This window comes from Pseudomonas sp. UBA4194 (assembly GCF_002379585.1).
In the GTDB taxonomy this organism is placed as follows: Bacteria; Pseudomonadota; Gammaproteobacteria; order Pseudomonadales; family Pseudomonadaceae; genus Aquipseudomonas.
Genome location: NZ_DFUE01000010.1, coordinates 143,851 through 236,454 on the forward strand (window position 1 = coordinate 143,851; position 92,604 = coordinate 236,454).

At 58.4% G+C, this 92,604-nt stretch carries 60 protein-coding genes, 1 tRNA gene and 1 rRNA gene; 23 read left to right on the forward strand and 39 right to left on the reverse strand.

The window, feature by feature from the left end; genetic code table 11:
• Nucleotides 1-32 precede the first annotated feature (32 nt).
• Entirely contained in the window at nucleotides 33-1,925 is a 1,893-nt protein-coding gene (gene dibA, locus B3397_RS02195; RefSeq protein ID WP_296246846.1) for a phosphodiesterase DibA, read from the reverse strand.
• Nucleotides 1,926-2,073: 148 nt separating this feature from the next.
• On the opposite strand from dibA, the gene desA reads away from it, so the two are divergent.
• The 3 genes from desA (at nucleotide 2,074) to B3397_RS02210 (ending at nucleotide 5,321) form a co-directional block, all read left to right on the forward strand.
• Complete coding sequence (desA, locus tag B3397_RS02200; protein ID WP_296246848.1) at nucleotides 2,074-3,258, forward strand: delta-9 fatty acid desaturase DesA; 1,185 nt, start codon at nucleotides 2,074-2,076, stop codon at nucleotides 3,256-3,258.
• Nucleotides 3,259-3,419: 161 nt separating this feature from the next.
• Entirely contained in the window at nucleotides 3,420-4,409 is a 990-nt protein-coding gene (locus B3397_RS02205; RefSeq protein ID WP_296246959.1) for a GGDEF domain-containing protein, read from the forward strand.
• 363 nt (nucleotides 4,410-4,772) lie between these two features.
• Complete coding sequence (locus B3397_RS02210; RefSeq protein WP_296246849.1) at nucleotides 4,773-5,321, forward strand: RNA 2'-phosphotransferase; 549 nt, start codon at nucleotides 4,773-4,775, stop codon at nucleotides 5,319-5,321.
• Here the strand turns inward: B3397_RS02210 and B3397_RS02215 are convergent.
• The 15 genes from B3397_RS02215 to gabD form a co-directional block, all read right to left on the reverse strand.
• The gene (locus tag B3397_RS02215) at nucleotides 5,312-5,740 is read right to left on the reverse strand and encodes a hypothetical protein (RefSeq protein WP_296246851.1); all 429 of its coding nucleotides are present in this window, start codon (nucleotides 5,738-5,740) and stop codon (nucleotides 5,312-5,314) included. The genes B3397_RS02210 and B3397_RS02215 overlap by 10 nt on opposite strands.
• A 1,076-nt stretch (nucleotides 5,741-6,816) precedes the next feature.
• On the reverse strand, nucleotides 6,817-7,113 hold the full coding sequence (locus B3397_RS02220; protein WP_296246852.1) for a hypothetical protein: 297 nt from the start codon (nucleotides 7,111-7,113) through the stop codon (nucleotides 6,817-6,819).
• A 46-nt stretch (nucleotides 7,114-7,159) separates the two neighbouring features.
• Nucleotides 7,160-7,558, reverse strand: a complete 399-nt coding sequence (locus B3397_RS02225) for a hypothetical protein (protein WP_296246855.1) — start codon at nucleotides 7,556-7,558, stop codon at nucleotides 7,160-7,162.
• A complete protein-coding gene (locus tag B3397_RS02230) occupies nucleotides 7,555-7,797 on the reverse strand; it encodes a hypothetical protein (protein ID WP_296246856.1) in 243 nt (80 codons plus the stop codon). The genes B3397_RS02225 and B3397_RS02230 overlap by 4 nt, the downstream gene beginning before the upstream one ends.
• Before the next feature lie 267 nt (nucleotides 7,798-8,064).
• A complete protein-coding gene (locus B3397_RS02235; RefSeq protein WP_296246858.1) occupies nucleotides 8,065-8,946 on the reverse strand; it encodes a hypothetical protein in 882 nt (293 codons plus the stop codon).
• Between the two features lie 377 nt (nucleotides 8,947-9,323).
• Nucleotides 9,324-9,863: a DUF2247 family protein gene (locus B3397_RS02240; RefSeq protein ID WP_296246860.1), complete on the reverse strand. Its 540-nt coding sequence runs from the start codon at nucleotides 9,861-9,863 to the stop codon at nucleotides 9,324-9,326.
• A gap of 600 nt (nucleotides 9,864-10,463) precedes the next feature.
• Nucleotides 10,464-10,976 carry a hypothetical protein gene (locus tag B3397_RS02245; protein WP_296246862.1) on the reverse strand — a complete coding sequence of 171 codons (513 nt, stop codon included), beginning with the start codon at nucleotides 10,974-10,976 and terminating at the stop codon, nucleotides 10,464-10,466.
• Nucleotides 10,977-11,166: 190 nt separating this feature from the next.
• Nucleotides 11,167-11,379, reverse strand: coding sequence for a hypothetical protein (locus B3397_RS02250; protein ID WP_296246864.1), 213 nt, complete (start codon nucleotides 11,377-11,379; stop codon nucleotides 11,167-11,169).
• A 705-nt stretch (nucleotides 11,380-12,084) separates the two neighbouring features.
• Nucleotides 12,085-12,765 (reverse strand): colicin immunity domain-containing protein, encoded by a 681-nt coding sequence (locus B3397_RS02255; RefSeq protein ID WP_296246866.1) that lies wholly within the window; start codon nucleotides 12,763-12,765, stop codon nucleotides 12,085-12,087.
• Nucleotides 12,766-13,058: 293 nt separating this feature from the next.
• On the reverse strand, nucleotides 13,059-13,571 hold the full coding sequence (locus B3397_RS02260) for a hypothetical protein (protein WP_296246868.1): 513 nt from the start codon (nucleotides 13,569-13,571) through the stop codon (nucleotides 13,059-13,061).
• Entirely contained in the window at nucleotides 13,571-24,757 is an 11,187-nt protein-coding gene (locus tag B3397_RS02265) for a filamentous hemagglutinin N-terminal domain-containing protein (RefSeq protein ID WP_296246870.1), read from the reverse strand. Before B3397_RS02265 ends, B3397_RS02260 begins: the two co-directional genes overlap by 1 nt.
• A 25-nt stretch (nucleotides 24,758-24,782) precedes the next feature.
• Nucleotides 24,783-26,492, reverse strand: coding sequence for a ShlB/FhaC/HecB family hemolysin secretion/activation protein (locus tag B3397_RS02270; RefSeq protein WP_414704334.1), 1,710 nt, complete (start codon nucleotides 26,490-26,492; stop codon nucleotides 24,783-24,785).
• Nucleotides 26,493-26,904: 412 nt separating this feature from the next.
• On the reverse strand, nucleotides 26,905-28,122 hold the full coding sequence (locus tag B3397_RS02275) for an HDOD domain-containing protein (RefSeq protein WP_296246873.1): 1,218 nt from the start codon (nucleotides 28,120-28,122) through the stop codon (nucleotides 26,905-26,907).
• 170 nt (nucleotides 28,123-28,292) lie between these two features.
• Nucleotides 28,293-29,573: a 4-aminobutyrate--2-oxoglutarate transaminase gene (gene gabT / locus B3397_RS02280; RefSeq protein ID WP_296246875.1), complete on the reverse strand. Its 1,281-nt coding sequence runs from the start codon at nucleotides 29,571-29,573 to the stop codon at nucleotides 28,293-28,295.
• A gap of 125 nt (nucleotides 29,574-29,698) precedes the next feature.
• Nucleotides 29,699-31,141 carry an NADP-dependent succinate-semialdehyde dehydrogenase gene (gabD, locus tag B3397_RS02285; RefSeq protein WP_296246878.1) on the reverse strand — a complete coding sequence of 481 codons (1,443 nt, stop codon included), beginning with the start codon at nucleotides 31,139-31,141 and terminating at the stop codon, nucleotides 29,699-29,701.
• Nucleotides 31,142-31,639: 498 nt separating this feature from the next.
• Here gabD and B3397_RS02290 point away from each other — a divergent pair, with 498 nt between their 5' ends.
• From B3397_RS02290 to B3397_RS02320, 7 genes are all read left to right on the forward strand, one after another.
• Entirely contained in the window at nucleotides 31,640-33,466 is a 1,827-nt protein-coding gene (locus tag B3397_RS02290; protein WP_296246879.1) for a site-specific integrase, read from the forward strand.
• Nucleotides 33,467-35,187: 1,721 nt separating this feature from the next.
• Complete coding sequence (locus B3397_RS02295; RefSeq protein ID WP_296246881.1) at nucleotides 35,188-35,757, forward strand: recombinase family protein; 570 nt, start codon at nucleotides 35,188-35,190, stop codon at nucleotides 35,755-35,757.
• A gap of 355 nt (nucleotides 35,758-36,112) precedes the next feature.
• Nucleotides 36,113-36,538, forward strand: a complete 426-nt coding sequence (locus B3397_RS02300; protein ID WP_296246883.1) for a hypothetical protein — start codon at nucleotides 36,113-36,115, stop codon at nucleotides 36,536-36,538.
• 12 nt (nucleotides 36,539-36,550) lie between these two features.
• Nucleotides 36,551-37,186 carry a helix-turn-helix domain-containing protein gene (locus B3397_RS02305; protein WP_296246886.1) on the forward strand — a complete coding sequence of 212 codons (636 nt, stop codon included), beginning with the start codon at nucleotides 36,551-36,553 and terminating at the stop codon, nucleotides 37,184-37,186.
• 134 nt (nucleotides 37,187-37,320) lie between these two features.
• Nucleotides 37,321-38,295, forward strand: a complete 975-nt coding sequence (locus tag B3397_RS02310; RefSeq protein WP_296246887.1) for a hypothetical protein — start codon at nucleotides 37,321-37,323, stop codon at nucleotides 38,293-38,295.
• A 197-nt stretch (nucleotides 38,296-38,492) separates the two neighbouring features.
• Nucleotides 38,493-39,218, forward strand: a complete 726-nt coding sequence (locus B3397_RS02315; RefSeq protein WP_296246889.1) for a hypothetical protein — start codon at nucleotides 38,493-38,495, stop codon at nucleotides 39,216-39,218.
• A 264-nt stretch (nucleotides 39,219-39,482) separates the two neighbouring features.
• Nucleotides 39,483-39,959, forward strand: a complete 477-nt coding sequence (locus tag B3397_RS02320; RefSeq protein WP_296246891.1) for a hypothetical protein — start codon at nucleotides 39,483-39,485, stop codon at nucleotides 39,957-39,959.
• 10 nt (nucleotides 39,960-39,969) lie between these two features.
• On the opposite strand, the gene B3397_RS02325 is transcribed toward B3397_RS02320, so the two are convergent.
• On the reverse strand, nucleotides 39,970-40,440 hold the full coding sequence (locus B3397_RS02325) for a hypothetical protein (protein WP_296246893.1): 471 nt from the start codon (nucleotides 40,438-40,440) through the stop codon (nucleotides 39,970-39,972).
• A 510-nt stretch (nucleotides 40,441-40,950) separates the two neighbouring features.
• On the opposite strand from B3397_RS02325, the gene B3397_RS02330 reads away from it, so the two are divergent.
• Entirely contained in the window at nucleotides 40,951-41,823 is an 873-nt protein-coding gene (locus tag B3397_RS02330) for a hypothetical protein (RefSeq protein WP_296246895.1), read from the forward strand.
• A gap of 35 nt (nucleotides 41,824-41,858) precedes the next feature.
• On the opposite strand, the gene B3397_RS02335 is transcribed toward B3397_RS02330, so the two are convergent.
• The gene (locus B3397_RS02335) at nucleotides 41,859-42,263 is read right to left on the reverse strand and encodes a hypothetical protein (protein ID WP_296246897.1); all 405 of its coding nucleotides are present in this window, start codon (nucleotides 42,261-42,263) and stop codon (nucleotides 41,859-41,861) included.
• A gap of 232 nt (nucleotides 42,264-42,495) precedes the next feature.
• Here B3397_RS02335 and B3397_RS02340 point away from each other — a divergent pair, with 232 nt between their 5' ends.
• The 4 genes from B3397_RS02340 (at nucleotide 42,496) to B3397_RS02355 (ending at nucleotide 45,219) form a co-directional block, all read left to right on the forward strand.
• Entirely contained in the window at nucleotides 42,496-42,672 is a 177-nt protein-coding gene (locus B3397_RS02340) for a helix-turn-helix transcriptional regulator (RefSeq protein ID WP_349679013.1), read from the forward strand.
• Between the two features lie 204 nt (nucleotides 42,673-42,876).
• Nucleotides 42,877-42,953, forward strand: a tRNA-Arg gene (locus tag B3397_RS02345).
• Nucleotides 42,954-43,209: 256 nt separating this feature from the next.
• Nucleotides 43,210-44,124, forward strand: coding sequence for a bestrophin family protein (locus B3397_RS02350; RefSeq protein WP_296246899.1), 915 nt, complete (start codon nucleotides 43,210-43,212; stop codon nucleotides 44,122-44,124).
• A 99-nt stretch (nucleotides 44,125-44,223) separates the two neighbouring features.
• Entirely contained in the window at nucleotides 44,224-45,219 is a 996-nt protein-coding gene (locus B3397_RS02355) for a zinc-binding alcohol dehydrogenase family protein (RefSeq protein WP_296246901.1), read from the forward strand.
• A gap of 207 nt (nucleotides 45,220-45,426) precedes the next feature.
• On the opposite strand, the gene B3397_RS02360 is transcribed toward B3397_RS02355, so the two are convergent.
• The 8 genes from B3397_RS02360 to B3397_RS02395 all read right to left on the reverse strand — a co-directional run bounded on the left by B3397_RS02360 (nucleotide 45,427) and on the right by B3397_RS02395 (nucleotide 55,928).
• On the reverse strand, nucleotides 45,427-46,866 hold the full coding sequence (locus B3397_RS02360) for an efflux transporter outer membrane subunit (protein WP_296246903.1): 1,440 nt from the start codon (nucleotides 46,864-46,866) through the stop codon (nucleotides 45,427-45,429).
• Nucleotides 46,863-47,753, reverse strand: a complete 891-nt coding sequence (locus B3397_RS02365) for an HlyD family secretion protein (RefSeq protein ID WP_296246904.1) — start codon at nucleotides 47,751-47,753, stop codon at nucleotides 46,863-46,865. Before B3397_RS02365 ends, B3397_RS02360 begins: the two co-directional genes overlap by 4 nt.
• The gene (locus B3397_RS02370; protein WP_296246906.1) at nucleotides 47,750-47,959 is read right to left on the reverse strand and encodes a DUF1656 domain-containing protein; all 210 of its coding nucleotides are present in this window, start codon (nucleotides 47,957-47,959) and stop codon (nucleotides 47,750-47,752) included. The genes B3397_RS02365 and B3397_RS02370 overlap by 4 nt, the downstream gene beginning before the upstream one ends.
• Nucleotides 47,956-50,046: an FUSC family protein gene (locus B3397_RS02375; RefSeq protein ID WP_296246908.1), complete on the reverse strand. Its 2,091-nt coding sequence runs from the start codon at nucleotides 50,044-50,046 to the stop codon at nucleotides 47,956-47,958. Before B3397_RS02375 ends, B3397_RS02370 begins: the two co-directional genes overlap by 4 nt.
• Complete coding sequence (locus tag B3397_RS02380; protein ID WP_296246960.1) at nucleotides 50,043-50,495, reverse strand: MarR family winged helix-turn-helix transcriptional regulator; 453 nt, start codon at nucleotides 50,493-50,495, stop codon at nucleotides 50,043-50,045. The genes B3397_RS02375 and B3397_RS02380 overlap by 4 nt, the downstream gene beginning before the upstream one ends.
• A 119-nt stretch (nucleotides 50,496-50,614) precedes the next feature.
• Nucleotides 50,615-51,763, reverse strand: coding sequence for an acyltransferase family protein (locus B3397_RS02385; RefSeq protein ID WP_296246910.1), 1,149 nt, complete (start codon nucleotides 51,761-51,763; stop codon nucleotides 50,615-50,617).
• Between the two features lie 645 nt (nucleotides 51,764-52,408).
• Nucleotides 52,409-53,785: an HlyD family type I secretion periplasmic adaptor subunit gene (locus B3397_RS02390; protein WP_296246912.1), complete on the reverse strand. Its 1,377-nt coding sequence runs from the start codon at nucleotides 53,783-53,785 to the stop codon at nucleotides 52,409-52,411.
• The gene (locus B3397_RS02395; RefSeq protein ID WP_296246913.1) at nucleotides 53,775-55,928 is read right to left on the reverse strand and encodes a type I secretion system permease/ATPase; all 2,154 of its coding nucleotides are present in this window, start codon (nucleotides 55,926-55,928) and stop codon (nucleotides 53,775-53,777) included. Before B3397_RS02395 ends, B3397_RS02390 begins: the two co-directional genes overlap by 11 nt.
• Before the next feature lie 902 nt (nucleotides 55,929-56,830).
• Between B3397_RS02395 and B3397_RS02400 the strand changes: the two genes are divergently transcribed.
• Nucleotides 56,831-68,530, forward strand: a complete 11,700-nt coding sequence (locus B3397_RS02400) for a retention module-containing protein (protein ID WP_296246915.1) — start codon at nucleotides 56,831-56,833, stop codon at nucleotides 68,528-68,530.
• A 129-nt stretch (nucleotides 68,531-68,659) separates the two neighbouring features.
• Nucleotides 68,660-68,998, forward strand: a complete 339-nt coding sequence (locus B3397_RS02405) for a tryptophan synthase subunit beta (protein ID WP_296246917.1) — start codon at nucleotides 68,660-68,662, stop codon at nucleotides 68,996-68,998.
• Between the two features lie 41 nt (nucleotides 68,999-69,039).
• On the opposite strand, the gene B3397_RS02410 is transcribed toward B3397_RS02405, so the two are convergent.
• Together B3397_RS02410 and B3397_RS02415 are read right to left on the reverse strand one after the other, a co-directional pair.
• Nucleotides 69,040-70,149, reverse strand: coding sequence for a hypothetical protein (locus B3397_RS02410; RefSeq protein ID WP_296246919.1), 1,110 nt, complete (start codon nucleotides 70,147-70,149; stop codon nucleotides 69,040-69,042).
• 64 nt (nucleotides 70,150-70,213) lie between these two features.
• Nucleotides 70,214-70,954 carry a WecB/TagA/CpsF family glycosyltransferase gene (locus B3397_RS02415; RefSeq protein ID WP_296246921.1) on the reverse strand — a complete coding sequence of 247 codons (741 nt, stop codon included), beginning with the start codon at nucleotides 70,952-70,954 and terminating at the stop codon, nucleotides 70,214-70,216.
• A gap of 57 nt (nucleotides 70,955-71,011) precedes the next feature.
• On the opposite strand from B3397_RS02415, the gene B3397_RS02420 reads away from it, so the two are divergent.
• Nucleotides 71,012-72,046, forward strand: coding sequence for a glycoside hydrolase family 5 protein (locus B3397_RS02420; protein ID WP_296246923.1), 1,035 nt, complete (start codon nucleotides 71,012-71,014; stop codon nucleotides 72,044-72,046).
• A gap of 17 nt (nucleotides 72,047-72,063) precedes the next feature.
• Here the strand turns inward: B3397_RS02420 and B3397_RS02425 are convergent, their stop codons facing one another.
• From B3397_RS02425 to B3397_RS02460, 8 genes are all read right to left on the reverse strand, one after another.
• Nucleotides 72,064-73,452: an undecaprenyl-phosphate glucose phosphotransferase gene (locus B3397_RS02425; protein WP_296246925.1), complete on the reverse strand. Its 1,389-nt coding sequence runs from the start codon at nucleotides 73,450-73,452 to the stop codon at nucleotides 72,064-72,066.
• A 178-nt stretch (nucleotides 73,453-73,630) separates the two neighbouring features.
• Nucleotides 73,631-74,158: a polysaccharide biosynthesis/export family protein gene (locus B3397_RS02430; protein ID WP_296246927.1), complete on the reverse strand. Its 528-nt coding sequence runs from the start codon at nucleotides 74,156-74,158 to the stop codon at nucleotides 73,631-73,633.
• A gap of 22 nt (nucleotides 74,159-74,180) precedes the next feature.
• Complete coding sequence (locus B3397_RS02435) at nucleotides 74,181-75,335, reverse strand: outer membrane beta-barrel protein (RefSeq protein ID WP_296246930.1); 1,155 nt, start codon at nucleotides 75,333-75,335, stop codon at nucleotides 74,181-74,183.
• Nucleotides 75,332-76,564, reverse strand: a complete 1,233-nt coding sequence (locus B3397_RS02440) for a lipopolysaccharide biosynthesis protein (protein WP_296246932.1) — start codon at nucleotides 76,562-76,564, stop codon at nucleotides 75,332-75,334. The genes B3397_RS02435 and B3397_RS02440 overlap by 4 nt, the downstream gene beginning before the upstream one ends.
• Entirely contained in the window at nucleotides 76,561-77,646 is a 1,086-nt protein-coding gene (locus B3397_RS02445) for an acyltransferase family protein (RefSeq protein ID WP_296246962.1), read from the reverse strand. The genes B3397_RS02440 and B3397_RS02445 overlap by 4 nt, the downstream gene beginning before the upstream one ends.
• 5 nt (nucleotides 77,647-77,651) lie before the next feature.
• A complete protein-coding gene (locus B3397_RS02450; RefSeq protein ID WP_296246934.1) occupies nucleotides 77,652-78,779 on the reverse strand; it encodes a glycosyltransferase family 4 protein in 1,128 nt (375 codons plus the stop codon).
• On the reverse strand, nucleotides 78,776-80,062 hold the full coding sequence (locus tag B3397_RS02455; protein WP_296246936.1) for a hypothetical protein: 1,287 nt from the start codon (nucleotides 80,060-80,062) through the stop codon (nucleotides 78,776-78,778). The genes B3397_RS02450 and B3397_RS02455 overlap by 4 nt, the downstream gene beginning before the upstream one ends.
• A gap of 31 nt (nucleotides 80,063-80,093) precedes the next feature.
• Complete coding sequence (locus tag B3397_RS02460) at nucleotides 80,094-82,331, reverse strand: GumC family protein (RefSeq protein ID WP_296246938.1); 2,238 nt, start codon at nucleotides 82,329-82,331, stop codon at nucleotides 80,094-80,096.
• Nucleotides 82,332-83,186: 855 nt separating this feature from the next.
• On the opposite strand from B3397_RS02460, the gene B3397_RS02465 reads away from it, so the two are divergent.
• Nucleotides 83,187-84,629, forward strand: a complete 1,443-nt coding sequence (locus B3397_RS02465; protein WP_296246940.1) for a mannose-1-phosphate guanylyltransferase/mannose-6-phosphate isomerase — start codon at nucleotides 83,187-83,189, stop codon at nucleotides 84,627-84,629.
• A gap of 39 nt (nucleotides 84,630-84,668) precedes the next feature.
• Here B3397_RS02465 and lapD read toward each other — a convergent pair whose 3' ends face one another.
• Together lapD and lapG are read right to left on the reverse strand one after the other, a co-directional pair.
• Nucleotides 84,669-86,636, reverse strand: coding sequence for a cyclic di-GMP receptor LapD (gene lapD, locus B3397_RS02470; RefSeq protein ID WP_296246942.1), 1,968 nt, complete (start codon nucleotides 86,634-86,636; stop codon nucleotides 84,669-84,671).
• A gap of 11 nt (nucleotides 86,637-86,647) precedes the next feature.
• Nucleotides 86,648-87,340, reverse strand: a complete 693-nt coding sequence (gene lapG / locus B3397_RS02475; RefSeq protein WP_414704335.1) for a cysteine protease LapG — start codon at nucleotides 87,338-87,340, stop codon at nucleotides 86,648-86,650.
• A 229-nt stretch (nucleotides 87,341-87,569) separates the two neighbouring features.
• Here lapG and B3397_RS02480 point away from each other — a divergent pair, with 229 nt between their 5' ends.
• From B3397_RS02480 to B3397_RS02495, 4 genes are all read left to right on the forward strand, one after another.
• Nucleotides 87,570-88,262: a GntR family transcriptional regulator gene (locus B3397_RS02480; RefSeq protein WP_296246967.1), complete on the forward strand. Its 693-nt coding sequence runs from the start codon at nucleotides 87,570-87,572 to the stop codon at nucleotides 88,260-88,262.
• A gap of 77 nt (nucleotides 88,263-88,339) precedes the next feature.
• The gene (locus tag B3397_RS02485) at nucleotides 88,340-88,837 is read left to right on the forward strand and encodes a sigma-70 family RNA polymerase sigma factor (RefSeq protein ID WP_296246944.1); all 498 of its coding nucleotides are present in this window, start codon (nucleotides 88,340-88,342) and stop codon (nucleotides 88,835-88,837) included.
• Nucleotides 88,830-89,786: a FecR family protein gene (locus B3397_RS02490; RefSeq protein ID WP_296246946.1), complete on the forward strand. Its 957-nt coding sequence runs from the start codon at nucleotides 88,830-88,832 to the stop codon at nucleotides 89,784-89,786. Before B3397_RS02485 ends, B3397_RS02490 begins: the two co-directional genes overlap by 8 nt.
• 77 nt (nucleotides 89,787-89,863) lie before the next feature.
• Nucleotides 89,864-92,338 (forward strand): TonB-dependent siderophore receptor, encoded by a 2,475-nt coding sequence (locus B3397_RS02495; protein WP_296246948.1) that lies wholly within the window; start codon nucleotides 89,864-89,866, stop codon nucleotides 92,336-92,338.
• Between the two features lie 62 nt (nucleotides 92,339-92,400).
• On the opposite strand, the gene rrf is transcribed toward B3397_RS02495, so the two are convergent.
• A 5S ribosomal RNA gene (rrf, locus tag B3397_RS02500) occupies nucleotides 92,401-92,516 on the reverse strand.
• Nucleotides 92,517-92,604 lie beyond the last annotated feature (88 nt).

Below are 92,604 nucleotides of genomic sequence, written 5' to 3' on the forward strand. Positions count from 1 at the left end.
GCGGCGTACAGCCGCGAATGCCCCCCACCAACCTACCGCCCTACCAAAACGTCAGCCGCCACAGGTCGCCCAAACCAATACCCCTGCCCCAATCCACAACCATGTTCCAGCAGAAACGCCGCCTGCTCCGGCTGCTCGATCCCTTCGGCATGCACCTGCATGCCCATGCTGCACGCCAGCGCAATGATTGCAGTGGTAATCGCCTCATCATCCTCATCCCCTGGCAGCCCCGCCACGAACCCCTGGTCGATCTTGAGCTTGTGCACCGGCAAACGCTTGAGGCGCAGCAACGAGGAATAACCCGTGCCGAAGTCATCGATCGCCAGTTGCAAGCCCAGCTCACGCAAACGATGCAGTTGCTCGAGGGCGCGATCAGGGTCATCCATCACCGCGCTTTCGGTCACTTCCAGTTCAAGGAAAGCAGGTGCCAGGCCAGTGTCGGCCAACACCTGAGCCACCTGCTGGTAGAGATCGTGATGGCTGAACCAGCGACTGGAAATGTTCACCGCCATGAACTCCAACGGGTGCCCTTGCCTCTGCCACTGGCGCATCTGCCGACAAGCCGTGGCCAGCACCCAGGCATCGATCTCGGCAATCAAGCCGCTGTGTTCGGCCACCGGAATGAACTCGCCTGGCGGCACCAGACCGCGCTCGGGATGCTGCCAACGCACCAACGCCTCGACACCCACCCTGGCACCGCTGCCCAGGGCATGCACCGGCTGGTAGTGCACGCGTAACTGCTGGTCAGCCAGGGCGCGACGCAACTCGGCAGTGATCTCCACCCGGTGCTGGGCGTGGGCGGTAAGCTCTTCGGAATAGAACGCATAGTTGGCCCGACCGCTGGACTTGGCCTTGAACAACGCCGAATCGGCATTGCGCAACAACTGCTCGGCCGTCAGGGCATCGCCAGGAAACAGGCTGATGCCGATACTGGCGCCGATGAACAGCGTATGCCCGTCCACCACGAAAGCCGTCCGCAGCGCATCGATCAGCTTCTGTCCCAGGCTTGCGGCCTGTGCGGCGTTGAGCTCACCTTCCATCAATACGGCGAACTCATCACCACCCAGCCGGGCCAGGGTCAGGCTGGCATCTAGGGAGTTTTGCAGGCGCTCGACCACGGCCTTGAGCAGCAGGTCCCCGACGCCATGGCCAAAACTGTCGTTCACGCCCTGGAAATGGTCCAGATCCACCAGCAGCAGCGCACACCCGCGCTCGCTGGCCTGGGCGGTACTCAACGCGTGAGCCGCGCGGTCGTTGAACAACAACCTGTTGGGCAAGCCGGTCAGCGCGTCATGCTGCGCTAGGTGCGCCAGTTCGTGCTGGGAGCGTTGGATGGCGCTGACATCGGAAAACACAGCCACATAGTGGCTCAGGTGGCCATGGTCATCTTCGATGGCGCGAATGGTTTGCCACTGTGGATAACTGTCTCCGCTCTTGCGCCTGTTCCAGATCTCACCACTCCACTGACCACAGCTGGCGAGGGTTTCGAACATCTGTGCGTAGAACGCATGTGAATGACGACCGGATTTGAACTTGCTCGGGTTCTGCCCCAGCACTTCGGCTTCGTCGTAGCCGGTAATATCCATGAACGCCCGATTGACGTGGACGATATGGCCGAACTTATTGGTCACCAGCACGCCGTCGGCAGTGCAGTCGAACACGGCGGCCGCCATGCGCAGGCGCTCGCGCTCGGACTTGCGTAACCCCCGGCGCGGCGCCTGGCCCTCATCACGGGGCCGGTAGCAGGCAATGAAAATGGCCGTGGCCAAGGCCCACAAGTAACCCCCTGCCATCGGCAAGGTTACCGACGCTTGCGAAACATCGAAAAGCCTGTTCAGTATTTGATCGGAAAGCGGGAACCACAGCGCGGACACCAGCAGGTAAACCACAGCGACACGCGCTGTACCCCGGGATAAAACGGACATACGGTCAGCCAGTCCCTATAAAATGTTTGCCAATTATAGAGTAGAAACATTCAGCGACTCTTATCTAAAAGCCCGACTGGTATTCTCTGATAGCTTGTCGATAATGCGCTGCACGCAGTAACCCACCCAACCGAGGGCCCTCCCGCCTATGTGGTACAACGGTTTTCTTGATCTGTCCGTCTGGCAACTGCTGGCAGTCACCCTGTTGATGACCCACGTGACCATCGTCAGTGTCACGGTATATCTGCATCGTTATTCCGCTCACCGCTCGCTCGAACTCAATGCCGGGCTCAAGCACTTCTTCCGTTTCTGGCTGTGGCTGACCACCGCCCAGAACACCCGCGAGTGGACAGCCATCCACCGCAAGCACCACGCCAAATGCGAAACCGAGGATGATCCGCACAGCCCGGTGATCAAAGGCCTGAGCACGGTCATGCGCACCGGCGCCGAGCTGTATCGCAAGGAAGCCGAGAACCCCGACACCCTGCGCATCTACGGCAAGAATTGCCCTGAAGACTGGATCGAGCGCAACCTCTACTCGCGCTATCGCCTCACCGGCGTGGCATTGATGCTGGCCATCGACCTGTTGCTGTTCGGCGCGCTGGGCCTGACGGTCTGGGCCGTTCAGATGATGTGGATTCCGTTCTGGGCGGCCGGCGTCATCAATGGCCTGGGCCATGCCGTGGGCTACCGCAATTTCGAGTGCCGCGACGCCGCCACCAACCTGGTGCCATGGGGCATCATCGTGGGCGGTGAAGAGCTGCACAACAACCACCATACCTACCCCAACTCGGCCAAGCTGTCGGTCAAGAAGTGGGAATTCGACATGGGCTGGGCCTGGATCAAGCTGTTCACCTGGCTGCGACTGGCCAAGGTCCAGCGTGTGGCGCCCATCGCCCACCGCGTGGAAGGCAAGGGCCATCTGGACATGGACACGGCCATGGCGATCCTCAACAACCGCTTCCAGATCATGGCCCAGTACCGCAAATTGGTGATTGCGCCGCTGGTGCAGCAGGAGCTGAGCAAGGTCGACGAGTCGGTACGGCACTCGTTCCGCCGCGCCAAGCGCCTGTTGTCACGGGAAACCAGCCTGCTGGACGAACGCCATCAACTGCACATCCAGGCGATGCTGGAACATAGCCATGCGCTGAAAGTGATCTACGAAAAGCGCCTGGCACTGCAACAGATCTGGGCCCGAACCAGCTCCAACGGGCACGACATGCTCGCTGCAATCAAGGACTGGGTTCATGAAGCGGAAACCAGCGGTATCCAGTCGCTGCGCGACTTCGCCGCCCAGTTGAAAACCTACTCGTTGCGTCCCGTGGCAGCCTGAGCCGTTCATCGGCGCGTCCCCTGGCGGGCGCGCCCTGTCGGAACTTTGATACAAATTTCAACTCTCTAATCTCATAGCGCCACCGCTGCGGATACCGCCGTGGCTGCGCCTCGTCGCGCATTTCTTCGCAGTAATCCCAACGCCTTTGAGATGCCGTGATGATGGTCAATAAAAAACCACAGTCCACACCCGTGAAGCCACTTCCCGAAGCCGCCGAAACATTGCTCGCCTTGATGCACGCGCAGGGTGAAGTGGCGCGCCTCAAGGAGCGCGAGCACCTGTTCAGCTCGCTGCTGGTCAGTGTCAATGCCGTACTCTGGGCGTTCGACTGGGAAACCCAGCAGATGATCTATGTCAGCCCGGCGTACGAGCGCATCTTCGGGCGCTCCGCGGGTTTGTTGCTGGCCGATTACAATGAATGGCGCGACAGCATCTATCCCGACGACCTCGACTACGCCGACCGCAGCTTTGCCGAGGTACTGGACAAGGGCTCGATCGAGGACCGCGAGTACCGCATCATCAGTGCGGACGGGCAGATTCGCTGGCTCAGCGACAAGTGCTTCGTCAGCCACCAGGTGGAGGCCGGTCAGCGGGTCATCGTGGTAGGTATCGCCGAGGACATCACCGAAAAGAAGCACCTGGAGGGCGAGCTGCAGCGACTCGCCACCACCGACGTGCTCACCCAGAGCAGCAACCGTCGGCACTTTTTCGAGTGCGCCCACCGCGAATTCGAGCAATCGCGGCTCAACGGTACGCCCATGGCGTTCCTGCTGCTGGACATCGATGACTTCAAGATCATCAACGACACCTACGGCCACCAGGAAGGCGACCAGGTACTGCAACGCATCGCCGAGACCGGCAAGGCCGTACTGCGCCGTGGCGACCTGTTCGGGCGAATCGGCGGCGAAGAATTTGCCGCCGTATTTCCCGGTTGCGCACCGGACATGGCCCTGCAGATCGCCGAGCGCCTGCAGCGCGAAATTCAGCGGCTCAGTTTCAGCAACAACGGCAAGACCTACGGCGTGACCGTAAGCCAGGGCCTGACCAGCATCCAACCCCAGGACGACATCCTCGACTCGCTGTTCTCCCGCGCCGACGCCGCGATGTACCAGGCCAAACGCCAGGGCAAGAACCAGATCGTCCCGGCCTGATCGCTACAGATCATCCAGATTCAACCTTGCATCCGTGCTTATCGCTTGGCACTAGTAGTATCTACAACAAGCAATGGTAAAACCTGGAGTAGGTTAATGGCGGTCCTATTACGGATCGCGTCGACGACAGCCATGAGCATCACCATCCACCGCGCGTAAGCGTGCACCTGCTTCGAAATGGCAGCAGTCATTGGAAGCCATTGATAAACTGCCCAAGAGCAAACAGAAATTTGTTGCGCTGATGCTCGATGCCTTGATCGCCCGGGCCAAAACCAAATCGAGCAGCGAAGGAGGGGAGGTTTTGCAGTAAGTGAAAGGACGCGTCTAAATCCTGGAAAATCGAAAAACGCATGCAGGACAGTGATGAATAACAAGCAACTGAACGAAAAAAGCAAGTTTCTAAGTTATATTTTGCGACATGAGCCGCAGTCCATTGGACTTCAGTTGGATACGGAAGGCTGGGCAGAAATTGATTCGTTAATTGCAGGCGCAGCTAAGGAAGGGCGAATTTTAGATCGAGAGCTAATTATGTCTATTGTTAGCACCAGCGATAAAAAGCGCTTTTCTATTTCTAATGATGCGAAATACATTCGAGCTGTGCAGGGGCACTCAACCGAAAGTGTGGACCTCCAACATATTAGGAAAGAGCCCCCTAAGTTTCTGTACCACGGAACCGCTACTCGCTTTCTAGAGTCAATTGAGCAACAAGGATTAATTGCAGGTTCTCGCCATCATGTGCATTTATCTCAAGACATGGCCACAGCTGTAGCTGTCGGACAGCGATATGGAAAGCCTAAGGTGCTAAAAATTGAAGCTCTGCGAATGCACCAACAGGGCTTCAAGTTTTTTCAGGCTGAGAACAACGTATGGCTAACGGACAATGTCCCCAATGTTTTCATACATCAGGAGTAGCCTTTATCTTCGATTCGTTCAGCCTTATAGCGGGAAGACTCTTCTTTAGCAGCAATAAACCATTCAGCGAAACCAGAGTAGGCCAAATTATCCCAAGGACTTAACTTCGGCTTTGAATAATCATAAATCCGCACAGATGGACTGCCTTCCTTGCGCTCCCCATCAAAACACGCAAGAACAACCCAACCATCATTATACAGCCCTGACTCATCTTGAATAATTGCAAAGGGAACTAGAGCCGCCCCCGGAAACTTCAAAAGCATAGAGCTATAATATAAAAGACATGCCGCCTTGTCTTTCGATAGGAATCGCCAGGGTTCTACATCTAAGCACTCATCGGCTAAAACCAAATCCAAATAATCAACAGGGAATTTAAAACCACTAGGTAAAATTGGAAGGTCGTACAAAAAATCCGGCATTATTTGCCATCTCCAGAAATACGTGGTGATTCAGTTGAACCGTGAAGATTGAAAGTAGGAAAACCCTCCTGACTGCTTGTGTATGCCATAAGCAATGGCCTCTCCCCAAGTATTAAAGCTCTGCGATCCCCGATCCTTTTTAAGTGCTGGAGTCAATCGATCATCAAGTCGACGAACGCTAGCTTCGACGTCAATCCCCGCGTCTCTGGCTGCGGCAAGTCGAGTGTCAGCCATGCTAGTCAGCTTGCCATTAGGCATTTCAACGACGTCAGCTGGATCACGTTTCCAACCATTAGTCCGCATGCTGTGAACCAAATGCTCACATTTTCAATTCGTACCCGTTACTCGGTCAGTTTTTTTGAATGAGGCGCTATTCTGCGAGTACCAAATATCATCAGCCGCGTGCAGCATGACACTGTCCCCCTTCTGCACCAAAAAATAGAGAATTTAATTGTTTATTAGTTGCCTGACCGGATCCCAACCATTAGGTTTGAGTTTATGCTTGCTCCACCATTGCATCCCCTCAGAAACCCACTTTTCGCGTAAATCGGAATGAGCTGTTGTCGAGTCATCATACCCAAACTCTGTCCCGCAGCATGGGCAAATATTGTACGAGGCACAGCCAAAACTGTCATACGCAGGCTCATCAAGATCAGGATACCTACATACCGAACATACATATATTTGATTGCTATTGGGCATTAAAATAGTCCAAGTCTGAACCCTTACCATGCACTGCTGGATCAGGCTTGTAGTACGTGCGAATACTTCCCCCACATGATACGACACCAAATTCATCAGTGCCAGGGTTGTAACGCACGATATCTCCATTGGGTCTTGCCTTTTCAAGCACGCCCGCAGGCTTCGACGCTGTTACGAATTTATCAGCATGTGCTTGGTACTCAAGCGTATTTTCGCGAAAGTATCACGATCCGCAGAGGGATTTTCTATCACTCTGTTCCACAAAGTCTGCTTGTTCAGATCTCTTAGCGCCGTTGACTGATAGCCCTTTCCTGTTGAATCCATCGCATAGTCTGGAGACCAGCGGAAAACACATCGGCACCATACCGGATTAGCTAGAACCACCAAGCCGTTTCCTGCTGGGACTTACCTGGATCAGGGCCAATCATTTTAAACCAGCCATCTTTCCCGCCTTGCAGCAAGATGTTAGCTGGAACATCAAACTGTACATAGACAGAGCCTTTGGGTGCAGCCCCTTTAAAGTCAGAGATGCCATTAGTCGAAATAAAGGTTTGTCCTCCACCGCCTTGTACCACTTTATCTGGATTTTGCATCTGCGCCAGCTCATCAGAAGAAATCCATCTTCCTACACGAGTCATGCTGACATCATTGATTGCCTTGGTTTCGCCCATTTCTAAACTTTCGATTTTGCGCCACTAGGCAGGAAAGAAACTAACTTCAAACATCATCGACCATACTCTTCAAAAACTTGATACCATACTCATCTCGAATTGCATACACGCTCTCATATTGAAAAGAGAGTACAAACCTTAGGTTTGTACCAATAGAAAACTCTGTAAGAAAAATTTTAATATCATTCCAACTCTCAGAGAGGGACTTAATAGGCGAATGAAATGCACCTCGCACACCGACCTTCCAACCAACTTCTACACCCTCTGCGGCTACAGCATCATGAGGGGCAATATAGCGAAACACAAAATAACAGCTCGAACAATTAAAATTCCCAGTCAAATATTCTTCATCAACTGAGTAGTCAGCTCCCATTTTTGATAGAGCTAAGGAAACCTTATCAAATGAGGTGCCTTCTTCAACCTCAAGGCTCATGGTAATAGTCATTTTGAAGCCTTAATCACCCTGAACTCATTATTTTTCATCAAAAAAAGCTTTTTCAACCCATCAACAGGGCGAGATAGTAATGCTTTCTCTATCTCGCCAAATGTTAGTGGAGATTCCGCCAAATTCATAACATCACTGCTAGCCTGTTTTTCAACCTTCTCAGTGAGAGTCATTAGTAGTGAAATAGGTCTATTCGTTCTAGGGGAGAATACATCAGCCAAGTCACCATTAATTCGCATGTCAGGGTTCCCACTTTTCGGTCTCATGTTCGCTGACTGCTCCACATCAAACCCTGCTTGAGCAAGTTTTTTAGACGCCTCATTTTGACGCTCTATTGATCAACTATGTCTGGAGACGCATTTTTTGGTGGGAGCTCAGGCTCTCCTTTCAAAGAGCCGAGTTTTGGTAACCCGCTAGTGCCAGCCTCTGCATCTGTTATGACAACTTGTCACATTCGGGATCTTTGAAACTCCTGCAACTTCTTTTTCACCAAACCAGCTACCTCTTTATTTTTTATCCCCTCGCCACATATCATTTAAAACAATTAACACCCTAGAATAAATCTGCAACTGAACCTCAAGGACCACAACACTCTCCGAAAGATGGATTTCCAAAGGCATCGAAATATGCACATTCTGGTTCGCCGAAGCTTTCGAAAACACCGCCGCAGATAGATGACTTGTAAACTTTAATATATCAGAGTAAAGAATACTAACATTTTTTTCATCAGACTTTATAGCTGCGCCTTTTTCAAAAATTTTTAAGGCACAGCCATCTAAATAAATTTCATATACCCCCTGACCCAGTTCGGGGTCACTACTGAGAGGTATATAGCCTCCATAACCGGACACATTGAGGCTTTTCAGCTGCTTGCTCACTGAGCTTGGATGACTCACTACTAGCCCCTTCAAAAAAGTCTCTAAGTCCTTCTCTGGTAGCTGGAAAATAAAAGAGAATTTATCGCTCACTTTCCCGCCCCCTAATGCTGCGCCTTCCTCTGATGCGTAATAACCTTTAAGGGTAACTGTCTTGGCTCCTTTTGAGACTGAATGTATTCTAGGAGCTTTATTAACCGGCCTTACTAATTCGGAAGCCCCGTCCGGACCATAGCCTATAAAACCTTTCGATGTACCTACAGCGAAGTCGTCAAATATAACCTCACCGGCATTCACCGTCACTTTCGGGGAGTATATGGTTTCGACCCCGTTAACAGCATTAAATGAAACCTTTTCAAGATCCGTCACCACAGGCAGGGTTGCTTTTCCACCACCCGTACCACCCCTACCCGCCTTCCCCACAACCCCCATCGAAGCCGAAACCACGATAGCGTCGCGAATCATCTCCTTGCGGGCGTCCCAGAACCCTAACCGGTTCTGCAGATCTTGCACAACGAATCAATCTGGGCGCCCGCAGTCACCTGTGCCAAGGCGTTTTGAACTTCATTGTTCTCGGCCAGCACAAGCGCAAAGACCTGCTGAGCATTGGGGGGCGACAGCTGTCGCTGCCAGGTCTTTGAACTGCTCTGCTCTGGCCTGAGTATTGGCCACCATCGACGATGTGCTGGCACAAGAGTCAGGGTTAGCAGCGCAAGACTGGAACGCTGAAAGGGCGTATTGAGCAGGTAGACCATAGGTCGTCGGGTTGGTAGACAAAAAGGAGACAAAAGGACTACTAAAAGGATACAGCTTGAGTACAAGAAGGCTACATAATGGGTGCAGATAGGTTGCAAAAACACCGGCGCAATGCCGTTATCGAAAGTGTCAGATCAAGTTGGAGCTTTTCTACAGCTCAAAGCAACCAGCTCATCTTTTAACCATTGTTCATGCTCATGAACAACATGTTCATAGTTCGATTCAGAGTGGTATGGATGCTGCGGCAAAGTCATCGCACCAGGAATCATTGACAGTGGAGCATCAACAGCCCAATCCCAGCTTGACCAAAACTCAGACAACTTTATCAACCCATAGAGCGGGTCCGAGTCCAGGGTTGCTAGTAATTCTTCCAATGCAACCGCTCGCCATATTCTCTTAGCTCGTTGCATTTCTGCATTTTGAAAATCGCTCATTTTTTGCAACTGTGGGCATAGCTCAGATAAAGGCAGATCACTATCGTTAGCTAAACCAACAATCACATCGAGCAAGGGATTATCCACAGCAACCCTTTCAAGTTCAGCATTTGCAAAGTCTTCCACACAAGACGTTGGTAATCTCCCCAAAAGGCTAGGAACACCACAGACGCCTTGAAGCAAAACGGCCCAATCGGTCAAGCCATATCTGGTAATTCGTTCAAAGACTGCTTGAATCATGGTTTCACTGGTATACCGTTAACAGTTCCATTTGGTACAAACATTCTATGTGTTACACCACCCAACTTCGGATCTACAATCCATTCAAACCTACTCGACACACCGTTGTAGCTACCTGATGCTTGGTAAAGCGGCCACTTATCTTTCAAGTAACACACGATCTGCTTCGCATCCAACCCCAGTGAGACTCTTCATCACTAATCGAAAAAATCTGGGGTGCGGATTATACGAAAAAATATAGCAATCCGCATTAGGCGCAATGAATTTTATTTTTCCAGTAGCAAGCAGATATTCGATCACAGAAAAAAAACATCTTTTCGCTGGGAGAACGATAGCTCAGGATTCCATGAACAAATAGCGCTGAACAGTGCCGATAGTCATAGACCAAAAGAATCACGCACTGTCTTCAACATACTTAATATCCATTATGGATTTCCATCGGGAATTTTATTTCTGGATTATAAATAGTGTCTATGGCGCCATATCCCTCTGTGATCTTCCGGCGCTGGGCCGGTGTTAGGTGAGTACTGCTTACTTAGACTTAAGCAATCGCTCCTGATATCACACATAAAGCAGTAACTACTTGATCAGGATGATCTTCTAGAGGAACTCCCCAGCCGGTAACTTCAAGTCCACCATAGCTTTGATCGGTATAGAACCACTCTCAGCACTATCAAACTCTAAAGATGTAAATGGCAATAGATCCGAAACCAGACTACCCAAGCCAATACCAGCCGGCAAACACCCCTTATAAACAAACTCCCGTGCAAACTCCCCAGAAAAGCTAAAATCGTAAACCTTAACAGCATAAACCTTTCCCGCTCTAACCATTATTGATAGAGCTGGAGTTCCTTTTAGCAGACCATTAATAATTGCATCATTAAATAGCGAAAAAGAGTAGCCTCCATTACCAAGCTCGTCCAGACCATGCGTCCTCAATAGAAGGTCCGGCGAATTTTCAAACTTGTACAATAGACTGGACGCATCAACAAAATACTTAAGCAGCACACGTTCCAGCACTTCCGAGCTGACATCGAGCGGTATACCTGAAAGAGAGACGGATGGCACGATTGGTGCCACCCAAGATATTGAAAAATCATTAGATGACGTCATTCTGGCACCCGCGTGTTGGTGGAGGAGTTAAATACCACTCTTTGCCCCTGAGGGTTTAAATACTTTGTGATAGTATCATAAATAGGGCTCCCGTTACTAAAAGTCGTCTGTAAGCCACAGAATCAACAACCTTAACTTTGCTCCCATCAGCATAAGTAAGCTTGTAGTACTCACCGTTGTGAGTTGAAAACTACACCTTTCGAATATCACATAAAAAGTCATAGAATTCTTTTTCTGTCATCTCAAACTCTGGCCCTTCGACCATTGCCATTAGTGACAACAACGCAATGTCTAAATCTTTTGTGAGAGAAAGTTTTGGATCTTGGTAAATATCAAGTGCCTCTTTTGATATTTTAAAAATATCAAATCCATCAGCAACTACTCTTCCAAGTCTGTCAGCCACTATGTTTTCCATGCTCATTGCTGCCCCCAACTCTTTAGCTCTGCCCCGGTCGGAGGGTAGTGCTGAGCATCAACCGGCTGCCCATTAATACTTTTCGGGTGGACACGGATTACTTCTCCTGCATGGTCATAGCTTTCCATCCATTGCCTCGTACTGCCCGTTTAAGGATCAAACTCCGTGGCGAAAGAAGCACCCCGAGTAGGTCCTTCTTTCCTTGCAGGAACCTCTTGTGTGTAGTAACGAATACGGCCATCAGGCAGTGTTCTAGTGACCGCTGCTGTCTCTTGTGCTTTTCGTAGTCCTGCTAGTTTCGCTCTCAATGCAGCTTGGTCATTTGCACTTGGCTTCAGTAGCTACAACTTCTCCCGTTGTAGCAGTAGCTTTTGCACCACCCCTACCCGCCTCCCCACAACCCCCATCGAAGCCGAAACCACGATAGTGTCACGAATCATCTCCTTGCGGGCGTCGCTGAACCCTAACCGGTTTTGCAGATCTTGCACAACCGAATCAATCTAGGCGCCCGCAGTCACCTGTGCCAAGGCGTTTTGAACTTCATTGTTCTCGGCCAGCAGAAGCGCAAAGACCTGCTAAGCATTGGGGGCGACATCTGTCGCTGCAAGGTCTTTGAGCTGCTCTGCTCTGGCCTGGGCATTGGCCACCATCGACGATGTGTTGCGCGCTGGGGACTTAGACTATCTGCACCAACTAATCAGCGACTATTTTTCGCATCAAGCTCGCGACTTTAGATCTAAGCATGTCATCGTCAAATTCATATTCTTCCCTGGATTCATCTGGCTCGTACATATCTGCAGCACAATAAATACTGGACAAGCACTCGCTCAACGAAGGCTCATCGAGCTGAAGGACATTCCTATCTCGCTCAATTTTCCAAATCTCAATATAAGCCTCAGTAAAAATTTTGGCTGTAAGCCTTCCGGCTACATACGATCTTGCAAACTCCAAAATAGTAAGACTCATCACAGAACTCCATTTTTTAATAAAGTTATCAAGCTGCTGAGTTCCTGGCTTGAGCTTAAAGCCCGTCAAAAAATCTCCATACGGATCAAGCACAACAGCGTTATTGGTGGTCGAATTAAAGAACACCTTGGAGTCTTTTACACATCCGTATGTGTCTTGCTGAGTCGTAGAAGCGGAACCCATGTAAGTTTTGATTGCAAACTCATAGTGAGCAAGTGTTTCAGTATTTTTCTCTGTAGTCACCACGCCAAAATTAGAAGCATGAATGAATTTTTTATCGAGCTGCTTCTGGCTAACGCTATTTAAGCGTCTCTGCAACACTATTAACTTTTGCACCACCCGCACCACCCCTACCCGCCTTCCCCACACCCCCATCGAAGCCGAAACCGCAATAGCGTCGCGAATCATCTCCTTGCGGGCGTCGCTGAACCCTAACCGGTTTGGCATATTCTGACCAACCGATCAATTTAGGCGCCCCAGCCAACTGAGCCGAGGCGTTTTTAACGTTATTATCCTCAGCCGGTTATCGAGTTATCTTCTGGCAAATTCTGCCAACTCTCTGAACTTTTGTACTTTTCCTGAAGCTAATCCATCCAGCCGGAAACCTGATCATTAGTGCTCTGAGTAATTTCGACCTTGACCTATACCGCACTGTTCCGGGTAGCACTCGGCAGAAACTCAGTTGCGGTCGCTTTTGACCATTAAATCAGACCAAACTCTCGCAACTGTCTCTCACCTGCAAACTCTAATCCACCGCTCTCAACTCTAGACCCATCTGAATAATGGGCGTATCCACAGACATTGCATTGATAAGCCAACAATCCATTATACTTACCTATAAATACGCGCATTCCCTCAGACTCACATCTAGGGCATTTCTCATCAACTTCGACAGTGCCCAACGACTCAATCGTATCGCGTAAAAACCTCGCGATCGCCTCAACCTCTCTAGCCTGACGCTTCAAAATAACTCTCTTAAAATTAATTAAATCCCCCACACTAAATGAAGAGTATTCAACTGGAATATCTCGCTCATCTATGTTCGTAATAGTGTTGAACCCATAGACCGAAAACGGCTCACCAGCGAGATGCTCATGATTACTTTTCACCCAATACAATATCATTTCAAAAACATATCTTAAAGGTGTTTCGTCACTTAGATCTTCCACTACCAACTGGAAATCATGCCATATCTTTCTTGGTAGACTACGCATCAGCTGCCCAACTTAACGGGGAAGGTTGTAATTAAATTTCCTGCTTTATCGGTGAATACTTTTATCACAGACGTAGGAACGCCACCATCCTTCAATGTAGTAGTGCCAATAGTCCTACCCACATCAACCGTTCTTACGAATTGGCCATCTGGCAGCGTCACAACTGGAGACTTTGCAACAGCACTGCTCTGTAGGATAGCTTTCAGCTCATCCGGAGCAATGGTAAACACGGAGCGCGAGTTGGAGATTTCTCTATTGAAATGCCCATCTATCACGTGATCGAAACCCGCAGACACGGGATTGCCGTTTTCACGGACAGGAGTCGTTTCCGTGCGACCATTGGCAATGTTTACACGCGAATGTACTCGGCCTGAGGCCTGAGTAGCAGCTTCACCTGTCGCTTTCGCCTCGCCCAGGCTCCCCCTACCCGCCTTCCCCACAATCCCCATCGAAGCCGAAGCCACGATAGCGTCGCGAATCATCTCCTTGCGGGCGTCGCTGAACCCTAACCGGTTTTGCAGATCTTGCACAACCGAATCAATTTGGGCGCCCGCAGTCACCTGTGCCAAGGCGTTTTGAACTTCATTGTTCTCGGCCAGCAGAAGCGCAAAGACCTGCTGAGCATTGGGGGCGACAGCTGTCGCTGCAAGGTCTTTGAGCTGCTCTGCTCTGGCCTGGGCATTGGCCACCATCGACGATGTGCTGGCACAAGAATCAGGGTTAGCAGCGCAAGACTGGAACGCTGCGATTTCCTGCTCGCGGCTCAGCGTAACGAACCTTTGAAGAACGTCCTGGGCGCAACCACCGTCGTTGGTCGCGCAGGCGTTGAGTTCTTGGGCTGCACGCGTAAGGTCGCTGTGGTTCAGGTGGTTGTACTGCGTGGCTGTCGCGGCGATGTTGGCTGCAACCTCAGGGTCGCCGCCTGTGACCACGCTGGACAGCACGCCAACCACTTTCGACAGGGCCAGCAGATTGGCCTTGGCCTGTTCGGCGCCACTTTTGCCAGGCTCGTAGCCTTCTGGCATGACCAGGTCCGCCAGGTAGTTGACCATGGCTTCATTCGCGCCACCGGCCAGGGCGCCGGTCTTGAAGTCCTGGCCCATGGCCAGGGACTTCATGCCCCCCAATAATGCGTGCGCCGCGATCTTGCTGGGGCTGCCTTCGACCATCGCCGAGTTGCCGAGCGCGTTTGCACCTTGAGCCCCCGCTGCCGTGATCAGTGCGCTGATCATGCTGCTGGCAAAGTTATCGCTCAGACTGCCGCCGGTGAGGGCGGTCTGGGCCAGTGAATCGGCGCCGGCTTTGACAGCGACCGTACCGGCACTGTCCATGTTGAAGCCCAGTTGCGTCGGGTCGTAGCCCAACTGGCCGGCAACACCGGCACTTGCAGCGGCAAGCGCATACCCCTTGATGCTGTTACTGCTGAAGGTATCGCTCAGCGTATCGCGGACTTTGCCTTTGTTGTTGATGGCGCTGACAGTGGCGGTACTTGCCATGGATGTAAGCGCGGCCGTTGCCGCCATATTGCCCAGCCCTGCAGAGGCTGTTGCAGTGGCCGCCGCCATGGTGCCGGTGGAGGAGGCGCCCAAAGCGCCACCTGCTGACGCGGCGGCGCCGCTGGCAACACCTGCAGTGAGAACGGACACTATGATGATGATGACCAGCATCGCCCCTTGGCCCAGTCCCGAGTGATCGTACTTGAACGACTCGTGCACTTCCCTGATCTGCTGCCAATTCACATCGCCGCGTGCTTCTGCCTGTTTTAGCCAGGCCAGTTGAGGGTCGGCCTGGACCATGGCGTCGATGGTCTGGCTGACAGTGTTCTGATCGATATGCTTGATATCGATGTTCAGGCCTGCGCTGGCCTTGATTGCCAACGTTCCCTGCGCAACCAACTCACTCTGGCGCAGGGTCTCATCAGTCGTCCCTTTACTCCCCATGGAAGTCCAAGCAAGATCACTACTGCTCTTCTGGTGGCTCTCCTGATCCAGATCCTTCACACCTGCGAAATCAATAGCGCCGCCGCTTTCCAGGGTCAGGTCTTTGCCACTCTCCAGTTTGGCGGCCTGGTACTTTTGATCGCCGCCGCTTTCCAGGGTGAGATTGCCACCGGTCTTTATTTCGGTGCCCACGTTGGTGACGCTGGTCGTCTCGTCGCGCTGGGTCTGTTTGCTGCCCAGGCTGCCTTTTTTCTTTTTGTCGTACAGGGAGTAGTCGCTGTCTTGAGCGGCCAGCAGCTCCAGGTTTTCACCCGCATACAGGTAAGCTTCGTCGCCTGCGGTGATGCGGCTGGAGACCAGAGCCATGTCCTTGCCCGCAGTCAGGGCGACGTCGCCGCCTGCAGTGAGCGAAGTGCCGACCTGACTGACGTGGTCCTCCTGCGCGGTGACCTTTTTGGACTTGAAGTAGGCGTGTCGTTCGTCTGCAGCAGAACCCAGAGTGAGATCACCGACCGCTGCCAAGGCGATATCGCGCTTGGCATCGATGTCGCTGGCAATAGCCGTCAGATCACGGCCGGCGGTGGCGATAACGTCCCGGCCTGCAGCGACGCTTGAGCCGAGCTGGGTTACGGAACTGCTGTTGGCTTTGCGGCCGCGGTCGTTGCTCGCCACCTGCTCGGCTGAGGTGACATTGATATCTCGACCCGCGGCCAGGGTCAGGTCATTGCCACTTTGCAACACGCCACCTACGTTGCTGACATCCCGACCCGCCCACACACTCAGATCATTTGCCGCCTCGATCCGAGCCGCCGTGTCTGCGAAATCCTTGCGTTCGCTGCGATAGCTGCCGCTGCTTTGATGGCTGGTCACCGTGCGCTCGTTGATGACGTCGCCCTTGGCGGCAGTCAGGCTCACGTCGCGACCGGCGATCACACCGCCGGCCTGGTTGACGAGGGTGTTGCCTGCCAGCAGGTCGAGTCGGTTACCGGCCTGCACCAGGCCGCTGTTGACGAGGTTGTTACCGGCGCTGGCGCTGAGGTTGTTGCTGGCTTTCAGGGTGCCGGCGCTGGTAAGTGCGTTACCGGAAATCAGGTTGACGTCGCGGCCGGCGACCAGCGCGCCGTTAGGGCCGACGCGGCCGTTGGCGTGGGCCAGGTACAGCACGGGCACCAGGACCTTCTCGCCATTGACCTCGTACTCCTCTAGCCAGACGATGTCGTGGGTCAACGCTGCGACTTGCGCCGGGGTCAGGGTGGTGCCCACCGACAGATTGAGCTGTTGCTTGCTGGCGACGGCGTTGTTCATCAGGTACTTGAACAGCGCTTCGTCGGAGTGCTGACCGTCGATGAAGCGTTGGCCAGTGCGGGCAACCAGGGCCTGCTGGATCAGCTTCTGTTCGTAGAATCCATCACCCAGGCGCTTGGCGCTTTCGTCCGGGTTGTAGCCCAGCTCTGCCAGCAGGTAGTCGGAACTCAGGAATTGCTTGAGGTCGGTAAGTACCGGGTTGGTTTCGATCAGGTATTTATGCGGCGGTGTAGTGCTTTGTACTTCGGGCAGGCCTTGCACGCGGTTGATGGTGTAGGCGGCAGCAGCTGTGGTACCGGCGGCGACACCGGTTTGCCCCTGCGCATCGCCCGTAAGGCTGCCTATCGGCTGGCTGTTGCTGATCGTAGCTTCCGTGTCGGTGCGACCAGGCAGCAACAGATCAGCCGCCGAAGAGTCCAGGTCGGCGACGATGATGGCGCCGGGTAGGTGGTCGCTGCCTGTTTCCTGGTGCGACGCAACTTGAACATCGCGGTCGGCAAGCTCGACAGCAGGCTGGCCTGCTACTTCAAAGGTACGGCCTTGGCTGACGTCGACAGTCTGGGTGCGCTGAGCTACATCGATGCTCGCGCTGCCGAGGGTCCAGTTTTGCGGGGCGGTATCGGCCTGTCTGGCCGCACTGTCCGTAGCGGACTGGTCACTGAGACGGAACAGGCCATGTTGCCCGGTGGGCAGGCTGAAGCCTGGCAGGGCCAGCGGGTTGATCTGTTGCTGGGCCAGATCGGGAGGCAGTTGCGGGTTGAGGCTGACACGAGTGCTGAAATCGCTGCCTGGAGCACGCGTGTCGGTGCGGGTGTCGCTGCCGATGTAGTGGTAGTCGTTGCGTACCACGCTGTTGTCGAAGTTGTTCTGGGTGGTGATGTTGACGTCACCGACCGCTTGGATGACCGCCGCGTAGCGTTGATCGCCGGTCGCCAGTGGTGTCACGCGGGCTAACTCCGGCAGCTCGGCAGCCATGTAGCCCAGGAAGCGGCTGATACCCGCTTCCAGACCGCCAACGTTGCTGGCATCGTACCGGGCGCCTTCAAGCCAGTACTGCTCGTTGAAGGCACTGGCTTGCGTAATCAGCCCGCCTGCACCCCGCTGGCGATCGGTGCGGAAGGTGCGGACAACCTCGGTATCGCCCGTTTCGATGCCGAGGTTGAACAGGTTGGTGACTGAGGCGTTCAGATTGCCGCCAGTGGCGATGGTGCTGCTGTAGTTGAGCAGATCGCCACCGCTGAAACTCAGGTCGCCACCGGCGGTGATGCTCGATGCCTGGCTAGCCTGGGTGACTTCCAGCTTTTGGCGTTCCAGTACCTCGAACACGAAATTACGCTTACCCGAGCAATCCCCCGCGTTGACCCCCTCGATACAGGCCACTTGGTAGATCTTGCCGGTATAGACGCCGGCGTCATGGGTGGAGAGCACTTCGCGCACGTTTTCGATGGTGCTGGCGGCCAAGCTCATGCTGCCGTCACTTTGCAGCGTCGAGGAGCTGTTGCGAATCAGGGTGGCGTGGCCGCCATTGCCGTCCCGATCGATGCGCAGGTTGGCCAGGCTGTAGACGTCTGCGTAGCGGTTGGTGAAGGTGTCGACCTGCAAGCCCATGTCGCCACCGCTGAACAGCAGTGCGCGCTCGTTGAGCAAGGCGCCGGTCTTGAGCTTGAGGGATTGGCCGCTGCCGAGGGTGCCATGGTTGTCGATGTTGCCCGCCGTGATCGCGGCGCTATCCAAAGAAGTGATGCGACCCTGATTGAACAAGGCGCCGCCGACGTCCAGTCTCAGGCCGGCGCCAGACGTGATGCTGCCAGGGGCAGCGACTTGCAACTGTGCGGCGCCGATCTGCAGGTTTCCCAGGCTGGTGACGCGACCATTGCCCGAATAGGTACCGGTCAGCCCGAGCCACAGGTCACCGTCACTGGCCAGCGTGCCATCGTTGTGCCAATTGGCGCCTTCGCCGCGCAAGCTCTGTGAAGCCAGTAGCTGGCCGCTGGCGGTCTGGTGGAAGTCGTCGACGTTGATGGTCAGACGTCCGGCTTGAAGCACGCCGCTGTTGGTCCAGTGGTCGGCATTGAGGGTCAGGCCACCACGGGTGACCAGGCTGCCACCCGCCGCGATGACGTTGGCGCTGGCGATATTGAATTCACCCAGGCCTACGTGCAGCACAGAGCCGTTGGTATTGCGGAAGCTGCCCGCGTCGATCGTCAAATCCGAGTTCGCACTCTCGATCACGCCACCCCGGTTGTCCAGCACACCGCCCACGCGATACACCGATGCCCCATCCGTGCCGAGTGCGCGCAGGGTGCCGCTCTGGTTATCGAGGCTGGCAGCGGAGATGTCGATGAAGGAGTCGCTTTCAACGATGCCGGAGCGGTTGATCAGCGACCCGCCCAAGGTAAAACGCACGCGGCCGCCGGCAATTTGGCCCGCGTTGGTGACGGTGTTGCCGGAGACGTCGATCAGACCTTTGGCATAGAGCGCGCCGGCGCTATTGTTGAGGTCGGCGGTGGTGATGCTGGCGTCGCCGCTCTGCGCGGCAATACGACCATTCTGGTTGTCGAGCCCGGCCAGGGCCACCAAGGTCAGGCGTTGGCCTTGCAGGGTGCCTTGATTGTTGAGCAGGCCGCCAGTCACGCGCGCTTCGAGGGCACCGCGCAGGCTGGAAAGGATGCCGCCGCGGTTATCCAGGCTTCCAGCGCCCAGTATCAGGTCGCCGTTCTGGGCGATGAGGCGACCGTTGGCGTTGTTGATCGCGCTGCCGGTGAGCAGGGTCAGGCCTGCCTGGCTTTGTACGGCGCCTCCGCTGTTTTCCAGCGCCGCGGCGGTGACGCTGACGGCGCCGTTCTGGCTGTAGATCAAACCATCGGCATCGTTGTGCACGGTACCACTGGCGTCCACGGTCAGTTGATCGAGCGAAGCCACCGTGCCACGGTTGCGGTTGTCCAGGCCGCCAGCGAACAGGCTCAGCACACTTTGGCTGGCCAGTTGTCCACCTTGGTTGTCGATGTGGGTGGCGCGCTGAATGCGCAGGGGGCCGCCGCTGGCGAGTGTGCCCTGCGCATTGATCAAGGTGCCCAGCAGGTCAAGGGTAATGCTGCCGTTGCTCGCTAACTGGCCGCCGGTGTTGTCCAGCGTCGTACCGGTCAACGTCAGGGCCTGCTGGCTGGTGACAGTGCCTGCACGGTTGCTCAGGCTTGTGGCGCGGACGGTCAGCTGGGCACCACTGTCGATCAGGCCAGCCTGACTGTTGTCGAGCGTGCCCTGAACGGTAAGGGTTTGGCCGGCGCCGCTGCTCAGAATGCCGCCTTGGCTGTTGTCCAGGCGGGCACTGTCGATGTCCAGACGTCCGGCACTGGTCAGGGCGCCGGCGTTGCTGTTGAGCAGCACACCGCTCAGGTTCGCCGTCAGGTTGCCGCTGAGGCTGGAAACGGTGCCGTTGTCGCGGTTGTCCAGGCTGCTGCCTTGCAGGTTCAAACCCTGCCAGCCGGACAGCAGGCCATTGCGGTTGATGATGGCGCCGCCGATGACGGACAACTGGCCGCTGCTGATGATTCTGCCCGCGCTGTTATCGAGCTGCGCACTGGCCAGGGTGAAGCCTTGGTTGCTGGAGATTTCGCCGTCGCGATTGTCGACGGCACCGATGCGGGTGAAGGTCAGAGGGCCATCGCTATTGATCAGGCCGGCGCTGTTGCCCAGCGTGCCTCCGTTGAGGTCCAGACGGACAGCGTGGTTGCCGAGCAACTGGCCGCCGTGGTTGTCGAGTTCGGAGCTGTGGATGTCCAGCACGGTCGCGGCACTGATCACGCCATTGTTGCGATTGAGCAGACTGCCCTGACTGGTCAGGTTCAGCTCACTGCGGCTGGTGAGCACACCTTCGCTGTTGTCCAGACTCGCGGCCTGCATGCTGAGGGCAGCGGCGGCAATCTGGCCTTTGAGGTTGGCCAGGGTCTGTTCGATCTGCAGGGTCAAGGTTTGGTTGCTGAGCAGCTTGCCCGCGCTGTTGTCCAGACTGCGGGCTTTGAGCATGAAGGCCTGGCCGCTGGAGATTTCACCGCCCTGGTTGTACACGGCGCCAACGTTGCGCAGAGCCAGGCTCGGCGCGTAGAGCAGGCCTTGACGGTTGTCGAGGTCGGCGCCGTTGAGGTCCAGCGTCAGGGCGCTGTCGCTGAAAAACTTCCCCTCGCGCGTAGCCAGGCCTTGCAAGCTCGCAGTCAGGGCCAACTGGCTGCCGATGCGGCCGCTGAGGTTGCTGACGGCATCGGCGGTCAGGTCAAGGGTGTTGGCACTGCTGACAACCCCGCCATCGTTGTTGAAAGCGCCGGTTGTCAGGTTCAGGGCGCCCTTGGCGTTGATGCGGCCGCCCTGGCTGTTGTCCAGGCTGGCGCTGGAAAGGGTCAGGCCTTGATCGGTGATCAGTTCGCCATTGCGGTTCATGATCAGGCCGCGGCTGTCGAGGGTCAGCAGCTCTGCACTGGACAGCTTACCGCCCGTGTTGTCGAGGCTGCCAGCGCTGAGGTGCAAGGTCCCTTCACCGCTGATCAGACCTTTCTGGTTGATGGCCGCGCCCGTGAGCAAGAGATCGATGTTGCGCTGGCTGAGCAGGCGTCCATCGCTGTTGTCCAGGCTGTCTGCTTGCAGGTTGATACCGGTTTTGCCGGACAGCAAACCCTTGGCGCGATTGAGAACAGTGGCGTAGGCGACGGTCAGGCTGCCTTGGGCCGACACCTGGCCGGCATCGTCGTTGTCGAGTTGGTGACCGGACAGCTCGATCTCAGCCTGCGAAGACAGTTCGCCGCCGCGGTTATCCAAGTTATCGACGTGCAGTTCCAGCGCTTTTGTAGCGGTTACCAAACCGCTCTGGCGGTTGTCCAGTTGCGTGGCTGTGAGCAGCAGCGCACCTTGGGCGATCAGTTTGCCGTTCCGGTTATCCAGCCCTGCGGTACGGACGTCGACGTCTTGCTTGCCTGCGATCTCACCCTCACGGTTGTCGATAGCGCCTGCCTGCACGCGCAGCAGGTGGTCGCCGATCAAAGTCCCGGCGCGGTTGTCGAACAGGCCCGTAGAGGTGATATCAATGGTGCCAAGGCTGCTGAGCAGGCCTTGTCGATTGTTCAGGCTCTTGCTGTTCACGACCACGCTGCGGGCCGATACCAGGCCCTTGAGGTTGTGCAGGGTCTTGCCGATGCGCAGGGCGAGGTTTTCGATGGAAAGGACTTTGCCTGAGCTGTTGTCCAGGCTGTCCGCGACCAGTTCGAAGCCATGGGTGCTGGAGATTTCGCCGCCCTGGTTATTGACCTCTGCCAGGTTGCCGAAGCGCAGTTGCGGGGCATTGACCAAGCCTTGACGGTTGTCGAGCACACCGCCATTGAGGTCCAGAGACAGCGCGGTGTTGCTGTACAGCTTGCCGCCCTGCTGAGCCAGCCCTGCGAGGTTGGCCTTGAGGGCCTTGGCACTGGTGATGCTGCCCTTTTCGCCGTTGCTGACTTGACCAGCGCTCAGGTTCAGGGTGTCGCTGCCGGTCAGACGACCGCCTTGGCGGTTGTCGAAATCATCTGTTTGCAGGCTGACCGCGCCTTTGCCGCTGAGCAGTCCTTGCTGGCTATTGTCCAGACTGGCGCTTTTCAGGGTCAACGCGTTATTGGAAACGACCGTACCGCCACGGTTGCTCAGCAGGCCCTGGCTGGTGATGGCCAGGTTACCCGTGCTGGTCAGGCGGCCGCCGTCATTGCGCAACGCCATCGCCGCCAGGGTCAATGCAGCTTCGCTGGTCAGCAGACCTTGCTGGTTGTCGAGCTCGCCAGACAGATCAAGGGTCATGGCTTGCTGGCTGGCCAGTTTGCCGTTCTGGTTGGACAAGCGAGTGCCGCTCAAGCGCAATTGACCTTCGGCGGAAATCAGGCCCTGTTGCTGGTTGATCAGTTGAGCGACACGGGCCATGAGGTCGGTACCAGCCAACAGCTGACCGCCGCTGTTGTCCAGGTGCTGGCCAGTCACGTCCAATGCGGTCAGGCCGGCGATTTTCCCGGCGCGATTGTCGATGTGGTTGACCTTGACGATCAGCGTCTGATTGGCCGCCAGCAAGCCACCGCTGCGGTTGTCCAGATGATCGCCGGTCAAGCTCAATTGGCCTTGGGCGACCAGTTCTCCCCCCTGCTGACGAAGGATGCCAATGGCTGCGGTCAGGTCGGACCGGCTGGCGATACGACCGCCGCCATTATCGGCTTCATCCAGCGTTACGGTCAGGGAGCCGGCGCTGAGCAGGCCGCTCTGGTTGTTCAAGGTCTTGCTGGTCAGGCGCGCGGCCGCCCGGCTTTGCACCGCGCCCTTGTCGCGGTTGTCCAGATGACCGCCCACCAGTTGCAGATCACCTTGGCTGATCAGGCGGCCGGTCTGGTTGTTCAGTACGCCGCTGGCGTTGATGTCCAGCATTTGCCCGGCCCAGACCACTCCCGCAACGTTATCCAGCGTCGCCAGGCGCAGGCCGATCGTGCTGCCGGCCAGCTTGCCTGCGTTGTTGACCAGGCGACTGGTGTCGATTTCAAGGCCGCCAGTGCTGCTGATCAGAGCCTGCTCGTTGTGCACCTCACCTATGTCCAGTTTGACCAGACTGGCGCTGAGTACCCGTCCGTGGTTGCTGTTGTTCAAGTGGGTAGCGGTGGTGGCGACGCGGCCCTCTGCTGACAGAGTGGCGCCTTGGTTATCAACGGCACCCGCACTGACCACGTCGAGGTTGCGGCTGGCGATCACGCTGTTGCGGTTGTTGAGTCCTTGCGCCTTGAGATGGACGTCGCCCCAGGCGTTACGGCTATCGTCGGCATTCACCCCGGCTTCGATGATGCCGCTGTTGGTCAATTGCCCGCCGCTGGTCAGGGCGATGCTGTCGCGGGCGGCCAGGGTGTTGCTGATCGTCAAATCGTCACGGGTCTGCGCCCGCACCTGGCTACCGGCATAGACGGGACCTTGGGCGTCGAGGCTTTGCGCCGCGATATTCACGGCGCCGCTTGCCCCTGCCTGGGCCAGGCGCAGATGGCCGTTGGCGTCGAGCTGAATGTCACCGGCGCTGGCCGCCAGGTTACCGGCCAGTTTGACCCCGACGCCGGCTTCGGTGCCCACCAGCTTGATCGCACCGGCATACATGCCACCCAGCGCGGAACTGTCGATGGCCAGCTGCGGCTTGGTGGAACCGTCATCGGCGCGGGCGGTGGCGTGCAGGGTCGTGGCGTCGACGTCGTTGCGGCCTGTCACGATGGTGAGATTGCGCGCATTGATCTGTGCATTGATCCGGGCCGAGCGAGTGATGATTTCAAAACCATCTACATTGCTCGCGTTCAAGCCCTGCCCGTCGATGGAAATCGCACCACCGTCGACCTGATAGCGCTGCAACTGGCCCTTCTCGACGATCGGCTTGCCGGTGGTCAGCGTCACCTGCGGGGTGTTGATGAAGCCGCAGCCGTTGCAAGTCATGCCGTAGGGGTTGGCGACGATGACCTTGGCCGATTGTCCGGCGACTTCGGTGTACCCACGCAGCTGGCTGGGATTGCCGCCGGTAACTTCGTTGAGAATGACGTGGGCCGCAGAGCCGGCCAGGTTCGGATTGCCGACGATGATGCCGCCCAGCTGAGTGTTCTGTGTGCGACTGGTGGCGTTGTTGAGGATCACGCCCTGGCTGCCGACGTTGTAATCCTTGTACTGGTTATGCGACAGGCCGGTGGCATCAGGGGTGGCAATGTTGACGATCGGCACACCGTTGCCCGCCTGTTGCAGGCGGGTGCCTGTACCACTGACCACAATGCCTTCGGCTTGCGCCCACAGCGGCTGCCAGAACATGACGTTGGCCAGCAGCAACGCCAGCCCACGCTTGGGCAAGCCGCAGAATTGCTCGCGAGGCTGAATCCGAGCCGAGGCTTGCCGGGCCAGAAAAGCGAACTGGCGAACGTCCATGTCGATTACCTACCGAAACGTGAAGTCAGAGAAAGAGATCTAGGCGAAAGTAGATCGGTGTTTCCCGCTCGCTCAGCGCAGCGGGGCGCTCCAGCGAGTGGGCCAGGGTCACCGACGTCGCAACATGCTGACCGCGGGCGAACAGCTCGACCGAATTGCTGGACACGCGACCGTGCTGGTCGCCGTTGTAGCGATCACCCCGGATCACACCTTGGTCGTAGCCCAGGCCAATGCCGTATTGGTCAAGCACGGGGCGTAACCAGGCGAGGTTGACGGGACGCGTCCAGCGCAGGTCATTGCGCCAGTAGCCGCCGCTGTCGCCAGACAGGTTCTGGTCCCTGATCCCACGCATCGACGACTGCCCGCTCAAGCTCATGCGTTGCGGGCTGAACAGCACATCTTCACTGCGTTGCCCCGTGGCCAAGCTGGTGAAGCTGAACGCTTCGCCCCACAGGTTGAAGCCCTGCAGGTAACTTGCGGTGGCGGTGTACTTGCGATAGCGATCGTTGGGGTCGCCGTGCTGTTCGATCTTGCGACTCTGCGCGTCGAGGGCACCGATGCCTCGTTGCATGCCCAGGTCGAGGTTGACGAACGCATTGCCGATACGCCGGCCGTGGTTGATGCCTAACTGGGCTTCGCTGATGCGATTGCTGCTGACTTCCAAGCGGCTGCCATTCAAGTAGTTATTGCTGCGCAGGTACGCCAGGCCGCCGTTGATAGACGTTTTGCTGACCGAGTCGCGATGTATCACGCGCTCGGCACGAAACTGATGGTTCTGGCTGTCACCGTTTTGCTTGAAGGCAAACCCATTACCGAAAGCCTGTGAGCCGTATTCGCTCTGGCTGTAGGAATAGTTGAAATTCCACCATCCCCACGGCACGTTGTAGTACGCCGTAGTGCTTTTGGAGCGGCGATGATGGTCGCTGACCGCATCGTGGCTGCCGCGCAGTACCAACTGGTCAGCCAGGCCCAACGGGCTGTCCCAATCAAGACCGGCGCCCCACTGCTGCCGACCGGTGCTGCGCTGGCCATCGTTGTTGCGCGACAGCGAGGCGCGCCAGGGCTTTTGCGCGGTGTTGCTGACGAGCACCGTGCTGCCCCCCACCGCTTCCCCAGGCGCCAGCTCCATTTGCGCGCGGTTGGACGGCAAGCGGTTGAGCTGGTCGACCAGTTGCTCGACTTCGCGCAAGTTGAGCAACTCACCCACGTGACCTGGAAAAGCCATGTTCAATTCGCGGGACGTCAGGCCACTGTCACCGGCAGGTCGGATGCCCTCCAGGCGGCCTTCTACCACTTTAATCTTCAGGACCCCGGTCGAGAGGTCCTGTTGCGGCAAATAGGCACGACTGGTGACTAGCCCCCGTTGCAGATAGCGATCGGTGACGATCCTCAGCAACTCGTCGAGCTGCGCGACACCCAGGCACTGGTTCAGATACGGCTGTACGAGTTCGGTTTTTTGCGCGGGACCCAGAGCGTCGGCGCCCTCGATGTCGATACGCTGGATGGGGAAACAGCGGGTGTCCTTCACTGCAGGAGACGCAAGAGGGCTGCCTTGCTCGCCGGGCAGGTTCTTGAGCTTCTCGAGGCGCTGCCGCTGTTCTTCCAGCAGGCGATCCTGACGGTCGCGGATGAAGTCTTGCTCGCCCGGGGTAGTGGGCGCTGCGAAGACCTGCGTTACATAAAAAAGAAAAACCACAATACACGAACTTGCCCGGCGCCCCGCCCCTAACCACATATTCAATCCTTGATGCCAGATAGGCAGTGTGATTACTTGAAAGGGGCGCGATGATAGGAAGGCACTCTATTAACGTCAAGATGAGGACCCATGAATTCAACAACTTTCAGAATTGTCTGAATTTTATAGGCGCTTCAAGCTTGTTTTGAAAAATGACAACTCTCGCGAACGACTTTTCCTACAGGTCAAATCCATATCACCCATAGGCAAAAAGTATTATTAAGTGTGTAAAGTTACATTGATGCGGGATATACAAATAATCCTGTCGAATGACAATAAGAACTTCGGCAACGCCCATGGGGTACCGGAATGGCCGCAATGGCGTCAGCCCTGCCTTCCCCTCATCCACTGCTCACTCCCACAGAGCCGAAGGGTCCCGCCGATTCATGTGGAAGGCCCCCGTCATCTCGCCCTATCGGATCATCGGTGCCCCACGCAACCGATTCAACTGCGCAGCCCCCATCTTCAACAAGCGCGCCGGCTTGCCCTTGGCCACCTCGTCAACACTGTCGTCAGGCCCCAGCCGCGCCAATTGTGCCGCCAGATTCATCGCCAGCGTATCTCGGGAATACACGCCACCGCCCAGCTGGTAAACCGCGGCAATCAGCTCGCGCAATTCCAGCGGCAACCGCCAGCGTCGGCGCAGCTCCGAGCCGAACGGCGCACCGAACGTACGCAACGCCTTTGCCGTTTCGCCGTCCTCCAACACGCCTCCCGCCAGCCGCCACTCCTGCAACACGCGCAACACCGCCAGATCCCCCAGACAATGCAGCAAACCGGCGCAATAGCAGCGTTCTTCATCAGTATCCAACTGACGCGCCAAGGTCCGGGCGAATTCGGCGGTGTGCAGCGACAGGTTCCAGTACACCTCCGCCTGCTCGGCCAACTGCGGATCGCTGAGCCTGGCACTTCGCTTCAGAGTCAGGCCCAGAATAAGGTTCATGCTCTGGGTCGAACCCAGCTTGGTCAGCGCCTGCATCAGGGTCTGCACCTGTGCCGCGCCATGGAGCGATGCGCTGTTGGCTGCCGAGATCAGCACTGCCGTCACTTGCGGGTCGCTGCGCACATCCGCTTCGAGGATTTTCAGGTTCAAGCCATGGGGATTGAGCGCGCGCTTGACCGCCGCCTGTACATCCGAGAGCAGCGGTGCACCATCGCTGTTCTGTCGCCGGCTTTCCAGATAGGCATCCAGCGTCATGCCGGGGGTCAGCGTCGGGACCTCACACGCCACCTCCTGGCCCACTTCCAGCAACAGCTTGTGCAGGCGAGCCTTGAGGCCCTCCATGTTCAACGGTTTGGTCAGATAGGCCGTCGGCGCCAAGGGCAACACTTCGCGCACGCTGGCGCTGTCACTGCGGTCGCTGAGCAGGATGAACGGCAACGCCGGCTGACGATTCTGCTTGCGCACGCTGCGCAGCAACGCCAGCCCATCCACCCCCGGCAGCTCTCGGGCGGCAATCACCAGGTCGGGCAGGCGACGCAGATGGTCAAGGGCTGACGAGCCATCCTCGCAAACGTCGAGTTCAGCGTCACAGCGCACGCTGAGCAACATTTGCGTGAGCAGGTCGCGCATCCACGGGTCGGCTTCGGCAATCAAGACCCGTGGTGTCGAATGGGCTACAGCGGTCATCTACGTTCTCCTGGGGAGTGCCAGCGCCCCTTGCCAGGCCGCATTCCTTCAACCATTAACGGCTGCTTTAGCCAATAGTGCAAAAAAAAACCCGCCGAGGCGGGTTTTTTCTGCAGCCGGTCACAGCCTCGGATGAATCATGGCGTCAGCTCCACGATATCGCCCAACCGTCACGCCAGCTCGGCAAAGCACTCTTCGATGATTGCCAGACCTTGGTCCAGCTGCTCGTCGGGCGAGGTCAGCGGTACCAGGATGCGCAACACGTTGCCGTAGGTGCCGCACGACAGCAGGATCAAACCCTTGTCGCGCGCCTTGGCCACGATCTGCGCCACGGCAGCGGCGTTTGGCTTGTGGGTGTCGCCGCCTTCGAACAGCTCCACCGCGATCATCGCGCCCAGAGCGCGCACGTCACCGATCACCGGGTACTTGGCCTGGATCGAACGCAGGCCAGCCACCAGGCGTTCGCCCACGGCCTTGCTGCGGTCCAGCAGGTTCTCTTCCTCGAACACCTCCATCACCGCCAGGGCGGCAGCGCAGGCGATCGGGCTACCGGCGTAGGTGCCGCCCAGGCCACCCGGAGCGATGGCATCCATGTACTCGGCTTTGCCGCACACACCGGCCAGAGGGAAGCCACCGGCGATGGATTTGGCGAACGTTGTCAGATCCGGCGCGACGCCCATCTGCTCCATGGCGAAGAAGGTCCCGGTACGGCCCGCGCCGGTCTGGACTTCATCGGCGATCAGCAGAATGCCGTGCTGGTCGCACAGCGCACGCAGGCGCTGCATGAACGCTTTCGGTGCGACGTAGAAACCGCCTTCACCTTGTACCGGCTCGAGAATGATGGCGGCGATGTCGCGGGCCTCGGCATCGTTCTTGAAAATGCGCTCGATGCTGGCAATCGAATCATCGATGCTCACACCGTGCAGCTCGCAAGGGTACAAGGCGCGGAACACACCGCCTGGCATCAGGCCCATGCCGGCCGAGTACGGTACGACCTTGCCGGTCAGCCCCAAGGTCATCATGGTGCGACCGTGGTAGGCGCCGGTGAAGGCGATCACGCCTGCACGGCCGGTGGCGGCACGGGCGATCTTGATGGCGTTCTCGACCGCTTCCGAGCCGGTGGTCACCAGCAGGGTCTTCTTGTCGAAGTTGCCCGGTACCTTGGCGTTGATCTTCTCGCACACTTCCACGTACGGCTCGTAGGCCAGCACCTGGAAGCAAGTGTGGGTCAGCTTGTGCAGTTGAGCTTCCACCGCAGCGATCACCTTGGGGTGAACGTGTCCGGTATTGAGCACCGCGATGCCGCCGGCGAAGTCGATGAACTCGCGGCCTTCGACGTCGGTCACCGTGGCGTTCTTCGCCGAGTCGGCAAAGATCGGGTGAATCTGGCCCACGCCACGGGGGACGGCGGCCATGCGACGCTGCATCAGGGATTCGTTGGTCTTGCTCATGACATTCCTCATTCGCCGCTCATCGGTCGGCGTGGTTCAAGGATAAAGCGGCCGGTTGAAACCGCAGCAGCATACGATGATCGACTGCTGCGGCTGCCGGCCGCCAAGGGTGTCTGCGCGGCGGGTTACACCGAAATGCAGAGGTATTTGATTTCCAGGTAATCTTCGATGCCGTACTTGGAGCCCTCACGGCCCAGGCCCGACGCCTTGATGCCACCAAACGGTGCCACCTCGTTGCTGATCAAGCCGGTATTGATGCCCACCATGCCATATTCCAGCGCCTCGGCGACACGGAATACGCGGCTCATGTCGCGGGCATAGAAATACGACGCCAGGCCGAACTCGGTGTCATTGGACATGGCGATCACTTCGGCTTCATCCTGGAAGCGGAACAGCGGCGCCAGTGGGCCGAAGGTCTCTTCCTTGGCCACGGCAGCATCCTTGGACACGTTCACCAGCACCGTCGGCTCGAAGAAATTGCCCTGCAACGCGTTGCCGCCAGTCAGCACCGTCGCGCCTTTGCTCAGGGCATCGGCGATGTGTTCCTTGACCTTGGCCACGGCCTTGTCGTCGATCAGCGGCCCCGTGGTGGTGCCGTCTTCCAGGCCGTTGCCGATCTTGAGCTTGCTGACCGCCACCTTCAGCTTCTCGGCGAACGCGTCATAGACACCGTCCTGCACGTAGATGCGGTTGGCGCAGACGCAGGTCTGCCCGTTGTTGCGGTACTTGGAGATGATCGCGCCCTCGACCGCCTTGTCCAGATCGGCGTCGTCGAACACGATGAAGGGCGCGTTGCCGCCCAGCTCCAGGGAGACTTTCTTGATGTCCTTGGCGCATTCGGCCATCAGCTGACGACCGATTTCAGTGGAGCCGGTGAAGCTCAGCTTGCGCACGATCGGATTGCTGGTCAGCTCGCTGCCGATGTCGCCGGCGCTGCCGGTCACCACACTGAACACGCCTTTGGGAATGCCCGCACGCTCGGCAAGTTCAGCCAGAGCCAAGGCGGAAAACGGCGTCTGCGAAGCCGGCTTGAGCACCATGGTGCAGCCCGCAGCCAACGCCGGGCCTGCCTTACGGGTGATCATCGCTGCCGGGAAGTTCCACGGGGTAATGGCTGCGGTCACACCAATCGGCTGCTTGATCACGATCAGGCGTTTGTCGGGCTGATGGCCCGGGATGGTGTCGCCGTAGACGCGCTTGGCTTCCTCGGCAAACCACTCGATGAACGACGCCGCGTAGGCGATCTCGCCTTTGGCTTCGGCCAGCGGCTTGCCCTGTTCCAGGGTCATCAGCCGGCCCAGGTCGTCCTGGTTCTCGATCATCAGTTCGAACCAGCGGCGCAGCTTGTTCGAGCGCTCTTTGGCGGTCAGGGCACGCCAGGCCGGCAACGCCTTGTCGGCAGCCTCGATGGCGCGGCGGGTTTCGGCCGCGCCCATTTTCGGCACGGTGCCAAGGATTTCATTGGTGGCCGGGTTGTTGACCTTGATGGCCTGGCCACTGTCGGCGTTCTGCCACGTGCCGTCTATATAGGCTTGTTGGCGGAACAACGAGGTGTCTTTGAGCTGCATGTCGGCTTCCTTAACGGCACCATGCGCGACGGTGCGGATTGTGATTATGGAAAGGCGCCCGGGCTGAAGTACAAATGCCCCATGGGAATACCCACGCGCTTCAGCACCCAGACAAGAGCGTTTGAAATCTCAAACGAATCCTAGGTTCTGTGGGGTGAAAGGACAATAGTCTGTTCGAAAAAAAGAACGAACTGGGCAGCTTCGACCGCTTTTTCCGATCACCCCAAAGCTGTGACCGCAACATCCCTTAAACGATGTACCCCTCGTCGCAATAGACGCCCACCCCCGACATGGGTATTATGGCGCCCGCGTTGCACCAGTAGCTCAGCTGGATAGAGTACTGCCCTCCGAAGGCAGGGGTCGTGGGTTCGAATCCCGCCAAATTTCCCACTTCCTTCAAACCCAGGTGGGTTGCGGCTGAACCTAGGCCGAGAAGGAATCTGAGCAAATGGGGCATCGAGTGACGCACTGACGTGGGGCATCGCAAAGGTGCAACGCATGCAGTCAAACCCATCAAACCTTTCGCTAAATCGACACGGCACCTACTACTTCAGGATCGTCGTGCCAAAACCGCTGCGCCAAGCATTGGGTATCCAGCGAGAAATCCGCCGTTCCCTCAAAACCGATAGCCGAAGGCTGGCGCTTCGACGTGCACGGCAGTACGTTGCACGCTACGAGATCGTTTTTGATAAGGTGCTGGCCGTGGTTGACCGAGACGATTACCAACCTTCTGAAGAAGACTATGAGCTGTATCTCGCCGAGTTGGAGCTTGCGGAGCGCTCGCCGGACTGGAGCAACAGCGCAACGCCCCATACAGGGGAGCCAGCTTTCGAATCGGCACTCACCGACGATGAGTGGGAAGAACACGATCACGACTTACGGCGGAGGCTAATTGCTCAGACTCTGACGGGACGGCCACATCGGATGATTCCGAAAGCTCAAGAACAGCTCGCTAGCATGTTGTTCGATAAGGGTTTGAACCTGCCGCTCCCGTATTTTCGGACCGTGCTACCAAGGCTTGTGGAAAACCTAGCCTTAGGTCCTGAACTGATCCCTATGGGAGCCGCACCTTCGAAGCTGGCGGAACCCAAACCTCAAGCGGCGGCGCTAAGTGTTTACGAGCTCTGGCAACTTCAGTGGGATACAGATGCGCGGCTAAATAGAGGCGCGCCAAAAAGCCAGAGAACCAGAGAAGACGAGCAGGGGCATGCGTGCCGTCTGAGCATCCTCAGTCGCGGAAAACCCTTCAACCAGCTCACCCTCGAAGATTTCGAGTGGATCTATCAGGCTATATTTGAGCTACGGATGAGCCGCGGCAGCAAGCTGCCACCACCAGACGCCCCCGTAGACTCAATCATTGCGAAAGACGGGGAGCGGAAAATCTCGGACAAGACCGGTGCTAAAGTCATGCTCCGGCTGTCAGTGCTTCATGAGTTCGCGCATCGGAAAGGGTTTACCTCGATTCATCCTGACACTCCGGAGCGGCCAAAGCTTAACGACGACAGGCCAGGCGCCAAGCCAGTGGAGAAGGCATTTTCGAATGCAGACCTCAATGCGATTTTCACTGGCTATCTCTATCGGGGGACAGAGCTAGATCGTAGCAAGTCAGTGGCTCCCTATCAGTTCTGGCTGCCGTTACTAGGATTGTTCACCGGAGGTAGGCTTAATGAGCTGTGCCAACTCAACGCGCTGGATATCGCTCAGACGACGGACGGGATCTGGACCATCGATATCATGGATGACGAACAGGACCGGCCACTCCCCAAGTCTTTGAAGAACCGCGCCAGCCGAAGGATTCTGCCAATCCACAGCGAGCTCGTTCGCATGGGTTTTCTAGACTTTGTGCGAGAGGCCGTTGAGGAAGGTCGAGAAAAATTATTTTCTGACGGGCTCACTTATCGAGACAAAAAAGGGTGGGGCAGCAACGCCACCCATTTTTTTTGCCGCTTCCCTAGCCACAGCACCACTGCAGCCGGTTATTTCTTCAAACAAGGCATCCGAGTCCGAGACTCAAAGGGCGACACGGACCGGAAGAACTTCCACAGTTTCCGCCACACATTTGCAGACCTCGCTCGGCGAGCCGGCGTCGAGGCGTTCCTGATCCTACCTGACATCATCGGTCACTCACGCGCACACGAAGGCACGACTGCACAGTACGGAAACGGATTCACCCAGGCGCAGAAACGCGAGGTACTTGAGAGCTTAGAGATCCCTGTAGACCTGTCAGGAATCACCTACGCAGGATTCCGCGACCGCTTTAGCGGTCAATTGGCATCGAGCAGAGATCGCCATCGTGCGAAGTTCGGGCTCAATCAGTCGGAATAATTCAAGCCTGCTCACGTTGGACAGGGATGATCTGCCCGCCGAGCATCAGATGAATGCTACTCATCGGCGCGCTGGCTATCGTTCTGCCATCACCTGTAATCTTCCCCCATATGCTACCTCGCGTGAGGCGGAGAAAGGTTTATGGTGCATTACAGCGATGATCACGAGCGAATCTTGACGCTGGTATTTGAGGAGCGGTGGCTGGGCTTCAATAGCGAGGACAATGATCTATTGAAGTCATTCGTCTACACGGGCCATATTCACGCCCGCCCTGTGCAAGGCCATCCTGGTAGGTACAGGCTAAGCCTCACTGAGCGAGGCTCTCTATACCTGTCATACCTTCGGAGAGAGCCTCGCTTGGTACCTGTGGAGCCAGCGCCCGCTTCTTTGATTCCTATCCGGCGATCATCTGACCCTCACGTCGAGAGGCGCCACCCATAGCCCCGCTGAACCAAAGTAAGCATCAACTGAAATCGATACTTTAGTTATACAGTAACTATTTTTCGTACAACCGGCGAAATCTGCTCCGTGGGTCCAGACTCTGAACTCCTTCGGAGGGATACGCTAATGCCCACCTCAATCCCGATAACGTTCGAACTCCTGCAGCTCGCCAGCAATAGGAGCATCATCATCCTCAAAGGCGATCGCCGTTTCTGGCTCGAAACGTTGATCAAGTCCGGACACATAACGACTGATGCTCCGCTAACACCGGAGACCCACATCGTCTGTGCATCGCTAACGGCTGAAGGGCAAGAGTTTTTGATGTGGCTGCACAAGTAGAAATTTTCAGAATCTCCGCCACACTTGCCATTACCTTGGAAACTGTGTCCCCGCCGCTAGGACAGACCGTTCTCATGATGGCTTGGAAAAATGAATTTGAATCGATTGGAGCATAGGCGGCTCCTAAACCTGATCCACGCAGAGGAATGGCTCTCGTTCAGCACAAGCGACGTTGCGACGCTTCGCTACCTAACCTTCGCGGGATTCATCGCCAAATTACCTGTGGAACGCGGATCGTCACAGCTTCGCCTTCGTGTTACGGCACCGGGCTACCGGTACCTGGCGACGCTGAACTCTTAAGTAAGCAAGCGTCGAATGAGCTGCTGACTCCCTTTCCAGTTCCAGTACGGGTGACAAAGTAACCTAGAGACCGGGGGATCCTCCTAGCCGTACGACACGTTGCGGACATTTCCAACCCAACAGGTCGCCCAGTGAACATCCATCAACTGCATCATGCACATGGTCTCCATCTCTCCCAATCCCCAAGTCGGATAGTTTCGTTGATCTGGAAGAGCCAATCGTACAATCCCTGCTGCTTACCAGACACTTCACATATACAGCCGATTACGGTGACAAGCTTCGTCACGCCGTGATCACCTCGGCGGGCTGTGCTTACTTTCAATGGCTCCATACGCATGGGCCTGCTACAGCGCCCTAACATCGGCCTACTACCGACGATCCTGAGTTTTAGACCTCTTTTGCGACCCTGCCCCATCTCTCCCCCTCATCATCACGCCGCCCACCTTCCGTGGCTGGAGTACCTGACATCACATCGGGCACACGAAAGAGTTTGTGCAGCGACAGAACACAGTGGGGATCATCTAACGACCGTTAAACGATACCTCGCTGACCAATGGTATCTAGGATCATGAAATTAGGCTTTAGGCATTGTTGATACCTTGGTACACTGATACCACGTTAAACGATACGGAGTCTCAACGATGTCACGCACCTTTCTGTACTGCCGGGTCAGCACTTCCACTCAGTTCACTACAAACCAAGTGCAGGAAGTGAAAGCCGCAGGCTTCGAGATCCAACAGAGTCGAGTGATCGAGGAAACAGTCTCAGGTAGCGTTGCCGCAAGTGAGCGCGCCGGCTTTCAAAAGCTAATGGACCGCATGGAGTCCGGCGATGTGCTGATCGTCACCAAATTGGACCGGTTGGGCCGGAATGCTATGGACGTCCGTCTAACAGTCGAGCGCCTCGCGAAAATTGGTATTCGTGTGCACTGCCTCGCCCTTGGGGGTGTAGACCTCACGAGTGCAGCGGGCAAGATGACAATGCAGGTACTGGGAGCCGTTGCTGAATTCGAACGCGACCTGCTTATCGAGCGTACTCAGCAAGGTCTTACTCGCGCAAAGGCTGAAGGCAAAACGCTGGGGCGCCCTCAGGCGACAGACACCACCGCATCTGTGCAGCGCCTGAAAGCAAGAGACATGACACAGGCTCAAGTTGCTAACGAGCTTGGTATCGGTATAGCGACTGTGAAACGCCACTGGAACAAGGCCTAAATCTTTCCCTTGGACCTTCGCGAGATATTTTGAGATTCCAGGCTTAGCGCGAGCAGGCAACCCGCAAAAACCCGTTAGAGCTACTGAACCACTAACACTTTGATTTTCCTATGGATTGTCAGCCATTGTACTTCAAAGCCTGCGCGACAAACCGTGCCGTTATCAAATAAACGCTTGCAACTTACTGAAATCGTTGAAATTTCTTGATAGACGCTAGACGTAATTAGGCATACGATTTGGAGTGCCTGCTATGGTCAGCGGCTTACTCATTACTCACTCGACAATCACCCTTAAACATCAAACGAGACCACTGATATGACCCCAAACCTATTGATCCGAAGAAGGAATACCCGCAATGAACACATTGGAAAAAAACGCAGCTGACTTTCTCAATAACCCAATCGCCTCCTACAGTCGATTGGCCGAACAGTTGAACATCACCAATCCTCGCAGTGACGGTGTTCGCTGGACCAAGGACTCGGCGTACCACTTCTGCCGCACCCACGGCATTCGTTCTCCCCGTAGATGCCGTAACCAGCCACACGCCAGCATCACCCAGCGCACGCACAAGCGCAGGTCGATCATCCAACAGCTATCCGATGCCCTCCTCGCATCTGGAACCCCTCTCGCATCACTCGCACCGTTCAACATTGGCGAGATAGCGCGCCTGAGTGGTCATTCGCCCGCAACCATCAAGAGCAACTGGTACCGGCTAGAACCCGAGCTGCTGGCGCTTGCTGGCCTACCGCCCAAGCCTATCGTGCTCGGCATGTTCTCCTGAGAGGTGATAGTCATGGCAGGCAAAAAGACGCCCCCGGATCAAAGCGTACAAGTGGTCGTGCTGAGAGAGGCCGGGTATACCCTATCGGCCATCGCCGACCGTCTGGGCATGAGTGTGAGTACCACGCAGCGCATCATCCGCAGGAACAACGCAGTGGCTGGCGCAACCTCTGAGGCACTTGTCTCCAAGGCCCGAGAGCAAATGCTCAACTCATCGTTCGCCCTTGAAGAGATTCAGATGTCGGCGGCAGCGATGGTGCTCGATGACTTGTCCATAACACGACAGATCCGCGCGAAACTCGCTCTGTCAGTTGATCAGCTTGATGTAACAGCACCGACAGCGTTCAGATCGCTCGCAGCAGCAAGCACCTCTCTCAAGCTAACCCAGGACGTTTACCGGCGATCATTGCCGATGGACAAGCTCGAAGAGGCGCTCGAAGTGGAGCAACTGCCAGAGTTGCACATTCGCATCATGTCGGAGAACGATGTAGCGGTGATGAGGGCGCAGCAACGCAGAGAGGATGCCGAGCTGAATGGGGATCTAGCGGGTATGAGCGACGAGGACGAAAACCTTAAATGGTTAGCAGACCGTCGCGCAGCACAGACCGAGCAGACAGATGAAGACGACGATCTAGTGATCGAAGGATGACTTGAGGTTGACCGGGCTACGGGCATGGTCAATCTGTCAAAGTCTTAGATTTACTGTAAGGATGTGACTGCACTGGGCCTGCTGCCTAGACCGTCATTTTGAAAATCAGAGAACAACTCCTGTGAGAGTTAGAGATGACCCATTCATCAACGGTTGCAGACAGCATCAAGGCCACATTGCCAACGGATCAAACTGAATCCGGTGAAGAACCGGGAACAGCGGGGGGCGTCGACCCGAACGCTCAAGCTGATTTGCAAATCGGATCTGAAAGGCAAAAAGCCGTAAAATCGAGATCGTCAAAAAGCACTGCTACGGTAGGCGGGCTGGTGTATGCGAAGGAACACAGCATGCACAAGAGACGTATGTTGGCTAACTCACTTCACCTCCCAGACAAAGGCATCAGAGCAAAGACCCTTCTAAACGAGCCTCTACCTACCGAAGCCATACTCACGCCCTGGAAGAAGGCTGATGAGTTCACGAAGCTCGCAGCAGCAGCCGGACCGCTTTACTGGATGGCTCAGCGCAGAGGTTGGGAGCTGAAGACCTTCACCTTGATCCTGAATCACGATCTGGATGACAGACTAAATCGAGGTGACGCCACTGCTTTGACCTACATACGAGATCAGATCACTCGCCTTGTTCGAGCATCAGTATCACCAAGGTCTGAGTTCCTATACGGGATAGAAAAAGCGCCTGCTGCCCTCTCCGCATCATCCAGCCGCCGCCGGTGGCACCTCCATGGTTTGATGATTGGACCACCCGGATTCTCAGCTGCAGGTAAAACACCTCTCAGGCTAGCGCTGCGAGCCCTGAAAGGCGAGGCAGATACCGACCTAATGTTCCAAACTCCAGGTGAAAAAATTGGGCGTTCGAAGCAGTCTTCCGCGATGAGCTGGTGCTTCTATGCAGTAAAAAATGGACTCACGCTCGACGTAAATCCGGACCTCCAATCCAAGTACGACGTTCCGCCGGGCAAGCAGGCCTTCCTATCGTCGCTCCTGAGACGAGAAGCGCATAGGTGGCACGAAGGTATGCGGCACGGCAAAAATGCCTCAGAGCTCATCGTAGAAGCTCCTGGACTGTATGTTTCGTTAACCTTCGGCGTCTGAGTACAGCATCATGGGCATACAAAGAATGCTTCTATCGGTGATAGCAAAGAACTATCACAGGCGATCTTTGTAAAGAAAAAAATACATAAAAAACGCAAGCGCCGGTCGGAATTGCTCCTTATAATCTGCCGCCCTTCGCTGATACCGAACGCGCAGTGATGGGTAGAAGATAAATCCAAAGGGAATTGTTCTGATCCATGACCACGAACGTCTACGACCGCACCACCGGCTTCATCACCAGTGATTCACGATGGTCAGTCGAGAGAGATTTCGCGATCATGTACGTTGATGACACAGGCTTCGATAAAATCGAAGAGGCGCGCGGAAAGGTCTTCCTATTCGCAGGCGATTCTGAAATTATCCAGCTGTGGAAAACGTTTTTGAGGTCTGGACCTCTGTCGTCGCACGGTCGTCCTAAGATCGAAGGCATCGCGATTTTGATCGCCGAAGCAGATAGCGGTCGACTGGTCTACCATTACGGTCAGGACATACTGCTTCCTGATTCTGAAGCGCCAACGACGAGTTTTGCAGGCTCTGGGGCACGGTCAGCAGCACAATGCTGGCAGGCGAATAATTGCGCGCTGAGAGCCGTCGAGACAGCTAAAGGTTTCGATGTTTTTAGCGGTGGTGAGGTCAAAATGTTTGAACTTTCCACTGGCAAGCACAACCTAAACGATCAGATTGACGTGAAAGATTTGAAAGCCGCGTTCATCAAAAAGGGGATGGTCATGTTCACCGCTAATAGCCAAAAGCCCGTGACAGTGCAGGAAGCCGCCGCCAACGACGCCCGCGTTGCACAGATTGTCACATCCATTGCTAACGGCAGTGTGTCGCTGAAAGCACCGTGTGATGCTATGTATAACCAGCCAACGCATGCTGACAAGAAACGACTTGACGCTGCGCTGGATGAAATCTTCGGCTGATCGCCGATGAAAAAAAACCCGCTTAGGCGGGTTTTTTGCTATCTGTGGTCTGCGATGGGACGCGACCTACCGCCTGTAGCTCATATGGCAGCACAGAGCCCAGCTCGATGTCCTACGTAGAGTGGCAAGCACGAATGCGGCATTAGCTGGCTACGATTGTTGATTGAGCTTTCTCTCGACAGCCATCAACACGAGTCAATTCCATCCCGGTGCCCCCGCTCCTCATTGAGCCCCCCCCTACGAAACTACCTTGTGAGGTCACTGATGGGTAAAGACATGGACCCTTTTCGCGCCAAGCACTCCGAACTCAACCAGAAGCATCTGGACGCCCTCACCGATGAAGGGATGGTGATTCTCAAAGTACATCTTGTCATCGAAGAATTGCTTCGTGATTTCTGCGGCGCCGTCGTCCCAAATCCCAAGCACCTACGAGAAGCCCGACTGACATTCAAGCAGACCATGCTTTTAGCTCGGTCACTCACAGATCATGACATCGACTGGATATGGGCTGTCCTGAGAAATTTGAACCGGATGCGCAACCTGATGGCGCATGCGGTAGAGCCCTCTGAAGAAGAATACTCTAGGTGCCGCAACACCATCATCCAGCTCGTCTCGGAGGCCCGCCCAGGCGGTCGCCCAGACTCCCTGAAAGGCGCGCTACAGTACGCTTATGGATGGCTCGGCGGCATGCTCTCTAACCTTGTCACGACGAAGCATCTCCGACCGCAAGTTAAATCGTAATTTCCCTGAGTCAGTGGCCGAGCTTCATCAGCAGTATTTCTTTGATCTCGACTTGATCGTGGAAATCGGCGTACTCCACGAAGCTCATCGCACCACTAGACTTTGTGATGTCGAAGCCAGAAGCCACGATCCGGCGCACCTCGCTCACATTTCCCATCGATATCGCCTTCATAAGATCTTCAGGGCTGATGTGATCCGGGAGCTTAGCCAGGGGCACGTCAGATCCGGCGATTGGAGCAGGACGTGTGGCCGCGACAGACCCGAATCCATACAGCATGACTCCGACAACGATGAATGCTATCGCCAGCATCAAAGAGTTCTGCTTCTCAGAAACGAGGCCGACGTTGTGGACCCGCATGCCTGCCGTTGAAGATGACATGTAGACATCGCTCACCGGAACGCTGGTATCCATGTACATCGCCATCATCAGCATCACGAATCCCACAACACCGATTACCAGCCCTGCATTTTTCATGTTCATGTCGGCTATCCCTATGCGCCCGCATTTGATAAGCGCTCGCTCGAAAATAACGGACGACACCCATGCCAACCCGGCCTGACGTCGCACGTTCCCTATCTACCGGCACTGTGACTCTAAAATGAGGGCGAAAATTCCTGCCTTACAGCAGCAAAATCGATGCTTGAACGGCGTGTGACATCGCCCTCCGGAGGTCGAAAGCACTTGTCAGGCGAGCGCTTACAGCCCATCAAGAGTGTAAAACGGGACCCTAGACCCGACGCCCCAAGCCAACGGACCGCCCTACCACCCCTGCTAAGGAGTTAGTTGACGAGATAAGAACAGGTATGCGGTATATGGCAACGACGCCTCAGAACTCATCGCAGGAGCTATAAAGCGGTATGGAGCGTAAGGTGGGGTCGTGCCGTCGTAACCAATAGACATGCTGCAATCGTTGTGAATCCATCCACACGCTCGATGCTCGCTAGCATGACAATGATATTGTAAAGCCACTCAGCCTACGGAAAGCCGCGTATGTTCAATCTCCTCGTCAGCGCCAGCCCATGGGATCAGCCCCGTAAGACCTACGCCTCGTCCAGGGTTCTGCAAAGCGGCTACAGCTCGGATCAAGTACTGGCAAGGTTTGCCCCGTCCGGTATCGTGAACTTCGATGCACTTAAAGAGCTGCCTACGCTTTTCGTGCAGGAAACCTCTCAGCACTACCCAGACCAACTGGCAAGGGTAGGAACTATCCTCAGCGTTCGTACCAGTGGTACGGAAGTTGCGATCGAATATCGCTTCGACCAGGAGGTCAGGCCGATTCCCCAGAATGAGTTGATTCGGATGGAACATCATTTGGGGATCGTTTCAAATCCCAGGCGAGGTTTTGGAGAGTTGTCCACGACACACTGGGCCGTCAAAGACTTCAACCTATACCGGGCACTGTTCATCGCGCAACCAGGGAGGGATCGGACGCCGAAGGTCTTCACGCTCCCTGAATCGGGTATCGTACAGTTTGACCAACTCTCCGCCATGATGCCTTTTGACAGTAGCTTTTCAGGCGTTTTTCAAGCTATTCGCAGGGCAGCTCAACGCGTGAACATGAGGTGTGATCGGGTTGATGGCATCTGGGAAAATCATGCCGTAATCCAAGATGTCATCAGCTTGATAGACCGTTCTGCCTTCGTAATCTGCGACTGCACGGGCCGTAATCCCAATGTGTTTTACGAAATCGGTATCGCGCATTCGTTGGGCAAGGAAGTGATTTTGATCACGCAGAACGGTGACGACATCCCATTTGACCTCAGACATCTCCGCTATCAGCGGTATTTGAATAACAACGAAGGCTTGACGGACCTGGAGGAAAGACTATTCCAGCGACTTCAAGCTCCATTACAACAGCTGTGATCGCCCCTCGCATCGACGTCGGTGCCCCCGTGCTGCTATCCGGCCAGAGGTTTTCTGAACCCCCGAGCAATCCAAGCTCCGACTAGCCCGGCGATGTACAGCAACCCGCAGAGAGCAATCCAACCGCCTGTCAATTTGGCTACAGTGACAGGCCGCTGCTTACTGACCTTGTCCATGAACTCAGCATGATTCGCTTTTGATTGCTCGATTTCAATCAGACGCTCTGACACCGGGGTCTGTGCCAGCACCTCTCTAAGCAACCTATTGGACCCCTGTATAGGGCTCTGGATGACCTTTATCTCGGCTAACTTTTCGTCGATCGTTTCCTGATGCTTCTGATTGAGATGTTCGTCGGTTGGGATAAACGTCCGATAGAGGTACACCGGCACCAACAAGAGTACGACACAGCACACGATCCACGCCCTTTGCCAACCATTCATACCAGCACCTCCAGCGCCACTGAAATCCATATCTGTGATGCAAGCAAGTCAGCGGTGCAGGCTAATGAGGGTGATTCCTTGAACATTTGTAGCTCCTTTTTCGGTGAAAGATAGCCTTCGGGATGACGTCAGTAGCAAAGTAGATGCTAATCACAGTATGTAAACGGCGACATTTGGTGAATGCCTATTTCACCAAGCCAATGCCCCCTTATTTCCATTTTTTGCCGCGAACGTGAAGCGACGCAGGTTACAGCTTGGGCTGACGCAAGAAACCCTAGCAGAGCATGCGGGGGTTCACCGGACCTACGTGGGAATGCTTGAACGGGGCAAGAAAAATCTGACGATCTATAACATATGGCGACTGGCGAACGCTCTCAATGTTAAAGCCGCCGACCTTCTAATCGAATAGACGGTTACACACCACAACGGGCGAACTCTCGTATGCTTCCACGGCGCGACCGTACCCCTGGATGATCTTGCTTTGTGTCAACGGCATAGCTAAGGTCGTGTGACATCCACAAGCCTCTCTAGGTGTGACACCGATACCAAATTCCATACCCACTGCTGCTAGCTGGACGCCCACCCCCGACATGGGTATCATGGCGCCCGCGTTGCACCAGTAGCTCAGCTGGATAGAGTACTGCCCTCCGAAGGCAGGGGTCGTGGGTTCGAATCCCGCCTGGTGCACCATTGATTCAAACAGAGAAAACCTCAGGTGAAAACCTGGGGTTTTTTTTTGCCTTCCTTTATGAGCAGCTCTTATTCCCGCTTCATCGGGGACGGCGCTGCATGAAGATGTGCTCCCTGAAAATCGACCTGACGGTTTCCGCACTGGGCAAGCATCTGTGGGGGCGTAGCAGTTGCAACACGGCGTAACGTCGGACTGGCGAACCTTGTCGGCTGACTGGCGTCCGACCTAGGCAAGCCCATCGTCCGAGGTCCGCCTATGAAAGAAGCCATTGCCAAGAAGTACCGTTTGATCATCAAGACCATGGGCTACGTGGGATGGTCGTTGTTCTGGCTGCTGCTGTGGGACATCGCCGTCACGGTCGATTTCATGCTGTTTCTCAATGCCAAGCTCAGCTTGCCGATCATGCCGTTGACCCTGCTGGGTTCGGCGCTGATCGTGCTCATCAGTTTTCGCAACAGCAGCGCCTATAACCGCTGGTGGGAAGCACGCACCTTGTGGGGCCTGTTGGTGAATGCGTCACGCAGCTTCGCCCGTCAGGTGCTGACGTTGATCGACGATCACGAAGATGAGATCAACCCGGTCAAGGCCACGCTGCTGCGCAGACACGTTGCCTATGTGAACTGCCTGGCCGCCCATGTGCGACATTCGCCTTGCCCGCCGGAAGTGGCGGCGTTCATTTCCGCCGAAGAATTCGGGCGTCGCGACAGCACCAATAACTTCTCCAATGACATCCTCACCGGTTCGGCCGCGCTGCTGGCCAAGGAATACAAGGCTGGGCGCCTGGACAGCATTCGTCTGGCACGGCTGGAGTCGACGCTGGTGGACATCTCCAACTGCCAGGGCGGCATGGAGCGTATTGCCAATACGCCGTTGCCTTATCCGTATGTGTATTTCCCGCGGCTGTTCATCACCGTGTTTTGCTTGATCGTACCGATCGGGCTGGTGGAGTCGCTGGAGTGGTTCACGCCATTGGCGTCGACGGTGGTAGGGTTCATGCTGCTGGCGATCGAGCGCATCGGTACCGATCTGCAGAGCCCGTTTCGGGTCAGCGAGCATCAGATTCAGATGGATGCGTTGTGTGAGAACATCGAAAAGAATCTGCAGTCGATGCAGCGGGATGCGCAGGGGGATATCGATGGCGGCTGGTCCCCTCACCCCGCTCCCCTTTAGGAGCAGCATCCAGCCGCGAAGGCATCGGTCCAAACGCCGCCACTTCCAAGTTCATACGGGGGTGGCGGTGAGCCAAATCTTTCCAATCAGGAGCCCTTCATGAAAGCTATCGCCTACAGCCAGAACGGCACACCCGAGGTCCTCACCGATCTCGACCTGCCCACCCCCACTCCCGGCCCGCGTGACCTGCTGGTGCAGGTGCAGGCCATTTCGGTCAATCCGGTGGACACCAAGGTTCGCACCGGGGCCGCCGTCACCGAGCCCCGCGTGCTGGGCTGGGATGCTGTGGGCGTGGTGCAGGAGGTCGGCAGCGACGTGACCTTGTTCAAAGCCGGCGACACCGTGTTCTACGCCGGCGCCATCGACCGCCCCGGCAGCAACAGCGAGCTGCATCTGGTGGACGAGCGTATCGTCGGTCGCAAACCCAAGAGCCTGGACAACGCCAGCGCTGCTGCCCTGCCCTTGACCTCCATCACGGCCTGGGAGCTGCTGTTCGATCGCCTGGGCGTCGCCGAAGGCACCGGTGAAGGCCAGAGCCTGCTGATCATCGGTGCCGCCGGCGGCGTGGGTTCGATCCTCACCCAACTGGCGCGCAAGCTGACCAAGCTCACCGTGATCGGCACCGCGTCCCGCGAGCAGACCCGCGCCTGGGTCACCGATCTGGGCGCCCACCATGTCATCGACCATAGCCAGCCGCTGGTAGAGCAGTTGCAGGGCATTGGCGTCGGCCAGGTCGACTACGTCGCCAGCCTGACCCACACCGACAGTCACTTCGAACAGTTGATCGAAGCCCTGCTGCCCCAAGGCAAGTTGGCCCTGATCGACGATCCGAAGACCCTCGATGTGGTGCCGATGAAGCGCAAGGCGCTGTCCCTGCATTGGGAGCTGATGTTTACCCGCTCGCTGTTCGGCACCCCGGACATGATCAAGCAACACGAATTGCTCAACCGTGTCGCCGATCTGATCGACCAAGGCGTACTCAAGACCACCCTGGGCGAGCACTACGGGACCATCAACGCCACTAACCTGAAGCGCGCTCATCAATTGATCGAAAGCGGCAAGGCCAAGGGCAAGATCGTGCTCGAGGGGTTCTGAGGGTACGAATCGCCACAGGGGCCGGTCGGCGCTGATGTGTGCGACTGGCCTGGCCCCTTCGCGGGCAGAGCCCGCTCCCACAGAGGGTGTGGGGTACTGCCTGAATCTGACGGGCATTGACTGGCTATGAGCGGATCTCCAGCGATGTGAAGACCCCTGTGGGAGCGGGCTCTGCCCGCGAAGGGCCGGCGCTGCCCCCGCAGATCCTCAGGGCTTGCCCGCCACCTGCCGTCCGCTCTCCCAACCACCACCCAGAGCCAGGAACAGGTTCACCTGCTCCATGGCCACCTGGGTATTGGCCGCCGCCAGCTGCCCACGGACATCGGTGTAGGCTCGCGTGGCTTGCAGATCGGCCAGGAACGACTCGCGCCCCGCCTGGAAGAACTGGTGCGTCTGACCCGCTGCTTGCTGCGCGGACTGCTCGGCATCGGCCAGGGCATCCCGGCGCTGCAGCAACGCCGCATACTGCGCCAGCCCGGTCTGGGTCTCGCGAATGGCGTTCAACACCACCCCATCGAAATTGGCCAGCGCTGCCTGGGTCGATGCCTCGGCCTCACGAATCCGTGCCCGTGAACCGTTGGTAGGAATGTTCCAGTTGATCAGCGGCCCGAAGCCCCAGCGATTGGTAGCCGGGCGGCCAAGGTCATCGAGGATACCGACGGTCCCTACGGTCGCACCGATACTGATATCCGGATAAAGCTGCCCGGTCGCCACGCCGATATTGGCGGTGGCGGCCGCCAGTTTGCGCTCGGCCTGACGAATGTCCGGACGGCGCTTGAGCAACGCTGCGCCATCGCCCACTGGCATCAACTGGGCGATGTGCGGCAGTTCGGCGCAATCGGCCACACCCGCTGGCAGCTGCGCCACGGGCTTGGCCAGCAGCATCGACAGCTTGTACAAACCGGTCTGACGGGCTGCCTGGTAACGGGGCAGTTCCGCGCGTAACGACTTGAACTGAGTCTGCGACCGGGTGACCTGGGTTTCATCGCCACGCCCGGCGTCGCGCAGGCGCTGGGTCAGTCTCACACCTTCCTGCTGGAGTTCCAGCGACTGCCGAGCAATCTCGTACTCCTCGTTGGCTGCACACACCTGGGTATAGGCACGCACAACGTCGGCCACCACGGTGATACGCGCCGTGTCCGCCGCGGCCTGGGTCGCATCGGCATTGGCCTTGGCCGCCTCGATACCGCGCTTGAGTGTTCCCCACAAGTCGAACTGATAGGACAGGTTGAAAGACGCACTGCCGAGGTTATCCACAGGCAGTTTTTCCGTCATCAGGAAGGCTTCGCCCGACTCCTGCAAGCGCTGCGCCTCGGCCTTGACGTTGAAACCAAAGCCACCTTGCGCCTCGGCCTGCTCGACTTGCGCCCTGGACCGTGCAATGTTAGCCGCGGCCACCCGCAGGTCGGTGTTGGACGCCATGGCCTGGCGTACCAATTCATCCAGCCTGGGGTCGTGATACAGCTTCCACCAATCCTGCGGAACCGGCGCCGATACCACATTGCTGTCGCCATCGGCTAACTGCCCTTGCAAGTCCGGGCGATTCACGGCGCCGTCCCTGGGCGTGCTGTAGTTGGGCCCGACCATCTGACAAGCCGACAACAACAGGCCGGCGGCGATGGCGCCGAACTTCACGGCGGTGTTCATTGCGCGGCTCCTGCGACCGCGCCGTCTTCGATGATCGATACGGTCGCGGTACGACCGGCAATCAGGTGATAACCCTCAGGCAGGTTCTCGAAGGTGATCCGCACTGGAATACGCTGCGCCAGGCGCACCCAGCTGAACGCCGGGTTGACGTTGGGCAACAGGTTGCTGCCGCTGCTGCGATCGCGGTCTTCGATACCGGCGGAGATACTCTGTACCCGGCCCTCCAGGCGGGTGTTGTCACCCATCATGCGGATATCCACCGCCTGCCCGACGCGAATGGCGCCCAGCTTGGTTTCCTCGAAGTAGCCGTCAATATGAAACGAGGTGCCATCGACCACGGCCATCACGGCGCGCCCCGCGGTGACGAATTCGCGAGGGCGCGGCGCACGGTCGTTGATGAAGCCGTCGACCGGGCTGCGAATGACCGAGCGATCCAGGTTCAACTGCGCAGCATCCACCGCCACCTGGGCTTCGGACAATGCCGCCTGGGCACGCATCTGCCGCGACTGGCTCTCTTCCAGTTGCTCGCGCGCCACCAGATTGCCCAGGCCACGGTTACGCTTGAGCTCACGCTCGGCCTGGGCGAGGGTTTCCTTGCGCTCGGCCACGGTGGCCTGGGCTTGGCGCAAGGCCAGCCGGAAGCGGTCCTGGTCGATGGTGAACAGCACGTCACCGACCTTGATCGGCTGGTTATCGTGAACATCCACACGCTGGATCAGGCCGGAAACGTCCGGGGCGATCTGGATGATGTCGGCACGCACGTGGCCATCACGGGTCCAGGGCGCGAACATGTAGTACATCACCATGCGCCAGACGATGAATGCCGCCAGGCATACGAACAGCAGGGTCAAGACCAGACGGCCAAAGGTTACGATCGGTTTTTTCATAGCATCAGAGTTCGGCAGATAGCGTCCACTGCGCCGAGCAGCACAGCGTAGAGAGCGACGTTGAAAAGAGCCCGGTGCCAGACCAGGCGATAGAAATGCAGACGGTTGAGCACGCCGTGCAGCAGCAGAAACAGGCCGTAGGTGAACACCATCATCACCAGCACGGTGGGCAGGAAGATCCCGCTTATATCCAGTTCACCAATCACAGCGGGGCTCCGTCGATACCATAAGGTGGCTGTTCCTGGGCGTCGCCCGCTTCAGTGACCACTTCCACACCCGGCAGCAGCGCCAGGCGCAAACCGCTCAATGCATGCAGCAAGTGTTCGCGGGCCTCTTCGCCGTCGCCTGCTGCCTCGACGTTCAGGGCGCGGCGGGCTCGGTCCATGGTCATCAACAGACCCATGGGCGCGGCCACACGTTCGCCGGCCTGGCGGCAAGTCTGAAAATACCCTCCCACATCGGCCACTACCTGCAGCAACAAGGGGCGCGCCAGTACCGGTGCGCGCGGGATGTAAGCTTGCATGTCGAGCAGGTTCAGGGCGACGCGTACGTCGCGCAGGGCCGCGCCGGTGTCCTGTCCGGTGAGGGTCAGGCGTGGTAGATGCTGCATCAGTCGATCGAGCATCTGCACACCCATGGCGCGCTGCTCGGCCAGACTCGCCGGCCGCGTGATGTGGACAATGTCGCGCCAGCTGAAACGGGTCAGGCGCTTGGCCGCCAACTCAACGCCAAAGGGGCGGAAGACCAAAGTCCAGATGAAGGCGAACAGCAAGCCGACCGGACCCGCCAGGTTGTTGTTGGCGAAGTTGAGAAAGTCGGCGTCGTAGGCGCCCTGGATACTGATGAACGACGAAGTGTTGACGATGGTCAGCAAGGTGCCGAGGAAGAACCGCGGCTGCACGGTCAGCGTACCCACCACGATGAAGGGCACGGAAAACGCCAGCACCAGCATGGGAAAGTCATGCAGGTTGGGCAGCACCAGGAACAGATACAGACTGGCGAACACCACCGACATGGCCGTCCAGAAAAAGAACCGGTAGATCTGCGGCGCCGGGTCGTCCATGGCGGCAAAGAAGCTGCACGCCACCGCCGCGAGGATCACCGCGCTGGCACCGTCGGTCCAACCCAGCAGAATCCACAGCACCGAGGCGACGATGATCGCAGTGACGGTGGAGAACACCGAGTAGAACATCAACCCACGGTCCAGGAAGGGCCTGAGCCGACCCAACCGCCAGTGCCGATACACCGCACGCCAGAGCAGGCGGCTATCAGTCTTGATAGCCAGTTCGAGGCTGCGCAGATCCTGCCACAGGTCGACCCACTCGCCGAGTCGATACACCGCGTTGGAAAACAGCAGCTCACGCCGATCGTCCAATTGCTGAGGCGTGGGACGCAGGGCATCAAGTTCGTCGCGCAGCGCTTGCCAGCGCGTCAGGCTGGGATCGTCGACGCTGTCCTTGAGCCATTGTCGCGCGTGCTGCAGCACCGGCGCCAGACGCGCCACCAGTTCCGGGGTACGACGCTCGATGGCGAACAACGCGTCGTCCAGGGCGTCGATTACAGGCAGCAGATGAATCATGCGCCCGCGCAGCTCGCCGGCATTGCGCACCAACTGCGGCCGCGCGCCCTCGTGAGGCAACTGGCCGATCATCATTTCCAGGGAGTTGAAATTGGCCACCATGGCCGAGCGCAACGGGCCGACTTCCTCGCCCTTGACGTCGCGGGCCAGAAAGCACTCGCTGTAGCCCGCAGCATCGGTGAACCACTTGCCGGCAGCGCCGACGAACACGGGGGTCAGACGCCGCGGCCAGAACATCGCGCCCACCACTGCGGCGCAGACAATGCCCAGACAGATTTCCTGAAAGCGCGAGCTGGCGATGTCGAACACTGCCGTGGGGTTATCCACCACCGGCAGTGCAATCAGCGGCAGTGTGTAACCCGACAGCATGAAGGCGTAACTGTTGGCGGTACGCAGGTGCAACGACAGGTACAGCAGGGTTCCGGTCCATAAAGCGATGACCGTGGCCAGCAGGAACGGCGTCTGCACGAAGAGCGGTACGAACAGCACTGCTGCTGCGGCCCCGGTGAAGGTCCCTACAGCCCGGTACAGCGCCTTGGAACTGGTAGGTCCGACGAAGGGGCTGGAGACGATGTACACCGTGGCCATTGCCCAGTAGGGCCGAGGCATCTGCAGGATCATGGCGATGTACAGGGCGATCATCGAAGCGGCAAAGGTGCGCACGCCATAGAACCAGTCCTGGGCCGGCGGCACGTCGCTGAAAAAACCTTTCACGAGGTCAGCCCTCCGCCGCCCTGCCCGGCATCCTCGAACGCCTTGACCACCCGCAACGCCGCTTCAAGGTCTGCGGGTGGGATGCCTTTGAGCACTTCGCGACGCAGGCGAACCAGTTGACCTTCGATGGACTCGGCCAGGGCTCTGCCGCTTTCGGTCAGGCTCAAGGCCTTGGCGCGGCGGTCGGTGGTGTCTTCGGTGCGCACCACGAAGCCGGACGCGCAGAGTTGATCGAGCAGACGCACCAACGACGGGCTCTCCAGCCCAGCAGCGTGGGCCACCGTCACCTGCCGCACGCCATCGCCCAGCCGCACGATGTGCAGCAGCGGCACGGCGCACGCTTCGGAAATGCCATAGTTGGCCAGGGTGGTCTGGCAGATGCGCCGCCAATGGCGTGAGGCACTGACCATACCGCTGCTGGTGCTGAGCTGGAGTTTGTCGAGATTCATCGAGGACGTACGAATATTCATAGTTTGCTAACTATCTATATTCGTTCAGCGTGCGGCCTTCGTCAAGGTGCTGCGACGAAATGCAGGCCCCATAGGCTCAGCCTGTCAGCGGCCGAGCATCACCCTTTCAAGGCGCCCACACCCTGAGTGACCACCACGCTGCCGGCCGGCCGTTGGTAGGGAAACATCAGTGCCCGGGTGATTCGGTGACGTTGGCAAGCGTAGTGAACCAGTGCCGAGAACAGGATAGGCACGACGAAAGCCAACGTCCCGACCACCGCATCGGAGTCGATCAACCGCGGCCCGTTGCGGGTAATCAGATAGACCACCGGCGAATGAAAGATGAGTACGAACAAGCTGATCCTGCCCAAGTAACTCAATACGCGTACCGCCACACGCCAGCGTGATAAGGCGTCGCACACGTGCAGCATTACAAAGATGCCCAACAATGCCTGGGCGGGCGACACCAGCATGCCGTTGTACTCTCTGTGATTGAGGTCCGTGCGCAACTTGAATATCCATTCCAGTGCGACCAGAGCGAGCAGCGCTGCCATGCCCAGCCCCGGCATCCCGCGAAAGTTCTTAACGTTATTCGAAAAGAAGTAGCCCAACATGAAGAACGATGAGGTGACCAGTAGCAAGTCTGCGCTGAGTGGCAGGCCACAGGTAAATAACTGTGAGGTCAGGGCCGACTGCGCTTCGCACACTCCTGCTTCACGGGGACTGCTGAATAACTGCAGCCAGAAATAACCGGCAATGGTCATCAGGATGAAACATCCGGCCTGCGTCCAACGCGCTTTTAAATAAACCTGGCACTTGATCAATAGTGCAAAGCAGCACGCATACACCAACCACATGTGCGGTAGAAACCATAAGGGTGGCCAGGAGTAAGTAAATCCCGTGGCATAGATGGCACTGGTGAGCAGCCCCTCGAAGCTCGACTTGCCCAGCACGATCTTCATCAGACCCAACGCCACGATCACCACCAGGCAGGGCTTGAGCCAGGCATCGGCGCGCAGCAGCACAGCGGCGCGCCACGAGCGACGGGTCAAGCTCAGTGTCACGCCGGAAATGAAAAAGAAGAACGGTGTCCTGAAGGAGGCCAGCACATCGGAGAGCAGACCAAAATACACATCGAAGAGGGTATTATGGCCAATCACGATCAGGCATATACCCATGCCCTTGGCCACGTCGATCAACGAATGCCTGGGTGAAGTACCCGCGCTTTTTTCCAGTACCGAATTCGAACCATCGGTGAACAGCTGCATACAAGATCCCTATGTACTCGTGGTGAACCACAAGAGATGAGCAGCCCTGAGCACAGTTGCTCAGACACAGTGCTGCCTCTGCTGGCGCAGCGGCAAAACAACTAGTTATTTTTATTCAGGCACGAAGTTTCAGCGATCGTTAATTACGTCGCAATTGGTAAGTTCTCGTTCAGCCTGATTATTACAGCGGCAACACTTCTTCCTGCCAGCGCCCCTTTAGGGAGGCGTACGCTGGTTACATTCGAAACAGAAGTAATGCGTTGTTCGGAAGCGTGGCGACTATATGAGGTCTTCGGAAAAAAAACCAGCGCCGGCGTCAAAAAAGGTGCACAAATATTAAAAGACTTAGAATTAAGTCAATTTGCAGTCACTTTAAGGCTGACGCCTTTTTGGCATTGGTTTGCAGGTGTTGGTGAGGGGGATTGGATTGGTTGGGGTTGAGGTTGAGTGAGGGTTGGGATTTGTGGGGGATGGTCCCCTCACCCCAGCCCTCTCCCTGGAGGAGAGGGAGCCGTACGGTGGTGTTGCGACTATCGGCGATCTGCTTTTAGCTCCCTCTCCCTAAGGGCGATACGGCGGCCCGGGAGGGCTGGGGTGAGGGGACCATCCCCCCGCAAACCCACCTACCCTACCCCAATCACCCACTCACCGCTCGTGCAGCGCTTCGGCCCGGGACTTGATAATGGGCTTGAGCAGATAGCTCAGCACGCTTTTCTTGCCAGTGATGATGTCTACCGACGCGACCATGCCCGGGATGATCAACAACGGCTTTTCATCCGTCCCCAGGTGGCTTTTGTTGGTGCGCAGCTTGATGACATAGAAGGTGTTCTTCTTGTCCTCGTCCTGCACGGTGTCCGCACCGATCTGCTCCAGCGTGCCTTCCAACCCACCGTAGATGGTGTAGTCGTAGGCCGTGAACTTGATCATGGCCTTCTGTCCCGGATGCAGAAACGCGATGTCCTGTGGACGAATCCTGGCTTCCACCAACAAGTTCTCGTCCAGCGGCACGATTTCCACCATGTCGCTGCCAGGCTGGATCACGCCGCCGACGGTATTGACCAGCACCTGCTTGACGATGCCGCGCATCGGTGAGGTGACCATGGTGCGGCTCACCCGATCCTCAAGGCCTTTGGCCGTCGCCTGGGCCTTGGACAGATCGGTACGCGCCTCGTTGAGCTGAGTCAGCGCATCACTGCGAAACTTGCCGCGCGTCTCGTCGATCTTGCGCTGCACTTCGCCGATGGCGGCCTGGGCCCTGGGAATAGCCAGGGTAGTACCGTCGAGCATGCCCCGGGTTTCCACTTCCGAACGGCGCAGGCGCAGCACTTCGACCGGGGAAATGGCGCCCTTGGCCACCAGGGGTTCGGACATGCCGATCTCCTGACGCAACAGGTTGAGGCTGTTGCGGTACTGCTCGGCCTTGGAGCTGAACTCGCGCAGTTCCTGCTGGCGTTGTACCAACTGCTGCTGCAGCCCGCCTATTTCGTCCGCCAATTGCTGACGGCGACTGTTGAACAGTGACTCTTCGTTAGCCGCCTGGCTGGGCACCGACTTGCGGGCTTCGGCAGTAATCTTCAGCGGGCGATCTTCCACCTCGGCACTCAGGCGCTCGACACGCAGTTCCATCGCCACGCGGTCGGCTTCCGTCTCACCGACATTGGACGCAAAACGGGTATCGTCCAGACGAATCAGTGGTGCACCGGCTTCGACGATCTGGCCTTCCTTCACATAGATCTGCGCGACGATACCGCCTTCCAGGTTCTGGATCTTCTGCAGGCGCGACGAAGGAATAGCCTTGCCGTCGCCCTTGGTAACTTCATCGATGACGGCGAAATGCGCCCAACCCACCAGGAAGACGAAGAACGCGATCACGCCCCAGATGGTCAGCCGGACGATGCGCGGTGCGTCGTCGATCAGCGCCTTCTCGACCTCGGGCAAGGGCTGCCCGTCGAGCGAGTCGGAACCCTTGAAGTAGCGATAGACGGAATCCTTGAAACCGCCCGAACCGGATTTAAGCAACACTGATCTGCCCCTTCTTCAGCGCTTCCATGACGGCCGCCTTGGGACCATCGGCAAGAATCTGGCCACGGTCGATCACCAACAAACGGTCGACCAGGCTCAGCAGCGAGGCACGGTGCGTTACTAGAATCACGGTTTTGCTCTCGATAACGGCTTGCAGACGCGCCTTCAGGCGCTCCTCGCCAGTGTTGTCCATGGCGCTGGTGGGTTCGTCCAACAACAAGATGGGCGGATTGAGCAGCAGTGCCCGGGCAAGCGCCACGTTCTGCCGCTGCCCGCCCGACAGGTTGCGCCCGCGCTCACCTACCTGCAGTTCATAGCCCTGGGGATGCAACCGAGCGTATTCATGCACGCCCGCCAGCTCGGCAGCCTGCAACACCATTTCGTCGTCGACATAGCGCGCGCCTGACACCAGGTTGTCACGCAAGGTGCCGGCCAGCAGTTGAATGTCCTGTGGCACGTAGCCAATGTTGTGGCGCAGTTCGCTGACGTCGATCTGGCGTATATCCACGCCGTCCACCAGCAGCGAGCCAGCATCTGGCTGATGCAGCCCCACCAACAGCTTGGCCAGCGAACTCTTGCCGGAACCGCTGCGGCCGATGATGCCGATCTTCTCGCCCGGTCTCACGGTCAGATTGATGCCATGCAAAGCCTGGTTCTGCTGCTCGGGATAAGTGAAGTCGACATTGCGAAATTCCATGGCCCCCTGAAGCACCTGGCGGCTGAGCGGCCGCTCATCGAAATTGCGCTCCTGCGGCAGCTCCATCATCTGGTCCACCGAAACCATGGTGACCTTGGCTTGCTGATAACGGGTCAACAACCCGGACAACTGCGCCAGCGGGCCCAACGCGCGGCCGCTCAGCATATAGCACGCTACCAGGCCACCCATGCTCAGGTTACCGTCGATGATCTGGTAAACGCCGAAGATGATCATCGCCACGCCAGCCAGCTGCTGAATCAGCAGGGTGATGTTCATGGCCAGGCTGGATAGGGTCTTGACCCGCAATTCCAGGCGGCTGAGCGTACCAATGGTCTGCTCCCACTGATACTGGCGCTCACTCTCGGCATTGTTGACCTTCACACCGTCAAGGCCACCCAGGGTTTCGATCAGGCTCGACTGGCGCTCGGCGCCCAGCGCCATGGTGCGCTCCAGCGTCTGGGTCAGGGGTTTCTGCAGGAAGTGTCCGATACCCAGTGCCAACGGGAAGGCAATCACTGGAATCCACACCAGATGCCCGCCCAACAGGGCAATCACCGCCAGAATCAAGATGGTGAACGGCAGGTCGATCAGACTGGTGAGGGTCAACGACGTGAGAAAATCACGCATGCCCTGGAATTCATGGATGTTCTGAGCATAGCTGCCGACCCGCGCCGGGCGGCTCTTCATGGACATGCCGACGATACGCTCGAACAACGTTGCCGAAATGATCAGGTCGGTCTTCTTGCCAGCCAGATCCAGGCACAGGCTGCGCATGCCCTTGAGCAACAGGTCAAACAGGTAGGCACCACAGATACCCACCGCCAGCACCCAGAGCGTAGCGGTGGCCTGATTGGGCACTACCCGGTCGTACACGTTCATCACGAACAAGGGCGCAGCCAGGGCGATCAGGTTGATGACCAGGCTGGCGGCAATGGCGTCCGCGTACAGCCAACGGGAACGCTTCAAGGTGTCGCGGAACCAGGATTTGGCACGCGGGATCATCGATCCGTTGGTAACGTCGAATTTGTGCTGGGGCTGGGCGAAGAACACCTTGCCAGCGTAATCCTGGGTGAGGATGTCGCGTGCGACACGCACCTCGCCGCCGTCGCTCTCACTGAGCAGCAGGCGCGCGGTATCACCTTCCCAACCCAGCAGCACGGCGCAGCGGGCGTCCTTGAGAATCAACATGGCCGGCAATGCAATGGCCGGAATGGTCTCCAGCTTTCGCTGCAATACCCGCCCTTGCAAACCTGCTCGCGCGGCCGCCCGCGGCAGCAGGTCAGTCGTCAGACGCTGCGCAGGCAGTGGCAGGCCGGTGGTCAGCATGGCCCGACTGGCGGGCTTGTGGTGCAGTGAGCACAGTGTCAGCAGCCCATCGAGCAGCGGATCGTCGTGCTGGGCCCGCGGATCCTGGCTGAGTTGTACCGAAGTTAATTCCGAATCCACGCTGACACTCTCTTATCACTCATTGAACACCTCGATTCCGTCAAGAATCAGTTCATTACGCCCGTTCCAGCGGCGTTTTGGTTGCTTTTGCACAACGGATGCCAGACGCCCTGTCCGGTGATGGCTTTTTCATAGCAGCCGCTGAACGGCACTTTTTTGCCCCTCAAGCGTCGAAGCGTTTAAAAAGTGTTTCAATAATGAATCACTTTTCTCTTCATCCTGAATTCATCGCCAACGATCAGGCATACGGTGCAAAAGTTTCGTCACTTACTCGTCGTCTTGTAATTTTCTGAATGGCAACAACGAGTTGGCTGCTGGCATAACATCTCATTATAAAAAAACAGCTTCTTATCGTAAAACCGCCTCCTTAACGACAGGCGTTTCGAGACAACTTAGTAGACGCACTCGCCTACCTACCCGTCACTGCCGCTGCATTGCCTGCGGCCCTGGTCCGAGCCCAATCGCAGCGCCACGCAAATTCGCTCTGGTCGAACCGTCGATACCGCCGAAGCCCCCGCCCTGAAGCCATTGGCAGATTTCATGCTTTCCTCAGCGCACCAGAATATGGCGTTCTGACCCGGTGCAGATTCAAGCCGCGCTCATGCGCTTCAAGCGACACTTTTTGTCACCCTGTGCGCCCAGAAACGTCATCTCGACAGCGTCTGCGTGCGCCAACAAAGACATTTATCTTACAGCGTAAATATCAATGTGACATTACGCATTGGATTGTTTAGGATGGCGCCCAATAGGTCAATACTTTGTCATAATCTTCATTTTTCGCCTATTTAGACAAAACATTGGCGCCAAACTTATAGCAAACAATGACGTGTTTGTTGCCTGAGACCTCTTCAACGAGCGTCCTTGAAACGAATGCCAATTAAACGGCTACCCCGGAGATCTCCATGAGCAGCGTTATTGCAATCGTCAAAAGCATTGTTGGTCAGGTGTTTGCGGTATCCCCCGAGGGTGTCCGCCGCCTGATCATCGAGGGAGATCGGCTGTTCGCCGGGGAGCAGGTGATTACCGGGCCGCAAGCTGCCGTATCGCTGGAGCTGGCCGATGGCCGAATCATCGACCTGGGCCGGGACAGCCAATGGTCCGCCAATACACCGGATGCCTCGATCGACCTGAGCGAAGCCACTGCCCAGGCGGCGCCGTCGGTGGCTGAGCTGCAGCAGGCCATCGCTGCCGGCGCCGACCCCACGCTGGACCTCGAAGCCACGGCAGCAGGCAACACCGCAGCCGGCGCGGGCGGTGAGGCCGGAGGCAGCCATAGTTTCGTTCTGCTCAGCGAGACTGCCGACTCCGTCGATCCTACCGTGGGGTTTGCTACCGAGGGGCTGGGTGGCCAGGCTGCGCTGGCGTTCCTGCGGGTTGACGGTGATCTGGACACTGTTCTCGCGGATGATCTGCCGGCCGTCGATCCGACCCCGGATCCCGACCCTACGCCGAACCCCGACCCCATTCCAGATCCTGACCCTGCGCCCGGTCCTGACCCCATTCCAGATCCTGATCCAACACCTGGTCCTGACCCCATCCCGGATCCCGATCCAACGCCGAATCCCGATCCCACTCCAGATCCCGATCCGACGCCCGGCATCAATGATCAGCCGACTCTGACCAACCCGGATACCGCCGTGGGCGACGAGGATCAGGTCATCACCGGCAACGTGCTGGACAATGACTCCGATGCCGACGACGCACTGACCGTGGCCAGCTTCACCGTGGCCGGGTTAACCGGAACATTTACCGCAGGCCAGGCGGCGACCATCGTCGGTGTCGGCACGTTGGTGATCAACAGCAACGGCAGTTTCGTCTTCACCCCGGTGGCCGACTACAACGGTACGGTGCCCACCGCGACCTACACCACCAACACCGGCGCCAGCGACACCCTCGACATAACCGTCAATCCGGTCGACGACCCCAGCCTGTTGATTGCCGATACCAACACCACCCTGGAAGACACCCCGCTGAGCGGCAATGTTCTGGCCAACGATACCGACGTGGACAACCTGTTATCGGTAGCCAGTTTCACCGTCAACGGTGTTCAGTACGCCGCAGGTGCCACGGCAACCATCACCGCAGCCTCGGCCACTGGGCCGGTGACTGCCGGCACGCTGACCATGGCCTCGACCGGCGAGTACATCTTCATCCCCGCTCGCGACTGGAACGGTGCCGTCCCTACGGTCACCTACACCACCAACACGGGGTCTTCGACGAGCCTGGACATCAACGTCACCCCTGTCGATGACCCGACCATCCCGCAACCGGACTTCGCCACCACCAACGAAGACACCCCGCTGAGCGGCAACGTTCTGGCCAACGACACCGACGTCGACAGCCTGATCTCGGTGGCCAGCTACACGGTGAACGGCGTGCAGTATGCCGCCGGCGCCACCGCTGTGATCACCGCCGAAACCGTCAACGGCACCGTGACCGTTGGCACCTTCACCCTCGCCGAAACAGGCGAATACCTGTTCTTCCCTGCCCAGGACTGGAACGGGGCCGTGCCTCAGGTCACCTACTTCACCAACACCGGTGTGTTCGAGCTGCTGAATATCACCGTCACGCCGGTCGACGATTTCAGCGTCAACCTGCCGGACGCCAAGTCGACCAACGAAAACACCCCGGTCACCGGCAATGTGCTCGCCAACGACAGCGATGTGGATAACTTGCTGGCCGTGGCGAGCTTCACCGTGAACGGGGCTTCGTTTACGGCCGGCAGCACTGCGACGATCACTACTGTCATCAACGGCGCGACCGTTACCGTTGGCACATTGAGCATCGCCACCACGGGCGAGTACCTGTTCGTGCCGGCTCAAGGCTACGTCGGCGCCGTACCGACCGTCGCCTACACCAACGACAATGGGTCGTTCAGCTTCCTGAACCTGACCGTTACCAGCACCAACGCTGATACCAACACCACGGCCGAAGACAACGCCGTGACTGGTAACGTCTTGGCTAACGATAGCGATGTCAGCACCGTGCTTTCGGTGGATACCTTCACCGTCAACGGCACCAGCTACGCCGCAGGCACCACCGCCAATATCACTGCCGGCAACGTCAATGTCGGTACACTGACTATGGCTTCCACTGGCGAGTATCTCTTCACGCCAGCGCAGAACTGGAATGGCTCGGTACCGGCAGTCACCTACACCACCAACACCGGTACCAGCAGCACGCTCTCGCTGACCGTTACCGCTGTCGACGATCAAACGATTCCACAGGGCGACACGGCCACCACCAACGAAGACACCCCGGTGACCGGCAACGTTTTGGCCAACGACACCGATGTCGACAGCCTGATTTCGGTCGCCAGCTACACCGTCAACGGTGTTCAGTACGCCGCTGGCACGACTGCCGTAATCACCGCCGAAACCGTTAACGGTACCGTCAACGTCGGCACTTTCACCCTGGCTGAAACGGGCGAATACCTGTTCCGTCCTGCTCAGGACTGGAACGGCGCAGTTCCCCAGGTGACCTACACCACCAATACGGGTGTGTTCGAATTCCTGAAGATCGAAGTCACCCCTGTGGATGATTTCAGCGTCAACCTGCCAGACGCCAAGTCGACCAACGAAAACACCCCGGTCACCGGCAATGTGCTCGCCAACGATAGCGATGTGGATAACTTGCTGTCCGTTGCCAGCTTCACGGTCAACGATACCCAGTACGCCGTCGGTACCACCGCGACCATCACCACCGTCATCAACGGTGCGACCGTCAACGTCGGAACGCTGAGCATCGCCACCACGGGCGAGTACCTGTTCGTGCCGGCTCAAGGCTACGTCGGCGCCGTACCGACCGTCGCCTACACCAACGACAATGGGTCGTTCAGCTTCCTGAACCTGACCGTTACCAGCACCAACGCCGACAGCAACACCACGGCCGAAGACAACGCCGTGACCGGCAACGTATTAGCCAATGACAGCGATGTCAGCACCGTATTGACCGTGGAAACTTTCACCGTCAACGGCACCACCTACGCGGCAGGCACTACCGCCAATATCACTGCCGGCAACGTCAATGTCGGCACACTGACTATGGCTTCTACTGGTGAGTACCTCTTCACGCCAGCGCAGAACTGGAACGGCTCGGTACCGGCAGTCACCTACACCACCAACACCGGTACCAGCAGCACGCTCTCGCTGACGGTTACGCCGGTGGATGACCAGACCATTCCGCAGGGCGACACTGCGACCACCAACGAAGACACCCCGGTCACCGGAAACGTCCTGGCCAACGACACTGATGTCGACAGCCTGATCTCGGTGGCCAGCTATACCGTCAACGGTGTTCAGTACGCTGCTGGCACGACTGCCGTAATCACCGCCGAAACCGTCAACGGTACCGTCAACGTCGGCACCTTCACCTTGGCCGAAACCGGCGAATACCTGTTCCTCCCTGCTCAGGACTGGAACGGCGCTGTCCCTCAGGTCACCTACACCACCAATACGGGTGTGTTCGAATTCCTGAAGATCGAAGTCACCCCTGTGGACGACTTCAGCGTCAACCTGCCGGACGCCAAGTCGACCAACGAGAACACCCCGGTCACCGGCAACGTGCTCGCCAACGACAGCGATGTGGATAACTTGCTGTCGGTCGCCAGCTTCACGGTTGATGGCGCTTCCTTCGCGGCTGGCACCACCGCCACTATTACTACACTGGTGAATGGCGCCACGGTGAACGTCGGTACATTGAGTATCGCGTCCACGGGCGAGTACTTGTTCGTGCCGGCTCAAGGCTACGTCGGCGCAGTCCCAACCGTGGCCTACACCAACGACAACGGCTCGTTCAGCTTCTTGAATCTGACCGTTACAAGCACCAACGCTGATACCAACACCACGGCTGAAGACAACGCCGTGACCGGCAACGTGCTGGCCAACGACAGCGATGTCAGCACCGTATTGACCGTGGAGACCTTCACCGTCAACGGCACCAGCTACGCGGCAGGCACCACCGCCAATATCACTGCCGGCAACGTCAATGTCGGCACGCTGACTATGGCTTCCACTGGCGAGTATCTCTTCACTCCGGCGCAGAACTGGAATGGTTCGGTACCGGCAGTCACCTACACCACCAACACCGGTACCAGCAGCACGCTCTCGCTGACCGTTACCGCTGTCGACGATAAAACGGTACCGTTGGGCGACACTGCCACCACCAACGAAGACACCCCGGTAACCGGCAACGTTTTGGCCAACGACACCGATGTCGACAGCCTGATTTCGGTGGCCAGCTACACCGTCAACGGCGTGCAGTACGCTGCTGGCACGACTGCCGTGATCACTACAGAAACCGTTAACGGCACCGTCAACGTCGGCACCTTCACCCTGGCCGAAACCGGTGAATACCTGTTCCGTCCTGCCCAGGACTGGAACGGCGCTGTACCTCAGGTGACCTACACCACCAACACCGGTGTGTTCGAATTCCTGAAGATCGAAGTCACCCCTGTGGATGATTTCAGCGTCAACCTGCCAGACGCCAAGTCGACCAACGAGAACACCCCGGTCACCGGCAACGTCCTGGCCAACGACAGCGATGTGGATAACTTGCTGTCGGTCGCCAGCTTCACGGTTGATGGCGCATCCTTCGCGGCTGGTACCACCGCCACCATTACTACACTGGTGAATGGCGCCACGGTGAACGTCGGTACATTGAGTATCGCGACCACGGGCGAGTACTTGTTCGTGCCGGCTCAAGGCTACGTCGGCGCAGTCCCAACCGTGGCCTACACCAACGACAACGGCTCGTTCAGCTTCTTGAATCTGACCGTTACCAGCACCAACGCTGATACCAACACCACGGCTGAAGACAACGCCGTGACCGGCAACGTGCTGGCTAACGATAGCGATGTCAGCACCGTATTGACCGTGGAAACCTTCACCGTCAACGGCACTGACTATGCCGCTGGTAGCACCGCCAACGTCACCACGACTGTTGGCAACACCACCGTCAACGTCGGCACCCTGCTCGTCGCCTCGACCGGTGAATACCTGTTCACCCCAGCGCTTAACTGGAATGGCTCGGTCCCAGCGGTCACCTACACGACCAACACTGGCACCAGCAGTACCTTGTCCCTGACCGTTACCGCTGTCGACGATAAAACGGTACCGTTGGGCGACACCGCCACTACCAACGAAGACACCCCGGTAACCGGCAACGTTTTGGCCAACGACACTGATGTCGACAGTCTGATCTCGGTAGCCAGCTACACCGTCAACGGTGTTCAGTACGCTGCTGGCACCACGGCCGTAATCACTGCCGAGACCGTCAACGGCACCGTCAACGTCGGCACCTTCACCCTGGCCGAAACGGGCGAATACCTGTTCCGCCCTGCTCAGGACTGGAACGGCGCTGTCCCTCAGGTCACCTACACCACTAATACGGGTGTGTTCGAATTCCTGAAGATCGAAGTCACCCCCGTGGATGACTTCAGCGTCAACCTGCCGGACGCCAAGTCGACCAACGAAAACACCCCTGTCACCGGCAACGTCCTGGCCAACGACAGCGATGTGGATAACTTGCTGTCGGTTGCCAGCTTCACGGTCAACGACACGCAATACGCCGTCGGCACCACTGCAACCATCACCACCGTGATAAACGGCGCGACCGTCAATGTCGGCACGCTGAGCATCGCCACTACCGGCGAATACCTGTTCGTCCCTGAACAAGGCTACGTCGGCGCCGTACCGACCGTGGCCTACACCAACGACAACGGCTCGTTCAGCTTCTTGAATCTGACCGTTACCAGCACCAACGCTGATACCAACACCACGGCTGAAGACAACGCCGTGACCGGCAACGTGCTGGCTAACGATAGCGATGTCAGCACCGTATTGACCGTAGAAACCTTTACCGTCAACGGCACTGACTATGCGGCGGGCACCAGTGCCAATATCACCACGACAGTAGGCAACACCACCGTCAACGTCGGCACCCTGCTGGTCGCCTCGACCGGTGAATACCTGTTCACCCCAGCGCTTAACTGGAATGGCTCGGTCCCAGCGGTCACCTACACGACCAACACTGGCACCAGCAGCACCTTGTCGCTGACTGTTACCGCTGTGGATGACCAGACCATTCCGCAGGATGACACTGCGACCACCAACGAAGACACCCCGGTCACCGGCAACGTCCTGGCCAACGACACCGATGTCGACAGCCTGATCTCGGTCGCCAGCTACACCGTCAACGGCGCGCAGTACGCTGCTGGCACCACTGCCGTGATTACCGCTGAAACCGTCAACGGTACCGTCAACGTCGGCACCTTCACCCTGGCCGAAACCGGCGAATACCTGTTCCTCCCTGCTCAGGACTGGAACGGCGCAGTCCCCCAGGTCACCTACACCACCAATACGGGTGTGTTCGAATTCCTGAAGATCGAAGTCACCCCTGTGGATGACTTCAGCGTCAACCTGCCGGACGCCAAGTCGACCAACGAAAACACCCCTGTCACCGGCAACGTCCTGGCCAACGACAGCGATGTGGATAACTTGCTCTCCGTTGCCAGCTTCACGGTCAACGACACGCAATACGCCGTCGGCACGACTGCAACCATCACCACCGTGGTAAACGGCGCGACCGTCAATGTCGGAACGCTGAGCATCGCCACTACCGGCGAATACCTGTTCGTCCCTGAGCAAGGCTACGTCGGCGCAGTCCCCACAGTCGCCTACACCAACGACAACGGCTCGTTCAGCTTCCTGAACCTGTCCGTTACCGCTGCCGACGTCCCAAGCGTGCTGCAGGCCGACACCGGAACCACGTTCGAAAATCTCCCGCTGAGCGGCAATGTGCTGGCCAACGATGTGGACGTCGATAGCGTCCTCAGCGTTGCCAGTTTCACCGTCAACGGCACCCAATACGCTGCAGGAACAACTGTCCCGGTGGCTACCGAGACAGCAGGCGTCACGACCCTCGTCGGCACCCTGGCCATGGCCTCGACCGGCGAGTACACCTTCACCCCGGCCACCGACTGGAACGGCATCGTTCCGCAAGTCACCTATACAACCAACACTGGCGGAACCACCACCTTGGACATCACCATCGCTCCGAACAACAGCGTCCTGTACCCCGACAATGCCACCACCGCAGAAGACACGCCGTTGACCGGCAACGTGGTGAGAAATGATGTGGCCGTCGATACCGTCATCGCCGTCACCAGCTTCGAAGTCAACGGCCAGCAATACGCGGCCGGCACCACTGCGACCATCATGGCCCCGAGCGTATACGGCCCCGTGGTGGCAGGTACCCTGAGCATCGCCAGCACCGGCCAGTACATTTTCCTGCCGGCCAAGGACTGGAACGGCAACGTCCCGGCAATCGGCTACACCACCAATACCGGTTCGTTCACCAACCTCAATATCGTGGTGACCCCGGTGGACGATGCGACCATCACTCAACCGGACTACGGCATCACGCCTGAAGAAGTCCCGCTGAGCGATAACGTCGTGCGCAACGATGTCGACGTCGATGACGTGGTCGGTGTGGCCAGCTTCAATGTCAACGGCACTGACTACGCTGCTGGCAGTACCGCCGTGGTGATGGCGCCTAGCGTCAACGGCCCGGTGGTCGCTGGCACCCTGCAGATGCTGTCCACAGGCGAATACGTCTTTACGCCCGCCAAGGACTGGAACGGCAATGTACCGGTGGTGAGCTACACCACCAACACCGGTGAAGTGCAGAACCTGACCATCGTCGTGACCCCGGTCGACGACTACAGCATCAACCTGCCCGACACCGGCGTGACCAACGAAGACACCCCGCTGACCGGCAACGTCACCGCCAACGACAGCGATGTCGACAACGTGCTGACCGTAGAGACCTTCTACGTCAACAACGTAGGCTACGCCGCTGGCACCACCGCGATCGTCACCACCGTCGTGGGCGGCGTCACCGTGACCGCCGGTACGCTGACCATCGAATCGACCGGCGTCTACACCTTCGTACCGGCCAAGGACTGGAACGGTAACGTTCCGACCGTCGCCTACAAGAACACCAACGGCTCGTTCAGCTTCCTGGACATCACCGTCAACGCCGTCGACGACGACAGCGTGATGCGCGCCGACACCGCCGCCACCAACGAAAGCAACGCTACCAGCGGTAACGTGCTGGCCAACGACAGCGATATCGACAACGTACTGTCGGTAGTGAAGTTCACCGTCAATGGCGTGGACTACAACGCGGGCAGCACGGCCAACGTCACGGCCCTGAACTCCAGCGTAGTGGTCGGCAAGCTGACCCTGGCCGCCAACGGCGAGTACAGCTTCACCCCAACCAAGGACTGGAGCGGCACCGTTCCAACCATCGCCTACACCACCAACACCGGCTCGTTCAGCTTCCTGGACATCAAGGTCAACGCGGTCAGCAACACGCCGACCCTGGAACTGGGTGGCGGTGGCCTGCAGACGTCGATCAACTTCGACAATGCACAGACCAACTCCATCGGTTACTTCAAGACCAGCGCCATCAGCAGCACCTGGTTCACCGACAACAAGAGCGGCGAGATCGAAATCGGCAAGGCCGGTGACGTATATGGCGTGCGCGGCGCGGGCAACTCCAACGTCATCGAGTTGGAAGCGCGTAACGGCGACAAGAACCTCTACACCAACATCGCCGCCAAAGGGGGCAGCACCTACAGCGTGAGCTTCGACTACTCGCCACGTGCCGGTGCCGAGAAATCGTCGGTCATCTACGTCAAGTGGAACGGCGCCACGATCTATACCCTCGACGCCACCACCGTGGGCATGAAGACCTACACCGTGCAGATCCCGGTCGACAAGGATGGCAACGGCCGTCTGGAATTCGAAGCGCAGAACAGCAACACCGTGGGCGGCCTGCTGGACAATATCAGCGTCAACCAGGTACTCAACACCGGTTCTGAAGACAGCAAGATCCTGCTGTCCACCATCAAGGCGGCGAGCACCGACAGCGATGGCTCCGAAACCCTCAAGGTCGAGATCAAAGGCCTGCAGGCCGAAGGCAAGCTGAGCGACGGCACTCACTCCGTCACCGTCGGCGCCGACGGCACCGTCAACGTGACGGGCTGGAACATGAGCACCATCACCTACCAAGCCAAACCGAACTTCTTCGGTACCGTCAACGCAACCGTCGTGGCCACCTCCCAGGACGGCCCGGACGCGGCCCCGGCGTCGGTCTCCAAGGCCCTGGACATCGTGGTCCTGCCGGTCGACGACGCACCGACCGCCACCGGCAGCAACGTCGTAGGCAATGAAGGCAGCACCACCGTCCTGAACTGGGCCACCTTCGGCATCACCGATGTCGACGGCGACGCCATGTCCGTGAAGATCACCTCCATCCAGGGCGGCGGCTCGCTCAAGCTCAACGGTGCGGTGGTGACTGCCGGCACGCTGATCAAGCAGAGCGACATCGCTGCAGGCAAGCTGACGTTCACCGCTGCGGCAAATGAGTCGAGCAGTGACAAAGGCGCCGCGGGCGTGGGCAACAACAAGACCGACTACGCCAAGATCGCCTTCCAGGCGTACGACGGCACCAGCTACAGCGCCACTGCCACCGTGGTGGTAGACATCACCCCAGTGGCCGGCGCCGCCTCCGTCAAGGCGGGTATCTCGAGCATGACCGAGAACGCCACCGAGCTGCTCAACCTGGTAGCCACCACCGCCGACAGCGATTCGGAAACCGTGGCCATCACCAACATCGCCGGTATTCCAAAGGGCGCAACCATCAGCGATGGCGTGCACACCTTCACGGCTACCGCTTCGGTAACCTCCACCGACGTGACAGGCTGGAACATCAGCAAGCTGACCTTTACCCCGGCGCCTTACAGCACCGGTACGGTCAACCTGGCCGTGACCGCCAAGTCCACCGAAATCCTGGGCAGCGCCAACTCGGCCAGCACCACTGCGCTGACCACCACCACGGTGAGCATCAACGTCGCCAAAGACAGCTACAAGGCTGTTGACGGTACCGATGGCAACTTCACCGGCACCAGCAAGAGCGAAATCATCGTTGCCGACAAGCAGAACCTGACCATCGCCGACGGCAAGAACTACAACATTGCCTTCGTGGTGGACAGTTCGGGCAGCATGAACCAGCTCGACGCGACCAAGGCCCAACTGGTCAAGGCGTTCGAACAGCTGATCGCCAGCGTCAAGTCCAATACCTCGGGCACCGTCAACGTCGCCCTGATCGACTTCGACACCAGCGCTCGCCAGGTGCTGCAGATCAACCTCAACTCCAACCTGTCCGACGCCGCCAAACTGGCCACGTTGAAAGCAGGCCTGGACAAGCTGGTACAAGGCGGCGCGACCAACTACGAAGACGCCTTCAAAACCACCGCCAACTGGTTCCAGAGCGATTTCGCCACCAAGAATGCCGGCGCCGAGAAGCTGACCTACTTCATTACCGATGGCCAGCCAACGGTGTATCAGGACAACTCCAACAGCGCGACCGTGGTCGACTACCTCAGCCTGTTCAAAGGCGACGTCACCCTGGCCAGCTACATCAAGCAGTACACCGATAACCCAGGCGTGGCGGTCAAGGCCGACATCAACGGCAACGGCTCGAAAGAGACCATCATCGCTGCCGACGGTACCGTGTACAGCTGGACCCAGAAAGTCACGCTGGGCTTCTTCAGCATCGGTACCACCTGGCAAGCCGAGGCCATCGGCAAGCTCGAACAGCATGCCAACGGCAAGGGCGGTACCGAGTACAGCTTCCTGGCAGGTAACGGCCAGTACTCAGGTATCGCTGAAAGCGTCAACGCTTCGGAAGGCTACAAGCTGCTGACCGCTACAGGCTCGACCGTGGAGGCCATCGGCGTCAGTCAGAAGACTGCCAATCTGCTGGGTGGTTACGACACCGACCTGAACACCCATACCGTCAATGAGCTCAACGGTCTGGCCAGCGACGTCACCGGCAGCAAGAACGCGAGCGACACCAGCGCCGACACCCTCAACGGTGGCAGCGGCAACGACATCCTGTTCGGTGACGTGGTGCGCTTCGACAACATTGCCGGCAACGGTGTGGAAGCTCTGCGCAGCTACGTACAGCAGCACAGCGCCGACAAGACCGCGGCGGTCGATGACCGCACCATCCACCAATACATCACCGAGCACGTATCGGAGTTCAACTCCAACGCCACCTTGGGCGGCAACGACCGTCTGCTGGGTGGTGACGGCAATGACATCCTGTTCGGTCAGGGTGGCAACGACATCCTCGACGGTGGCAATGGCAATGACATCCTGGTCGGTGGTCGTGGCAACGACACCCTGACCGGTGGTGCCGGTGCGGACACTTTCGTTTGGCTCAAAGGCGACGTCGGTACCGACAAGATCACCGACTTCAGCCACAGTCAGGGCGACAAGCTGGACCTCTCCGACCTGCTGCCGACCGATGCCGAAAGCAACCTGGCCAACTACCTGAAGCTGAGCACCGATTCGTCGGGCAACTCGACCCTTCAGGTCAGCACCACAGGTGGCCTGAACTCGGCCGGCGCTGCGGCCACCCCGGATGTCACCATCAAGGTGGATCATGCCAACTGGGGTACCGGTTCCGACGCCATCAAGTCGCTGATCTCGGGCGGCGACCTGTTGGTCAAGCACCACGACAGCAACTGATGACAGCGCTTTGCGCCAGCCCCAGGGCTGGCGCAAAGAACACGTCAGCGGTTCGGATAATTGTGTAATCTCTGCCAGAGCCGTGATAAATGGCCCTCGCAGAGATTTTTCGTATCAGGGAGAGCATTCATGTTTTACGTGCAACGCGACGAACACGGCGACCTGGTTCGCGTGGAAGGGGCGCCCTACGCCGAAGCCACCGAAACCCTCCCGGCCGACCACCACGAGATTCAGGCCTGGTATGCCCACGATGTGGTCGAGACCAGTCTCAAGCAGCTCAAGCAGAGCGACCTGGACATGATTCGGGTTCTGGACGACTTGATTCAGGTGCTGACCAGCAAAGGCGTGATACGCGTCACCGATCTACCGCCTGCGGCGCAGGCCAAATTGAAGGACCGATCCAGCGCGCGGGTGGCACTGGGCGGTTTGAACCAGTTGATCAACGACGACGAAACCGGATTGATCTAGGCAGGGGCCGAGGACCGATCACGGTCCACGGCCATCGGCGCTCAGGCTGCGTGGGCGGGTTTGCCCTGCTCGAACATCAGCTCGGTCACCGCATCCCAGTTCATGACTTGCGTACGGTCGATCTGCGAGCGGTCGTAGGCGATGGCGGCATTGAATGCAGCGATCACTGAGGCGGCATCCGCCGTGGCGGCGAACGGCAGCACATGGCTACGCCCAGGTGCAGCGAATGCCGGCGCAACGATCGGCAACTGGCAGTACGTGTACTGCACCATCTTCAAGCTCGATTGACTGATGTATCCAACATTCGGCGCGTCGTGATAGGGCGCGATACCGATGTCCGCATGTTTGAGATAGCCGATCAGCTCATCGAACGGCTTTTCGCCATGCTCGATGACATTGGCCAACGGTTCAGCCAAGCGCGCTTTCTTGCCGAACAGGTGAAAGGTCCAGTCCGGAAAGTTACGCGCCAAGGTTTCCAGCACGCGAGCATTGAACAGCATGTCGCCAATGCTGATGGCGTTGTTACCCGAGGTGTAGGGATTGGGCAGCGTTCGATCGAATGTACCGGTGTCCAGACCAGGCGGAATGTAGGACACCGGCGCCGACGCTGGAAACGACTCTTTCATGACCGCTGCAGGCACGCGTATCAGGTCGAAATGCGCAATGGCGTCGCGTTCGGCCTCCAATATCAGCGGGTGAAACGTCAGTGTCTCGATACGATCGCTGACCGTATAAATCAGCTTGGCATGGGGCGCCAATGCCGCAATCGAGCGAACCAGCATCAGGCCTACACCACTTTCGATCACAATCACCTGGGCACGGGCGATACGCGCTTTCACCGAACGGGGGAGCAGCGTCGGGTACAACTTGAACAGGGGCCGAGTCAGACGATCGAGTTTGGGGTTGTTGAGGCTGAACGGGTGAAACAACGGCTTCCAGACGAATTTGGTGCGCAACCTGCTCAACGACACCCAGGTATTGAAGGGCTTGGAGAAACGCCGTGCGTTGCGCTTGAATCCGGTGGCGTTGCTCAGGCCAACGGTCATGAAATCGACTGCGATCCCGGCCTTCTCCAGGCTTTGCGCCCAGAAATGAAAGTCCACCTTGCGAGGCGCAGTTGCATCGTGCCCCGTCACAAAAAACACACTCATACCGTCGACTCCAATGTCGGCGTGAAAGGCGCCCGAGCGGGGGCGCCAGTACTGCGTAGAGGCCTCACTTGCGGTTGCGCAAAACGTACATCAGGAACACGGGAATGCCGATGATATAGCGGCGGAACAAGCGACGAGGTTCCTTGCACAGACGGTACAGCCATTCCATGCCAGTCTTGCGCATCCACAACGGAGCACGGTCAACGCGTTGCGCGGCGAAGTCGATGATCGCCCCACCACAGACAATGACCGCAGCCGAGCTCAGACGTTCTTTGAGCATTTGCGCCACGTGCTCCTGCTTGGGCATTCCCATCGCCAGCACCACCACTGCCAGGCGGCCCGGAGTGTGATGGCTACTGAAGAAATCGACATAGGCCTTGTCGTCCTGAAAGCCATCGATGGTGTGCACATTCGGCGAGTCGAACAGCGCCGTGGCACCTTTGCTCAACCAGGGCTCCTGGGTACCCATGGCGAAGTATTCCAGCGGCTGCGACGAGCTGGAACGCAGCCGCGCGAGCAACTTGGGAATGAAGTCGGTGCCGTTTAGATTCAGCCCCGGATCGATACCGTTGATCTTGCACGCCAGCTTGATACCGATGCCGTCGCGCAGCAGGTAATCCATGTTCAGGAACGACGCCTGCAAGTGCGGATGCCGCTCGATCAGGTTGTATCCGTGCTGGTTCAAAAAACCCACCACAACGCCATCATCCGTCTGGCTTAACCGATGCAACATGTGTTCATATCCATCGGTGTCCAGCAGGGTTAGCTGGTTCAGTATTGCGTCACTACTCATCTGTTCAGTCATGGTCGGTTCCAATCAACAAAGCGAGCCTATGAAGGGCTACATCCGGGGGGAACATCCGTGAAGAAACGCTGGAGTGCGTTAGTCCTGGCAACAGGTTTATTGGGTGCCGCAACAGTGTTCGCCGCCAAGGCGGAGTGCGCTGCGCTGCCGTTGATACAAATGAACATTGCCGGTGCTGCTTTTGGACCCGAGGTGCTTCCCGGGCAGCTTTACTGGAACTACTTCTTCCCCAGCGTGGCGGAGCTCGAGCAATGGCGGGTTCGCCATATCAAGGTGATCCGCTTTCCGGTGCTGTGGGAACGCCTGCAACCCAAGCTCAATGGCGCCTTCGATCCCACCTACGCCACGCTCATCGACACCCTGCTCAAACAGGCGGCGACCAAGGGCATGACGGTCATCCTGGACGTGCACAACTACGGCCTGTACCGGGGCCAGGTGCTGGGCTCCGCGCAAGTGCCACTGACCGCCTACCAGGACCTGTTCAGCCGCATTGCCGGACGCTGGAACACCAGCAAGGGCCTGCACGGCTACGACCTGATGAACGAACCCCATGACGCGGCCGACGCTGGCTGGGCCAAGGCCGCACAGGCCGGCATCAACGGTGTGCGCAGCATGGACAAGCGTCGGCCGATCTACATAGAAGGACGCGGCTGGTCCAGCGCCATGGTCTGGCCCGAGCTCAACGACGACCTGGCCCGGCTCAAGGATCCGGCCAACAACCTGATCTACTCCGCGCATCTGTATCTGGATGCCAATACCAGCGGTACCTACCAGAGCGGCCCGGGCGCCAATTTCGATACCAAGGTGGGCGTCAACCGCGCCAAGCCCTTCGTCGAATGGCTCAAGCGTCACGGCAAACAAGGCCACATCGGCGAGTTTGGCTTTCCCGGCAACGATCCTCGCTGGGATACCGCGGCCACGGCACTGTTCAAGTACCTGAAGGCCAACTGCATACCGCTGGCGTACTGGGCGGCGGGTTCGGTGTGGGGCGACTATCCGCTGTCGGTCGAGCCGAGCAACGGCGTCGACAAGCCGCAATGGAAAACCATTGCGCCTTTCGTCAACTCCGGTGGCTGCAAGCTCACCTACTGACAGCCGCGCCCCGTTCATCAATAGATGTCGCGCGAGAACAAGGTGAACGGGGTCTTGATCAGGATCTTCAGATCGAGCCACAACGACCAGTGGTTGATGTAGTCCAGGTCTTTGGCGACCCGAAGCTGCATTTTCTCGATGGTCTCGGTCTCTCCACGCAAGCCACTGATCTGCGCCAGGCCGGTAATGCCCGGCTTGATGCGGTGGCGGGCCATGTAGGCAAGAATCTTGTCGCTGTAATACTGATTGTGCGACACCGCGTGGGGACGCGGCCCTACCAGCGCCATCTCCCCCAGCAGCACGTTGATCAACTGCGGGATCTCGTCGATCGAGGTCTTGCGGATGAACGCCCCTACGCGGGTGACACGTGAATCGCTGCGCGTTGCCTGCTGGGCCACTTCGCCCTCGGCGTGAACCCGCATGGAGCGAAATTTCCAGACCTTGATGATGTCACCGTTCCAGCCATGACGAGGCTGGCGGAAGAACACCGGGCCAGGCGAAGACATTTTCACTGCCACCGCGACCACCGCGAACAACGGACTCAGCGCCAACAGCCCGAGGAACGCCAGCGAACGGTCGGCCAGCTCCTTGCTGAACACGGCGGCGGGATGCGAGCTGCGGGTGGTTTCATTGAGGTAGATGGCAGGCATCTGCTCGATCTGCGAGATCGATTGGTTGAGCAGGGTCATGCTGCTCAAGTCCGGCACCCACACCACGTCGACACTCAGGTCGAGCATGTCGATGTACAGGCTTTCGATCAGGGTGAAGTGCTCGAGTGACAGCGCAATGTACACCCGACGCACATTCTCGCGGGTCACCAGGTCACGCAACTGCGCCAGGTGGCCAATCACTTCGCAGCCACCGGCTGCGCCAGCAGTGTCGTCGGGCTGTAGCGTCACCAGCCCCAGCAACGGCACACGGTGGCGCAGACGTTCGGCCAGCGTCTGGGCAATCGGGCCGTTGCCGATGATTACCGAGGTACGGTTCTCACGCAGCTGTCTGGCGTGGCGTGTCGCCAGAAAACGCAGCGGGATGAAGGTGGCGGCCTGCACCACGAAACCGTAGAACGCCCAGTCGCGCATGACGCCAGTGTCGACCGCGGCGTAGCCGCTCAGCACGCTGAACGCCAGCACGCCGGCGAGCAGCACCACCCAGCCGGCCAGTATCCGCAGCAAGCCCGACACATAGCCGAAGCGCTTGTGATACACCCGCAGCGCGCTGTAGACCGGTACCGATCCCAGCAGTGTGATCAGTGCCAACGCACGATACTCGGGCGCGAAGAAGCCCAGATGACTGACCACGATATAGTAAAGGAGCAGGCATACGGCGCTGATGGCAGCGGCCCAATGCGCCCAGAAGGTCAGGCCCCGTCGGTTGACGGCCGGGTTGGTACGTTGAGCAATCATTGCAAGTCCTCATGTTGAGCGCCAGCTACTGATAAACAGTGACTACCGAGCACCGTTCATGGCGCCTATGTCGACGTAGTGAGCAAATGGGAGAATCGTTTAATCGGTAAATCGTTCGGCGACTGATCCCGCCGCCTTCCGGCATCGGCCTGGAACGGCCGATGCCGGGCAACAGGCTCTAGAAGAAACCCTGATCTACAGTGATTGCGTCGCCCGGCTTGATCGGCGTGCCCAGGGTGGCTTTCTCGATGGCCCGCTGGTCGTCGCCGCCCCGAATGATGCTGATCCGGTTCTTCGAACCGCGCTCCGTCAAGCCGCCGGCCAGGGCAATGGCACGGTCCAGTGTCAGGCCCGGCTCGAAGGGATAGCCGCCGGGGCTTTTGACTTCACCGCTGATGAAAAAGGAGCGGTAGGTCACCACACTCACCGACACTTTCGGCGACACCAGGTAGCCCTGGCTCAAACCGTCCGCCAACAGGCGCTCGACCTGCCCTGGTGTCTTGCCACGCGCGTTCACTTCGCCGATGAAGGGGTAAGAAAACGTACTCGAATCGTTCAGCCGCACTTCATCGAAGCTGAGCTCGGGCTCACCGAACACACTGATCTTCAGTACGTCGCCCGAACCCAGGCTGTAAGGTTGTTCGGCTGCCCAGCCGAGGCCCGGAAGGCAGAGCATCAGGATCGTGAATAATGTGCGAGCGTTCATGGCAAGTGTTCCTGTACGACGGTCAGAGGCTGAATTCAAAACTCAACAGGTAAAGATTACGGGTGTAGGTTTCGCTACTGAGGCTGGAATCGTTTTGGGTATGGGCGTAGCTGGCAGTGATGTCGAGCCAGCGGCGCATGGCATAGGTGGTGCCCACGCCGTAGATGTTGCGACGGTCTTCGCGATCGATGCCCTGATAGTCACGGTCGGCATGGGTGGCATTGAGGTCGGTGGTGATGCGCGGGGTCCACTCATGCTTCCAGCCCAGGCGGGTACGCTGCTGGTGGATCGCGATCGCGTCGTCATCGCCTTCGTCATAGGCCTTGCGGGTGCTCAGCGAGACGGTGGAATAGCTCAGCGGCTTCCAATCGATGCCGACTTCCCAGGTGGGACTGCTGTCATCGCGGTCGTTGTCATCGTAGTTCTTGCGCTCCTGGCCCAGGCGCACCGTACCGGTGGTGAGGGCGGTCGCTTCCCACGCCAAGCCCACCAACGCCGCGGTGCCGACGCTGTTACGCGGGTTGCCGCTCTGCAGGTAGTCGAAATCGGTGTAGCGCAGTTCCGCCAACGCACGGGTCTTGCCGGTCAGGCGGTGATACCAGGTCGAGGTCAGCGCCGTGGTGTTGCGCTCCATGTCATCGTTGATGCCATCGGCGTTGAGGTAGCGCCGCTCCTCGTACTTGAGGTCCGCATCGATCTGGTTACGCGCCTGGAAGCTGCCGAAGGTGTAGCCGATACCGGCATTCTTCACCGTCAGCTTGTCGTTTTCGCTGCGATCGGTGGTGTCGGTGGTCTGCTCCAGACGCTGGTAGCCCAGGTCGTAGTGCAGGCGGTTGCGCGAGTCGAATTCCAGCACGCTGCGAAAGGCCAGAGCGTGGTCGGTATGGTTGGCCGCCGAAGCCTCGTGGTACGTCTGGTTGTCGAAGGAATACTCCAGCTGATAGCCACTCTTGCGGGTATCGGCCTCGAGCAGGAATTTGGGCTTGATGGAGGTAATCCACGACGACTGCTTCTCGCTGTTTTCCAGGGCGCGGAAGTTGTCGTCGTACATTTCGGTCATTTTCAGCGTCGGGGTGAAATTGAACCCAGCCAGGTCAATGTCCACCGGTTCCAGTGCGTATCCGTTCATCGACGCCGAGCCGAGCAAAGCGGCTGCCAGCGAATTCCGATAGTTCATGCCAACAGCCCCTTGGTAATACGTTGACGCCACAGGTAGACGAAACCTGCAGCCAGCAGCATGGCCAGCGCCACACCATTGAGTTCGAAGAATGGCGCCAGCGCCAGTATGGAAACAGCCGAGAGCACCATCGCCGCGAGCGAGATCAGCGCAATCTTGCGGTCCTGATGGTGCGCATAAATGATGTTCCCCGTGCCCTCGGACACGGTCCGCAACAGCGTCGCCAGCAGCATGATGATGAACACACCCTTGTGCTGGTCGAACTTGTCGTTACCCAAGGCCTCGAGCAGCCAGGGCATGACGACGATCAAGGCCACCGACAGACCCAGACACCACAGCCAGATCTCCTTGAGCATGGCCTTGCAAGCCCGCAGGATCGCGCCCTTGTCGCCCAGATTGACCGCGGCAATGATCGAAGGCGCCTTGGGACTGGTGACGCCGAACAGAATCACGTTGTTGACGGCATTGGTCAGCGCCCAGAAGAACGTATAGACGCCGGTGGCTTCCAGGCCAAGGAAGGTCGTCACCAGGAAACGATCCAGGTAGAGCGCGCCGTTGTTGCCGATATCGGCGACGTAGAAGTGCCGACTGCTCTTGATCAGCTCGCGCACCTGGCTGAAGTCCGGACGCAAGCTTGGCCCGTAGCGCTTGAACAGCACCATGAGCATGACCAACGCGCCGATCAGCAGCAGACTGGCCAGCCAGAAACCCATGAGCACCGGGATACTGCGCAGCGACGGAACGAACCAGGCGGCAGCGATGAACACCAGCGGCCAGGCGCCCGAACGGATGAACAGGAAGATCGCTGCGGTATTGGCCTTGAAGCGTGACAGCAGGATGGCGTTGAGGTCCGAGGCGATATGCTCGAGGAACAGCGTCACCGCGACCAGCAACAGCAAGGGCAGCTGCCCGGCCGGCAACCAGAACGCCAACAGCAGCACCAGCAACGGTGTGATCAGCAGGTGCAACAACACCGTCACGCTGCTACGGGTTGCCGCCAGACGCAGCGCATCGTCGCGCGGCAGGTCCACCAGCTTGCGCCCGACCGGCCCATTGAGGCCCAGGCCGAACAGTGCCGGCACCAGGGTGGCGCCAACGGCGATCAAACCGTACAGGCCCAGTTCCGAAAGGGTCATCTCTCGTGCGATGAACAGCGTCAGCAGAAATTTGGACAGCAACCCGCCCGCCCGCAGTCCCAGCAGGAACAGAGTGCCGATCAGGCGTTTCACTTGAAGCGCTCCAGCAGGTGCATGGCCGGCTTTTCATACAATCGGTACGTCAGCACACCGACGATGGACGACGCCGCCAGGGCCACGGCCACGAACAGCAGTTCATTTGGCGCGCCACCCGGGAATAGCCGCATGAACACCACGCGGCAGGCGGCCAAGGTAAAGATATGCGTCAGGTAAATACTGTAGGACGCATCACCCAGTAATTTCAGCAGCGGCAACTCACGAAACCGCGAGCCGATCTCGGCGCAGCACAGTGCGTACACCACCACCGCCGCCGGCACGCCGAAGGTAAGCGCACGCATCGAAGCATGGTTGAGGTCGGCCATCAGCAGCAACCCTGCTGCGATCAGACCAGCCAGCCACGCCAGCTTGGCGCCGATGACGTTGCCGCGCTGCATCAGCACGGCAACGCCCATACCGAACACGAATTCCAGGATGATCGAGTTACCGTAGAAGCTGATCGGGCCGCTGCCCAACTGCCCGGTCGCCCCAGCCAGCGCCAGCAAGGCAAACGCTATGGGTACCAGCAGCAGGCGAATCGCCGGGCGCGCGAGCAGGCACAGGGCGAACACCAGATAGAAAAACATTTCGTAGTTCAGCGTCCACCCCGGAACCAGAACCGGGCTGTAGCGCATGCCCTCGACCACGCCCGGGGCGATGCCCGGATTCAAATGCGGGACAAAGAGCATCGATGCGATGAAGTGCGAACCCTCGAACTTGGTGCTCTTGAGCAACTGAGGCGCCAGCAATGCCACGGCGGTTGCGGCCAGGGTCAGGGTCCAGTACAGCGGCAGAATGCGGATCAGGCGCTTGCGCAGGAAGGACCACGGCGTTGTGGCGGATCGGGAGGTGGTCATCCACATCAGGAATCCGCTCAGCACGAAGAACAAGTCCACCCCGGATTCACCGAACAGCGGCAGCGTGTCGGCATAACCAAAGTTACGCAGTTGCAGCACGCTGTGAAAGTAGACCACCAGCAAGGCCGCAACCCCACGCAGGTACTGCAGCGACGTCAGCGACAGGCGTGCCGAGGTTGCAGCAGCAGCAGCGGTATGGGCGCCGTTGGCCAAGGTATTCACAGTGCTCAAAGCGTGGCTCCCTCACGGGCCTCGGCACGGACACCGAGCACGCTCTCGTACACCGCCGATATTTCTCGCGCCACGGCCACCCAGGAAAACTGCTCGGCGTAGTCCAGCACGCGTTGGGCAGCTTGCGGCGACCAGCCGGTGACCAGGCTGTCGTAGGCACGGTTGAACGAGGCAAAGCTGTACTCGAACAGCTCGCCGCTCTGGGAATCCTTGACGAAATCATGGAACGAGGCCGGCTCGCTCGAAAGCATGGGGGTCAGGCCATAGGACATCAGCTCGACAACCCCCAGACCGAAGCCTTCGTAGTCCGAGGCGCTGACATTGAAGCGCGCGGCCGACAGTTGACGCACGATCTCGGTGTCATCGATATCGATCAGCAGCTGCACGCGGTCGGCACAGCCGAGCTTTTCCACCAGGGCACGCATCTGTGCCACATCACCGGTCTTACTGCGGCCGATGATCTTCAACTGGCCAATGGGTGATGGCAGTTGTGCGTACGCCTCGATCAGCCAGGTCATGCGTTTGTTGGAACTGAAGCGACCCAGATACACCATGTCGCCAGCCTGCTCGGCGGTCACTCGCGGGCCGAACTTGCGCAGCCGGATGCCGTTGTTGATGAGCCGCGCCTTGGAACTGATGGTGCTGAACAAGGCCTGGTCGTTCGACGAGCAGCTCAGTACGGCATCGGCCTTGGCCAGTGTCATGCGGGTCACGGTGCGGAAGAACAGTTGCTTGAGCTTCTGGTTCTTCGCGGTATGGAAGAAGCCGCCGTGGGTGGACACCACCAGCTTGCTTTTCAGCATGCCCAGACGCTTGAGCCCGGAGAGGTAGTCGACGAAGAAATCGATGGCATGCACATGAACGATGTCGGCCGCGTTGAGCGCTGCAACATCCAACTGGCACACCGAGTAGCGCTGCGACAGCTTCCAAGGCACCCGGGTCACGGCAATGCCCCGTACCTGCGCGTGCTCGGGCAGTATTTCTCCGGTCTGAAAATCGCTGTTGAGGGTCAGGACACTGGCCTGGTGACCGGCCGCCAACTGCTCCAGGGCAAGGTTCTCTACATAGTCTTCCAGGCCGCCAACGCTGGGGTGAAACTGGCGTACAACATGGATGATCTTCATTGAGGGGCCGTCGTGCGCTGGAGGGTGGGTCGAAATGCGGGCGCTGCATTGCGTTGCACGCTGGACATGAAGCCCACGAGCAGCCACAGCAAGGCAGCCACCTTGATGGAGAAGATCGCGGTGCCGCCGATCAACAGGTTGGTAAAGGTGTAGACCGCCAGGCCGTAGGCACACCGCTGCTGCTCCGGGCTGCGCTGAGGGACGATGAAGGTCACGAACAACCAGTGCAGCAACAGCCCCAGCACCGTGCTCGAATAGATGATGTACGGGTAGCCGCTGTCCATCAGCAGGCCCAGTTGATCGATGGCCAGTCCGGAATACTCGGCGATCCCCATCTTGGCGATAATTTCCCCGGTATGGGCGACGCGACCCACGAAATCGTCACCCGCAGCATGCGGATTGAGCTGGTAGATGATCACTGCAGTGACCACCACCACGGGCGCCATGAGGAGATTGAGGTACTTGGGCAGACGCGGGTAAAGGTAATAACCGATCAAGGACAGCAGAAACAGAATGGACGTGGTACGGGTGTTGTTGGACAGGATGATCAACACCGCCGTGGCGGCGTGCAACAGCCTCGCGTACCGGCTGAGGTACGGCCACAGCGCCAGCAGGAATACACACAGCACCCCGGCGTAGTTGGCTGCCGACACTTGCTCCAGAAACAGCGAGGAGGTCCGCGCGCCAGAAAAGATACCGAAGGAAAAACGTCCCTCGAAGCCCAGTGCGTTGCGGAACAGGCCACTGTCGTCAAGCTCGAACTCGGCCGTGCCACGGGTACTGGCAAAGTACTGAGCCGGTTTGAAGATCGCCGCATAGGTGGGCAGCGACAGCATTTCGAGCACCAGGAACAGCAACACCAGTGCACTGCAGACCATGAAGGTGCGGTTCAGCGTCTTGAAGCTGACCTGGCGACCCAGGCAGGCAAAGATGGTGATGATCAGGGCGTTGCGAAACGCGTCGACGAAGACCTTCTGGTTCAGCAAGCTGACGATGATCGCCAGACCCAGGGAGGCGCAGCAGAACCACAACAGGTTGGCGTTCTCGGCCTTGATGCCCTGGCTCACCAGCAGCAACAGGCAACCGCCCAGGATCAGGATCTCGGTCGCCGCCACCAGACTGAACCCAACCGGTGCGACGTGTGCATTGAACACCGCCAGCAAGGCGTTGTAGGTCACTGCCAGCAACGTCAGCAGGACCACTCGGTTGTCCACCGGCTCACGCTGCACACCAAAGGCAGGCAACGAGCCGGGCGTTGGTAAAGTCTGTGTCGACCGATACATGGCGGCGATGCTCAACTCAGGACCCGAGGGTTCAGTGATTCGCCACCTGAGGGCGACTGTAGTTGTAGTAGTCGTAGAAGCCATCGAAACGGAAGCCGTTGCGCGAGGCTTTCTTGATGTCTACCTGACTGAGCACCACCGCACATGCCGGCGCCTGACCCTGCTGCAGCAACCGAGCGACGCCCAGTTGCACCTGCTTGCGTGGGGTCTTGCCCGCCTCGACGACGTACAGCACCAGGCCGGCGTAGCTGGCCAGGACCCGCGTATCGCTGGCGGCCAGGGTAGGCGGTGAGTCGATGACGATTCGGTCATAGCGACTTTTGAGCAGTTCGAGAGTCTGCGCCATATCGCGCGAAGACAGGACTTCCAGCGGGCTGGCCAAACTGCTGCCGTTGCCGAGCACGTCGATGCCGTCGACTTTATGCAGGCAATCGTCGAGCGCGGCACGCCCCATGATCACATCGCTGAGGCCCGCCGAACCGGCGCTGAGGCCCAGTTGGCTGGCCAACGTGGAGCGACGCAGGTCAGCGTCGATCAACAGGACGCGCTCGAGCTGCCCCAGCGCCACGGCAAGGTTGGCGGCCAGCGAGGACTTGCCTTCGCCTGGGGCGGCCGACGTGACCAGGACCACCTTGCCTTTGTCTGCCGGTGCACCCAGCAGAACGCCCGTGCGCAGCGTGCGGACGGCCTCGTTGAACGACCATGAGCTGTCCTTGCCGTACAGCCGCGCCAGGGTCTTGCTTTCAGCCGACGTCACCTTCGGAATGATGCCTGCCACGGGCAGACCCAGATGAGCCTGCACTTGCTCGACGCTTCGGAAGGTCAGGTTCAGGGCTTCGCGAATCAGCGCCAGAACGCAACCCAGCATCAGCCCCAGCACGATACCCAGGCAGACGATGATCACTTTGCGTGGTTTCACCGGGGCGCTTGGCGCCACCGCGGGATCGACCACACGGATGTCCGCTGTATTGAGGTCGGAGGTGGCGCCGGTTTCACGCAGGCGGGTCATGAAGGTGTCATACAGCGCCCGGTTGCCATCGACTTCGCGTTGCAATTCGCGCAGTTGGAACTCTTTGCGCGAGATGTCCTGAATCTGGGATTTGTTGGCATTGAACGATGCCTGCAACGAATTTTCGTTGGCGGCGGCCAACTGGTAGGCACGCTCGATACCGGCGGCTACCTGCTCCACCTGGGAGCGCAGGCTGGTGGAAGCGGCGGTCAGGTCGGAACGCGCGGCTTCCATCGCCGGGTGGCGAGGACCGTAGCGCCCTGCCAGCTCGTCGACCTTGGCCTGGGCCTTGGCTTGCTGGGCCTTGAAATCCTGGACGACCGGGTCAGCCAGCACAGCAGGAATACTGGCGAGCTTCTGCCAGCCACCGGCCGCCATCTTCTGAACCTGGCGATACTGGCTTTCGGCTTCGGCGCGCAAACGGCGGGCATCGATCATGCGCTCACCGGTGAGGTTCAGTTCGCTGGCGCTGATGGTGCTGACACCTTGTACGTCGACCAGATGCTCAGCCTCTTTATAGGCCTGCAAGCGATCTTCCGATTCCTTCAGGGTACGCCCCAGCTCGCCCAGGCGACCATTGATCCACGCAGTGGCCGTGTTGGACTGGCCCACCGTATTCTGGATCTGGCTCTGCAGGTAGGCATCGGCTACAGCGTTGGCCGCCAGCGCAGCCATGCCGGCGTCAGCCATTTCCACCTGGATCTTCACCAGTTGGGTCTTGCCCAATTGCTCGACACTGAGAAGATTGAGGAAGCGCGCCGACACCTGGTCCAGCACCTGCTCAGCGGTCAGCGGACCCTGGATGCGACCCGCGTTGATCTTGCCGATACCCCATTGCGCCAGCTTGTTGCGCACCTGAGCCAGGATGCCATGCTGCACACGCGGATCGAACTCGGGATGCTCGGCCAGCTTCAGGTCCTGAACGACCTTGCTGACGATGGCGTGGGAACGCAACAGTTCGGTCTGGGTGTCCAGATACTGGTTGGCGGCGGCGCTGTCGGTGGCGGTTGCGGTTTTGTCGAAGGACACCACCTTGGCCGTCTTGTCGTTGATCTGCAACGTCGAGGTAGCGCGATAGATCGGCGTCAGGCTGACGGCAAAAAACACCGCGACCGCGGCGACCAGTGCGGTCAGGGCGAGGATGCTGTACTTGCTCCGCCACAGTGTGCGGCCCAAGCCAAGAAGATCGAGCGTGCCGTCGGATGTGTCGCCTGGAAGCGAGCCTGGCACGGGTCGCAGCACAAAAGCATTCGTTGTCATATACCGGTATCTCTTTTAAAGAGGACTTCTACTTTCACGCTGCTGCACCCCGACAGTGCAAACAAGCGACCGCTGCTTTACTACGTTCCCTCATCCTCGATCGTCACTACACCGTAGTAAACAGTCGCTCTTGCAAGAGTACACAGGCTGAAAAGAATACCATGGACGACGAAGCGCCACCCCTGACGACACCGACGAAAGATCGCCACTAACAGCCTTATCGGCGCAATGTTGGCGATCTTGAAAAATAGTTGTTATCGGTGTCTAGTTTCGAAAACCGTAATCTTCGAGATAGGTAGCGGCGACTATAAGGGCTCTGATGGCGAATTGCTAGGGGCCTGGAAAAAAAATAAAGCAAAGCGCCATATTCCAACCTGCTGGCCAAATTAATGACGTCAATTTGGATTTTTTTGCGCGCTACTTCGCGCCGGCCTGCATTATCGCCTCTGCTAAGCCCTTGCTGTTAAAGCATAAATTGCAGCTACAACAAAAGTTATAAAAAGTTCAATCTTTACGCCGTTAAAATCCATGTCGCCAAACCGCCCTGAACGCCGGCCTGCCGCGCGCCGCCGGTCGGAGTGCCAGCGTCGGCGTTTAGGCTGCCTCGCGGCCATCGTGGTCAAGAACAAGGCTTGGAACAGCGACAACCATGGCCACTTTCAATCAACTCGCGCGAAACCAAATTATTGCCATAATGTCCGAGCGATATTATATTGCCATGCAACTATGAGTTTTATATAACCGACGCCTCATACACGGCCGTTCGGGCGTTGTAATGACGCCGTGACGTGCTGTTGCACAGCGTCGCGCCTCAATAATCGCTTTGCCCACAGGGCAATGAAAGGTGAATGGAAGATGGACGTTATTCCGGTAATTTTGTCAGGAGGCGTGGGCAGTCGGCTGTGGCCAGTATCCAGGGAAGCGCATCCCAAGCCCTTCATGAAGCTGCCGGACGGCCAGAGCCTCCTTCAGAAAACCTTTGCCCGTGCCGCCGGCCTGAGCGGTGTCTCGCAGGTACTGACGGTGACCAACCGGGACCTGCTGTTCAAGACCGAGGATGACTACCGGTCGGTGAACGCAGCGCGCCATGCCCAGAGCTACATCCTCGAACCCTTCGGTCGCAACACGGCCGCCGCCGTCGCCCTGGCCGCGCTTCAGCTGCGCGACAGCCACGGTGGCTCGGCGCACATGCTGGTGCTCTCGGCCGATCATCTGATTCAAGACCAGGGCGCCTTTTCGGCAGCGGTAGAAAAAGCCCTGGCACTCTCCCAGCAGGGCTGGCTGGTGACCTTCGGGATCAAGCCGCAGTACGCAGAAACCGGCTACGGCTATATCCAAGCCGGTGATCAGACCTCGGTGGAAGGCGGCCAGAAAGTCGCGCGGTTTGTCGAGAAACCCGATCTGGAGACCGCTCAGGGCTACGTAGCCGCCGGCAACTACTACTGGAACTCAGGCATGTTCTGCTTCCAGATCGACACGGTGCTGCAACAGCTGGAACTGCATGCCCCGGACGTCCTGGCCGCCGTCACGACGGCACTGCAGAGCTCCCGGCTGGCCACGGCGCCTGCCTACAGCTGCCTCACCGTCGATCCTGATGCCTTCGCCCGAGTACCGGATATTTCCCTGGACTACGCCTTGATGGAGCGCTCGGATCACGTCGCCACTGTGCCTTGCGACGTTGGCTGGAGCGACATCGGCTCCTGGACGGCCGTGAGCGAACTGACCCCGATCGATGACTGCGGCAACCGCTTCGACGGCGAGGTGATGGCCCATGCGTCGCGGAACAACTTCGTTCGCAGCGAAGACCGGCTGACCGCCCTGGTAGGTGTGCAGGACCTGCTGGTGATCGACACGCCAGACGCCTTGCTGATCGGCCACAAGGATCACGCTCAGGACGTCAAACACATTGTCGGCCAGCTGAAAAAGCAAGGGCATACCCTGCACCAGCTGCATCGCACTGTCAGCCGGCCATGGGGGACGTACACGACCCTGGAAGAAGGTGATCGCTTCAAGATCAAGCGCATCGTGGTCAAGCCAGGCGCATCACTGTCTTTGCAGATGCACCATCACCGCAGCGAACACTGGATCGTCGTGAGTGGCATGGCTGTGGTGGTCAACGATGAGCAGACGATCATGCTGGCGACCAACGAGTCGACGTTCATTCGCGCCGGCCATAAACACCGGCTGCAGAACCCTGGAGTCATCGATCTGGTGCTCATCGAAGTGCAAAGCGGTGATTACCTGGGCGAAGACGACATCGTGCGCTTTGAAGACATCTATGGCCGCGCCCCGGCCTGAGGCGCGCCAAGCCTTCGGCGCTGCCTGACCAACAGTGGCTCAACCCTGACCGGGTGAGCCTTGTTGCCAAGGCTTGGGCTCTCCCACCCATTGCCCCTGTACGCCGGCAATCCCCATCTCGCGGATCACCCGCAGCTCCCCTTCCGTTTCCACCCGTTCGGCAATCAAGGGCAGGTCGATGCTGTGCGCTGCGCGCTGGATCGCCTCGATGAACAAACGCTTGTGGCTCTCCTGGTCGATGGCGCGGATGTAGCTGCCATCAATCTTCAGATAACCCAGCCCCAGGTGTGCCAGGTTGCCGATCATGCTGAAACGGCCCCCGAAGCGCTGCAGGCTCAAGCTGTAGCCCAGGCTGCGCAGGCGTCGGGTGAGCTGCTCCAGTACGCTCTGCTCGGGCAACTGCTCTTCGCCGATCTCCAGCGTCAGGCGTGGGCCGTGATTGGGGTACTGGGCCAGCAGCTCGAAGATCCGCTCCAGCGCCTGAGCATCATTGAGGGTCGCAGCCGACAGGTTCAGCGCCACGGGTGCGTCGTATTCCTGCAGATGCCTGAGCACCAATTCGAGCATCAATCGGTCAAGCCGTGCCGACCAGCCGAACCGCTCCAACCAGGGCAGGAAGCGCCCTGCCGCGACGGTTTGCCCTTGTCCATCGATCAACCGCGAAAGCACCTTGTGATGCAGTACGCGAGCGGTATCGACACTGCTGACCACCGGCTGGAAGAACAGCTGGAAACGACCGCTGTTCAGGGCTTCATCCAGCAGCGTGTGCCAGGCGTGGTGATCGTTTTCCACGGTGGCAAGGGCGCTGTGCTCCAGGCACACCCAGCTCTCTTCCCCCGCGCCTTCGGCTTGCGCCAACGCCTCATCGGCCAACTTCAACAGCGCCTGCGGTGCATCACCCGGGCTGTAGGGGGCAAGGCCCACGTGGGCCACGGGCGACAGGTCGCTCGCACCGGTGTCGGCCAGGCTCTGCAACGTCACTTCCAACTCCTGAGCCAAGGCCAGGGCTTCCTCGCGGACCATCCCTGGCGCCAGTACGGCGAACTCGCCACCCCGGCTACGGGTTATCAGATTCTGGGTCTCCGGGTAGCGGGCACAGGTGCGCACCAGCTGCTGACCAATCGCCTGCAGCAACCGGTCCGTCGGCTGGCCACCCAGGCGCTGGTTCAGACCCGCCAGGTCATTGACCCGCAGCAGCAACAAGTAGCCGGCACTGGCCTCCTCCAGATTACTCACCCGCGCATGCAGCTGCATTTCGAAGTAGCGGCGGTTGGCCAGGCCCGTGAGGCTGTCCTGGTAGGATTCGATGCGCAATTTCTCACTGCGCTCGGCCTGCTCGTGGAACAACGCCTTGAGCTTTTCGACCATCTGGTTCATGGCCTGCACCACACGGCGCAGCTCAGGCGTGCGCGGCAGATCGGGAAGACTCAGAAACTCGCGGCGGGCAATGGCGTGGGACTGTTCGACCATGTAGTCCAATGGCTTGAGCTGGCGGCGTAACAGCAGTGCGCCGAGCGCCGCACTGACGACACCACACAACAGCAGCCAGCCGAGGCTGCCCAGGGCGCTCTGCCAAAGCTTGGCCACAGCGAACATCGGGTGACTGACCACCTCGACCCGTGCCGCCTGTTCCCAGCCTCGGCTGACGATGGCGTCGCCACCGGCCGGAGCCAGGCCGATCAGTTTCACGAACCAGGCCGGTACACCACTGCCATCAGGCTGCGCGGCGCGTTCCACCATGACGCTGTTGTCGGCCAGGTTGATGACGCGGATGCTCGCATAGTAGCCGCTGTCGAAAATCGAGCTGACCATCAATTCGACCATGGCCGGATCGTCGATATTGGGCGTCAGGGACAGCGCCAGCGCGGTGGCCGCATCCTGAGCATGGGAGCGCAACTGGTTGACGTACTGAGTGCGCGAGCTTTCCAGGCTGACCATGAAGCTGCCACTGAAGGCCACTACCAGAAACAGACATATAGCGAGCAGCAACTGCTTGAACAGAGACATCGGTGCTCCTGTTAATTATCCGGGCCAGCCGGAAAGCCTTCGGCATTCATTTTCTTCAGCACATCCTGCCAACGGGACAGCCGCTTGGTATCACCGACCTTCTTGTTGCCGCCAGCGCCGGTGAGCCAAAGCCCTTCGCCGTTGAAGGCATAGACGGGCAACAGGTCCTGACGCTGGTTGGCAGGCAGGATAGGGTCCATCAAGCTGTCGAGCACCAGCGGCATGGCCGTGGGCGTCGCGTAATAGGTCAATACCATGTGCGCACGGTTCTGGCGCAATGCCTTGACGTAAGTGATGCGCAGCTTCTGCGCCGGCACGCCAAGGTGACGCAGGCTGAAATACTTGGCGATGGCGTAATCCTCACAATCCCCCGCCCCCTTGAACAACGCCTCGATGGGCGTGGCCCAGTAATCCACCTCATGCCACAGGTCCACATCTTCCATGTACCGCAGTTGGTGATTGAAGAACTGATTGACCACCCGCAGTTGCTCGGCTTCGTCCAACGGTTTCTGTGTAGCCAGCAAACGCTGCCAGGCATCGATGCGCTGGCGGCCCTCGCCCAGAGGCCCATACAGCGCCTTGGCGCGCCGGCTGATCTGGGCGAAGTCCCAGTCGGCATGCAGGCTGCCCAGCCCCAGGCTGAGCAACACCAGCACCGCTGCGGCACAGCGTCTTGTCAGTAGCAACTTCAACCGGTTAGGCAATGCGATGTGTCCGTGACAAGCGTGCGCGGCCTCGCGAAGGTGCGGGCATGCTGCTGAAAAAACAATGGCAGGATGAAATCACTTTTTCGCCTGCCAGGGGAGCTTTTTATCGATGGAGTGCGTGCGCTTCGTCGACTGCCTCACGAACGCACTAACCCTCCATTTGGCGGTCTTTCATTGTGCAGAAAGTTGCGTCAGGATATTTCCAACAATAACAGGGGCAGTTGTAGTGGCCGATAAGTCGCGTGTCCTCGCCAGTATTCTTGGCAGTGAGCCGGTTCCTTCCCATCTGGCTCGAGCCGTCATAGAAGAAAAATTGCGCGCGGCAATATTCGATGGCCGCCTGCCCTGCGGCACGGCGGTGCGCCAGCAGGAGCTCGCCACCCTCTTCGGGGTCAGCCGCATGCCGGTGCGCGAGGCATTGCGGCAACTGGAAGCGCAGGGACTGCTCGAAGTCATCCAGCATAAGGGCGCAGTGGTGGCGCCGCTGGTCACCCATGACTCCAGTGAAACCTACGCGCTGCGTATCCTGTTGGAATCCGAAGCCTTGCGCCTGTCGGTACCGCGGTTGCAATCAGAGGACTTCGAGCAGGCCCGGCGCTGCATCGATGCACTTGAGCAAGAAACGGACTACACGGAAATCAGCCGCCTCAACCGACTTTTTCATCTGGCACTCTATGCCAAAGCCGGAAACAAGCGGCTACTGCGGTTGGTCGACGAAGGCCTGCGCGAAGAAGAACGGTTTCTGCGTTTCAACCTGCAATTCATGGGCCTGGGGAAACTGGCTCAGGATGATCACCGCGAGTTGCTGCAAGCGACCATCGATGCAAACGTGGAATTGGCGGTCACCCTGCTGCATCAGCATCTGCAGCGTGGGCTGGACGCCATAAGCCGCTACCTGGCGAGGCGCGGCGGGAAGTAACCAGCTGTTGCAAAAATCCAGAGGCATGATGACAATGCGACTAATTATCATTAATGCATTCGGTTGCGCACCCGCTCATGCCTACTCGCCACCTTGCCGTTGCAGCGCTCTACAGCTCCCATCATGGTTGGCTCAGCTCGTGGCTACGCAGCCGCCTGGGCAATGCTTCAGATGCGGCGGACCTGGCACAGGACACCTTCATACGGCTACTGCAACGTACCGACCGGCTGGAGCTCAAGGCGCCCAGAGCCTTCCTGCGCACTGTCGCTGGCGCACTGGTGATCGATCTCTGGCGCCGCGAGGAACTGCACCGTGCGTATCTGGAAACAATCGCCCACCTTGCCCCTGAATGCGCACCGTGTCCGCAAACTCGACAATTGGTGATGGATCTGCTCGAGCAGATCGCGCGGATGCTTGAAAGCCTGCGCCCCAAGGTGCGTGAAGCGTTCCTGCTGGCTCAATGTGATGGGCTCAGCCACAAGGAAATCTCGGCGCGCATGGGCATATCCCTGCGCTCAGTCGAACGGCATGTGGCGGATGCGCTGTTTCGTTGCTACCAACTGCGCTATGAGTGAGCCATTGCGGCTGGAACAGCACATCGTCAAGCAGGCCATCGACTGGACGCTGCGGCTGCAGAACAACACCGGCAACCGCGGTCTGCTGCAGCAGTGCGAACACTGGCGGGCCGCCCACGGCGATCATGAACTGGCGTGGCAGCGTGTGCAGACGCTCAACGCCGAGCTTTCCGCCAACCTGAGCGCCCAGCCCGGCACCCGCTATACCCTGGAGACCAGTGCACAACGGCTGGGTAGGCGAAAGGCCCTGAAACTGCTCAGCGGCATGCTGGTACTCGGCTCGGCCACCTGGCTGGGGAGCGAAGCGAACCCGTTGCTCGACTGGACGTCCGACTACGCCACGGCGGTGGGCGAACACAAGCGCTGGACGCTGGCCGATGGCTCGCGCCTGGACCTCAACACCCATAGCGCCGTGGACCTTGCTGTCGGGCCGCAGGTTCGCCAACTGCACCTCAAGCGTGGCGAACTCATGCTCCACTGCGCCAACGCAGACATACCGTGGCAAGTGCGTTCATTGGATACCGTTCTCCAAGCCAACGACGCGCAACTGACCGTGCGCCGCGATGACCACTGCACTCGCCTGGGCGTCATCACCGGGCGCGTGGCCATCCATGTGCCCGGCCGCACGGTGCAATGGGCCGAGCCTGGTCAGCACTATCGCGTGGACCGGTCTGGGGCGGTGTTGGCACAGCCGCCCGACATGGACATGCAAGCGTGGGCAGAGGGCCTGATCGTGACCCGTGGTATGCGCCTGGACGCCTTTCTGGGAGAGGTGAGCCGCTACCGGCCAGGGCACCTCGGCTACGACGCCGACGTGGCCGATATGCGTCTGTCTGGTGTGTTCCGGCTCGCCGACACCGATGCACTTCTGCAGGTGTTGACCCAGACGCTGCCGCTCACTGTTCGCTATCGCACGCGCTGGTGGGCATCCGTGCAGCGGCGGGTGTGAAGATTTTTTGGCGGGTTCCGCACGCACGTTCGGCTAGGACAGTAAGCCACTCATCACGTCCAGATCGGAACCTCGTCATGCCTACAGCGTTACCTACCCCTCCTTCCCCCCTCAGTCGCGCAGTGCGCGTCGCGCTGCTCTCGGCCACCTTGGGTGCCTGTGCCCTCCCCGTTCTCGCCTTTGGCCAGCCGGACACAGGGACGGCCATGGCCACCTACGACATCGCCCCAGGCCAACTCAGCGAGACCCTGAACACGTTTGCCCGGCAGGCCGGTATTACCTTGTCCAGCACGCCGGCTCAAACCCAGGGCTTGCGATCCTCCGGCGTGCAGGGTAACTACAACGTCGAACAGGCGCTGGTACGTCTTCTGTCCGGCACAGGCCTCAAGGCCGTTGACCAGGGGAATGGCGGATACACGCTGACGGTATCGGCGCCCACTTCCCTGGACCTGCCCACTACAGATATCCGCGGCTTCGCGCTGGGTAATGCTCTGGGCAGCACCGACGGGTACAGTGCCACTCATAGCCAGGTCGCCACCAAGACCAGTACCGCGTTGCTCGAAACCTCTCAATCGGTGTCCGTGGTCACTCGCCAGCAAATGGACGACCAGGGCGCACAAACCGTGTCGCAGACCATGCGCTATACGCCTGGGGTACTCACCAATCCCTATGGCGCCACCCACCGCTATGACTACGTGGCCATGCGTGGCTTCAATGACGGGTCCGTGGATAACATCTATCTGGATGGCCTGAAGTCCATGGGTGACAGCGGCACCTACAGCACCATGCAGGTGGACCCCTATTTTCTGGAACGCGTCGACATCCTCAAGGGGCCGTCATCGGTGCTGTACGGCCGCAGCTCTCCCGGCGGCCTGGTCGCCCTGACCAGCAAGAAGCCCTTGTTTGAGCCTTATCACCAGGTTCAGGCCAGCGTGGGGACCCAAGGTCAGCGAGGCGCCGGCTTCGACTTCAGCGGGCCATTGGATAACGACAAACGCATCGCCTACCGACTGACCGGTCTTGCGGACCAGTCCGACACCCAATTCGATCATAACGAGGAAAAGCGTTACGCCTTGGCACCTACCCTGAGCATCGACTTCAACGAAGACACTTCGCTGACGTTACAGGCCTACCTGCAACACGACCCAGAGGGTGGATACCACGCAGGAATGCCCGCGGACGGCGCGCTGCATCAGCGCAACGGACAACGCATCTCCGACCACTTCTTCGAAGGCGAGCCCGGCGTCGATCAATACAAGCGCAACCAGCAATCCTTCGGCTATCAGTTCGAGCACCGCTTCAACGATGTACTGACTGCGCGGCAAAACTTCCGGTACCTGGACTCCAAGGTTACCCTGGACCAGGTCTATGCCTATGGCTGGACCAGCGCCGACAGCAACGCGCTCAATCGGTATTATTCGGGCGGCGACGAGCGCTTGCATGCCTTCATCGTCGACAACATGCTGCAGGCTGAATTCTTCACCGGCAGCGCCAAGCACACGTTGCTAACAGGTGCGGACTATCAACGACGCAAGACCGTAGTGGATTGGGCCAGTGGTGCGCTGTCGCCGATCGACGCATTCAACCCCGTGTATGGCAACTCGGCAATCAGCGAGTACCCGCTGACGAGCTACCTGAGACGGTTGCAGCAGACCGGCGTTTACATGCAGGACCTGGTGGAGCTTGATCAGTGGAGATTCTCCCTGGGTGTGCGTCAGGACTGGGTCAAGACGTCCGATGAAAACCGCCTGGCTGAAGCTGGCCGCCCGGTTGGTACCAGGATCAGCGACGACCGCTCCAAACTCACGGGTCGTGCAGGGATCCTGTATCTGTTCGAAAATGGCCTGGCACCCTATCTGAGCTATTCAGAGTCCTTCAACCCGAACTCTTACTCGGACGAAGCCGGTAACCCCTTGGCTCCCACTGACGGCAAGCAGTGGGAAGCGGGCATCAAATACCAGCCGCCTGGGACCGATGCGCTCTATACCGCCTCGGTCTTCCGAATCGACCAAGAGAACCTGGCGACCAAGCTGCCGCAGGAAAACTATTACAGGGCCGTGGGCGCGGTGCGATCACAGGGCATCGAACTCGAGGCTCATTTCCAACTGACCGATAACCTCAAGCTACTGGGCAGCTACACCTTTACCGACATCGAGTATTCGAAGTCGATGATCAGCACGCTGAGCACCGCTGACAATGTGATCGAGAACAAAGGCAACTCTCCCACTCAAGCGCCCAAGCAAATGGCTTCGGTGTGGGCCGATTACAGGTTTGCGGCAGGCCCGCTGGATGGGCTGCGCCTGGGTGGCGGTGTGAGATATGTAGGCCATAGCTGGGCAGACGCCGAAAACACGATGAAGGTGCCTGCCTATACGCTGCTGGACGCGTCGGTAGGCTACGACCTGGGCAAGCTAGGCCTCAAGGGGGTTGATGTGCGTGTGAATGCGAACAACCTGACCAATGAGAGCTACATCGCCACCTGTGCCAGCCTCAACTTCTGCTACATGGGTGAAGAGCGCAATGTCAGCGCGACGGTCAGCTATACGTTCTGACTACTGCTCGCCAGAAAGCAAAAACCCCTGTCTGCGTCAGCAGACAGGGGTTTTTTATTCAATCTTGACGATGACCTACTCTCACATGGGGAAGCCCCACACTACCATCGGCGATGCATCGTTTCACTGCTGAGTTCGGGATGGGATCAGGTGGTTCCAACGCTCTATGGTCGTCAAGAAATCCGATGTGCCGGGTCGTGGATGTCACGATCAACCAGCGAATTCTTGATGCTTCTACTTAATAGACAAAACCCCCACCTGCTTTC

Bases quoted from the DNA above. Each gene is read 5' to 3' on its own strand.
- B3397_RS02230 (WP_296246856.1), bottom strand. From the start codon at position 7,797: ATGCGAATTAATGGTGACTTGGCTGATGTATTCTCCCCTAGAACGAAT.
- B3397_RS02450 (WP_296246934.1), bottom strand. From the start codon at position 78,779: ATGAAGATCATCCATGTTGTACGCCAGTTTCACCCCAGCGTTGGCGGC.
- B3397_RS02315 (WP_296246889.1), top strand. From the start codon at position 38,493: ATGACCACGAACGTCTACGACCGCACCACCGGCTTCATCACCAGTGAT.
- B3397_RS02305 (WP_296246886.1), top strand. From the start codon at position 36,551: ATGGCAGGCAAAAAGACGCCCCCGGATCAAAGCGTACAAGTGGTCGTG.
- B3397_RS02210 (WP_296246849.1), top strand. From the start codon at position 4,773: ATGAATAACAAGCAACTGAACGAAAAAAGCAAGTTTCTAAGTTATATT.
- B3397_RS02255 (WP_296246866.1), bottom strand. From the start codon at position 12,765: ATGATTCGCGACGCTATTGCGGTTTCGGCTTCGATGGGGGTGTGGGGA.
- B3397_RS02260 (WP_296246868.1), bottom strand. From the start codon at position 13,571: ATGCGTAGTCTACCAAGAAAGATATGGCATGATTTCCAGTTGGTAGTG.
- B3397_RS02495 (WP_296246948.1), top strand. From the start codon at position 89,864: ATGCCTACAGCGTTACCTACCCCTCCTTCCCCCCTCAGTCGCGCAGTG.
- B3397_RS02405 (WP_296246917.1), top strand. From the start codon at position 68,660: ATGTTTTACGTGCAACGCGACGAACACGGCGACCTGGTTCGCGTGGAA.
- B3397_RS02270 (WP_414704334.1), bottom strand. From the start codon at position 26,492: ATGTGGTTAGGGGCGGGGCGCCGGGCAAGTTCGTGTATTGTGGTTTTT.
- B3397_RS02485 (WP_296246944.1), top strand. From the start codon at position 88,340: ATGCCTACTCGCCACCTTGCCGTTGCAGCGCTCTACAGCTCCCATCAT.
- dibA (WP_296246846.1), bottom strand. From the start codon at position 1,925: ATGTCCGTTTTATCCCGGGGTACAGCGCGTGTCGCTGTGGTTTACCTG.
- B3397_RS02215 (WP_296246851.1), bottom strand. From the start codon at position 5,740: ATGCCGGATTTTTTGTACGACCTTCCAATTTTACCTAGTGGTTTTAAA.
- B3397_RS02465 (WP_296246940.1), top strand. From the start codon at position 83,187: ATGGACGTTATTCCGGTAATTTTGTCAGGAGGCGTGGGCAGTCGGCTG.
- B3397_RS02350 (WP_296246899.1), top strand. From the start codon at position 43,210: ATGAAAGAAGCCATTGCCAAGAAGTACCGTTTGATCATCAAGACCATG.
- B3397_RS02295 (WP_296246881.1), top strand. From the start codon at position 35,188: ATGTCACGCACCTTTCTGTACTGCCGGGTCAGCACTTCCACTCAGTTC.
- B3397_RS02325 (WP_296246893.1), bottom strand. From the start codon at position 40,440: ATGAACATGAAAAATGCAGGGCTGGTAATCGGTGTTGTGGGATTCGTG.
- B3397_RS02330 (WP_296246895.1), top strand. From the start codon at position 40,951: ATGTTCAATCTCCTCGTCAGCGCCAGCCCATGGGATCAGCCCCGTAAG.
- B3397_RS02265 (WP_296246870.1), bottom strand. From the start codon at position 24,757: ATGGACGTTCGCCAGTTCGCTTTTCTGGCCCGGCAAGCCTCGGCTCGG.
- B3397_RS02320 (WP_296246891.1), top strand. From the start codon at position 39,483: ATGGGTAAAGACATGGACCCTTTTCGCGCCAAGCACTCCGAACTCAAC.
- B3397_RS02205 (WP_296246959.1), top strand. From the start codon at position 3,420: ATGGTCAATAAAAAACCACAGTCCACACCCGTGAAGCCACTTCCCGAA.
- desA (WP_296246848.1), top strand. From the start codon at position 2,074: ATGTGGTACAACGGTTTTCTTGATCTGTCCGTCTGGCAACTGCTGGCA.
- B3397_RS02425 (WP_296246925.1), bottom strand. From the start codon at position 73,452: ATGATTGCTCAACGTACCAACCCGGCCGTCAACCGACGGGGCCTGACC.
- B3397_RS02385 (WP_296246910.1), bottom strand. From the start codon at position 51,763: ATGCAGCTGTTCACCGATGGTTCGAATTCGGTACTGGAAAAAAGCGCG.
- B3397_RS02380 (WP_296246960.1), bottom strand. From the start codon at position 50,495: ATGAATCTCGACAAACTCCAGCTCAGCACCAGCAGCGGTATGGTCAGT.
- B3397_RS02300 (WP_296246883.1), top strand. From the start codon at position 36,113: ATGAACACATTGGAAAAAAACGCAGCTGACTTTCTCAATAACCCAATC.
- B3397_RS02335 (WP_296246897.1), bottom strand. From the start codon at position 42,263: ATGAATGGTTGGCAAAGGGCGTGGATCGTGTGCTGTGTCGTACTCTTG.
- B3397_RS02415 (WP_296246921.1), bottom strand. From the start codon at position 70,954: ATGACTGAACAGATGAGTAGTGACGCAATACTGAACCAGCTAACCCTG.
- B3397_RS02430 (WP_296246927.1), bottom strand. From the start codon at position 74,158: ATGAACGCTCGCACATTATTCACGATCCTGATGCTCTGCCTTCCGGGC.
- B3397_RS02410 (WP_296246919.1), bottom strand. From the start codon at position 70,149: ATGAGTGTGTTTTTTGTGACGGGGCACGATGCAACTGCGCCTCGCAAG.
- gabT (WP_296246875.1), bottom strand. From the start codon at position 29,573: ATGAGCAAGACCAACGAATCCCTGATGCAGCGTCGCATGGCCGCCGTC.
- B3397_RS02275 (WP_296246873.1), bottom strand. From the start codon at position 28,122: ATGACCGCTGTAGCCCATTCGACACCACGGGTCTTGATTGCCGAAGCC.
- B3397_RS02435 (WP_296246930.1), bottom strand. From the start codon at position 75,335: ATGAACTATCGGAATTCGCTGGCAGCCGCTTTGCTCGGCTCGGCGTCG.
- B3397_RS02355 (WP_296246901.1), top strand. From the start codon at position 44,224: ATGAAAGCTATCGCCTACAGCCAGAACGGCACACCCGAGGTCCTCACC.
- B3397_RS02245 (WP_296246862.1), bottom strand. From the start codon at position 10,976: ATGACGTCATCTAATGATTTTTCAATATCTTGGGTGGCACCAATCGTG.
- B3397_RS02365 (WP_296246904.1), bottom strand. From the start codon at position 47,753: ATGAAAAAACCGATCGTAACCTTTGGCCGTCTGGTCTTGACCCTGCTG.
- B3397_RS02490 (WP_296246946.1), top strand. From the start codon at position 88,830: ATGAGTGAGCCATTGCGGCTGGAACAGCACATCGTCAAGCAGGCCATC.
- B3397_RS02400 (WP_296246915.1), top strand. From the start codon at position 56,831: ATGAGCAGCGTTATTGCAATCGTCAAAAGCATTGTTGGTCAGGTGTTT.
- B3397_RS02360 (WP_296246903.1), bottom strand. From the start codon at position 46,866: ATGAACACCGCCGTGAAGTTCGGCGCCATCGCCGCCGGCCTGTTGTTG.
- B3397_RS02220 (WP_296246852.1), bottom strand. From the start codon at position 7,113: ATGGGCGAAACCAAGGCAATCAATGATGTCAGCATGACTCGTGTAGGA.
- B3397_RS02460 (WP_296246938.1), bottom strand. From the start codon at position 82,331: ATGACAACGAATGCTTTTGTGCTGCGACCCGTGCCAGGCTCGCTTCCA.
- B3397_RS02240 (WP_296246860.1), bottom strand. From the start codon at position 9,863: ATGATTCAAGCAGTCTTTGAACGAATTACCAGATATGGCTTGACCGAT.
- B3397_RS02290 (WP_296246879.1), top strand. From the start codon at position 31,640: ATGCAGTCAAACCCATCAAACCTTTCGCTAAATCGACACGGCACCTAC.
- gabD (WP_296246878.1), bottom strand. From the start codon at position 31,141: ATGCAGCTCAAAGACACCTCGTTGTTCCGCCAACAAGCCTATATAGAC.
- B3397_RS02310 (WP_296246887.1), top strand. From the start codon at position 37,321: ATGACCCATTCATCAACGGTTGCAGACAGCATCAAGGCCACATTGCCA.
- B3397_RS02455 (WP_296246936.1), bottom strand. From the start codon at position 80,062: ATGTATCGGTCGACACAGACTTTACCAACGCCCGGCTCGTTGCCTGCC.
- B3397_RS02225 (WP_296246855.1), bottom strand. From the start codon at position 7,558: ATGACTATTACCATGAGCCTTGAGGTTGAAGAAGGCACCTCATTTGAT.
- lapD (WP_296246942.1), bottom strand. From the start codon at position 86,636: ATGTCTCTGTTCAAGCAGTTGCTGCTCGCTATATGTCTGTTTCTGGTA.